This is a genomic window from Paenibacillus sp. FSL H7-0703, assembly GCF_038003485.1.
Taxonomy (GTDB): domain Bacteria; phylum Bacillota; class Bacilli; order Paenibacillales; family Paenibacillaceae; genus Paenibacillus; species Paenibacillus polymyxa_B.
The window spans coordinates 3,832,058-3,947,400 of the sequence record NZ_JBBOPF010000001.1 but is presented as its reverse complement, the minus strand read 5'-3'; the positions used below and the strand labels follow the sequence as shown (position 1 = coordinate 3,947,400).

Sequence of the window (115,343 nt, the reverse complement as noted above, 5' to 3'; positions counted from 1 at the left end):
AACATGCGTGTTGTTGCTTTACCGGTATTCGGTATACCCAGAGCATAAAGGAAAGAAGCCAAATCTCTCTCTTTACTCTTTTCTAGTGCCGCCAAGAGGTTACTGGCCTTTTTCTCACCAAACCGCTCCAGCTTCACAAGATCATCATATTGGAGTGTATACAGATCCGCAGGCTCGCGCACTTCCAGTTCGTCATGCAGCTGTATGGCCGTTTTGTCACTGAATGTCTCAATATCCATAGCATCACGTGAAGCAAAATGGGAAATACGAGCTACAATTTGTGGTTTACAGCCCAGCTTATTGTCGCAAAATAAATGGGCACCTCGCTGCTGCAACGGAAACCCGCAGGCTGGACAATGATCTGGTACGACAATTTCCTCTCCGTCGTGCTCAGATGTTACCTTTCCTAATATCTCCGGAATGACATCGTTTGAGCGACGGATAAACACACGTGCACCCAAAGCAAACTTCAGGTTTTTGCGCTCGATGTCACCAGCATTGTTCAGTGTACAATTTTGTACAGTGACTCCCGCCAGTTCTACCGGCTCTACCCTTGCAAGTGGGGTGATTTTACCCGTTCGTCCTACATTCCACTCAACCGAGTTAAGCACCGTAGTTGTTTCCTCGGCTTCGAACTTATAGGCCACCGCCCAGCGCGGGAATTTATCGGTATACCCGAGAGCCTCACGTGTGCGCATATCTGTAATTTTCAATACTGCCCCATCAATGAGGTAATCCAATCCGGCACGAGATTTTTCAATCTCAATCAGTTGCTCCATTACATCTTCAAAATTATCAAAGTAAGTCAGGTAAGGGTTTACCTTAAAATGATTTTCACGCAGGAAAGTCATCATTTCCTGGTGGCTATTAAACTGGATACGGTCTGCATAACCCACATTGTAGAAAAATGCATTCAATCGCCGTTCTGCTGTCACTTTGGGATTCAAGTTACGCAAAGCGCCAGCTGCGGCGTTGCGTGCGTTTTTAAGAGGGTCAGCGGCAGTCTCATTATATTTGGACAGTACAGAGAGATTCATTATCCCTTCTCCCTGAACTTCAATAGTTCCATTTCGAAAAGGAATTGTAAGTGGCACGGATTTAATCGTTTTTACCTGCGCCAATATCCCCTCACCCACCACACCATTACCGCGGGTAGAAGCCTGTACCAGCTGTCCATCAGTATACGTCAGGTTCAGCGTTAGACCATCAAATTTAAGTTCTATCGCATAACCTGGAGATGGCAAAGGTTGCTCTGGGTTCTTGGTATTGTAATCATTGACCAGCTTCACGACACGCGCGTTCCATGCACGCAGTTGTTCCATATTCTGAGCTTTATCAAGGCTCCATAATGGGGCAAGGTGGCGATGCGGTGTGAACCCTTTGAGTAACTCCCCGCCCACACGCTGTGTCGGCGAATCCGGCAGCACAAGACCGCTCGTCTGTTCAAGCGCTACCAGCTCGTCATAAAGCACATCATATTCTTTGTCGCTGATCTTGGGTTCATCCAGTGTGTAGTAATGATAGTTATATGTGTTCAGTTCAGCAACAAGCTGCTCCATCCTGTGCATTGGGTTCATGCAGGCGTATCCCTCCGGGAACTTCATCAGGGCAGAGATCCTAAGCCAAGCTGCCACTCATGAGGTTCGAGATTTAATGATGTTTGAGATTTATTCTACTTTTGTAATCGGTGCAAAGCCAGCTAACAGTCGTTTAACCCCTACTGGAGCCGGGAAAGCAATTTGAAGCTCCATATCATTGCCCGTCCCTTTTACAGCTACAATAGTTCCAATCCCCCATTTACCATGCTGTACCTTGTCTCCAGCAGCAAAAATGGAGGGACCTCCTGCCGAAGCAGCCGGAGTGGGTTTCGTGGATGAAGATGTCGTTACTGTTACTCGGGGTGACGCGGAAGCGGACGAACCACTACGGCTCATCGTATCAAACGAGCGTTCTCCACCAAAGTTGCTGCCACTACCTTTATTCAGTCCGCGCCCACCATAAGATCCGCCTACATTGCCTGAACGACGGTAGCGGTCACGTTTGATGATCGTATCCTCTTTTAACTCGTCCGGAATCTCTTCGAGAAAGCGGGAAGGCGGGTTAGCTGTGGTGCGGCCAAACAGAGTGCGCATCTGTGCGCATGTAAGGAACAGTTGCTCCTCTGCACGGGTGATCCCGACATACGCCAATCTGCGTTCTTCCTCCAGCTCTTCGTTATCCAGAAAGGCACGACTATGAGGGAATACTCCCTCCTCCATACCGACAATGAATACGATGGGAAACTCCAATCCTTTGGCGCTATGCATGGTCATCAATACAACCGCATCGCTTTGCTCTTCTTCATCGTCATTCATGGAATCAATATCGGCAATCAGCGCAAGGTCGGTCAGGAAGGAGACGAGTGACTTGTCTTCCGCTCCTTTTTCAAATTCCATGGTTACCGACAGGAACTCATCAATATTCTCCAAACGTGAGCGCGACTCGAGTGTATTCTCGTTTTGCAGCTCCAATCGATATTGGGTGGTTTCCAGCATTTTTTCTGTTAACTCGGTAACCGACAGGTAGTCTACCATCCGACTTAAACCTTCGATCATATCGTAAAACTCTACCAACGCATTGCGCGTACGTCCTGCAAAGCCCAAATCGTCTACAACTTGAAGGACACGGAAAATTGAAACTCCACGTTCTGCTGCAGCTGCCTGCAACTTGCCGACGGTTGTGTCTCCGATGCTTCGTTTTGGCACATTAATGATTCGGATCAAGCTAATGTCGTCGTCAGGATTGGAGAGCAGGCGAAGATACGCCAGCAAATCCTTAATTTCCTTCCGATCATAGAACTTGATACCGCCCACGATCTGGTAAGGAATATCCGATTTAATCAAAATTTCCTCGACAACCCGAGACTGAGCATTCGTACGGTACAAAATGGCATGATGGCTATAGGTTTTGCCCGCATTAATATTCTTATGAATTTCGGAGGCGATAAAGTAGCCCTCATCATGCTCAGAGTCAGCACGATAAACTTTAATCTTGGCTCCGCCTTCTTTGTCAGTCCATAGTTTTTTCGGCTTGCGGCCTGTATTTTGACCAATAACTTCGTTGGCAGCATTGAGAATATTTGAGGTGGACCGGTAGTTCTGCTCCAGCAAAATGGTGCGCGCTTCCGGGTAGTCTTCTTCAAAATTCAAAATGTTGCTAATATCCGCACCCCGCCACCGATAGATGGATTGGTCACTGTCACCTACTACGCAAATCCGGTGATGCTTGTCGGCCAGCATTTTGCACAGCATGTACTGCGCACGGTTCGTATCTTGATATTCATCAACATGAATGTATTGAAATTTCTTCTGATAGAAGTCCAGTACCTCAGGTACTTCTTTAAAAAGCTGAATCGTTGCCATGATCAAATCATCAAAATCAAGAGAGTTGTTATTTTTGAGTCGTTGTTGGTACTTGGTATATACCTTCGCCACAATCCCCTCAAAATAGTCGCCAATCTTGCGTTCATACATTTCGGGAGTGACCAGTTCATTTTTAGCCGTACTCATCATAGACTGAACCGCTTTGGGCTCAAACTTTTTGGTGTCTATATTCAGATCCTTCATGCAGCTCCGAATGACAGACAATTGATCCGTAGAATCCAAAATGCTGAAATTCGAGGTGAATCCAATCCGCTCGATATCCCGACGTAAAATACGCACACACATCGAGTGGAAGGTGGATACCCACACATCTCTTCCCTGTGGGCCAATCAGCTTGGATACGCGATCCTGCATCTCACGCGCGGCCTTGTTCGTAAAGGTAATCGCCAAAATGCCCCATGGAGCCGTCTTTCGGGTCGCGATGAGGTAGGCTATTCGGTGCGTGAGCACCCGTGTTTTACCACTGCCTGCGCCAGCCATAATCAGTAGCGGACCATCTACCGCCTCCACAGCCTGACGCTGAGGCGGATTAAGACGAGCTACCGCCTCGTGTATATCTATTGATTGCATGCGTGCATGCTCCTTTCCCTGAGCTTCCATAAATTCACGTTCTATACTTCCAATTTCACGGCTACCGTCTCCAGCGCTTTCGCCAAGTCACGATAAATGATGTTTCCTACTACAATGGTGTCACAAACGGCAGCCGCTTGTAACGCGGTAGATTTATCCACGATACCTCCCCCGTATAAGACACGAGAGCGCTCCGTACTGCGATGTATTTTCTGCACCAGCTCCATATCTCCAAAAGCACCGCTATATTCCACATATACAATCGGTAGATGCATGAGCTTGTCAGCAATCTGTGCATATGAGGCGGCTGATGTAGCACCCAGCGAAGTATCTGCTCCGGTAAGCTTAGCAACTGTGGAACCACCGTTCAAAACAATATATCCTTCCGTCACAAGCAAATCCCAAGGGATCATATAACCAAACTGCTCAATCGCACGTTGGTGCTGCCCTAGAATCCAATTACTGTCAGTGGTATTTAGTACCATGGGAATCATATATAGATCAAACCCCGGCACAACAGCCTCCAGATCGGACACCTCAAGCACACACGGCACCTCATAACGCCGAACTCGTGACAGCAAATCCACCGTATTTTCATAGGTAATACCTGAGGAACCTCCTACCATAATCGCATCCGTACCAGACATACACACGGCGTCAAGCGCACCATCATCCAGTTCCTTGTCAGGATCAAGCTTAAACACATGCCTCCATGATTGAATTGAATCTGCCAACACACATTCCTCCAGCATTCATTGCTTTTGTCATGATCCAGGCGAGCCGAATTCCAATATCCAAAAGCGTTCTATGCTAAGTCTATGATAGTGCTTAAAAGGTGTCAATGTTCGTATCAAATGGGAACACCCCGTTCAGACAACTCATGGTCGTAACGCATACAACCAACTGCGTTCACTAAGTTCTTTTTCCGTTAAAACATCGGTATAGAAACCTCGTACACCCATCTGTTCATACTCAGCCGCATCCTTCAACTCATTAATGGTATTTACGTAGCACACCGCCCCTGCCTGACGCAAACTTTCCACTAAAGCTCCACTCACCCGATTCTCTGGTAAAGTTACTGCCGTTATATCATTTTGTTGTACAAATCGGATGATCTGGTCGTCCTTATCTTCTGTGGCATAGAGCGTATAAATAATGGATGGGTAAGGATAAATACTTCGTAACGTTCGCAACATTTCTTCATTATAAATTTGAGGAACTATACGGGACAAAAGCTCGGGATTTTTCTCCTGTGCCTGACGGGTCAGTTGCGCAAACAACTGTTTGATTTGGACAGGGTCCTGTTCTTTCGTATCGGTCACAATATAAGCATCCGGGTATGTTTCCAATAAATCCAATACATCCTTCCAATCTACTGGGGTATAGGAACCGTGTATGGGGGTGTTCTTGAATTGATGATAGCTCCAAGGTTTTCCGCCCTGTTCCGTAGCAACTGCATGTTCCTGTTGCATTTGCTCTGTAAAAGATTCTGTCCATTCATGGCGCGCCACCAATTGTCCATCCGATGTAAACATCAGGTCGACCTCGAATACGCGGCTGCCTTTTTTATAATTTTCCACAAACGCTTCACGCGCATTAGTATAGGCCAAACCATCAACGGCTCCCATGGCATGCGAAATCACACGGTGCGCGGTAAAGCCAGTATGTTCTTCTGTAGATTTTCCTTTGTATGCCAGTAAAAATGTGCCGATTAACATTAAAAGAATAACCGCAACAATCAATCGTTTCATGGGGTGTCACATCCTTTTCGTACAGGTCAATACCCCACATACGCATGCTCAAAACAACTGCCAGACGCAAAAGCACCCTCCGGCTAAACCGAAGGGTGCTTCTGTATTAATACGCGTTCTTGAAACCGTTGCGAATCGTGCGGAAAATAATTTTAATATCGAATAAGAGCGACCAGTTCTCAATATAGAAGATGTCATGCTTAATCCGTTCCTCAATAGATGTATCTCCACGCAACCCGTTGCTCTGTGCCCAGCCTGTGATTCCAGGACGAACATGATGCTTCACCATGTATTTTGGAATTTCCTCACGGAACTGATCCACATAATAGGGGCGTTCTGGGCGTGGACCAACGACACTCATATCACCCAGCAGAACGTTGAAAAATTGAGGCAGCTCGTCGAGACTCGTTTTACGAATAAAAGTACCAAAACGTGTGCGTCTTGGGTCATTAGCAGTCGTCCAGCCCGTATCTTCAGTTCCAGGAGGCAGCACCTTCATCGAACGAAATTTGTACATTCGGAAGGTGCGACGATTCAAGCCCACCCGCTCCTGCTTAAAAATGATGGGCCCTCTGGATGTGATCATTACACCAATCGCCACTGCCAGCATGATCGGAGACGTCAGAAGAATCGCGAATAAAGAGAATAAAATATCGAATAGACGCTTAAACAATCGATTCCCCGCCACATCCAGTGGAATATCCCGTACATTAATCATCGGCATACCTGCAAAGTTATCAAAGTACGGACGAGCCGGCAAATAATCAAAAAAGTCAGGGATTATAAGCGTGCGTACTCCAGCCTTTTCACACATGTTGATAATCTTGGGGTACTTATCATGGGCATCCAGCGGAAGCGCCAGAATGACCTCGTCAATCATCAGACGCGACAGCGTAGCCTCCAATTGATCTAAGCCTCCAAGAATCGGGCGGAAATGCGCCGCTTCCTCTTCACTCCAATGCCGCTTATCATCCAGAAAACCCACTACCTCGTATCCTAGATCAGGATACTGTCCAAGATTATGATAAAATCGTTGGCCTAGAGTACCCGCCCCGAGAATAAGCATGAACTGCTTGTTGTACCCTTTTTGACGGAGAGCTTTAAGAACTTGCTTCAAAAAGAACCGGTAAAACAAAATAAGCAGCACATTCCCAACCATATAGATCGCTAGATAGGACCGCGAAATGTCGATTTGCTTCACGAAGAACATCACACTCAACAGCACGAACAGGCCAACAATATGAATTTGGGTGACGCGGAATACGTCATCTGCAAATCGTTTTTTGCGTTTGGGCGAATAGAGCGAGAATAACATCCCCAGCACTACGGCAATCAGGCCGTAGATTAAGCTCCAGCCTCCATATACTTGAATAGGAAGCGGTTCTTTATAGGTGATCCATTCACTTTCAAATTTGAAAAACCAAGCGATCAGAAAGGACAACTGAATGACCGCGAAATCCGCCACAATATATAATTGGGTTAAAAAACGCTGATTTCTGCGTATCATGCTTTCACCTCAGTACGAGATTGTTCCCCGCTGTCCGGCTTGACCGGTGCGGACAACTTATTTTTCAGAAAGGCCATTCCAAATTTTACGATAATTCCCGCATATACAGCCATATTGGTGATCCAACTGTATTGCTGTTTATAATGCTTACGATGAAATACCCACATAGCTCTATGAAACTCATAAATAATTTTCAAAGGACGACGGCGAGCGCTGCCCCCTTTGATATGAATAATATATGTGCGCGGGTAGTAGTAAATGCCCCACCCGGCTTGCTTAATCCGGTAACACCAATCAATATCCTCACCATACATAAAAAAGGTTTCGTCCAACCCCCCGACTTGGTCAATTGTCTCCCGGCGCACCAGCATAAAAGCACCTACCAGTACATCTACAGGATACTCATCGTCCGGGCTTAGATGCCCAAGCTGATATTGATTGTACTTCGGGTTATCCGGGTAACGCTTCGACCAGCCGAAAGCGTAGTAAAAAGAAGCTGACGGCGTTGGAAAGCCACGCTTACAAGCCTTATCTAGCGAGCCATCTGGCAAGATGACCTTACAGCCCGATGCTCCCATCTCCGGATGCGTATCCATAAACTGAATCATTGTATCCAGCGTGTCCGGTTGCACCAACGTATCGGAGTTCAATAACAATACATAACGCCCGCTGGCTACTTCCATCCCCTGGTTGTTCGCCTTGGCAAAACCTGTATTATTCTTATTGGCTATCAACGTAATCTCCGGGTATGCAGCACGAATAGCCTCAACAGATCCGTCACTAGAGTGATTATCAATCACAATCACTTCATATCGGTACTGCGACTTTGACGCATACACCGATTGCAAACAATCCAGCGTCAATTGACATGTATTATAGTTGACGACCAGTATGCTTACATCCATATTTAAAACGCTCCTGACAAATTCAGTAATCTATTCTACTATCGCCTATTATAGCATACCGCGCAGACCACGGGGCGCAAAAAAGCACATAACTTGTAGCCTTACATAGTTAGTAGAATTTCAAAAAATTCGATTCCAGTCGCTCCAAAGTGCAAATATAGACAAACGAAACCATTTCGATCTATATATTGTTCATTGGAAGTCGTTTATTAGATTTTTGTAAAATCCTCGGTTGAGGTCTAAAATTCATCGTGGTAAGATATACATGGAAAAAGGGCTGGTGCCAGCCAGCCCCTGCGCAACCAACGCTCCAAGAGCGGACGGTTTTGGAACAATCAGGCCGAAAATAGACCCTTCCTTGCGGGGGCGGTCTATTTTCGTTTGTTAAACTCTAACAGTGTGACGATTAACGCCCCGAACGTCAGCATTAAACTGAGCGCCTCAAACACTGTCACAGGCTTCACCCCCCTCCTCGGGAGAGTTAGCCGACCGCTCTTCTTGGCAGCTCTATCGGTTGCACGTTTCAATTATACTATATTTTTCCATAAAGGAACACGCATTCGATGGTATTTTATCTAGTATTCGTTTGCACCTTTGACTATTTGACGCTTATATATGGAAAAAAGTTTCAATATTTTTTCTTTCCATACCTCTATAACTTCCTCAATACAAAAACCAACTTATAAATCCAGTTGTCCAACCGTGACTGCCTGTAAAATGGAGACTGCCAAATATATTTCATACGAGAAAACACACCCTTTTGGTAGCTGTCCAGGAATTGATCCATATCTTTATACATTTGAGGAGACATGTCTTGTCCATAAAGTTGAATAAATTGCTGGGCTTGTTTGCTTAAAATATAGCGATTTTTTCCTTTTGCAAATCTACTTAGTCTTTTCCTCCACTTGCTAACCCAGCCATCCGTAGAACCTCCCAGCACATTGTTTTGATGCTGCCGATACCAAATGTACGGCTCGGGGTCAAAAACAACCTTACCAAAAGAGGAAGTGCATAAGTAAATCCACCAGTCATGCATAATAAGTTTATCCAAAGAATCTGGGATTCTCTTTTTCACGAGCTGAAGTGTTTCTTTATTGATCACCATGGTACAACCTACACATACATTCTCAATAAGAGCATTATAGAAGGATACAGGTCGGGGGATGTCAGCTGGCCATACTTTGAGTGGTTCCAATGTTTGAGAGACCATTTGAGTAGCAGAACAGTACATCAGCGGTCGGCTCCCATCCTGCTCCCTGAGATGAGCCACAGCCTGAGCAAGTTTATTCGGCATCCACACATCATCCTGATCACAAAAAGCGTAATAGTCGAATGTCTCAGACGATCTTTGAATCAGATCAAAAAAGCTTTTAATAACCCCTACATTGCTCTCAAGGCATAAAAAAATCTGTTGAGGATAACGTTGCTTCAGCGCGCTCAACTTGGCAACCGTATCATCTGTCGAGCCATCATCACGAATTAGAATCTGAATTTCTACGTCTTTTTGATTGATGAGACTTTCTATCTGCTCATCTAAGTAAGCTGCTCCGTTATATGTAGATAATAAAATTTGTACGTTAGGTCTGTTCAGAGTAATGACCTCCTTCTTTTAAAATGTGCAATAGAGGGACAATATGTTGCATCTGCTTATACATTATAATGCTCATCGTCCTTAATCAACATAGGCCTTAATATAATAAAATCTCCCAATCATGAACTGATGGGAGATTGTTGATATTTATAATAAGGTTTTATTTACTCGGATGTACTAAGACACTCCTGCAAAAAATCACGCAATCCCTCACGCCAGTCGCGTAAATCATTCAATCCATTGGTTCGGATCGCTATATGCTCCATAACAGAGTTACGTGGCCGCGCTGCAGGTCTGGGGAATTGCTCTGTGCTGCATGGTTCCAATTTCGCTGTGATCTTGGCATCTAATATTTCCGCCGCATCCTGTAAAATAGCTTGCGTAAATTCATACCAGGTACAGGAGCCGCTATTGGATGCATGGTATACGCCGTACTTCTCCGTTTGAATCAATTCAGCCAAAAAGCGTGCCAGATCCACCGTATAGGTAGGTGAACCCTTCTGATCATTCACTACCTGGAGAAGCGGCTTCTCCTGTCCAAGCTTCAGCATCGTTTTAACAAAATTGTTCCCGTACAATCCATATACCCAAGATGTACGAACAATAAAATACCTAGAGGAAAGTGTTTGGGTCAATACCTCCCCCGCCCGTTTGGACTTTCCGTAGATACTCTGCGGATTGGTATTATCGTACTCATGGTATGGCTGTTTTGCCGTTCCATCGAACACATAATCTGTGCTGATATAAACCAGCTTGGCTCCAACCTTTTCCGCAGCCATTGCCATATTACGTGTACCTGCCGCGTTGACTTGATAAGCCCCGTCTACATCAGTCTCCGCTGCATCCACAGCCGTATACGCTGCACAGTGGATTACGGCATCAGGTTGGTACTGTTCCACGATCTTCACAGCCTGCTCCAAATCCGTGATATCCAGCTGTTCCCGATCGTATCCAAGAACATCATGTCCTTGGCCCTGAAAAACGTTTACTACATCTTTACCAAGTTGACCGGATGCTCCAGTAACCAGCACCTTCATTTTACGCATCCCCCAAGCGGGAACCGTACTGTTTAGCATAGTATTGTTGGTATTCGCCGGATTGAATACGAGTCCACCATTCTTCGTTGTCTAAATACCAGCGAATTGTTTCTTTAATGCCTGTTTCAAAAGAGTGCTTTGGCTTCCAGCCCAGCTCATTCATGGTCTTCGTTGGATCAATGCCATAACGGCGGTCATGTCCTGGACGATCCTGCACATACGAAATCAGAGATTCCGGCTTGCCCAGCTCCTCTAATACTGTTTTGACGATATGCACATTTGTCCGCTCGTTATTCCCCCCGATATTGTATACTTCACCCAGTTTACCCTGATGAATGACTAGATCAATTGCGCTGCAATGATCCTCTACATACAACCAGTCGCGAATGTTCAAGCCATCCCCGTATACAGGTAGCTGTTGGTCGCTCAATGCACGTGAAATCATTAGCGGGATCAATTTTTCAGGAAACTGATATGGACCGTAGTTGTTAGAACAACGCGTGATGTTCACTGGTAAACCGAAGGTTTCATGATATGCACGAACTAGCAGATCGCCGCCTGCCTTGGATGCAGAATAAGGACTATTAGGCTGCAACGGAGTTTCCTCCGTAAACAAGCCTGTTTCTCCCAAAGATCCATACACCTCATCTGTTGATACCTGTACAAACTTGGTCACGTTATATTTCTTGGCCGCGTCCAGTAGCACTTGCGTACCCAATACGTTTGTTTTCACAAACACTTCCGGTTCCAGAATACTCCGATCCACATGTGACTCCGCTGCAAAATTAACCACCACATCAATCCTCTGCTGCATCAGCTGGTCAATCGCTTGTGCGTCGGTAATATCTGCTTTGATGAAGCTATACTTGGGGTTATTTTCAATGGATTTCAAATTTTCCAGGTTACCTGCATAGGTAAGAGCATCTATATTTACAATTTCATAATCTGGATGCTGTTTTAACATATACAATACAAAGTTACTGCCTATAAATCCGGCCCCGCCGGTGACAAGAAGTTTCATACTGACCTCCTAAATCTTATTATTCCTCTAATCAAAATTAATGTCAGCGTCGGCCAGTGCCGGATGCTTCTGATCCTTCTCTGAAAGAATAGCATGAGAAGTTGGCCAATCAATCCCTAGTGCTGGATCATTCCACAGAATTCCACGATCATTTTCAGGTGAATAATACTCGTCTACCTTATACAGCACTTGAGTGTTAGGAACAAGCGTACAGAACCCATGAGCAAAACCCTTAGGCACCAGTAGCTGACGTCTATTATGTTCACTCAAGATTACCCCGACCCATTGACCGAATGTTGGAGAACTTTTACGAATATCCAAAATCACATCGTAGATAGCTCCAGAAAGCACACGAATGAGTTTGGTCTGTGCTTTAGGATTAAGCTGATAATGCAAACCACGAATCACACCAGCTTCTGCAGACAAGGATTGGTTATCTTGAATAAAAGCATGGTCTATTCCGTTTTCTTTCATGATCTGTTCATTGTAACTTTCCATAAAAAAACCACGGTGATCACCATGAACCACGGGTTCAATGATTTTTGCACCTGAAAGTACTTCCTTTATTATCATTCACGAAACCTCCAACATCTTGAGTATATACTTTCATTTATGATTACTATAAAATTAATAAGCACACTATATTGGGAGGGAATATGCTTTTGAATTTATCGAGAGTTAATAAAAATTTTGTTTGGTCCTATTTGGTTTTGACGTGGCTACTTATCCCGATTCTAATACTGTTTAAAGTCGATTCTTACTATATTTCCATATTATTCGGTCTAAATATTGCACAGTCGTTTGTCATAGGTGCTACATACATTTTACACATTAGTGGTATCTTAACATATGCCAAGAAAGAAATAATGGTGCAGTACCTAGCTTTTGGCGGTTATCTAGTTGGAATAATATTCATTTACGCCTTCCTTCAAAGGGAACATTTCATTTATTATTGGGACTTTTCAGCCTATTGGAATACATCCATACAATTTAATAACCTTTTAAGTACAGATTTTATAGCAGCTTCTAAACAAATCTATGCAAGCATTTTAAGAGATGATTATTCCGTTTTCCCAACAATCTTTCTCTCTTTACCATTAAAGTTCTTAGGTACAAGCTACATGAGCTATGTCTTGGCAATCTATACCTGCTTCTTGTATCCTTCTTGTTTAATACTTTTCTTATTATGTATCAAGATTGCTGATCAAATCCAGTTAAACACAAAATTGAACATTTTCATGATCTTTGTACTTACATTTACCTTTCCAATTATGATAGCTCCTATGTTAGGTGGATATCTGGATTCTATAGGACTTATTTTTATTTGCTTGTCGCTTGTTATCTTATTTAATAATGACTTTGAACGCTTAAATTTAAAAGCAGTTTTACTCTTAGCTGCTTGCTTGGTATTACTAACATTCACAAGAAGATGGTATGGGTTTTGGATCGTATCTCTTTTTGGCTCGATCAGTATCGCTTTTTTGCTCAAATGGATTCTAGAAAAAGAGTTTCGCTTCAAGCAGCTCTTGCAGGTTATTTTAAATTTTTTCATTATAGGATCTTCAAGTGCATTATTTCTTATTATATTCTTCAATGAATTTATTCAAAGAGCCCTAACCAATAACTTTAAAAACGCCTACTCAGCTTATTATTTTGGTGACGTCTTAAGTAACTTACAGAATTTATTTTATCATTATGGTGCCTTCATTTTTCTGATAGCTCTTGTTGGTTGCATAGGCTTGTTATTTATTAGTAAAACTAGGTATATATCAATCTTTCTAGTTACAAACTTGTTTATTACGTACTTTCTTTTTACAAGAATTCAAAGCTTAGCTTCTCAGCATTATTATCTTCTTACCGTGAACGTATTAATTTTATTTATTTGTGGCGTTATTCTTATTCTAAACTATTTGTCCAAGATAAAATATGCAAAAAATGTTTTCTTAGTTATTCTAGTTTATTTAGTCGCTTGTAATTTCTTGGTAACGTTCACTAATGTAAATGCACGTCCTGTTACCTATTTTTCTTCTTTATTCAGTGACTTTAAACAAACACCTAGAGTAAGAACAGATATACCTGTTTTAAAACAATTAACGACTTATCTTAAGGAAATCTCATCAGAGCAGCATAAAGTATATGTTCTGTCTAGCTCTGGAATTCTTAATGATGACATACTCAGACAGATTGAAATGCCTGACAATAGCAACGCTCTTCCATTTATGAATCTGACCCATCACGTTGATTTAAGAGATGGTTTTCCAGTGTCGTTTTTTGAGTCCGATTATGTCGTGATCGCATTACCTACACAATACCATTTAGGTGAAAGTGGTCAAAAAGTTGTAGGTATACTCGCAGAAGAGGTTATGAACGGATCTCTTAAAAATAATTATAAACCTTTAAAGAGCTATGCCCTTGATAATAACGTTAAAGCCATAGTCTTGAAAAAGACATCATCCATCACGAAGGAAAAAGTTGAACTAATACGTTCACAATTCAAAAAAATATACCCTGATAATCCAGATCTTTTCTAATTCAATACAGATGTCGATGCATACAAAAAAGCCCTCGATTTTTATTCGAGGGCTAATCGTTAAACAATCTTACTGGCAATTGTTGCTGTTTTATTAGAACTACCAGAACTAAATTTTTTGCCAATCAGGAAAGGTAAGAATCTATTAAATAGTTCAATAAAAAGAATACAACTTAAGAAGACAAGCAAGGTAGAAATAACAACAAATGAAATTCCATCTAAATACATATTTGTTGTAACAGAAAACTTCTCGTAAAAATTCACATTCTCCCAGAAGCTAAGTATTAATCCATGCAGACCAAATATAATTAAAGAGTTTTTACCAAAATAGGACAGTAAACTAGATGACTCAATTTTTTTGGATAAGTATATATAAAATATTAAACTAGCCAATACCGACAGATAAAATAATACAAAATTATGTCCATAGTAATTTCCTGACATGCCTGGTTTATCATTTATTAAAAATAATAAAAGACCCAGAAATCCCGCTGCGTAAGCAAAATATGGTTTGTTAATTCTAATTTTTTCAATAAAATATTGTTCATTCAATTTGAATATATAACCACAAATAATTAAAGAGGCTGCATTAATTGACGTGCCAAATGACCAAGGAAGTGCATGTGTGTCAAGCTTGCTTAAGAATGCACCAAGTATGGTTAGCAATATCCAAAATATATACATATAACTTCTTTTGGACGAAATTTTCAAGACCAAGTACGAAATGATCTGGGCTAAGAAGAGACAAGGTAGAAACCAAAGAGACATGTTTAGAATACCTAAGTGATCTCCATCTGCATATAAAAAAGTTTCAATAACAACCATTGGATCGAGCGTTCCGACAATCCCCATCCAATGCATCCAACCAAAATACAGTAGTGAGCATATATACAGAGTCGTATATGGTAAAAGGATTGTTTTGATTTTAGACCACAAAAAACTACTAAACTTATACTTCTGAAAATTAGAAGTAAACCCAGAAGCAAAAAAGAAAAGAGGCATATGGAAGGAATAAAAATAGCCTATAATAAAGCTCTTATCCATCATTTCATTACCTTTAAAACCATGGGGCACCAAATGTGAGAATACTAAAAAAATAATCGCCAATCCCTTTAGTACATCCACCCACTTTATTCTAGTTGGAAGAGCTTTTACAATTTGCATTTAAATAGACTCGCTTTCTTAATTATTTAGCATAAGGTATCTTTAGTTCTATGATAATACTAAGAAAACAGCTCATAACCCATTTCACTTACTAATTTGTTAGCAAGCATCAAAGAACTATGTGTTCCCGCATCAGTCCACCAGTTCTCTAAAATATCAAATGTAAGTTGATTTCGTTGAATATAAGCGTTATTAACATCTGTTATTTCATATTCTCCTCTTGCTGAAGGAGTCAAGGTCTTGATGATATTGAATACAGAGTGATTGAACATATAAATGCCCGTAACTGCATAATCACTCTTAGGAACCTCTGGCTTTTCTTCAATATTTACAATGTTATCGCCTTGTAGTTCTGGTACTCCATAGCGATTAGCATCAGGCACTTTATGAAGTAATAATTTCGCTCCTGATTCTTGAAGTTTGAATTTTTCAACAAACGATGATATATCATCTTTAAAAACGTTGTCCCCCAAAATAACAACCATCTTGTCATTGCCAACAAAATGCTCAGCTAAAAGCAAAGCCTGTGCAATCCCCCCGGCTTCATCTTGCACTTTGTAAGTCAGAGTAACTCCAAGGTCGACACCACTTCCTAAGAGATTGACCACATCTCCCATATGTTCTTTTCCAGTAACGATTAAAATATCATTTATATTCGCCTTTTTGAGTTTATCAATAGAGTAATATATCATCGGATATTTACCAATCGGCAACAAATGTTTGTTTGTAACTTTAGTAAGGGGGTATAATCTAGATCCAGTCCCTCCAGCTAATATAATCCCTTTCATATCTAAGTTCCTCCTATTGAAGCTCTTTTATAAGCAGCCCCATAATGGTTTTTGCACGAGCTTCCCAATTATTATGGACTACGAAGTTTTCCAGTTGCTCTTGATCATAAAAAGGGCGTTGTAGGGTATCTATATCCATTAGACATTTTCTTATTTCCTCTAAACTATGATATAGATAAATCCCTTCCTGATTTAAGAGCCTTGTTTCTTCGCTATCCACCGCTAATATCACTTTATTAAAACTCAAATACTCATAAACTTTTACTGGATTGATCGTATCAATTCTATCCGAATTCCTCAAAAAGGGGTATAAACAAATATCAAAAGCATCAATAATTGCACCAATTTCTGATTTAGGAACAGTCTCATAATATTTAATCCTATTATACTGTTCAAAATTATAATTCAGGTTATTTCTCCCAACCAAACATACAACAAATTTCTCATCAAAATCAGTAATAGCCTTAACCGCTTCTACATCAAACCAGTGGTCAATCGCTCCCACATAGCCAAAAATATAGTAGCCCTCTTGCTTTAAACGTCTCATTTCATCAGCAACCAAGCTATCTACATTTATGTTTAGTATAGCTGTATCCACAGCATTTTTCACTAAATAAGATTGTCTACACAATGTTTGAGAATGCTTATGCAAATGATTACTTGTAGAAATAACCAGATCCGCCTTGGCAAGTAATTCAAGTTCCCACTTTTCGAGTAATTTCTTCATTAATGCATTGTTAGTTAGAAATACATAGTCGTCCATTCGATCAAACACAATCTTCTTATTATTATTTGATTTAATAAGAGGATAAAAGACTGGACTTCCTAACCAAATGATATCTGCACTGGAAACTAGATCTTTCAACTGTCTTTTTTCAAACCATTGATTCAAATGGAATATGTCTAAGCTTTCAAAGCTTCTAGGGAATCTCAGACTGCCCGAAGGCCTGAATATTTGAAGACTATCATTAATGACTTGATTTCTTCTCTTATAATCTGAGTTCTGCCTTACAATACTATTAAGTATGCTAATGGAGGGTTCTACAAAGGTGATCTGAACCCCCGGCATTTTAGCAAGCTCTTCGGCCAAATGTTGCGGACGTTGTTTTAAATCATTCCAATAGATTGGAGAGAAATATAAAATTTTCATTTAACCGCTCCATACTAATAAAGGCGCCCCTTATTTTTTATAAAAGAGGCGCCTTTAAAGTTTTATTAATTATCTATATGCTCTTGCCAACTGTTTTCGGGAATTTATATCGTTTTCCTTCATTTGTATTAATTCTTCATACGCTTCAACTGTGTATTGTTTATACAGAATATCAATTTCAACGTCTCGATTTTTAGTCGGAATCTTCTGCAAATGATCTAATTCAGCTTTAACAATTTCGAGGTGATTCTTATCTGCCTCAATATCCGATTCCATCGGCGCATACAGATCCTTTTGCAATTGGTAATTAGTCAAAATACTGTTTCGCATTGTCTTTCTAACATGCTCAACAGTATATCGGGAGGTGTCCACATCATGAATGACCTTCATTTTAGGATTAAGACCAACCTTATAGCCGATTTCTCTCATAGCAAAAGATACAACAATTTCTTCTCCTCCAGCGTAATTGTTTCCTTTACGCCCATAGGCGCTTCTAAAGCCCCCAATTCGCATTAGCGCAGCATGTCTAACCGCAAAATTGGCTCCATAAGGGAACTCCCACTGAAAATTAGAATCGATAATTTCTTCGCCTTCCACTATAAGCTGGCTCCAGTATGCTTCAGTACCTGGTTTAACCACTTCAGGCCGTTCCTCATGTAAATTGAGTATGATATTCCCACCCATGACCCCGATATCGGGACGATCTGAGAACCCTCTGATGGTTTCCTCAAGCAAGTTAGAGTTTGCAATAGCATCATCATCAATATAGAGTATGACCTCTCCTTCTGCCCCAAATAAACCAACATTACGTGCAAAGGAAAGACCTTTTAATGGAGCCTCCATATATCGCAGGAAGGATTCGTCAATATTATAGGTTGCTCTGAAATCACGAACCAAATGATGAATCTCATCATTCAAATAATCATTATTTACAACGATAATTTCATAGTCTGCTTTATCCAACGACTGTTCTATGACAGATTTAATCGCATTCGATAGCTTTTCACTCCGCTGGTAAGTACAAATAATAACTGATAATCTCTTATTATAAGCGGGTTCACTTTCAATGACCGCCTCAATACGGTACAAGTGATCGTTCTTAACCTTCGTATTTATAAGAGAGAACAGAACTTCCGTATCCTGTGCAAAAAAGTCATAATTGCTATCTGTTTCATTATTCATTTTATCCTTTATTTTCAGATCCCACGGATAGTCAGCTACAAATGTATCTGTTGTATGCTCTGATTTATCTATAAGCAGTGCATACATAGACGATAAAGCATTAGAATCAATAAATTCAAAATCATGGACTTCGCCTGTTCTTATATATAAATAGCAAATAGGCGTTGCCAAATTAAGACCAATAATCGTATTCACTTCATCTCTTCCAACCACAGTATGTCCTTTAGCAAGAACATACTTCTTAAACTCACCAACTTCAGTAGCATCTCCCTCAATGATCCATACTAATGGGGTCAGATAAAAATCTCTTCTAAAATCATCAAGTACCATGAGTTTATATCTGTTAGAGGTGATGCCCAGTTCTTGATCTAAAGCGGTCAGTGACTTATCATGCCAGCGATAATCATATATAGGCTCATCGAACGTCACATGTTTGAGCTCAAATAGAGAGTTCACTCTCATCCAGTAATCATAATCTTCAAGGGTATGCTTATAACTAGAATAGTCACCCAATAACTGGGTTACCTTGGCCCTATACATAAAAGCTGCACCAATCGTATTGTTAGGATATACGTTTAACTCCAATGCAGACTTAGGCAGCATAACATTGCCACTGAACTGTGGTTCTTCATACCAGCCATGGTTGGAAATCACTTGACCAGCAGAGTCGATTAACCTCATGTTCGCATATACCATACCAATATTTTCATCACTTTTAAGATCAGCTACCATCTTCTCCAGGAAATTTTCAGGGAGGATATTATCTGCACTTGTCCACGTATGATATTCACCCTTGGCTAGTTTAAAACCTCTGGATAATGTTCTTGGTATTTTACGATTTTCCTGATGAACTACTCTGATACGATGATCTGCTTTAGCATACTCATCAATAATTTCTGCCGTTGAGTCTTTTGAACCATCGTTAATAATAATGAGTTCAAAATACTTGTAAGATTGCTGCAGAATACTATCAATAGCTTTTGATACATAATCCTCACCGTTATATACAGGAAGGACGACCGATATAAGATCCTTCTCAAATTTAATCTCGAACTTATCAAGCTCCAGAGAAAATGAGTTATCTTTAGATACTTTATAATTGTAAAATTTATACTCATACCAGGTTAATAACTGATTGTAATTCCCTTCATCTTTGCGTAGATCAATCGGCTGATCCCCCGCGTTCGTTCTTTTAAGCTTATGCGACACTTTAGATTTTATCTTTTTCAGTAAGATAGTGGTGCCATAACTTTTCCATACTCTATATCCCTTAAGAACATATATCATTTTGGACTTGTGTAAGATATGTTTAAGTTTATTCGCCATTTTCCACCTTTTAGAGTTATAAATATTGTGAATCTCTGTAGACAGTCTTCCATTATATTCTTCCAACTCACTGAACTGGGTGTTCAATTCATTATATTGACCAAATAGTTGTCTATATTGATGATTTAATATATCCAAGTTGTTTTTTTCATTATTATAATCCTGTGTAAGTTGAACATATTTCTGTTCTAATTCGTCTTTCTTTTCAGACAGAGATTTAAAATCTGCTGACATGCTACTTATTACATTTTCCTGATGATCTCGCGTTTGAATCAATGTGTTAATCTGATCCATATGCTCAACAATGTGTTGTTTTTGCTGCTCTATTTCTTGGCTTTGAGCATGATTATGAGCTTGTAATTCATTAAATTCATTATTCAGGCGTGTATGCCCTGCTCTATAAGCATGGTCCACGTCATCTTTTAGAAATCTGCTAATTACATCCATACACTTATCTATCGTCTCTCTTCCTTTAACCGGAAACATCTCTAAAGTAAATTTCCTTCTTTGTTGTATTAGTTGTTCATCTAAGATTGCATTAAGTAAGGTTTGTTTAATATTGCCGTTATCGCTCACAAAAGGAACAATGTTTTGCTGAACTATTTGTTCTTCCAAAGGTAAAATCCCCTCGAAAGATTCTGTTTGGGGATGTTGGAATATTACAATTGGAGTGTCCGTAAACAGCGCATCAAATATAGCCCCAGAGCCGTCAGACAATATCACATCAGCTTCCTCTATTAAATGAACAAGAGAAGCCTTGTGATCAAGCACATTAGGAATATGAGACTTAACTAGACTAACCCGATCATGCTCCAAAAAAGAAGTGCCATGATGCAATTTCACCTTCATATTAAAGGTATCTGACATTTCTTCAATATGGTTCATAACAAGCTCAATAGACGACTCATTCCCATACGTAGGCAAATAAAGCAAATTATATTTATCCGTTTCGCGCTTCTTCCTTTGAAATTTGGCGTATTTAATCATTCCTACGATTTCAGTCTGAGTGTACGCTGCCAGAACCGAGGAATCATACAGCCCATTACAAAAGATAAAATCGAAATTTCGACTCCATGTGTCTAAATTCCAGTTTGGCTTAGCCATTCCATACTGATATCTAAACTTATAATCGGACTTAACTTCCAAATAATAAGGAAGATAAGGATAAAAAGCTATTTTATATGCCTTGTCAGGTACAGAGCTTGTTAGAGTCACTTTTATACCATTGTTCTTCAAATAATGATAGGTATCTAAGGACATGTCTCCCCAATCTTCTTCTTCAATGTGAGGGACATAAATATCACAAACGATCTGCTTTCTTTCACACTCCTCAATTAAAGGCTTAATCGTTTCATATAAAACTAGATTGTGAATGACAAAAGCTATAGATCTGTTCATATTCACTGCAAAACCTCTTCCTTTCAGGCAAAAATCTTATACTTATTTTCTTAATTTCAGTAATGTCTCATTCAGTAAAGTCGATGATGTACTCTTCGTATAGGGAAAATAAATAATTTTCACTCCAACTTCCTTAAACTGCAACTCATACTGGTCCCAACGTTCATTTTGAAACCAATCATCACCAACGAACATTACGTCATATTTTAATTTTTGCCAAACCTCAAATTTATCCATGGAGTCCTGAGGAATTACAGTATCAACAAAGCTGATGTTTCTGACAATCTCAATTCTTTCCTCAAAAGGAATTACTGCTTTTTTATACTTATATGAAACTAACTCATCTGTTGTCACGCCAACAATGAGTTTATCACAGAGTGATTTAGCATTTCTCAACAAATTCAAATGCCCAATATGAAATAAATCGAAGACTCCGGAAGTATAGCCGATAATCATAAGATTTCTCCTAACGTAGTTAAATTGAAGTTAAACCATTTGTCGAATGTCGTTTTCCCTTCAATTTTCTCAGAAGATAGGACTCTTTCAAGTTGAACAGGAAAACCCACCTTTTTTCTGTTTACAATCTCTGCAGGGACAATATCTTTAAAAATTCTCTTGAGAGGAGCCTTAACAACCCCATCCTTCATTTTGTACATAGAGTTTACACCTGCAAGCCTTTCAATTAATCTATAGTCCAAGAAAGGGGATCTTGCTTCTACGGAATTTAACATTGAGGCACTATCCAGCCTTTTAAGTAACCCTCTCAAGTGGGCTTGCTGGAAGAATGCAGCTACGATTTTTTGAGGTGACTTTAACTTCATGAAAGGTGCCAAAGCGTCTTCTACAATCTCTATATCATCTTCAGATCCGTAGGTGTAGAGTTCACTAAAGGCTCGGATATCAAAGTCTGTAGCGCTACTAGCCCATCTGAAAATACGGTCATACCCAAAGAAAAGCTCATCAGCGCCTTCTCCGCTTAATATGACTGTATTTTTAGCAGATGCTTGCTGAGTCATATGATACAGTAACACTTCGTTGGGCACAGACAGAGGCTCTTTTTTTACAGTTATAAGCTCTCGAGCTAATGATAAAAAGTGATCAGGTTCAAACAATATCGGATGATGAATGGTATTGTATCTTGTTGCTGCGATTTCAGACCACTGAAACTCATTATAATCTTCAAAACCAACAGTCCAAGTATGCTCTACTTTGGCAAGTGCGGTAATAATCGTGCTGTCCAATCCCCCGCTTAGGTAACTTCCAATTTCAACATCTGCGATCTTACGGTACTCTACTGCAGAGCGAATTAGAAACTCAAGTTCCTCATCGGAAGGAGGTTCTTTTTCAGAGTAATCAATTTCCCAATATTTAATAAATTCGCCATTCTCGTAATAATATCCTGGTGGAAACTCTTTTATTTCATTATAGATAGTACGATCATTAAAAAAGCATCTCATCTTTTTATATTGTCTTACGGCTTCTTGATCTATAGAAATGTTGTGGACTAATGGGAGCAATGGAGCAATTTCAGAACTGAAAATGAACTCTTCCCCATATCTGTTGTAATAAAGCGGTTTTACTCCCATACGATCTCGTGCTACAAAAAATGATTTCTGCTGGACGTCTAAAACAATAAAACTGAACATTCCATTAAGCCAATTCAACATTTGGGGACCATATTGAATATAAAGCTTCAATAAAAGTTCAGTATCTGAGTTTGTTCTCATTCGAATTGAATAATTGGAGGCTAATTCTTTATAATTATAAATCTCTCCGTTAAATATAATCACATATCTTCCGTCATCAGAGAAAAAGGGCTGATCACTTCTCCGATCCAAATCTAAGATACTTAATCTGTTATGCCCCAGCATAAAGTTTTCACTCTGATATACACAAAGTGGGGCCGTAGGCCCCCGGTGTTTCATTATATTTAAAGAATTAAGAAATACTTCTTTATTTATGGCTACATTAGAAAACAAAATCCCACACATTTTATCACCAGCCTTAATTAATGACTTGCAAATCTATTGTGTTATCTACAAATATTAATCCTGGTACGTAATTATTCTCTGGCTTAGGAACCTCAAAAACAGCTGCTATACTTACGCTATCCAAATAAAGAGGCTCAAAAGGCTTAGGCTTCAAACCAATAGAAATGGTGTATTTACCACTTTCAGATAACAGATTACGGAAATTAAAGTTAACCTCCAGAATGCCTCCCGCTTGCATTTTCGGAACTAATTTTGCTTTATTATAGATATTCATGCCAAACACATCGACACCAGTATGGTTTCTAACCATGTAGCCAATGGTTCCCTCAGAATCTATATCTTTATAATATTGTGCCAATAAACGCAAAGTAACCATTTCGCCAAAAGGGACCTGGTTCACAACTTCTCCATTCACTAACAAGTCCGCTCTTATAAAGCGCGCATCTCCCGTTCCAGAACGAAACTCATTAGCACGTTTTGCAAAAGCAGGATCCTCTTCTAATAGCAACAGCGAACTCTTCTTATCTGTTTCGGAATTAACAAATACATCCAAAGATTGAACACGTTTCATATCTGCAATTTCCTGGTTAACAATGTTTTCATAAATTTGTGCTACACGTTTCACTGGACCAATTTCGACCATGTGTCCTTTATCAATCAGCAGCGCTGTATCACAAAAACTTTTAATGGTATCCATGGAATGTGAGACAAATAAAACCGTACTTTTTTTGGAGAGCTCTTTCATTTTGGTAATACATTTTGCCTGAAAATAAATATCTCCAACAGACAAGGCCTCATCTACAATCAAAATATCTGGATCAACATTGATAGCTACTGCAAAGGCTAAACGGGCAAACATACCACTGGAGTACATTTTGACTGGTTGATTAATGAAGTCCCCGATATCGGCAAAGGATACAATAGATTCAAGTTTACCATCCATCTCTATTTTGCTATACCCCATAAGGGTTCCGTTCAAATATATGTTTTCCATTCCTGTTAAATCCGGATTAAAGCCCGCGCCCAATTCCAAAAGAGCAGCAACTTTCCCATTCACTTTAATGCTTCCGTTGGTGGGAGTAATCACGCCTGTGATCATCTTTAAAAGAGTCGATTTTCCAGAACCATTTTTACCAATAATACCAATCGCTTGTCCTTTATTTATGGAAAAGGACAGGTCACTGATGGCCTTAAATTCAGAATGATACTTTTTTTTAAAGGGATGAACGGCCTCTTTTAATCGCTCATTGGGATTATCATATATTTTATATATTTTAGTGACATTATTAACTTCCACAGCAACTGATTCTGTTTGATTCATCATTTTCTCCTCACAATACATCTGCAAAATGAGATTTCATTTTCTTGAAAATTTTGATTCCTATAGTACCTGCGATAATCACAATAGCCCAAAAGTAGATCGTCATTGATGGATGCTCCCAGAACCATTTGTGATCAATAAAAGTATCCCGATATCCTTCGACGATATAAAAAACAGGATTTAGTTTAAAGAAAAACTGATACTTATCTTCAACAATATTTAAATTCCAAAAGATCGGCGTAAGCCAAAAGAATAGCTGAATAAATACCGCAACAACTTGACCAACATCCTTTACAAAAACAACTAATGTCGCTGTTATGTAAGAAATGGACAAGGAAAGAAAAATCGTGGCTAATAAATAATAAAGGATTTGAATGTTATAAATCGTAAATTCAACATTGTAGATTTTAAACATGATGAAAAGAACAATGATAAAAAATACATGTACAAAAAGAGCAGACAAAATTTTCACCATCGGCAGCAAACCAACTCGGAAAACAATCTTCTTTACCAAATAATTGTTTTCTATAATACTATTGGTTGCAGTTGCTAAGCTTTCAGAAAAGAATAACCAAGGCACCATTCCTGTTAATAACCAAAGTATAAAGGGAGTATCTCCAATAGGTACATTTTTAAAACCAACCTGAAATACGACCCAATAAACAAGTATAGATACCATAGGATGTATAAAAGCCCAGAGTACCCCCATAAACGAACCAAGGTATCTAGATTTAATATCTTTTTTAGACAATTCCCAGAGTAACTTTAAATTTTTTGATAAGTTTTCAGTTAAATTCATACGAGTGTGTCACGACCTTAAACATGGTTTGGTAAGTCTCTTACAATCAAACAGTGTAAAAATTTGGTAGGTTCTTTGTTGCGATATGGCTCTAACAGCTACGATATGCTAAAATGTTGACGTATCTACAAGAAAAGGAGATTGTAAACCTTGTCGAATCCAGTATACGGGAAACAGGCCAAAACGTCGACCCGTGACGATAAAAGGCCGGCTATGTTTTGGGTGTTAATTGTTGGCATGATTTTGTTTTTAGCTTGGGCTCCCTTCCAGGCTGCACTTTTTAATGGGCAAATGCTCGATTTTGAAAAGCCTCTCTATTGGGCTGTTATCATCGCCTCGATTCTGTTGATCCTGGCAATCGTATCTTATTATAAAAAATTCAAGCTGGAAGAGCAAAGGGATTGGCTGGCTGTATTAGTACTACTGCTTCCCCTGTCTTATGTGCTTTCACTGACTTCAGCAGCTTCGCATTACTTGGCCATGAATATGGTGGTGGTACAGTGCATATATGCCGCCCTGTTTATCATCTCAATCTATCTACTACAAGATCGCTTAGGCAATAAGATTATTCACAACCTGATTATGACTGTTGCTTATGTCATTGTAGGCTTTGGCTTTATTAACTGGTTCGGACAGTGGGTAATTGCCGGCAAGATGGTAGGCTGGTTTACCCAATATGTATATCAGTATCGTTATACCAATGCAGTTATGACAGATACAAATGGTCTCCGGCTGACATCCGTGTTTCAATATGCGAATACATATGCGGCCTTTCTAATGGCTTTTCTATTCGCTGCCGTTTTCTGTCTGATGAAATCAAAACTATGGTATGGCAAGGCTATTCACGGCTTCATGTTGGTACCTATTCTGGTCTCGCTGTTCCTGACCTTGTCACGGGGCGGTCTGGTTATGTTGCCTGTCGTATTCGTGCTGCTTTTGCTTTTCTTTAAACCAGCACGCCAAATTATATGGATTTTACATTGCGCCATTGCTGGTGTAGCGTCAATATCTATCTTGGCGCCAATTACAAATATGGGTTTACAACTCAACAAGACCTACAACGGCGGAGAGGCTGCGAAGGCTTGGGGGTTACTTATTGGTGTCTCCCTAGCTGTAGCTGTCGTACTGTGGCTTGTTGAACGTTATCTGGCACCGAAGTTAGAAAATGCCCTCAAAGGATGGGCCTCCCGCAAGTTATCCAACCTGTGGCTACCTGTCGGATCAGTTGTGGTGATTGGCTTGCTGGCTTTTCTGTTTATTGGAACTGGCCTGCGCAGCGTACTACCAGAAAACGTCCAGGTCCGGTTTGAAAATATCAATTTCCGGCAGCATAGTGTACTGGAACGACTTGTATTCTATCAGGATGCTGCCAAATTGATTAAAGATCATCCTGTTATTGGCACCGGCGGCGGCGGTTGGGCTACTTTATACGAGAAATACCAAGATTATCCTTACACAAGCCGTCAGGCCCATAACTTCTTCATGCAGTATCTGGTTGAAGTTGGTATTCTCGGTTTTGTAATTTTCATGTCATTTATCTTATATATTTTCTACAAATATATTCGTAACTATATTAGACAAAATGATGAAGAACGGGATTCTCACTTTCTGTATCTCATTTTGGCGCTTTCGATCTTACTTCATAGCTTGCTAGACTTTAATCTGAGTTACGTGTTCATGGGCATACTGGTATTTATGAGTCTCGGTGGTATGGCTGCTGCTATGGACAGCAAACCTCTTAGACGCTTGTCCATGAGTACTTCTGGTTTCCGAATCATGTATAGTGCAGTCATCGGCATTCTAAGCATTGTGGTGCTTTTTGCAGGTCTCCGCTTCGTGCAATCGGCCAATGCTGCCACATATGCCAAACAGATCATGGCGGTCAGCACATCTTTTGAGGAAATCCAAAGTGCCATTAATAAGGATCTTGAACTTCGCCCTACGCACCCAGATTCGGTTATAAGATTGGCTGCACTGTACAAGAATGTGTATGATCAAACGAAAAAAGAGGAATTTTATAATGCTGCAATAGAGGTACTTAATACGGGCCTGAAGGCAGAACCGTATAATAAAATCATGTATAACTCCAAAGTTAACCTTTTAAAAGCAAAAGGTGAGCATGAGCAAGCCTTCAGTATTTTGGAAAATAACATTTCCAACTTCAAATGGGACAATGACTGGTACAACATGTTGATTACTCAAGCTTACTCTATTGGTGATAAGGCACGTGAACAGAAGGACACCGCCAAGGAGCAGAAATATTTCCAAGCAGGCCTTGCTGCTTACCAGCAGGTTCTGGATGGGGTAGCTCATATTAAGACGGTTCCACCTGAAATTCAGTTGACACGTACTTTTGAGATAACTCCAGGTATTGCGCTCAGCACTGGCAAAATTGAATTCATGTCAGGCAAGCCTGCAGAGGCTGCCAGCATCCTGAAAAACGGTCTGAAGGACGATTTGAGTGATGCTACGAATCGTGAGGTCGCCCGCTACTATATCGCCGCTCTGCAACAGCAGGGACAGGATGACAAAGCATTGTACGATAAGCTGATTAAAGCTAATCCGAAGGAGAGGGAGCAAATTGCTCAGTTAAAATCGGAGAAATAGTATAGAAAAAGAGACTATCAGATGATGTTATATCATCCGGTAGTCTCTTTTTTATTTGGAGAAAGAGAGGTTTGGTGAGGTGTTTATTTTTGTTGATCAATATCTTCAATAACCTGTCTCATATAAGCCAGTACTTCATTCTTGATTTCGTTATGCTGTAGAGCATAATGGATCGTTGTTTCAATGAATCCCAATTTCTCGCCAACGTCATGGCGATTCCCGTCAAATTCGTAGGCCAGGATCGGATTCTTTTCTCCCAGTTTGGACAATGCATCCGTCAACTGAATCTCCCCGCCTACTCCCGCAGATTGCTGACCCAGGATATCAAAAATATCAGGCGTCAAGATATAACGTCCCATGATCGCCAAGTTGGAGGTTGCTTCTTCCTTCTTTGGCTTTTCTACCAATCGTTCCGCTTCAGAGATTTTGGAAGTAAGTGCATGACCTTCAACTATGCCGTAACGATGTACCTCGTTCCAATCCACTTGTTTTACACCTACAACAGAACGCTGATACTCATCGAACACGTCTATCATCTGTTTGAGGCACGGATTCTCAGACTCAACGATGTCATCCCCTAAAAGGACGGCAAAAGGTTCGTCACCGATAAACTTACGTGCACACCAGATGGCATGCCCCAACCCTTTAGGTTCCTTTTGACGAATATAGTGGATATCTGCCATCTCCGATGGTTTACGCACTTCATTGAGCAGATCCCATTTTTCCTTCGCAGTCAAATTATGCTCCAGCTCAAAGGAGTAGTCAAAATGATCCTCAATCGCCCTTTTGCCTTTACCAGTAACGATAATGATATCCTCTATACCAGATGCAACAGCCTCTTCAATAATATATTGAATTGTTGGTTTGTCTACAATGGGAAGCATCTCTTTAGGCATGGCTTTCGTAGCAGGAAGGAACCGGGTTCCTAATCCCGCAGCAGGAATAATTGCTTTACGGATTTTCATAGGTTAAAACTCCTTTTCAACAAAACTCACTAAATTATTCAATAATTCGATTAACGTTTGTAAATTGCTAATAGTTTATTATAGCACTTAGTCATTGCAATGTTATATAATTTAAGTAAACCATATTATAAACTAAAAAGAATAGAAATTTGAGTACCAGATATGCCAAAATTTGAGGAGAGAGTTCTTTGGATTCAATAATCAGTAACCCTGTTTTAACGTTAGTTATTCCCTGTTATAACGAAGAAGAGGTACTGCCTGAAACTATAAGCAGACTTACGGTCATTCTTGAGGAGTTGGCAGAGAGCCAGCTCATTTCTAAACATAGTAAAATGTTGTTTGTTGATGATGGTAGCCGTGATAAAACATGGGACATCATAGCATCATATAATCTAAAAAATCCTTTTGTCAGTGGTCTCAAATTGGCGAAAAATGCCGGCCATCAAAACGCCCTATTATCTGGGTTAATGGAAGCTAAAGAGACATCTGATTGTGTGATATCCGTTGACGCTGACCTGCAGGATGATCTCAATGCCATCCGAGAATTTATAATAAAGTTCAAAGAAGGTTATGACATCGTATATGGGGTTCGAAAAAGTAGAACCACCGACACATTCTTCAAGCGTTCAACAGCCCAAGGCTTTTATCGTGTTATGAGTAAAATGGGAGTCAATATTGTATACAATCATGCGGATTACCGTTTAATGAGCAAAAGAGTTCTCCAGGAATTAAGCAACTTTAAAGAGGTAAATCTCTTTTTACGTGGTCTAGTTCCGTTAATAGGTTATAAGTCTACTGAAGTTTATTACGATCGACATGAACGCTTTGCAGGAGAATCCAAATATCCTTTAAAGAAAATGCTCGCTTTTGCTTTCGATGGAATCACTTCATTTAGTATAACCCCAATCCGGCTTATCTCAGCGGTAGGTTTTGCAATGTTTGGCATAAGCTTATTAATAGCTGTGTATACCATTATTAGTAAGCTCCTTGGAACCACTGTCTGGGGCTGGTCTTCTTTAATGTTGTCCATCTGGTTCATAGGTGGTCTGCAACTTGTAGCACTGGGGCTCATTGGCGAATATATCGGTAAAATATATAAAGAGGTAAAACAAAGACCCAAATATATTATTGAGACCCTATTAGATTCCCAGAGCACCCTAGATACTGAAAACACAAAAAAAGTGAAAAATAGTGAGAGGGAAGCTGTGGCTGTCCAATAAACAGATGCGAACAGGTGACTAATTTGACTTTATTTCAGAATAGCTTTTTCCGTTTTCTTGTCGTAGGTGTCCTAAATACAATATGCGGCATGTCCGTCATGTTCCTGCTCTTTAATACTTTAGGGACTAACTACTGGTTATCGACCTTTATTGGTAATTCTGTAGGTGCCACTGTAAGCTATTTCTTAAACAAAAGATTTACTTTCAAAAACAATGCAAGCCATGGACAGACCATTTGGAAGTTTGTCTTTATCATATTGATATGCTATTTACTATCGTATTGTCTCAGCTATCTAATCAGCCACTTCCTGATCTCAAGTCTGAGTATTAAAAACAATGCAATTTTAGGCAATCTGTCCATCCTAATCGGGAATATCTTCTATACTTTAATTAATTATGTCGGGCAAAAATTCATTGTTTTTTCCAAAAAAACGAAAGTCCAGAAAGTATAACAATACGAGATTCATAGTATTTCAAATGGACTTATTGATAAAAATAGGGTATGTGCTCTCAAAGCACATACCCTATTTTTTCTTTTTCTACGTTCGAATATCAAAATAAATAACTGTGATAACCTATAGCATCCTTTTACTTCACCAGCTGCCCACGTGTAACACCCAACTGATTCGTCGCTTTCAGCGTCTTCCATACTTGTGTTCCACTGATTTCTCCGCGCAGGGCACGGTTATAGAGATCAATAACCTCATGCACTTGCTCCGGTGTCTCCTCCAAAAATTCCACGCGGTAACGGGACACGCCCAGCTCCAGGAAGTTGGACAGATATTCCGCGCCGGATTGCTCAATCGCGTTGTACACCGTGTTGCGGCAGCCTTCATCCACACGGACCGGATGAGACATACCAATTCGATCACGCAGGGATGCGCGATGGTCCTCACATGGACGTCCACAGTTAGTGTAGTCGGTGCCTTCACTCATAAAGGTGCAGTATACGCAATGTTCAGTATGGAACATTGGCATATGCTGCTGGATCACGATCTCCAGCTTATCAGTACGTGTACGTCTGAGCATATCGACCATTTGCTGAATGTTCAGATCGTACGAAGGCGTAACCAGGTCGCAGCCGGAATCCAGGAACAGATCAGCCGCTTTATGGTTGGCTATGTTCAGCGAGAAGTCACCAATCAATTGCGGGTGATGTGCGTCCGGGTTCTCCAACCGATGTCGCAAGTAGAAATACAGTGCCCCTGGATTGCGTACCAACACAGCATCCGGCTTCAAGCGCAGGATGTTGTTGTGGTAGCCATTTTCACCCGGCATGTGAATACGCGGGGTCGCCAGCGCAATTCGGCGGCCTGCAGCGTGCACAGCCTCTACGGCTGCCGGGAATTGCTTGATGAACTCGAAGTCGGCGTAGATGAATTCCACGCCGGCCTCGAGCGCAGCCTCCACCTGAGGGAGGCTGCGGCACAACGCGGTCAGCTCTGCCTGACCGCGTGCCACAGACGATGCCGGAGCCGATGCATCGTCATACACCTCGACCGCCCGTTTCGTGTACACGGGCGGTTTGGGACGCTCGCCCGCGAGCAGTTCCACCGCCTGACGGCGGATACCGTTCAGCTCGCGCATCGGCACGATGACGTCCCCATGCAGATGGACGTCCAGTTCTTCCAGCTGGAACACCGTTCCGCCCAGTCGGCCGAACTGCTCTTCGAGCAGTTCATGCGTCATCGGACGCTTCTGGGCAATTTCGAGCTCCAGCTCGGAGTCCACGCGGACCGTTGTGCCTTTCTGCACGTCGGTCCACCATGTCGACAGCGGCTGCCCTGGGGAGCCGCTGACCCGCACATGTACCGGGAAGACCCGGTACGGCTTGTCCGTGTCGTACGACTGGCGCAGACGTTTGTCCAGCGCTGGGTCGTTGGTCTTCCAAATGCGGTCGCCCACGTGCACACGGCGCAGATCCACATCGTTGCGTCCCGCTACGATGTCGATGATCCAGCCTTCTCCGGCTTCGCCTTCAATCTTCACGCCTTTGCGGCGGATATCGTATACGCGTCCGCCTTCTTCTTTTTGCGTGGGATCTCCCGCATCGAATACAATCCCATCGCCACGCTTGAGCGGGGCATCAATACGGCATACTACGCCATCACGAAGGATTTGTTCCACTCGGCCCAGATACACCCCACGGCTTTTCGGAAACGTACCGTCAACCAGCTTCTTATTATTGGTTCCTTCGAGAAAACCGTGCGTAAAGCCGCGTGAAAAGCTCTGCTGCAGCTCGCGGATATCTTCTTTGCTGGTCTTGGACGTATCGCCATCAAAATACTTATCAATGGCCTTGCGGTACTTGCTGACCACATTTGCCACATATTCAGGTGTTTTCAGTCGCCCTTCAATTTTAAAAGAAACAACACCCGCGTCGATCAGTTCAGGCATCAAGTCAATCGCTGCCAGATCCTTAGGTGACAGCAGATACGTCACATCTGCCATTGGTTTCTGCTCTCCATCCACCATCAGATCGTAAGGCAAACGACATGCCTGTGCACACTCACCACGGTTAGCAGAGCGGCCGCCCCACATTTCTGAAGTCAGGCATTGGCCAGAATAAGATACGCATAACGCTCCATGTACGAATACCTCCATTGGAAGTCTCGCCTGATCGCCTATCTTTTGGATCTGTTTCAGGTTGTTTTCGCGTCCAAGCACGACCCGTTCCATATTGTACGGCTTTGTAAACTCTACCGCTTCCGGCGAAGTGATCGTCATTTGGGTAGAACCATGAATCGGAAAATCCGGTGAAATGTCGCGGATCATTTTCACCAGGCCCATATCCTGGACAATTAAGGCATCGACTCCAGCATCAATACAGGCATCGACCAGCTCCTTAGCGTCCTCCAACTCGTTTTCAAATACCAATATATTGAATGTTAAAAAACCTTTAACCCCATAGCTATGCAAAAACGCCATAATTTCAGGCAGTTCCTCCATGCGGAAATTATTCGCCCGTGCTCGTGCGTTGAACTTTTCCACCCCGAAAAAGATCGCATCAGCCCCGTTTGCCACCGCCGCACGCATACAATCCCAGTCACCGGCTGGTGCCAGAAGCTCAACATCTTCTCTTCGTACTGCTGATTTCATTATTGCCCTCCCCATATGCTGAAAACGAATGATCCCCCGAGGAATAATCGTTGTTTTCAGGGCAGCTATGCTGCTTACTTGGTAATCTCATGGATGTTCCATAGACTCATTCCAAAGCTGATCATGGTCAGGGGAATGGAAGCCTACTAAGAATCATATTTTAAATCCTATCCGTCTCTATCATCTTGTCCGATCATCCACACACTGAACCATCGGTTCCTCGCGTGAATTACATCCAACTCAAAAAATCCGCATCACAAACATCTGCGGCAGAATCATTCTTATCTTGTAACTAATCTAGTGTACCAGACTGCGACCTAAGCTTCTACACTTTCCAAGCGATTCCTTTAAAAAATAATACTAAAAACACCTCCAATCCCGTCAAGCGGTGCTTTGGAGGTGAGTCATCCTATCATTAACTAGGCAAACCTATACTTCGCAAGCATTTCTCCCCAGGGTGATATTCCCTTCTCCCTGAAGCCTGATTTACTGTATAGCTTTCTAGCTAGTTCATTGTCTGGTTTATACCCAATCATGATAACATCCGTCCTATCACTGGCTTTCCTTATTTCGTCGATAACCAGCAACATCGCATTGTAGCCATAACCTTGACCTTGAAATCTTTCGTCAATCATAAATCGGTAAACCCAGTAATTTCCGTCATCCGGGTCTAAACCATACATTGTAAAACCAATTAATTCGTCATCATTATAAATTGCTTTAGATAAAAATCCATCTAAAAACTGACATTCCGCAATCGAAAAAAGGTTAGATACCATAAATCTTTTTTGCTCAGGTGTCGGTTCAAGTTCGGCACATGCTTCCCAATTATGTTTGTCGACTGCTTTTAGCGTAATCATTTTGGATTCCTCCTATACGGGGAAATCCGTATAGACTTCCCTAGTGCTTACTTCACTCATTATAAGATTGGCGGTATTTGGCGGGCGCCAGTGAAGCGGGCCATTTGAATCCGAAGAAGCGTCAGCGCTCGTAGGCTCAAATGGCACGCGTAGCGCTTCCCCCACAACCTCGCTAATCTTTTACCTACACCTTCTACTTCACAAAATTAAACGAATTTAACGTCGAATCCAGTGCGTTAGACTGTACAGCCGTGTTGTTCGCATCATTTAATGTTGTTGTCACAGTATACGTTTTTCCGTCACGTTCCAAAACCAATTGGTGGCCCGTGTATCCAATGCCTTCCTCTATACGATGGAATGTAAAGGACACTGCCGGAACACCAGCAAACGTTACGTCCTTAACTTCCTCAACTTTGAGGTTTTTGTAGTTCTTTGCTTGCTTATCATAGAAGTCCTTGAGCTGGGATACCGTTAGTTCAAATGATTGGTCGTTGTCGATTTTGATGGAAAAACGTCCTCCGGTAAACTGGTACTCTACATCACCCAATTCAAATTGATCGCTAATCGCGGTCCAATATCGTGGGATATTCACCGTATATTCATAGGCTTTTGACGTCTTTTTGACCGTTTTCGTTTTGTCCGTCAAATAGTCGTCTTCTTCCAACTGTCCAAAGTTACTTGCTACGGTTTGAAAATCGATTTGAAGCGAGGAAATGAGCGCATTGAACTGATCATTTCCTTTGCTTACTTTTTCAGGCACTGCGTATTCAGCCAAATAGCGGTATCCATTTTGCTGAATCAGCACATTGTACTCTTTGACCCATCCATCGCCAAAATTATAGCGGTACTCCTGTACTAATCCTTGAACGCCTGCAACCTCCAGCGGATACGTCTTCTGTGCCTCATAAGCCGTAGACACAAATGAATCGCTCAGCCATTTTTGCAGTTGCTGGCCCCAGTTCTCCAACTTTCCATCCGCTGGAGCCGAGGTTATTTTCATGCGGAAGCTCGATCCATCATTACTTTCATATTGCATCCGTTGATCGTCCATTTTCCAGCCTGCGGGTATGCTGAGTGACACACCGTAGTCTGGATTTCCGGCCTCGCGTGTGCCTCCTACGACAGTGGACAAGTCTTTAATACTTTTATCCTGCGCATTAAAAGAGGTCTTGAAGGAATTTAACAGTCCCGCATACTGAGCCAGATCTTTATAATTCGTTGCTTTAGCATCGGAAAAATAAACTACATACAATCGCCCGTTATCATAGTACTGACGATTTTCCCACAGTACGCCGTCCCCATCCTTCGTAATGACACGAGCATAAGGTACCTTCGCTTTCGGGAAGGATTTTCGATCGATCACAGTTTCTCCCGTTTCCTTGGCTGCCTGCACTAATTGTTGCAACAGATCGTCCGCATTCAGTGGAACCGGCTGTGACGCTGTGTGCACCTCCATATAGTAGGCACTGTTCTCATCCATAAAAGTGGAGATACTCTCATCTCCACCTCCCTGACCGATGACGAGACCTGTTGGATAGTTCATAGACCAGCCATAGTAACTGTTCCCGATCTGCGTCTTGCCCTCATCATTATCAATGTTCGGTGTCTCTTCAGCTACCGTGCCCGCCTCTTCTTGTGCTTCCATCCGGATAGTGATTCCGGCGCCGTTCTTCTCCAACTTACCGCCAAGCCCTTCTGCTACTTGACGCAGAGGCACCATGAGAATACCTGATGACATTTCCGGTGGAGCTGGAAGTGTCACCTTGTGACCTCTCACCCAAGCAGTACGGCTACCAATGGTCAGCGATACAACATGAGTTCCGCTAGTGATTTTAACCACATTATCTTCAGCCAATCGAATTTTGCTGTTAAATGCCTTTTTAAAAATACCAGCTGGAACCATCAGTGCACCACTTTTTGAATATGGCTTCGTAATATTGGCATTATGGCCGTTCACGATGGCTGTATTGCTGCCGCTTTGCAACCGCAATTCCAGCATGGTTTTATCATGATCTGCTGCAACTGCTGGCAAAGCGGAAAGCAGAAGGGACAATGCGACAGCGCCGACCCCCAGCTTACGCATCATTTTTCTTTGAATATGCTTCACAGTAAATCTCCCTTTAGCTTTATTTTATAGATTCAAGTGCCGTAATTGTTCACTTTCCAGTAGTTGCCCCTTGAGCTGGCTCCGATGTTTCCTTAGGAAGCGCTACGCCGCCATCTTCAGCGGCCTCCGAACCGTTCGAATCTTCACCATCTTCTCCAGACTGAATGGACTCATAGATTTCACCATTATCCTGTGTCAGTACTAGCTTGCGCTTCACAATATCACCGTCCGACTGCATTAGTACACTCACCGTTTGACCTGGTTGATAGTTTTTAAGCAGCTCATTGACATCAATGGCCGAAGCCACACGCTTACCGTTAATGCTATACAGCTCATCGCCTTCCTTGATTTTGGCCTGAATGGCATTGGCTGAGGTAATTTTCGTAACTTTCAGAGGGTCCTCGGTAGGTAAACCAACGATAGCTGACCAGCTCTCTTCCAGACTCAGACCAAGACTGGCGCGCCGAACCTCTCCGTATTTGAAAAATTGGCCGATGACATATTTCACCGTATCCGACGGAATCGAAAAGCCCATATTTTCAATGCCGACCGCCGAGAATTTCATCGTATTGATTCCAATGACCTCACCCTTGAGATTGACCAGCGGACCGCCGCTGTTACCAGGATTGATCGCGGTATCACTTTGGATCAAACGATAAGCAGCGTTGACACCACGGTTCAGCCCGCTAACAACACCTGAGGTTGCCGAATTGCGAAGTGAAAAGGATATAGGCGTACCAATAGCCACTACCTGCTCACCTACCTGTAGACTGTTCGTTGAAGCTGCCAAGGTGGCGGGTTTGAGGCCGCTTGCCTTGATTTTGACTAATGCCAAATCACTGATCGGATCGCTGTAGCTGTCGGTGATTCCGTAAGATTTTCCGTCCGAGGTTACGACCACGGCATCACCTAATCCTTCGATAACATGTGCATTCGTCACAATCCATCCATCGGTACGAATGATAACACCCGTGCCGTGAGCCAGGTTGTATCGATCTCCTCCTGCTACGGTCTCTCCCGTGGCTGAACGGCCAATGATACCGACCACAGAAGGAGATACATTTTTAACCACCTGCGGCACACGATCGGCCGATAACGTATATGTACCATTTGCGCTGTTATATGCGCCGCTGGTTCCTAATGCTTTATTCATATCGCTTACATTAACATAGACCCCACCATTAATGACTTTGGCCTTTAACGCAGTCCCACTGCTGGCTGCACCTGCCGTTCCAGAAATACATAGAGCGCTGCCCAAAGCCAGAACAACTGCCCTTTTCCCCATCTTACGCATATACTCACCATTTCCTCTCTTACATGACCCTGTTCTATCAGTTAGTCCAAATCTACCATAGAGGGGACACGTATACAATCGCTTTAAGCCCTATCTTTTTCTAAAAGGCGCCGTTTGCTACATCCCTGTCCTCTCATGCTATTTATATTATAAATTTTCCAAATCCTTATATCAAAAAAATAAGCAAAAACGATAAATAATCGTTATACCGTTTAGGTCATTCCTTCGTTTACGGGCATAACCAACTGTGATACCATCACATTATATCTTAGTTTTATTGTCGGAAATAAAGAATAAAATCATGAATCCTCTATCCAAAACACTAAAGTATAAATAAGCACCTACAGGAGGTTAAAAGAATGGCCTACGAACCAATCTGGAACGCTCATCCCGATAAGCTTAACAAATTCGAGTTAGTCAAGCTGGAAAAGGACGGTCTCGACGTTATCCGTACCATTATTGAAAACTATGCCAACGAAGGCTATGACTCGATCTCTGCGGACGATATGGACCGTTTCAAATGGGCTGGGGTATATCAGCAAAAGCCCAAGGATGGTCATTTCATGATGCGGGTCCGCATCAACACAGGGATCATGACTTCAGCACAGGCACATGCATTGGCGGACATATCCGCGCTATATGGACGCGGTCTTGTGGATGTCACCACTCGCCAGGCGATTCAATTTCACTGGCTGACGGTCGAAAGCTTGCCCGATATTTTCGAAAGACTGGAAAAAGTCAATTTGTATTCCTTTGAAGCCTGTGGAGACTGCCCGCGTACCATTGTCGGTAATCCGCTGGCTGGCATCGATCCCAATGAATTGGTGGATACCCAGGAGATTGTAGATGAAGTAAACCGCTTTTTCTTATTAAATCGAGACTTCTCCAATCTGCCACGTAAGTACAAAATGTCTATCTCCGGTAATACGTACAACAATGCACAGGCTGAAATTAACGACCTGTCCTTCACTCCGGCCACCAAGATCCTCGACGGAAAAGAAGTGATCGGCTTCCATGTGATGGTTGGTGGAGGTTTGTCCGCCAAGCCACATATGGCACAGTCTCTGGATTTGTTTGTTCGTCCTGAGGAAGTACTGAAGGTTGCTATTGCTGTCACCACCATTTTCCGTGATTATGGCTATCGGGAAAAGCGGCACCATGCCCGCTTGAAATTCCTCGTTGCCGATTGGGGCCCAGACAAATTTCTGACTAAGCTCACCGAGTACATCGGTGAAATGCCCGGACGAGGCGAGGACAAAACGATTGGCTGGCAAGCCGCCTATTTTGACGGTGTGCATCCTCAAACTCAAAAAGGTCTGAACTATGTCGGTCTGAACGTGCCTGTCGGTCGCCTTAGTGCTGATGAGTTACATGAACTGGCCGACCTGGCTGACCGCTATGGCGATGGTCAGATTCGTACCACGATGTCGCAAAATATTTTGCTGAGCGGCGTGCCGGATGAGCAAGTGGATGAACTACTGGAAGCCCCCGTGCTGCAACGCCTGACACCACAGCCCAAGCATTTTATGAGCCGTACAGTATCGTGCACAGGAAATGAGTTTTGCAATCTGGCGATAGTGGAAACCAAAAAACGGGCGGTTGACGTTGCCGAGTATTTGGATCAGCACGTACAATTGGATGAAAAAGTGCGCATTCATTTTATCGGTTGCCCGAATTCCTGCGGTCAAAAGCATATTGCGGACATTGGTCTGCAAGGCTCGCTTATTAAGACACCGGAAGGCTTGGTCGACGCGTTCGATATCGCTGTCGGCGGAGCGCTTGGAGCAGGCGCCCAGTTTAACAAGGCGCTCAAAGGTCGCGTACGCGGGGATCAGGTTGGACCTGTACTGGCAGAGCTCATTCTGTTCTACAAAGAAAATAGGAGCGCTGGCGAAAGCTTTTACGCATATGTACAGCGTGTAGGTATTCCGACTTTCCAGGAAAAGCTGTCTGCCATTTTACAATCCAGCCACGTTGCATCCTAAATATAGAGTCTATTAACAGCCTGCTTGTATCACATATACAAGCAGGCTGTTTCTTATCGTCATACAACCTCGCAATATCCTTTCCCTCAATTTCACAAAAAAAGACACCGGATTACTCCGGTATCAATATTTTCGCAAAATCCAGTACTGTTGGCTTATGAGCTCCTGTTGTAGATGTCACCACCACGTAGCCTGAAGGTATCTTGTATATCAATCCCGTATCGTATCGGATGCCGAAGGAATTATCCTCCTTATAATGAGTCCTCGTTTCCCACACCTTCGTACCGTTTCCTTTCAGGCCTGTAATGGTGATGCCATGCATCTTCGTGGTTTTACCCAGTGGATCATATTGATCACTGAACTGGACATACAACTGCTCCTCAGGCAGATACACCCGGTCAGCCGCATAGTCCTCTGTATTACTAAATAATTGCAGACCATTACTAAGCACCTGTGTACGCTTGCTGTTTCCTTTAAGCCCTGTTACAGCAATATGACCGCTCGGCAACTCACGTACTGCGGCAATTTCTTTACCTGATCCTAAGTCCAGATGGATGTCACGAATATCGCGACCATATACATCTGCTTGTACCCCAACGGGACCATCTGAGCTGTTCAAAAGCGCATAATATCCATTGTGACTGCCGACCAGCCAACCCGAGGTCACTCCGGCCGTCGTTCGATTCCATTGTAGATCGCCAGTTTCAGTGTATTTGAGTACAGTGAAGGACTGCTCCGCAAGGTTTAGATAGGAGACCAGGAAACTGCCATCCTCCAGTGTCTCCAAACCAACCTGAGAATCCTGCCCATGAGAGATCAAGCCATCTGTGGGTAATGTTTTGGACCACAAGGTGTTTCCACCCTCGTCCAATCGTGAAGCCTGCACCTCTCGTATTCCGTTCGGTTTTGTATAATCAATCAGAAACAGCAAGCCACCATCCGACGTCTCCCGCTGGACTCCCCTGCTGCTTGTTCCGGGTTGTACGTTCAGGTCCTGCTGATGTTTCCATATAGCCTCCACAGAACTGTCCAGCTTGCCATATGTGACGTGTACTACACTTGCTTCTGTATCGTCCTCGACGTTCAGCATTAAAAACCCACCATTCGCTGCGGGTTGAATGTAATCATGAGCGTTTTCTAAATCCTTAATACTGCCAATTGCTGCACTTGTTTCGATTTCGGCTTGTTTGGGCGCAAACGCCTCGGACACCTCGGAGGCATAGGACGGTGCAGCACTATAACCCATCAAACATGCCGCCAAAGCAGCTCCTGCTGCCCATGTATACACACGTGTACGTAAAACTCTACTTTGCTTAACCTTCAAGCGTTCCAGCTCCCTTCATGACTTCCTCAGAGATGTTGTATGAACCTTAGATGTGATAAAACTACAGACGGTTTCGCTTCAACTTGTAATGGTTGTCACGCGGGCACGGAACTTCGTATGATGCTATATAATCATGATTTATATATTTACCTCTTCAAGCCCGAGCCTAAACATTCAAAACTCCAAAATTTAGAGCCTACTCAGAGACTTTCTGTCGATGAATATACGTATAGATTTATTATTCCAGCGCTTGGTAAACTATGTGTCACATGCTTTAACGCAGGAATTTGATAAAAGTTTTCTTTTTTTACAAAAAAAATAAAACCCTGCCAAGGCGAAGGCATCAATACAGTAGCTCGTATTCTGCCTTCCTGCCTATGCAGGGCTTTTAAAACTATGTTAAACGGTATCTATAGATCGACTGTCTGAAGCGCTTGGCTACGCTCTGTATCCCGTTCAAGGATCGGCTTTAAGTATCGACCTGTATAGGATTCTTCGACTTTCACAAGTTGCTCCGGTGTGCCGGTAGCCAAGATCGTTCCACCGCCGCTTCCGCCTTCTGGTCCCAAATCAATCAGATAATCGGCTGTTTTAATCACATCCAGATTATGCTCAATGACCAGCACCGTCTCTCCTGAATCAACCAAACGATGCAGCACCGTCAATAATCGGTCAATATCGTGAACATGCAGACCGGTTGTCGGCTCGTCCAAAATATAAATGGTTTTGCCTGTGCTGCGACGATACAATTCGGAGGCCAGCTTCACACGCTGTGCTTCACCGCCAGACAAGGTAGTCGCAGGCTGACCCAGCTTGATATACCCCAAACCTACATCCATCAGTGTCTGGATCTTGCGATGAATCTTCGGAATATTTTCAAAAAACTCCGTTGCATCCTCTACCGTCATCTCCAGCACATCGGCAATACTTTTCCCTTTGTATTTAACCTCTAGGGTCTCCCGGTTATAACGCTTGCCTTTACACACTTCGCATGGAACATACACATCCGGCAGAAAATGCATCTCAATCTTGATGATGCCGTCGCCTCTACAAGCTTCACAACGACCTCCCTTAACGTTAAAGCTAAAGCGGCCTTTCTTGTAGCCTCGTACTTTGGCCTCGTTCGTCTGCGAGAATAAGTCACGGATATCATCAAATACACCAGTATACGTTGCAGGATTGGAACGCGGTGTACGGCCAATTGGCGATTGATCGATCTCAACAACCTTTTCGATATGTTCTAGTCCGCGAATTTCTTTATGCTGCCCTGGACGTACTCTCGCCCGGTTCAGATCACGCGCCAACGTTTTGTACAAAATTTCGTTGACCAGTGTCGATTTTCCAGAGCCGGATACACCAGTAACAGCTGAGAAAACACCCAGCGGAATTTTGACATTCACATTTTTGAGATTGTTCTCCTTGGCTCCGCGAATCTCCAGCCATTTATCAGCAGGCTTGCGCCGCTCGGTATTGACCGGAATGAACTTACGTCCGCTCAAATACTGCCCGGTTAAGGAATTCGGGTCTTCCATAACTTCCTGCGGAGTCCCCTGCGACATGATCATCCCACCATGGATTCCAGCTCCTGGCCCAATATCAATGATATAGTCCGCCGCCATCATCGTATCTTCGTCATGCTCCACCACAATCAACGTATTGCCGAGATTCCGCATATGCTCCAAAGCACTTATCAGACGGTCATTATCTCGCTGATGCAGCCCGATACTAGGCTCGTCCAAAATATAAAGCACACCCATCAGACTGGACCCGATCTGTGTCGCCAGCCGGATACGCTGTGCTTCACCGCCTGACAACGTGCCTGCCGCACGACTTAAAGTCAGGTATTCCAGACCAACGTTAACGAGGAATCCCAGACGGCTGTTAATTTCTTTTAAAATGAGATTGGCAATCGACTTCTCCTTCTCACTCAGCTCCAGTGTATGGAAAAAGTTTGAAGCTTCACCGATAGACAAAGCTGTCACAAAAGCTATATTACGCTCTTGAATGGTTACCGACAGACTTTCTTTTTTCAGTCGGTGTCCCTTACAGGTGTTACATGGCTTTGCACTCATAAAGCCTTCAATAAATTCACGTATACCTTCAGAAGCCGTATCACGATAACGACGCTCCAGATTGGGGATAATCCCCTCAAAGGTCACATAGGCTTCCTTACGTTGACCAAAATCATTCTCATAGCGGAAACGGATCTTCTGCTCACCCGTTCCATGTAAAATGAGGTTCATTTGTTCTGTCGTCAATTGACTAACAGGAATGTCCTGCGGAATACCGTAGTGCTCGCATACTGACTGTAAAAATTGAGGATAATAAGTGGAAGTTCCACCACTCCAAGCCTGAAACGCTCCATCTTCCACACTTTTTTCAGGATCGGGAATGAGCAGATCAGGATCAACTACCATTTTAACTCCTAACCCATCACAATCTGGACAAGCGCCGAACGGACTATTAAAGGAAAACATTCTTGGAGACAGTTCATCTATGCTGAATCCACAAATAGGGCATGCAAAGTTGGAGCTGAAACGCAACTCCTCTTGCCCCATAATGTCTACAAGCAACTGCCCACCTGAAAGATTCAGTGCCGTCTCAATAGAGTCAGACAGACGCGCACGCACATCTTCTTTAACTACGATGCGGTCTACGACCACTTCAATCGAGTGCTTCTTGTTCTTTTCCAGCTCAATCTTCTCAGATAATTCACGTAGTTCTCCATTCACACGTACCCGTACAAAGCCCTGCTTGGCTATATCCGTGAACAGTGTTTTATGTTCACCTTTGCGGCCGGATACCAATGGAGCCAGAATCTGAAGTCTTGTCTTTTCAGGATACTGCAAAATGCGGTCTACCATCTGTTCAACGGTCTGTGAAGTAATTTCAATGCCATGTTCAGGACAATGAGGATGACCCACCCGAGCAAACAGTAACCGCAGGTAGTCATAGATTTCGGTAACCGTTCCGACAGTAGAACGCGGATTCCGACTTGTTGTTTTTTGGTCAATGGAAATGGCAGGAGACAGACCGTCAATCGAATCAACGTCTGGTTTCTCCATTTGCCCGAGGAATTGACGGGCATACGCAGATAAAGATTCCACATACCGCCGTTGCCCTTCCGCATAGATCGTATCGAAAGCCAGTGACGATTTACCTGAGCCGCTAAGCCCTGTCAGGACGACGAACTTGTCCCGTGGAATCGTCACGTCAATATTTTTGAGATTATGCGCGCGTGCGCCTTTGATGATGATGCTTTCATTCGCCAAATGTTTCATCTCCTTAGCCGTAGTTCACGTCATGCTATATCGCATTGGATTATCCCATGGAAGTGATATATCGCAAAGAGAACGACCACATAGGCCGCCCTCACTATTTTTAAAAGCAAAGCAATCAAACATTTTATTTTCATATGTTTTGCTTCTAGCTTATTCTCAATGTTTAATCAGCTCGCAACTCCAGCAAAGCATCACGCAGCTCGGCTGCCCGCTCGAACTGTAGGTTCTTGGCGGCATCTTTCATCTCTGCTTCCAGACGCTGAATGAGTGATTGACGCTCCTTCTTGGAAAGTTTACCCGTCTCATTAGGAAGGTAATCATTCTTAGACTCTGCCACCTTGGTTGCTTCAATAACATCACGAATCTTTTTACGGATGGTTTGCGGGGTAATCCCATGTTCTTCATTATACTGAATTTGGATCGCACGACGACGTTCCGTTTCCTTTATCGCTTTATCCATAGAATCGGTAATCTTATCGCCGTACATAATAACACGACCGTCACTGTTCCGTGCTGCCCGTCCGATCGTCTGAATCAGAGAGCGTTCAGAACGCAGGAAGCCTTCTTTGTCCGCATCCAAAATCGCGACCAGCGATACTTCCGGCAAATCGAGGCCTTCCCGCAACAAGTTGATCCCGATTAGCACGTCGAAGGTCCCTAGACGAAGATCCCGCAAAATAGCCATCCGCTCCAACGTCTTAATCTCGGAGTGCATATACCGAACCTTGATGCCTACTTCTTTTAAATAGTCAGTCAAATCTTCAGACATCTTCTTCGTAAGTGTAGTCACCAGCACCCGTTCTTCACGTTCTATGCGAAGCCGTATTTCACTAATGAGATCATCAATCTGCCCCTTGCTCGGACGCACCTCAATAATCGGATCAAGAAGCCCGGTAGGACGAATAATCTGCTGTACCATTGTTTCGCATTTCTCCATCTCATAAGGTCCTGGAGTAGCCGATACATAGATGATCTGACTTACCTTGTCCTCGAACTCTTCAAACTTCAACGGGCGATTATCCAATGCAGATGGCAAACGAAATCCATGTTCTACCAGTACATTCTTACGTGCTTGGTCACCGTTATACATGGCACGAATCTGCGGCAACGTAACATGGGACTCGTCAATGACGATCAGCATATCATCCGGGAAATAATCCATCAGCGTATATGGTGTCGCTCCTCGCTCGCGGAATGTCAGTGGACCTGAATAATTCTCGACGCCGGAACAAAAACCAACCTCTTTCATCATCTCGATATCATAGCGGGTACGTTGTTCCAAACGTTGTGCCTCTAACAGCTTCCCTTGCTCCTTCAACTCCGCTAATCGCTCTTCAAGCTCACGTTCAATGTTGACCAACGCTACCTTCATCGTATCCTCATGAGTAACGAAGTGAGATGCCGGGAAAATGGCAATATGATCACGTTCACCGATCAATTCACCCGTAAGCACATTAATCTCGGTAATTCGTTCAATTTCATCCCCGAACAGTTCTACACGTATAGCGTGTTCCCCATGGGAAGCCGGGAATATCTCAACAACATCCCCCCGTACACGGAAAGTACCCCGCACGAAGTTGATATCGTTCCGCTGATATTGAATATCGACCAAGCGGGACAAAATCTGATTGCGGGGTTTCTCCATGCCGACTCTAAGCGAAAGCAGCAAGCTTGAATATTCTTTCGGGGAACCCAAACCATAAATGCAGGAGACACTCGCTACAATAATAACGTCACGACGCTCAAACAGAGAGCTTGTCGCTGAGTGGCGAAGTTTATCAATCTCCTCATTGATGCTGGAATCCTTCTCAATATACGTATCGGAAGACGGAATGTATGCTTCCGGTTGATAGTAATCATAGTAGCTGACAAAATAATCGACTGAGTTATTCGGAAAGAACTCTTTAAACTCACTCGCCAGTTGAGCAGCCAAAGTCTTATTATGTGCAATAACCAGCGTAGGCCGATTCAGCTTGGCAATGGTCTGTGCGATGGTAAACGTCTTACCTGTTCCCGTAGCACCCAATAGCGTTTGATGCTTCTTTCCTTCTGCAATTCCCTCTACCAATTCAAAAATGGCCTGAGGCTGATCGCCTTGAGGTTGGAATTCCGACTGAATTTCAAAAGTCTTATCGCTAACAACGATATCACTCATTGCCCTGCATCACCCTTATCGTCTAAAATGGAAACATCATGATTTTACACCAGTCGAGCTTTAACGTCTTTATCTGTAACTCTATGTCGATATTTCCCGAGCAATGATACTTGGGAAATATGGTTGGATAAGAATGTTTGTTCCCGTATTATACCTCTTTCTTACCGCGGATGCAAACGATAAGTCTTGAATAGGAGTGAATTAAATTTTGGATATCACCATCGTATTGGGCATCATCGCCGGAATCATAGCATTAATCGGTGGCTTCTTATGGGAAGGCGGCGAATTTACAGGGCTGCTTCAAGGTACATCGGCTCTAATTGTATTTGGGGGAACTTTCGCCGCAGTTGTGATCAGCTACCCAGCTTCCAAGCTGAAGACGATCCCCACCGCTCTACGGATGGCATTTAGCCGTGAGGAGAATCCTACGGAGCAATATATAGAAGATTTGGTTTCCATGGCTGCCACCTCACGCCGATCCGGTGTGCTTGCGCTAGAGCGTACTTCATCAGAGCATCCGAATGCATTTTTGCGTGAAGGTCTTCAGTTGGTCATCGACGGCACCGAGCAGGAGCAGATCAAACAGATTTTAGAGCTTGAGTTAGATGCCATTGAACACAAACATGAAGGGTACGCCAAAATATTCGAATCCGCAGGCGGTTATGCCCCTACGATGGGGATTATCGGTACTGTCATGGGCCTGATCCATGTACTGGGCAGCCTGACCGAGCCTACTGCGCTTGGTCCGTCCATTGCTGTTGCTTTTATCGCAACACTATACGGCGTTGCTAGCGCCAATCTGATCTTCCTGCCCATCGCGTCCAAAATAAGAGCAGCCAGTGAGAGTGAAATTATCACAATGGATTTGCTGCTGCAAGGAATTCTGGCTATCCAAAACGGAGAGAATCCAAAGCTTGTACGCAAAAAGTTGGAGTTCTTTATCCGCTCAGAGCAAAATATAGATCGCAAACCGCCTCGTCGCTCACGCACAGAGGACGCTTCTCCAAAGGAGGACTTCCATGAGAGCGCGCGGTAAGCGCCGTGGGGGTCAAGGAGGCGGCGGAGACCATCGTGACCGCTGGATGATTACCTATGCCGATCTGATCACCCTGCTGCTCATATTTTTCGTTGTGATGTATGCCATGAGTAGTCTGGATGCTAAAAAATACGATGTCGTTGTTCAATCCCTCCAGGATACCTTCCACAAGGGAGATTCTATTTTGGAGCAAGGCTCGGGCATTACAGGTACTGCCGATCGTTACACCAGCAAAAATCCACCCACGACCAAGCAACCAGCAGCCGATAAAAAGGAAGCTGGATCGACAAAGCTCACCGAACGTGAACAAGCATTCCGCACGCAGGAAAAAGAGCTGCAAAATCTAATGGGTGTCATTCAAGAATATATTACAGACAACAAACTGGAAAACCAGATTTTTGTGTCAGATCAGCCGCGTGGTATTGTCATTACGCTGAATGACCGCTTTTTATTCGATCAAGGTAGAGCTGCACTCAAGCAAGGCTCTGCCAACACGCTATCCAAGTTGGCCAGTCTATTTCGAGATTTGAAAACACCGATTAGCATTGAGGGCCATACAGACAACATTCCGTTCACGCGCTCCTCGAACTCATCGACGTATAAGGACAACTGGGAGCTTTCCGGTGCACGGGCACTGTCCGTACTCCGATTCTTTCTCGACAGAGAGCAACTTTCACCCTCAGGATTTCAGTATGCGGGTTACGCAGATACCCGGCCGGTTGGTGACAATAGCACCGAAGCTGGACGACAAAAAAACCGCCGTGTCGAAATCACTGTGCTGCGCCAGCTTCAACAGTAAAACCCAAAAACCTCCTGAGTCACGCAATAACGTGAATCGGGAGGTTTTTTTGATACATATCTTCATGTTACATGGCTTCCCCTCTGATGTAGACGCAGAACAATAAACTGTACGAACAACGTGGATAAGAGCGGCGTACTAGATGCAATAGAGATTATTTTGTTTATTCTATATCCCACTATGTATTAGAAGCCCTGGTGAAGTTAGGTTTATCTTGTCATGATACTTGGAGATTAATAAGATAGGACAAGCTCGTGTTGCTTCTCTTGTATTTGTGAACTTTGGGGAATGCTCTGTTGTCTGCGATAGCTATATTTCCAGTCACTGTATTTATTAAGGAGTCGATCCAACTCCATGGACTTGATTAACACCCGTCGATCCTTCAATCCCACCTCATTCGCCAAATCATTTAGTTCCTTCCGCTTTTCTTCGATGCATTCCTCCAATTGTTTCCATTTCACATCAATAAACCTCCTGTTCGGTGTGGTATTTACATTAGTTTACAAGCTGATACCTTCCCTACAGGTTAAAAATATAATAAAACCCAATTCATCCCTTTAACGGGGAGAATCAATAAACCAGCCTTACTAAGGCTGGTTTATTGATTCATATCTATTTACTTGGAAACTCCCTTGGAACTCATCTGGAAGTGAACAGCACTATTGGATTTCACCCACCTCTACCATGACTAGAAACTGAAATATGAGAATTATTACTAAATATAATATCATGGAAAGAAGACAGAACCCCGATATTACTAACTACTATTAGAGAAAGCAAAAGTGAAAGTAAAACCTTCCTCATCTTTGCACACCTCCTTAATAATAGATTTATAAATCTCAATTTGTCCTTCGTCACATAAAGCTCTATTATTTTCGAATAAAACCATACTTTGGGCGAAACTCTCTACATTTTTAAGAAAGAATGATATCTGTATACATTGTAAATTGGCATTTATTGCATCCTTGTATCTCTTATTTCGTCTATAATAAATGGCTAATTGAAAATTAAAATTATAATAATCATCCATAATTATTACATCCTGAGTATTTCTAAAAATATCAATATATTGGATAAATCGATCCAATATACTGTCAACTGAGAAGAAATTTCTATTAGCCGATTCTAAAATATTCACAAGACCTGGTAATATCTCATCATTATTGTTCTCTAATAAGTTTACATATTGAGGGAGCACAGACGTATCTCCTAATAGTAAATCAAGTGTATAAGAGTTCCCCATAGACCATACCTTAAACTTTTCCACTTCTCTTTTCCCAACGGTGTTTAAACCCTCAAACCAACTTAGATCGGCATACTCAGCAACGATTTTTTTTGCATTCTCATAGTCACCAATTTTTTGTAAGGCATAAGCTTTCATAAGTAATCCTTGCCCATAATATACTACTAAATGTCGTTCGGTCTTTATCGGTACATAATTCCTGTTTTTCCGAGCCCTTCTCTTTTTTTCTTCTTCATATATAATTTTAGATTGTTCCCAAAGCTCATCGCTGTGTGTAATTGTTTCTTGCCATTTATGTAGTGAAGAATATATATTTGTTAGTTGCAACAATCCGTCTAATTGATGGCACTCTGGCAACCGAAAACGAAAAGGTTCAAATCGTATAGCCGCCTTTAAATTTAATTCAGTATTCTCTCCAATTTTTGCACGAAACAATTTATAATGGCTTATCGCCAATCTTTCAGAATGTTGATACTTTTCATTTTCAATGACACACTCATAGAAAGGAATTGCCTCTTGCAGCTTCCCCCCTTCGTAAAGCTCCTCTGCCAAAGTAAAGATTGTTGGAATGTGGTTAAGATCTTCCATTAAGCGTGAAAGCACTTTCTCAACACATCGCAAGTTTCCCACTTCAACACAACGAATCAGGAACGGCTTGACCCTTTTCCAATGCGGTCTTCCATCATAAAAACATTCATCCACATACAGGTCATACAACCAGCCCTCTGGATAATTAAACGCTTTGGTAATCAAGTCCATTTGTCTTACAGATATAGGTTTAGGTGGATTTCCGTTAAGCATCGCACTAAATATACCCCGGTTAAGCCCCGTAGCTTGTCCAAAACTATTAAACGTGTAGCCACCAAGTTTTAATTCTTTCTCAATTTCCGAACGAATCGTGGTTGCATTTTCCAATAAAAACACCCCCGGCATATTCAGATGATTTTAAAAAATCACCCTCCTCGACAATCAATTACAATATACTAGAAATTATATGAATAAATTGGATGATGGTCAACCCCTTTTCTACACTGTTTTATTATATTATGGAATTTGATGTTATTAAAATAGTTCTCATAAGAACTAAATTCCGAATAATTAAGGCAATTTAATTACCTCCACGCTTAATCTAGCTTTGTCTACACTCATACTATAGGAGTGTGGATGTCTATGGAAACAACGAAACTATTAGGAACAAAAATCCGTCAATTTCGAAAATTGCGGAGAATTACACAAGAACAGTTAGCAGAAGCATCCGATTCAACAGGTTCCTATATCGGCAAGTTAGAGCGCGGTGAGGTCAATGTGCAGATCAAGACACTGGAGAAAATAGCAGAGGCGCTGGACACAAACGTATTTGCATTTTTTGACTATAATCCATATGAAGAACTCAAAAGCCAGCCTTGGATTTGGGAATGCGTTCATATCCTTTCCCAGCAGAATGAAGCGGGGCAAAATAAAGCTTATCGCATATTGAAGGAACTGTTCACCTCTTCAGAGGATGAGCTTTTAGTGAGTAAATCAGGTGATTCGGATGCTAATGATAAATTAAATTCTTAGAATTAGCGGTGCGCCATACTCTCTAAATGTAAAAAAGGCTATGTCTCTCTACCTATAGTAGAAAAGTACATAGCCTTTTTGAGTTTTAAGGCGTCATTTGCTTAATGTTATATTCGACAGCTTTAAGTACTTTTTCATATTCTGCCCGTTGTTCATGTGTCGAATGTTCTTTGTATTTCTCAAACAATAACGTGATAGACCTGATATAGAAAGCCTTATCATTCAACTGTGAGGTTGCTTTGAGACTGTTCAACATACTATCGATCGCCTCAGAATAGTTTCCCTTATTAAAATAATAGCGACTAAGCTCGAGAAAAAAGCGAGAATAGGTCACCAGGTCATAGTTCGTCATATAATAAGAAATATTTGTGCGTAAGTTCCTAGATTCATTAATATTCTCAGCAAAATTGATCAAAATATCGTCCACTGTGTAATTGTAGGTATTGGCCGACTCTATTATGGTTAGTAACCCAAGTAATATTTCCTGAGGATTATTCCTAATAAGTTCTACATAGGCAGGTAAATTAGTCATATCTCCCATCAGAATTTCTAAATTCAAACGGTTTGCCTCTGCCCACATTTCAAATTTCTGTGCCTCTAAAACTCCCACTTCATCTAGCCCTTTAAAAGAAGTCAATTTTTCATAGTAAGGTATAAGTTTCATTGCTTCTTCATACAGCCCTTGCTTTTCAAGGGCAACTCCCTGTAATAAATAGGCTTGACCATAATAGACGATTAGATGTCTTTCTGTATTTAGAGGCTTGATTTCATGTTTTTTCAGCCTAGTTAGAATCTGCTGTTCAAAAATATTTTTGGTGATCTCCTCAAGTTCTTTAGCATATTGTATAGTTGTCTCACAATCATCAACTTGGTAGTACACATTTGCCAGCTTTAATAAAGCGTCCAAATGATGAGATTCAGGCAAATTTTTGCGATAAGGAGCAAATTTTATAGCTTGTTGACGATTATTCTCCAGATCTTTGTTTAAAGAACAAAAAAATAGCCTGTATTGGCTTATAGCTAACCGCTCCGAATAACGATATCTCTCATTTTCAATTACACACTCATAAAAGGGGATAGACTTCTTTTTCTTTCCTGCTTCGTGTAGTTCTTCTGCAAGCTCAAATATCGTCGGTACATAGGACAAGTCCTCGGTCAGTCTCCACAATACCTTTTGAATACAGTCTTTTCTCCCTAACTCTACACAACGCAATAAAAAAGGCTTAATCCGTTTCCAGTGCCTTTCCCTTCGTAAAAGCATTCATCTATGTATAACTCATACAGCCAGCCTTCGGGATATCCCAATGCCTTGGTAATCAAGTCCATCTGCCGAACGGAGATCGGCTTGGGCGGGTTGCTGTTCAGCATGGTGCTGAATGTACCACGGTTAATGCCAGATATTTTACTGAAACTGCTAAATGTATATCCCCTTTGCTTTAGTTCTGTCTCTATCTTCGAGCGGATCGTAGGTGTATGTTCCATGCTAATCCCTCTCTTTAGCTTGAAAAATTATATTTTTCATCTCTTCTAACGTTATAAGGTAATTTTGGTTCGTGATTCCTTAAACCTGAATATAATAATCAAACATATCTCTTGGAGTATTTTTGTACAAAAAAAATGAGCAGGTAGGATACTAAATCCCCCTGCTCATTTCAGCGATGGTATTTATATCATTTTAATTAGCTGTCGGTTCGGTTCCCCAGACAAGTATGCCGTTATGGTACAACGTAGCCTTCGTATGATCGGCGAATGAAGTCTGCGTGCCTTTATACGAGTAATCGTCACTTTCGTTATAGTTCGACCAGTCTGTTTTATGAATACGGGTTTGAATTCCGCTCGTGCTTCCTCCAGGTGCTAACACGCCTGCATCCGAGTTAAAGCTGACTTCCAAATAATAATCAGCGCCTCCTACAGCTTTATCCATTTTAACCAACTTACCATTCAGCTTCGAGCAGCTCAGCGTCGCATAGTCGCAGTTGAATGTCTGCGCGCGGTCGCCGTCGATCGTGTAGTAGTAGCGAATTTTCAACTCGTTGATCGGTACGGAGGTTGTACCTTTGTTTACAATTTGGAAATGCGGGTTCAAGTGATTGTCGTTCACATTTGTATCCGCTGTGCGATACTGGAGCACCAGTCCCGTTGTCGGCTGCTGAGTATCCGCTTTCGGCGCTGCGCTAGCCGTGTTGGAAACCGTTTGTCCTGCATCATTCTTCGCTACGACTTGGTAATAGTACGTCGTGTCTGCTGTTACGGCTGTGTCGGTGTAGCTGCTTCCGTATACATCGCTCGCTACTGTGGCGAACGCGCCGTTTTCAGCCGTCGAACGCTTCACTTCATAGCTTGCCGCATTCGCCGATGCCGTCCAGCTCAGCTTTACTTTCGCCGTTTCGCCCGCTGCATTCAGCGTGAAGCTGCCCGGTACTGATGGCTGCTCGGTAATGCCATACGTTTTTAAGTTAGTCGGGAGTTTTTCAAGCGTAATGACGTTCGGATGATTATACACTTTTTTCAGATGCTCAAGACTGTTTTGTTTGCCGTCTCTCAAGAAATCCCCATACCATGTAGCGAACCAGCTCCAATGGGCTTGATACGCCTTCATAAGGTCAGGGTCCGGGATAGGTCCGTTTTCGCTCATGGCAACTAGCTTTTTGTCCTTGCCTAATGTAACAAGGTCTTCATATTTTGCAATTTGCGGGCTGTAGTCGCCTGCTTGTGGATAAGAGTCGAAGCTCAAAATATCCACATACTCATCTCCCGGATACCAGTCGGGAGCAACAGAGTTCCAGACCCAGATCAGATTGTTCAATTTGTGCACTTTAGTCAAACGGTCGTACATCAAAATATACAATTTTTTAACAGGCTCAGGACCTTTAGCGCCCCACCAGAACCATTTGCCTTCCGCTTCGTGCAAAGGACGGAACAGGACAGGAACTTTCGCATCCTGCAACTTCTTCAATTGCCCTGCAATCACATCGATGTCGCGAATAAGCAATTTATAATCTTCAGACTCTAGATGATTCATCGCATATTCTATATCGAATGTAGTCGAATCGGCATAGAAGCCTCTCCACCATTCTTTTCCCTGCGTATCGATCAGACCTTTCGGCGCGTTCCAGTGCCATGCAAAGGTAACAATTCCTCCTTGCTTATCCCATTCAATCGCCTTTTCCGTCTCTGTGGAACTAAGACCGTGTTCCGCTCTACTTGGCGAATAGTCGATCAGGTCAAGCGCTGCAATTGCCGGCTTTTTACCTACATTTGCTTGAAGCCAATCAATTTCGGTTATTTCCTCTTGACCGGAAAGCATATTCTTCCCATATTGATCAACCAGATAGTTCATCAATGCTCTTGCTTCTACTGTCGCATTCGGATTGGTGAGCGTTTTGGTTACCGCATGCGGTGGGCGGTCAGCAGCTGGCTCCAGCTTGACATAGTCGATATCATACCAGCCCCAGCCTGTTTCAAAACCGATCGTATTCGCCCCTGCATTCAACAGAACCTTACCTCCGGAAGTTTCTTTAAAATCAGCCGTTTTCCAAAGTACTAGCTCGCCAGATGCTTTGCCGTTTAAAGAAAAGTTGGTGCGTTTGTCATCATGAGGCGAACGGTAGCCGATTGTAAGATTGTACAAGCCTGCCGCCTCTGCCTGGATCGTCATCGTCAGGGAATCCCCTGCATTGTGAAAATTAGTTACATAACCAGTACCGGAGAAGCCGGTTCCGCTGGATTCCACAATGGTTCCCTTCAGCATGCCATCTTCGGCTTCATAGCGATCCTGTCCGTCTACAGGCGTTCGCGGAACCGCTTTCAAAACATTGGATTCGCTCGTTCCCGCCTTTGTTTTTGCGGTTATTTTATAATAATAAGAAGTGCCGTTCGTTACGTTCGTATCCGTATAAGACGTTTCGACCAAGTTGGATGCTACAGCAGCAAAAGGACCGTTTTCATATGTTGCCCGCTGTACACTGTAACTTACAACTTCGCTGGAAGCGTCCCAGGATAAATCGACTTTCCCATCGCCAGCCTCAGCCCTCAGCGCAAAGCTTTCAGGACCTTCCACAGGTGGCACAGACGTATCATTGCCAGCAGTCAACACGATGTGATAAGCCGTCAAAGGCGGTACTGTATAGGTAAAGCGGTTGCCTGAAATTTGCGTGATTGGCGCTGCTCCCTTAATTTGCGAGCTATTTTTGTCGAAGCCCCATACTTTACCGGAACCGTAAGTCGTCTCGCCGGAAAGATCAAATTGGGCGTCGAATGCACTGTCCATGCTTTTATTCATGACAACGAGGTGCAGTTCTTTGTAGGATGCATCCGTTACGGAAGCATGCACCGAGCTATTAACAATATCCGACGTTTGCGCATGAACGCTGATATCACCGAAAGTAGAGCTTTTTCCGTCATAATTGCGGTAAAGCTTGTAAGCGGCACTAACGTAGTTGTTGGCACCATCCTTTAACTTCCAGTAGTTTGCCATATAAACGTCGTTTTTGCCCAAGATGCCCAGCACATCGGCCATAGCGATACCGCCGGAAATATCATTTTCGCCACCATAGCTATACTCAGTCAAAGCCAGCTTGGTTCCCGGGTAATACTTATCCACCGACTGCTTTAATCGAGGCAGTAAAGGCAAGAATTCACTGTTCCATTGAGCGATCCAGCTATCTTCCTTGTAGGTCGGATCCCACAAAGTACGAGGCGCTTGCATTCTGGCTTTCTTCGTTTCGTCATTGCCTACCTCATTTGTAATTCGTATGCCTCCACCCATCGCTTCAGGATACCAGTGCACATCGAAAACATCCAGCAATCTCTTGCCTTCAGCTTGCGAGCTGAGGCGCATTTGATCGAGGTAATAGTCCACGAACCAGCTATAGTTGCCTTTTACAGAGTTCCAATCAGGTGCAGTTTGAAGATCTTTATAGGCGCCAAAACCGTAAAGGACGGGCCCAAAAATTTCCGCACCCGCGTCAACCGCCTTAACGGCTTTGGATAAACTTACCGACCGGTCTACCAACTCTTTCGCTCCGACCTTTTCACCATGAATGCGCGGATGCGTATGCGACCAGAGAGCGGGTTCATTGTCGAGCGAGTATCCTTTCACGCCCGTTTTTGTTGAAGCAACGCCGTACTTTTTCACTAAAAAGTTGACGAATTCATCCGCATAAACCTGATTGTCTTTCAGATCAGGCTGCAATTGAAACGGCGCATTTTTAGCGTTTACGACCTCATTCCACCGAGCGGAAGGAGCCTTTTCGCTTTCCTGCACACTTCCGTTTCCATCCTTGGCCACATAACCGGCCATCGGCAGTGTGACTAAAGAATATGTGTCTTGCTTCAGCGATTGATCGTGAAACGAGGTTGCCACCGCACCTGGCTTTTCACATTCGGCTTTTGTCAATCCGGCGTTGTCGCATAAATAGCTATCGCTGGACTGCATCCAGTCGCTTCCTGCATTGGACATATTGTTTTCCCAGTTATATCCGGTCATTCGATTGCCACCAAGTCGTCTGGCAGTCAGATTCTCATCGCCTGACAACTCCTGATTCGTACCGTAAATATAAGGGCTAATAGGCTTACGATCCTTGGATGTATCGACTTTAATGGTAACAGTCTTTGCCGTTTGACCGTGAACTACAGTTGGAGCCGGTAGAGCACCCCCTACTATAATCGTGCATGCCATGACGACAGGCAGCCATTTGGAACGTTTGGACCAAATACTACTACTATTTTTCGCCTTCATGCCGTTTTCCTCCCTTCAATTTAAAAAGAGCGGCACCCATAAGAATGCCCCTCCTTGAGGCTTTAAGGCCCCTTCCCTGTCCCCAAACGAGCTTATCGTTCCGTTGCAGCGTCATATCCGTGCTTGAAATGTTCCAGCCGAAAACAACACCCTCTTTCTTTGAAACTGGATTTATAATATTACCTTAACACAAAGGCATATTGACATTTTTAACTATTGTTTTAATTAGCTAGTATTAATTTCTTAAATAACCATATAGCTTGAGGTATCCCAATAGCTCTTGCTCATCCACACTCGTCTTCCCTAGCGCACTTTATCCTTTTGAATAAGCTTATAATAGATGCGTGCAGGCTCTGATTCTCCAGTGGATAAAATGTATTCTGCCAAAGGTGCGCACAGCTTTTGGAGATAAAAGGAGTATAATAGCTCGGCCGTGTCAAAATGAATTTTCAGCACTTGCTTCATCAAGCCTTCGAATTTGGAGTAATCCAGTTCTTCCGGGGTAATATCAAACGGGTATTCAGGGAAGGTTTTTTTCTGAATTTCAACAAACTGCTCCCTAAGCTTCGGTTGATTGCCTGAACGGGCAGCCGAGAAATTCATCATAAAAAAAGATACAAAATCCGTCTCACGGTCACTTAACTCATAGTACTCACACCAACGCATGAATATCAGCGGTTTTACCATATATAAATCTCCTTTAACAAAAGTTCAGATTTATCATGAATCTTACAAAAATCTAGCGGGTTCCATCTTATGTAATATATAGGTTAAGCCCCATTTTAAAATATGATTCCTTAAATGAATTTTGCTTTTTAACATATCCCCTTCTTATATATCCATAAAAGTGCACAACAAAAAAAGACCGTTTCAGCATCTCAATGACGCTGACCAAGTCTTATCATAATCATCCGTATATTCACATTCGTATTTATTCTAATCCTCTACATAGCTGCAAAGTTACAGGCTGCAAGTGAACACATAAGCGGGCGGAACATTGCAGTTTACCTTTTTAATCTGAATGTCAGCAAAAAAGGTGCGGAAAAAATTGTGTTTGACCTTGCTGTACTGGAACGTAATAAATTTGCCTTCCTGGCCCAAAACCTCAGCCGTTTGTCCCAAAATGAGGCTGGATAATGCAGCGGGCAAGCTGGTGAAAGGGAGCCCTGACACGACATAATCCACTTTTGGGACCTCATACTGTCGTATATACTGAGCTACATGCTCAGCCGATCCATGAATAATGTGTACCCTCTCCAAGTGTCCGTACTTGCTTTGTAGCGTTTTGTAAAACGATTCATTAGCTTCAATCACTAAAAGTAGCGTTTCTGGACGCTTGTTCAAAATAAGCTCTTGCGTAAACACACCGGTTCCTGCACCATATTCAATAATGCACGATGCTTTGTCAAAGTAAATCGGTGTGGCAATTTGTTTGGCCAACTGTCTTGAGCTGGGTATAACAGCGCCTACGCTGCGTGGATGCCTGATGTACTCTCGAATAAAGTGGATCGCGTTCATCTTTTCCTCTCCCTGCTTGTCACACATGATAGGCATTCGGTTCATCAACGCTTCTTATTACATATTCATTGTATACCGATCAGAATATTGATTTCAAGCAGGCTACTGTCGGCATATAAAAAGAGCGTAGCCTTATTCGACTCTAATCAAATAATGACTACCCTCTTGTTGTAACATCTATTTGTCCATGGTATCCAAATGTGCCTTCTCTGCCTGCGATGCCTGTCCAGCTTTACGTTGGCGTGCGCCTATGTGCATGGCAACAATCCGGTAGATGGAGGCTGGCTGTATGGATACGGCCCAGCTCGCGTCTGCATCCGGTGCAAGCACAACCCCTAGCTGGTGATGATCGCCGTCGTACATGCCTCGCTGCACAAACTTGCTCTCGCCCTGCAGATTGCGTACCTCCAGCTTACAAAAAGCAGAGTTGATTCGCAAGGCCTGGTGTAACTCGGCACGGGTATTCACAACAACCCCATTCACGCGGTAAATGGCCTCGCCCGGCAGTATGCCCATGGCTGTCGCTGGACTGTCTGGCAGCACAGCGAGAACACGCATCCCTTGCTCCGGATGGACAAACATCGGGCTAAGACGACTTTCCTCTATATTACCATACCAGATCAGCGCCTCATGAGCCAGAAAGGAGAATAACGCTGCTAACAATATCAGCGGACTCCACCATGCAGCCAGCAAGCTCAGCAGAAGTAAAGCCACACTATACAGGAGCAAACGGTTCGAAGTAAGTACCGCCTTCTGTCGTGGTAGCTGGCCTAGCGTCACGCTGCTGAAGCCCATCAGGACTGGCAAGGCTGCCAGCATATACCCGGTTCCGGCATCGCCGCCGAACAAAGGTGTCCAGGGAAGCATGAAGCCTCCCTGAGTCGGTACCAACAACAACAACGGAATGGGCCAGAGGTCTTCCATACGATAACCGCCAACCAATCTTCCCCGTTTGCCCTCGACAAACAGTGGAGTGGCAGCTTTCCCCCCTTGCCAGCGAACCAACAGCGCCTCAGCCACATGCAGCACGGCGACCAGCACCAACAGTGCTGGAATATCCAATCCGCGGATAGATGCTACTGATGTTCCGAGCGCTCCCCCAGGTTGCCAGCCACTGGCCACGTTTACGAAAAATTGAGCCACACCTAGCAGACCTACCGAATAAGCGAGACACAGGTAACGGACGCGTACCAGCATGAGCAGTAATGTCGCTACCCACAGGCATACGATGGAAGCCGAGTTCAGATGCACGCTGACGAACATCCCCAGAGCAGATAGCGCCATTCCAGCAAGCAAACCACTCCATACGACACGCCAGGTCTCTGCAGCCCAGCTATGCATTTTGGTATGAAATAGCTTGCGCTCCAGCAGCATTTGCCGACGATAACCAAGTGCGACAATGAGTATCGAGATATAATAAAACGGCTGCAAAAGCAGGTGCAGGCAAGCATTTAAGACGCTCCATCCCCATTGTAATGCCCATTCCAAGTCCATTCACACTCCTTAATGCCCCTGGCCCGCTGTATAGCGGATCACGTACATTTCATATCCATTTATTCTATATGAAATTGCCAACGTAGGGAAGACAAACCGACAGACTGCAAATAAATCCCAATATAAAAGGAGGCTGTTTCCAGCCCCCTTGTTGTAGCCTCACTATTATTTCGCTACACTTGTCTTCATTTCCTTCCGAATCTCTTCAATCCCCTGCTTGAGTTGATTATCATTTTTCGGATCACGAATTTTCTCAATCAGCTTGGCTTCCATCGCTGCTGCTGTCTTCGCATCAATGATGCCGCTAGCCGTCAGCTTCACTTGTTTTTGAAAAGCAATAACAGAGCTTTCCGTTACTTTGTCAAAATAGCCATCCTCGCGACCTGGTTTGTAACCCAAGCCTTGTAGAATGATTTGTGCATTTTTCACATCACTGCTATTCATATTGTATTTCAAGGACTTTTCCTTGTTCAGCGGTGCTGCTGTGAAGTATTCAGGCTGTTCCACCGCGATATTCGGCTTAATCCCTTTTTTATGAATCCACGTTCCATTTGGCGTTAACCATTTGGCAATCGTGATTTTGAGCAGGCTACCGTCACCCATTTGCTTGTCATAGCTGGTTTGTACAGTACCTTTACCAAAGGAGTTTTCCCCAATCAACACGGCACCCGCTGATTGCTGAAGAGCACCTGCCAGAATTTCGGACGCACTTGCGCTACCTTTATTCATTAGCAAAGTCACAGGGTAATTTTTGCGTGAACCTTTGGATTTCTCTTCTTCACGCTTCTGATTCTTGTCTTCCACCTGTACAATCGTTTTGCCGGAAGGTACAAATTGCTGTGCAATATCAATGACGACGGAAAGCACGCCACCCGGGTTATTACGCACGTCAATGACGAGCCCTTTAAGCCCTTGCTTTTCGAGCTTCGCTAACTCTTCCTTGAAACGTTCTGCTGTATTCAAGGAGAACTGGGTGATCGTGATGACGCCTACACCGTCGCTTTCCATATGAGCCGTTACAGTTTCCATATCAATGTTGTCACGGGTAATCGTGTATTCGAGTGCATCTGGAGAGCCGCTGCGCTGAATTTTGACTTTCGCCTGACTGCCTTTAGGTCCACGGATTTTGGAAACGGCCTTGTTTAGATCCAATCCGTCCAGTGTTTCACCATTAACAGACAAAATAATATCCTTAGAGCGTAACCCTGCCTTTTCAGCCGGGGAGCCTTTAATTGGCGTGACTACAACGACTTTCCCATTTTCGGCAGCTACTTCGGCTCCGATCCCGGTAAAAGAGCCTTCAATGGATTGCTCGAATTGTTGGGCAGTTTCTTTACCCATATAAGAGGAATACGGGTCACCGAGCGACTCCATCATACCATTGATGGCGCCATCCACCAGCTTGGTACGATCCACATCCTGATAATATTGTCCCTGAATCAGGTCCATCGCCGTCTCGATTTTGCGGATATCACTTCTGGAGGTAGAACTGCTACCTGTCACACTCGCCAGCAGTCCTTCGCCCAGAGCGCTGTTCCCTACTGTAGTCGTTCCAGTATAGGCAAAAGTGAGCAGACTGCCGCCAAGCAGCCCGATCACCATCAAGAGTATCGCTGTACTTTTTTTCAACATCTAATCGTCCACCGCCTTCTCATTATCTTGTATCCTATTACCTTACAACGCATGTCCATCCACGAAGTATACGTCTAGCTTGTACGGAATATGTTAATTGTATCCTACTCCGTGTCTCAATGCACATGTTCTTCATCGGATATTAACCATTACAGCAAAGCCCTATCTACAACCGTAATGGCTATAAATAGGGCTTACCTTATCTACTATAAATAGTTCATCGGATTTACAGGTTTGTTATTTTCGCGCACCTCAAAATGACAGTGAGGTCCTGTGGAATTGCCTGTCGAACCAACTTCTGCAATTTTTTGACCCCGTTTCACAGTCTGCCCGGTATGAACCACCGTACCGCCATTGCGAATGTGTCCGTATAGGGTCCATAGCCCGTCTCCATGGTCAATCACAACTGTGTTTCCATAGCCACTCCACCATTCGGCAACAATGACAACACCATCTTCGGCTGCATGAATATCGGTTCCCTGCGGAGCCGCCATATCAACACCTGTGTGGCCTTTAAGCTTGCCAGTAATCGGATGTACCCGCATGCCAAAAGTAGATGAAAGTCGGTAATGGGATACAGGCGAAGCCAATGTGCCCGTTCCGCCTGTATACGTACTGGCTGCCGCATGGCTGGAATTCGAGGCGGCACCTGAGGATGAAGATGCATATCGTTTGGCTTCAGCCGCACGCGCAGCCGCTCTAGCGCGTGCGGCTTTGGCAGCCTGCTCCGCTCTAAGCTTGTTCTTCTCCTGCACCAGACCCACACGTTTGTTAGCGAGTGCTACCAGCATGTCATTTTGCTCTTCGCTGATTTCATCTGACTCAGCAATATCATGATCGTAATTGGAAATCAGTCTTTGCTTCTCTTTCTCCTTCGAATTCAGTTCTGCTTTGGCGTCCTGCTTGAGCGCATACAGCTTCTTGGCATTTTTATATTCCGTGTCCAGCTGTTTCTTCTTGCTTACGACCAATGCCTTGTCCTTTTTATGCTCGTCCAACAGGATTTGATCCTGCTCCACGATCGTTTTCAGGGAATCTACCCGGCTGAGAAAGTCACTAAAACTGGACGAAGACATAAGCACGTCCATATATGAGACGGTTCCATCCGTATACATCAAGCGCACACGGGTTTCCAGCATTTTTTCCCGTGACTGGATACGATCAATGGCCTCGGCTAAATCTTTTTTGGTCGCACGCAGATTATCTTCCGTTTGATCAATCTGAACCGCAACACGAGTCAGCTGATCACTGACGCTGTTAATCTGAGCAAGCACAATTTTCAGGTTTTGCACGGTTTTATTTTTGTAATGTTGAGCATACTGTTTATCTTGAGCAGCCTTTTCCTGTTGTTGCTTGGCAGATTGGGCCTGCTTTTCCAATTGGTTCAGCTGCGAATTGATTTCACTCATGCTTTTGGCATATCCGTCAGAAGGCTGGATTAGCAATGCGGCTACCAAGGTAGCGGCCAACACAGATCCTGTTTTTTTCAACTTGCACTCCCCATCCTTTATCGCAAAATAACACCGGGCTTCCCCGTTCTAACTGATATCGACCACGACGTCCAACCCGCGCTTCTTATACTTTTAAGAACTTGCGCATGGACAGGGTACTGCCAACAATCCCGACCAGCATCCCCAAAATAATCAGCAATGCACTCAACTGAATCCAAATGCCTTCAAGTGGCATAAGCTTCAACATATTCAGGGCTATATCACCCTGGACGGCGGTCAGCAAACGCTGATAGCCAGTAAATAAAATACCTACAGTAATAAGGGAACCAATAAGACCAATAAGCGCGCCTTCGATAAAAAACGGCCAGCGTATAAAAAAGTTGGTTGCACCGACCAGCTTCATAATGCCAATCTCTCTGCGTCGTGCCAATATGGTCACGCGAATCGTATTCGAGATAAGGAACATGGACATGATCGCCAGTCCGGCGACGAATATAAAGCCTACATTACGAATAAGCTTCGTAATTGTAAAGAGTGTCTCTACGGTGCCTTTTCCATAACGAACTTTTAAAATCGGCTTCTCTGGATGCAACGTATTCAGCTTCTCAATCTTTTCGGCCACAAATGGAACCGTTGTTGGTTCAATAACCTCTACCACAATTTTGTCCGGGAGTGGATTGCTGTCCTTGTCAAAACCCTCCAGCAGCTCCTTGCCGCTGTCTCCCAAATCTTTGCGCAGCTCCTCCAAACCCTGAGCTTTAGTCACAAAGGTCGTTTTGCTGATTTCCGGCATCGCCGCAATTTCCTTTTGCAGCGTTTCACGCATGTTCTGCTCTACATTTAACTCCAGAAATACGTTAACCTCCACCTGACTATCTGCCTGATCAGCCAGGGAATTGACATTGAGCACCAGCATGATAAATACGCCCAATATAAGTAATGACACAATAATCGAGGTGACGGATGCCACGGACATCCAGCCATTGCGGAATATGTTTTTGAAACCTTCCCGCACATGACGTAAGAAGGTATTAAAAGTCATATCCGTACTCCCCTCTTACCTGATCCCTTACGATGTTGCCATTTTCAATGGCAATTACACGTTTACGCATGGAGTTCACGATGTCCTTATTGTGGGTCGCCATTACAATGGTCGTGCCCCGAAAATTAATTTCGTCCAGCAACTGCATAATCTCCCACGATGTTTCGGGGTCCAGATTACCCGTAGGTTCATCGGCAATGATCACGGAAGGATTGTTCACGATCGCCCGTGCAATTGCTACACGCTGTTGCTCCCCACCGGAAAGTTGGGCAGGCTCACGATTCATTTTTGTTTTCAAGCCAACCAGTTCAAGCACTTCTGGTACCCGTTTGCGAATCAGCTTCTTAGGAGCTTCAATAACTTCCATAGCAAAAGCCACATTCTCATAAGCCGTCAAACGCGGCAAAAGCCGGAAATCCTGAAAAATGACTCCGATGTTACGACGAACGTAGGGAATTTTACGCTGCTTGAGCTTCCCGATATTAAAACCATTGACTGAAATTTGCCCCTTGGTAGGTACTTCTTCTCTATAAATAAGCTTCATAAAAGTCGATTTCCCCGCTCCAGACGGGCCGACTACGTATACAAATTCATTACGGTCAATTCTGACCGATACTCCTTGAAGTGCGTGGGTTCCGTTAGTATAGGTCTTCCACACATCCTGCATTTCAATCACTCGATCACTTCCCGCTGCTTAATCATATTACGCATAACCTAATATCCATTCGACATATTCCATGCATTTCCTTTAAAAACTTCTCTATTTCATCATACCGTTTATCATTGTAACAAATTTGTTACCTAAATAGTACCGAAAGTTTTCTGCTTTTGGCACATATATATGAATATTATGGCACACGAATCGCTATCAAGCTTATCAGACAGGAGACATCTGCATTATGAAAAAAATTCATTTATCTGTCATTTGGATATGGTCTGGTGTTCTGGCGCTGGCCATGTTGTGGGGAGGACTTCATCTGTACGCCGACAGACAAACGCTGCCGGAGGGAGTTAGGGTCGGAGGAATTTACGTAGGAAGCATGGATCACACAGCCGCTCTTCGGCTGGTGGATAAAAAATTGGATGCATTGAAGCAACGTCGACTGCTTCTGACGGACAGTGACAGCAGTGCACAGGATATAAAACTCACACTCGGGGAAGCAGGAATTCATTATAAAGCGGAGGCATTTCGGAATGCCGTGAAGGCACTCAGCTCGGAGCATCTATGGACTCGTGTGCAGACACGTTTTAGCTTCGAAAAGGAATGGTCTATCACATCTTTCCGACAGGAGGAGATATTAAGGGCCCGATTCGGAGTCGATTGGGAGGAGCAACGATACGGCATGCCTATCAATGCTGTGCGTCAGATTGACGGGAATGATCATGTTCGTTATATTCCAGGGCGCTCTGCCCGACGCCTGGATTGGCCCAGATTGGACGCCGCACTAGATAAGGCGCTGCCCAAGGATTTTACCGATTCGGAAGAGCCAGTACGAGTGGAATTACCTTTCCGTCAGCTGGAACCGAAAATTTCGGTGGACAGTCTACGGAACGAAGGGATTGAGCGAAAAATCGTCCAATTCTCCACCAGTCTCGGCAGTAGCTCGGAAGGACGTGTGTATAACGTTAATTCAGCGGCAAGCACCGTTGATGGTCTAATTCTTAAGCCAGGCGACATATTCGACTACGGTCAATTGATTGCCAAGGCTGAGCGCACTCATGGCTTTCGTGAAGCTCCAGTGATCGTCAACGGTCAGTTGGAGTCCGGCATAGGCGGCGGGATTTGTCAGGTATCCAGCACGGTATATAATGCAGCGCTGCGAGTCGGTTTGGACATTGTTGAGCGCCGCAACCATTCTTTGCCAGTCAGCTACCTGCCCAAAGGTCAGGATGCGACTTTTGCTACAGGGTCCATTAATTTTCGTTTTAGAAACAATACAGGCAAGCATTTACTGCTTCGTGCCGCTGTCCAAAACCGAACGCTTACTGTTAAATTTTTTGGTACATTTCCATCCAATGTTTCGTATGAACTGGAATCCCATACGGTTCGCGTACTTCCCATACCGGAGAAGAGACTCCGTAATGACTCACTTTCCCCCGGCTTCTATCAAGTACTTCGGCAAGGCAAAGAAGGGTATGTGGTAGAAACATTCCGGGTAAAAAAGGTAGACGGAAAAACTGTAGATCGCACCCGAATCAGCCGCGATACGTATCGAGCGCAGCAACGCATTATAGCTAGTTATGGCGGTGGCACATCGTCTGAGCCACAAACACGTGAACCCGAGAGATCTATTGTCGAGGACGGTATAAGCGAATAAACGAAAAATCCCCCTTCTACTGTCGGCTGGACTTGTTCCAGACAGAGTGAAGGGGGATTTTAGCTATAAATTACTCGCTGCGTTTACCCAAAACAGAAATTTCTACAGGCTCACTTTCGTTACCGTCTGCATCTTCAGCTTTGATTACCAGCCTAACCGTTGCTTTTTGAGTAAGCACACTGATACTAAATGTGCCATCATCTTTGGCTACTGCACTACCGATAGGCAGTTCGTTGGAATAGGCGGTTACTGTGGAACCTGCTTTAGCTGTCCCCGTAATAGTACCTTCACCGTCATACACATCGTTGACTTTCAGCGCATTCGTAGTTGCAACCGCGTCAGTGGCTGTAGTCGTATCCGTAGTGGTGTCTGTATCAGTGCTAGTATCCGTTGTTGTAGAGTTGTCCGTAGTCGTGCTATCTGTGCTGGTACTTGTGCTGCTATCTCCTGTTTCGCTGCCAGAAGTAGTTGACGTGTTACCATAAGTGGAATCTGTCACGTTGCTGTATGTGGAGTCCGTCACCGTTCCACCAGGAGTCGTCGTCAGATTATCGACAGAGCTCAGGTTGTAACCGGAAGCAGCGTCCAGAATAGCAATCGCCTCTGCACGAGTCAGCGACTTCAGTGGCTGGAATTTACCATCCGGATAACCGTTGATGATTTTTTGCTCCGCAGCTGCCGCTACACTTTTCTTCGCCCAAGATCCAATTTTGTCGGAGTCAATGAATTTAGTAACATCTGCTGCGTTACCCGCAGTCAGTCCAATAGCTTTGCCTACGATAGCCGCAGCCTCTTGACGTGTTACCTTACCATTTGGTTTGAGCTTGTTATCTGCATAGCCGCTTATGTAGCCTGCATTCACGGCACTTGTCAGCTCGTTGTATGCCCAGTGCGAAGCTGGAACATCTGTGAACGTTCTGCTTCCATTACCGTTTACTTTCACACCACCCGCATATGTTACGTCTGTCACTGCTGGAGTTTCCTGTGTGAACGTTCCCAAGCTGCGATTCAGAAGAACAATAAATTCAGCACGTGTGATTGCTGCATCCGGTTTCACCGCCCCGTCCAATTGCCCTGTGGCTGACCAGCGTTGCACCTGGTCTCCCGCCCAATGTCCACTTGTAGTTTGGGGAGCAGCTGCCGCTGCGCTGAATGCGCTAAGAATAAGACCTGTACTCAATACACCTGTAACTGTGTTTCTTAACTTTTTTCCCATGCTATAAATTCCTCCTCTGATTGGATTCATCATTCTTTTTTAAACACTTTACCAGAAATCAAACCCAAATAACCCCCAAATTAAAAAAATCGTCCCATATAACCATACCCCCACCTAATGTAGGATAAATAAGAAACGGGACTTAATACCTAGTTATTCACTTGGATATGTATATTTAGACAGGCTAAGGTATACTGAATGAATACTCAGTCATATGCTGGAACACCGCAATGAGATCACAAAACCCTAAGAAAAGAGGTCTTCTTATGGCTCTTATTCAATGTCAGTTTTATTCGGAAGTTCTAGGTCTGAGCACATCCATGAATGTTATTCTTCCTCAGGCAACCCGTTCGCAAATCGGACTGGAGGGCAAGCAAGGAACCGGGCCACATCCGACGCTATATTTGCTGCATGGCCTGTCGGACGATGATTCAACCTGGTTGCGTCGAACCTCCATTGAACGCTATGTCGCCTCATTGGGCCTAGCTGTCGTCATGCCCCAGGTACATCGGAGTTTCTATACGAATATGGAGCAAGGAGCGGCTTATTGGACCTTTATCAGTGAAGAATTGCCGTCTTTGGCACGTTCATTCTTTCCTCTGTCCGACAAGCGTGAAGACAATTTTGTAGCCGGGCTTTCTATGGGGGGATATGGTGCTTTCAAACTGGCACTCCAGCATCCAGAGCGTTTTGCAGCCGCTGCCAGCCTTTCGGGAGTCATGGATTTACACGCATCACGCACCGATCCTATGCAAAATGCGATGAGTCCAGCGGAATGGCTTAACATTTTTGGTCCAGGTGAAATACGTGGAACGGATCACGACTTGCTGGAACTGTTACAACGTCATGCGACCTTGGGGACCTCTCTTCCCCGGCTTTACCAATGCTGCGGCACGGAGGATTTCCTATATAAGGGAAATCAGGTTTTCCGTGAAAGATGTAATACTACCGGAGTTCCGCTGACCTACGAAGAAGGTCCTGGGGCTCATGAATGGGGATACTGGGACGCGAAAATTCAGGATGTACTGGCGTGGCTACCACTCAAAGAGCACTAAACAGGTTAAAAAAATCCCCGCAGCTTCCCTCATCGCACCATGGCTAAGGGATAGGCTCGGGGATTTTTTTGCACATTACGGATTTGTCGTGGTCTCCGTCGATGGAGATTCTTTAGTTAGTGACTTGGGTAGCACCTTGTACAAGCGCCACTCACCGTTAAACTCACGTTCAAGCTGGACCCATGGAGCGCCTTTTTCATATAAATTCGGATATACCATATTGATTTTACTCAGTGGCATGCCTGACATGATCTTAGGTACAAGGATATAATCCACATGGTGATCCTGCGGATAACTTAATGCTTTATTGAACGAATAATCGCTAGTGATCAGGAAGCGTTTGGGATGTTGGCTGTAGACAATCATGGTGTAGGCTGAAGCCGAATCGGTCATAATGGTAGACTTCGGCAGATGCTCATCCAACCAGACGGCAATCTTACGATCTGACTCCTGTCTCACGTAGTTCACATTACCTGTCCGTGTGAGAAAGCTGTTCTCATCCGGTGCAATATCCGGGCGAGTCAACGCATAGGAAAGTAATCCAGCGGTAAGCAGCAGACTGACGGACACCAGGCCAAAGGCTGCCCTCCGCCATCGTCCCTGAAGCTGGCTCAGCTCATAGGGCAACCAGGCTACAGTAATTGGGAACACGTACATAAAATAACGAAACCATCCGTACGAAGATTGCTTCATCATGAGTAAAAACTGCAACCCCGGCACTGACAGGAACAACAGCAAAATAATCAGTGTTCCCCATCGGAACAAGCGTCCACTCAACAGACGAATGAACAGAATAGCAAACAACGGTACCGAATACCAGAGTGTTTTGGAAGCAATAAATTTCAAGGCCACCAGCGGATTGGAGAAAATCTCTACAAACTTATCATCATTCAGCAGCTCTGCCGATTGGGCTGTGTTCGAATACTCAGAATTCAGGAAGTAAAAAGCATTCCCCATAATGAGATAGTTGAAGAAAATCCACAACAGTCCGGAAAAGACCACGGGGAGCAGAAGCAGTAACCAAGTTGCCTCGACCTTGTGCAGTTTTTCTCGCAAGGCCAACTCGCGTCTGCCCATGTTTCGATGTAGAAACAGGATCGCCAATACCACTCCACCCGCCATTGCCACGCCCAGAGGAACCGCTTCATAGCGAGTCCAGAACGCCATGGCAAGCGCTAATCCAGAAACAATCAGACTTGCCGTCATGCGATCCTTGAGCCACAATGCAAACTCAATCACCGTCATCATAATGAAATATATGTATAGCGAATCACTCAGCCCATTGGCACCAAACAGTAGAATAAACGGATTCAGTGCATACAACAGTGCCAGCATGATACTCATCCCTGAGCTAAGCCCTGTTCTGACCCCCGCCCGATACAGCAACATAGCGGTCAAAGCGGCAAAGGTAGCACTAAGAATGACCGCAGCCAATCCATAGGTGGCTAATGCCGGAAAGATTGGATACAGCAGTAGAATCACCATCTCCAGAAGACTGGGTAATGGATTCCAGATAAATCCGATTGCGCCCAGATGCGGGTCACGGCTGTACAACACATAAAATGCATTAGCTACGCGACTGAGCGCGTCTGTGTGCATATATCCCAGAACATAGCTGAAATAGATGCCCGCAGACAACTCCAATGCAAGTATAAATACAAACAGACCTATAGACATCCATCTGCTTGCAGACCATTTGCGAAAGGACATTCCTCTCGTTCCCCCTCAAACTTCTTGCGGTGATACAGCTGTAGCCCACTCACACCCTACAGCTGTATTCTTCCCTCCGCTACGATGCACTAAAATATAATAATTATTTCGATTCTTCATGCTCTATTTTGTACAATCGCCACTGCCCGTCAAAGTCATGTACCAGTGAGGCCCACGACGCTCCCTTTTCGAATAAATCAGGATAGCTCCGGTTTACCTGATCCAGCGGTACCCCATCCACCAAGCGCGTGACCAACACATAATCCACCTTGGAAGCAGGCAGATCCATCAAAGATTCTCCAAAATCAAAATCACTCGTAATCATAAACTTCTTCGGAATTTTGCTGCTCAAAATGATCGGATAGGCGGCATAAGAATCTGTCAAAATGAGAGATGTACCATAATGCTCATCCAGCCACGGCGCTATTTTCCGCTCAATAATTTGACGTTCGTAGCTTTCATTACCACTATGCGTCAAATAGCTGTGTTCATCTGCTGCAATCGCGGGGTTCGTCAGTGCGTAGGATAACAAGCCTGCTGTTACCAACATTCCTGCTGTGACCAGAGAGATTCCGATCCCCCTCATTTTTCCCTTCAATAAACTCAGCTCATACGGCAACCAGGCAACCGTAATCGGGAATACATACATAAAATATCGGAACCATCCAAAAGAAGACTGCTTGAGCATCAGCAAAAGCTGAAGTCCTGGCACCGATAAAAAAATGGCCAGTAGCGTTAACGTGCTCCAGCTCAACAGACGTTTGTCCAACAATCGTATGAGCAAAATGGCAATCAACGGAGCAGCATACCATAAGGTTCGTTGCCCGACAAACTTTAGCATCAGCACAGGGTGGGCAAACATGGCCACAAAGCGTTGATTCTCTAACAAAGCCGCTGATTGTGTGGAATTGGAATATTGCGAGCGTAAAAAGTAAAGCGGATCGCCCATGATAATCCAGTTAAAAAAGAGCCACAGCAGACCGGAAAAGACAAGTGGCAACAACAATAGAAGCCATGTCGCTTCCACCTTGTACAGTCGCTCTTTTAAAGACAATTCTGTTCTAACCATCTCTCTGTTTGTACGCCACCTATGCAGAAAAAAGATCGTCAGCAATACACCCAAAGCCATCGCAACGCCAAGCGGGACCGCTTCATAGCGTACCCAAAAAGCCAGTGCAAGCGCAAAACCGGATACGATCAAATTCGCCGCCTTGCGATCCTTCAACCACATACAAAATCGACTCACTGTCAACAGGATGAAAAAGATATATGGCGAGTCACTTAAGCCGTTGAAGCCAAACAGAAACATAAATGGATTCAGTGAAAATAATAGCGCAATCAGCAAGCTAGTTGCACCGTGAAGCCCCAACTGTTTGCCCGTCGCATACAATAATGCCGCGCTCGCCCCTGCAAACAGGCTGCTCACAATCACTGCCGCCAGCCCGTGGGAAGCGAGTACTGGAAATAAAGGATAAAACAACAGCACAATCAGTTCCATCAAACTGGGCAGGGGATTCCATACAAACCCGATAGCACCCAAGTGTGGGTCACGACTGTATAGCACATAAAATGCGTTAGCCACTCGACTGAGAGCATCGGTATGCATATAACCAAGATACCATGCAAAATACACGCCCACGGCCAGTTCAAGAGCAGTAATACAAACAAACAATGATAGAAATTTTCCGTGTTTTCTTAAAATCATGAAACCTCTTTCTGACGCTGTTGCGGAACGGAGAAGATCCAGTAGCGGTTCCAAAAATAATTATGAACAGGCACGATGATGGTAGTTAGTACTTCACCGATCAGATACGACCAACCGATCCAGTGAATGGTCACGTACATCAGAGCGGCATTTAAGAGCAAGCCACAGGTACAGACCAATAAATATTTAAGAAACTGGGTGCGGCTTCCCTCGCCGGTAGGCTCGAACGTCCAGTTTCGGTTCAGCACATACGAAACGAGCAATGTAACCACGAATCCGATTGTAGTAGCCGTTACTGCTGGTACCGTAAACAACTCCACCAGCAGCACAAGCACACCAACATGGATACCTGTACCCAGCAACCCCACAATACCGTATTTAATGATTGGATACTTTAGATATGAACGTCTGATCATGTTGATTAAACTCCCTGTCCACCCACAATCGGTCAGCATTCGCCCGTTTATCTGCTATCAGATAGCGAGGCCTAGCTTTGACTTCGTGATATATGGCGGCAATATATTCTCCTACCACTCCAATCGACAGCATGAGTACACTGCCAATAATCAAGAGCAGCAAAATGACAGTGGTAAAACCGGTCACAGCGTCACCCGTTAATTTGCGCATTAAGGTCTGAATCCCCAATACGACTGAAATCAGCATAAAAATGAGGCCCATCAGACTTACTACCCGCAACGGTACTGTCGAGAATGAAACGATCGCTTCTGCTGCCAGTCGAATCAGCCCTAACGGACTCCAGCGGCTTGGCCCCTCTTCGCGTGGAGCCACCCGGAATGAAATCTGGGTTTTGCGGAAACCTAGCCAGGCTGTCATCCCGCGGAAAAACGGCATCCGCTCTGGCATCGCCATCCAGGCATCCACCACTCGTCGATCCAGTAGCTTATAATCGGAGGCATCCTTGAGATTAAAGCCTGTCAATCGGTTCAGGGTCGCGTAGAACAAAGAAGCTCCGAGCTTTTTGCCCACCGACTCTTCTCCCCGAAATTCTTTCACACATTCGACCAAATCATAACCTTCATTTTGCCATAAGCGTACCATTTCTCCAATCATTTCAGGAGGATGCTGCAAATCACCGTCCATGACAATAATCGCATCGCCAGAGGCATTTTCCAGACCTGCGCACAACGCCAGCTCCTTACCGAAATTCCGACTCAGCCGGAGCGCGAGCAAAGAGGGCATACGACGGGACAATTCGGACAGCTTAAGCCACGTATCGTCTTTGGAACCATCATCTACAATGATGAGCTCATAGCGTGAGGTGACAACAGACAATACCCCATCAATTACCTTAAGCGACCGCTCGAGATGCGAGCTTTCATTGTACATGGGAATGACGACGGATAAAAAGGGTGTTTTTGTCTCCATTCTTGCTCCTTCTTTCTTCATATTCAGGAGGACTGTGCCGGGGTATCATCCAAGTCGTGCATATCGGTCAGACCATGCGTGGTCTTCTCCCAATAGAACGGCTTGGTAATGAGCTGCCAAGCTGCTTTCACCGCAGCTATACTCATAAGTACCCAATATAACGGCGAGAGTAGCCCGTATTTGACCATCGCGTATGAAAATGTTCGTTCACCGCGCTCTTCCAGTTCCCCGATGACCCAATACATTCCGGCCACATTACTGAATACGAACAGAAAGTTACCAATATAAAACTCCGCGCTGGCCAGGTAATACACATAACCCGGGAATAGCTTGGGAATAAAGGACAACTCCCAGCCAAACCATAAAATAAGCAACCCCCAAAAAATCGGATTCAGCAACGGCAACATCGGAGTTGCCAGAATCATCACCTGAAAGCCGAAAAAGCCTTTCCAGCCCACTTCGCGCACCAGCTTAACCGGATTGCGCATATGAACCAGCCATGTCTGCATATACCCCTTGATCCAGCGTGACCGCTGACGAATCCAGTTGCCCACGCGGCTGTTAGCTTCCTCCCATGTGCGGGAATCGACAATAGCAGTTTTGTAGCCGCCTTTATACAGACGTATGCCCAGATCGGCATCCTCGGTTACGTTGTAGGGGTCCCACGCATTAATATCTTTTAATACAGATACCCGAAAATGATTGGATGTGCCGCCTAACGGAATTGGGGTATCTAACTGCATAATACCCGGTAGCAGTAACTCGAACCACATACTGTATTCTTGAGTGAACCAGCGGGTCAGCAAATTTTGCGTACTATTAAAGTAGTTAAGCTTCGCTTGAATACACGCATAATGCTCAGGGAGTGAATCAAACGCCGCAATGACCTTTTTAAGCTGATCAGCGTCGGGACGATCTTCAGCATCGTAAATCACGACAAACTCGCCCCGTGCCCGAATAAGTCCATAATTACATGCCTTCGGCTTGGTTTTTGGCAAACCGTCTGGAACGACCAGTGTCGTGTAATAGGCCGGCAGCTTCATTTCCCGAAGTAGCTCGATCGTCTCAATGTCATCCTCTTCAATCAGCAGCCGCACATCCAGCTTGGACTTTGGATAATCCAGCTGCTCCAAATTCCGCAACAACATCGGAAGCACGCCCGCTTCCTTATACATAGGTACAAGAATGGTATAGATCGGCAGTTTCTTTTCATCCATGGCGTCAACCTCTTCCTTCGTGAAACGAAGCTGCGCTCCACGCCGGGAACCGAGATAAATAATGCCAAACTTAAATAGCGTCATCGCAAAATAAAACAGCTGAATCATCATATTGATGATCAACACCGTTTTCCAACTGTTCCATAAGAGACCGAGCAGTGTAATCATACCCATGGCCGCGAACACCCACAGCTGTCCCTTTGTAAAAGTCGTCCGCGCCGAATTGTGCGGTTCTTTTTCCAATAGCCCGGTCGTGCTCTCCTGCATCATTTCTTCACCGTAGATTTTACCCCAGAGCTGCTCCATCTCTTCCTTCGTAGCAAGCACCTGCTCTACCGGCATACCCAAAATTTCCTCCAGCTTCAAGCGTCGCTCTTCTGGCAGTGGATCGCTGACCGCCACAATATAACGGTTCATATATTGATGGATGACGACCACGCCATATGCCATCGCCACTTGCTCGGGTAGTTTATACGCCGCATCCAGCGCGAGTTCCTCACCAATACGCCCGATTCGGTTCTGTGTAGCAATCGCGCGGTACAGATCCGCAGGTTCCAGCATTTGCAATGACAGCAAGATGTCTCCCAGTAGTCCGCCGCTCTTCGCCTGGAACTCCAGTGCGCGCTCCAGTTGTTCCGGTAATATATAGCCGGAACGAACCAGCATATCGCCTAGGCGCTCCTTGGACTCGTCGCCGCCAACCTGTTCCTGTAGCTGCTCGGCTGTAATGAAGCCCATTTCTACAAGAATATCGCCCAGCCTGCCACCGTAGCGTTTCTGGTTGCGGATGGCATCTGTCAGCTGATCGCGGGTGATCATCCCGTTCTCCACCAGTTGATCCCCCAGACGGGCCTTGCCGTTTCGTCCGCTCTGCGTTCCTCTTGCGGCCTCTTCGACTTCCGTACCAGAGATACTGGAAGCAGCGCCCATAGCGGTTCCTGCCGCTACCTGTTCCTGCCCAGATGCATATTGGACTTGAGCCTCCTGCACCTGTCCCTCCTGTAACCCTTCATCCAGCAATTGTTCCACAGCTGCTGCTGTATCATTGGCGTTCTGTATCGCCTGGATACGAAGTTCTGTATCCTGAAGTCGCCGTTCCAACTCTTCGATATGAAAATCAAGCTTGTACAGCACCGGGGCCTGCTCTGACCGCTGGGCCTCTAGCTGTTGTTGCAGTTGTTCGATTCGCTGACGCTCTTCTTTTATTCTTCTCTTGGTTTGGCGAATTGAAACTCCTCCAACCTGCCACCTAAGCTTGTCACCCATGAATTCCCGCCCTTTCAATCCAGCGCCGCTCTTCCGCAAGCGCATCCGCAAGCAGCTGCTTTAACTCCGCATCCCGCTGCTTTTTCCGTTCCAGCGCCGCGTGGAAAAGTTCCCGCTCCTCACGCAGTAACTCCTCCGCTTGCACCCGTTCCTCATGCAATGAAGATATCAATTGATCGGCTTCAGAAGCGCGATAACCGATCCAAGCGCTCTTTAACTGACGCGCCGTCCTTTTAGTTCTCATAATGCCTCCCTGGATCATCCCGACTCTGCCTTCAGCTACGTCGCTACTTTAGAGCTTTTACTTACCCTTCTCCCAAAACCAGGACATACCTATGTTCTCATTCAAGCCCTTCATTTACACATTTATGAAATTCGCCTGAGCAAAAGAGCCCCTAGTAACTTGACATTTATTTATTGAATATAGTTCTTGTCCTATTGAATTGGTAATTCAATGAAAAACTTAGTGCTATTCTACCATAATCATCATAGGTGTAGTATACAAAAATGTAAATTCTAGAAACTTTCACACTAGTGTATTAATAGGTATTTAGAACTATGAATTAATGCCCCAAAAAACACAAAAGACACCGCGAACGGTGCCTTTGAAACTTAGATTGCTAATTCCTTAAAATTTGATTTTACACAGCATCCCGCTGCTATGCAAGAGAATAATATCTTTCTTTACTGATTATTTTTTTGGCTTGTGCCCTTCAAACCATGTTGATGTATTCGCCAGGAGCTGTTCACTGCGCCCAATAGCTGCCTGTACCTGCCCGGTAGCGGTTCCGCCATATACATTCCGTGCATTAACCACCGCTTCTGGTTGAAGTACCTCATAGATACGCTCGTCAAACAGATCCGAAAACTGCTGGAATTCGTCCAGTGTCAGATCAAGCAAGTATTTTCCATGCTGGATGCAATACAGTACGGTTTTGCCAATGACCTCATGCGCCTGACGGAACGGAAGCCCTTTGCCGACCAGGAAGTCCGCAATATCCGTTGCGTTGGAAAAATCCTGGTTGACCGCTTGACGCATACGATCCTTGTTCACCTTCATCGTGGCGATCATCGGTGCGAACAGTTGCAAGGCTCCTTCCAGCGTGGCAACGGTATCGAACATCCCTTCCTTGTCCTCCTGCATATCCTTGTTGTATGCCAGCGGCAAGGATTTCAATACAGTCAACAAGCCCACGAGGTTTCCATAGACACGTCCGGTTTTACCACGTACCAGCTCCGGTACGTCCGGGTTTTTCTTCTGCGGCATAATGCTGCTGCCTGTGCAAAAAGCATCATCCAGCTCGACAAAACCAAACTCCGTGCTGCTCCATAGCACCAATTCTTCGCTCAGACGAGACAAATGCGTCATAATCAGCGAGGCGCCAGCCAGGAACTCTACGATAAAATCCCGGTCGCTGACAGCATCGAGGCTATTTTCATATACACCATCAAATCCCAGCTGCTCGGCTACAAAGTGACGGTCGATCGGAAAAGTGGTCCCGGCCAAAGCGCCAGCACCGAGCGGCAACACGTTAATCCGCTTATAGCTGTCTTTGAGTCGGTCAATATCACGCTCCAGCATAGACACATACGCCAGCAGATGATGTGCAAATAAAATAGGCTGCGCACGCTGCAAGTGTGTATATCCAGGTACAATCGTGTTCAGATTATCCTTTGCCTGGCCGATTAATGCAGCTTGTACGTCATGCAGCATACCCACCAGCGATACCACACGTCCGCGCAAATACAAGTGCATATCCGTTGCTACCTGATCGTTACGGCTGCGCCCCGTGTGCAGCTTACCTCCGACCGGACCAATGGCCTCGATTAAATTTTTTTCGATATTCATGTGAATATCCTCATCCGAAACGGAAAATTCAATTTCCCCACGGCGGATACGCTCCAGGACCGTGTGCAGTCCTTCCTTGATCGTGTCTGCATCCTCCTGCGGAATAATTCCGCATTTCCCCAGCATGGCCACATGAGCCAAACTGCCTTGAATATCTTCTTCCGCCAACGCCTGATCAAACCCGATAGAAGCCGTATATTCCTCTACCAACTTGTTCGTTTGCTTCGTAAACCGTCCGCCCCATAGCTTACTCATTGCATGATCCCCTCTCTGCAATACAAGCCGCCCTCGTCGTTTGGACAAGAGCGGCCCGCATCCCGTACATTTTTTTAGGTTACATCATTATTTATGATTTTGTGTTACGCCCGCGTTGACCTTCAAACGCAGAGCATTCAAGCGGATAAAGCCTGTTGCATCGCCTTGATCGTAGGCTTGTGTCGGGTCGGCTTCCATGGTTGCAATGTCCGGGTTGTACAAGCTAACCGGGCTTTTAACGCCTGCACCGATAACATTGCCTTTGTACAGCTTCACACGCACGGTACCACTGACATTTTTCTGACTCTCATGAACCAGAGCCTGCAAAGCGACACGTTCCGGTGCGAACCAGAAACCGTTATAAACCAAGGTAGCATAACGGGTAATCAGACTATCACGCAGATTCATAACCTCGCGATCCATCGTGATGGATTCCATTTTGCGGTGAGCTGTGAACAGGATCGTACCGCCCGGCGTCTCATAGACTCCCCGACTTTTCATGCCGACAAAACGGTTCTCTACCATATCCACACGTCCGATACCATGCTTGCCGCCGAGCTCATTCAGTTTTTCCATCACTTGCAATGGACTTAGCTGTTCTCCGTTCAAAGCGACGCAGTTACCTGCTTCAAATTCCAACTCCAAATATTCTGCTTCATCAGGAGCGTCCTCAGGCGCGTTGCTGAGCAAGAACATTCCTTTATTTTCAGGAGCACTTGGATCAAACCAAGGGTCCTCCAGCACGCCGCTTTCATAGCTGATATGCAGCAGATTACGGTCCATGGAGTATGGTTTGGCTGCAGAAGCAGTTACCGGAATGTCGTGTTTTTCCGCATAGGCAATCATTTCTGCACGGCCCGGGAACTGATTGCGGAACTCTTCCAGCCGCCAAGGTGCGATCACCTTGATATCCGGCGTCAACGCCGCCGCGTTCAGCTCGAAGCGTACCTGATCGTTACCTTTGCCTGTTGCCCCGTGAGCAATGGCTGTTGCTCCCTCGGCAATCGCAATATCGACCATCCGCTTAGCGATCAATGGACGTGCAATACTCGTTCCGAGCAAATATTGTCCTTCATATAAAGCACCCGCCTGAAACATCGGATAGATAAAATCCTTGGCGAATTCATCACGCAGATCATCAATGTACACTTTGGAAGCCCCTGTAGCGAGTGCTTTTTCCTCCAAACCGTCCAGTTCTTCCTTTTGACCGATATCTGCGGTGAATGCGATGATTTCAGCATCATAGGTTTCTTTGAGCCATTTCAGAATGACCGACGTATCCAGACCGCCGGAATATGCGAGTACGATTTTTTCTTTTGCCATTGTTGAAGTCCTCCCCGAATGCTTCTAGCCTTTATCTTCTTTACCTATCAATACCTATCAACCTTATGCCATTAAAGCAACTAACAGCGCTTTTTGCGCATGCAAACGATTCTCTGCTTCATCAAAGATGACCGAATTCGGACCATCGATTACGCCTGCGCTTACTTCTTCCCCACGATGCGCAGGGAGACAATGCAGGAATAAATAATCCGGCTTCGCCAGCTTGACCAGCTCCTCATTCACCTGGAAGTCGGCAAAAGCAAGCTCCCGCTCCTTCTGCTCTTCTTCAAACCCCATGCTCGCCCACACATCTGTGTAGATCGCATCCGCATCTTGTACTGCTTCCTGCGGACTGTGGGTTATAACGATCTCACTCCCTGTCTGTTTGGCAATTTCACGGGAAGCTGCGACCACACTCGGGTCCGGCTCGTATCCAACTGGACTTGCAATGGACACATGCACTCCAAGCTTCGCTCCCCCAATCAAGAGGGAATGAGCCATATTGTTACCGTCTCCGATGTAAGCCAATTTGAGCCCTTTTAGCTTACCCTTTTGCTCATACAAGGTTTGATAATCGGCTAGTACTTGGCATGGATGCGCCAAATCACTCAATCCATTGATCACAGGAACGGACGCATAACGTGCCAACTCTACCACATTATTGTGCCCAAAGGTACGAATCATAATGCCATCCAGATAACGTGACATGACTTGAGCCATGTCGCTAATCGGTTCGCCGCGTCCCAGTTGAATGTCATTTTTGCTGAGGAAAAGGGCATGCCCGCCCAATTGATACATACCGACTTCGAAGGATACCCGTGTACGTGTAGAGGATTTTTCGAAAATCAGTCCGAGCGTTTTCCCTTTTAGCGGCTGATAAGTTTCCCCGTTTTTGTGCTTACGCTTAATTTCAATGGCGAGATCAATTAAATACTGGATTTCCTCTGGAGAGTAATCGTCCAGCTCCAGGAAGTCCCGTCCCTTCAAATTTATCTGCTGCAGTGCGCCGCTCTGGCTCATGCTCTCGTCTCCTTTTACACTCTAGTCTATGATAATTTGGCCTTTACACTAAGCCAAATGCTCCCGAAACAATTCAGCAATCAAGCTTACAGCCTGATCTATTTCGTCTTTCGTTACATACAAGTTAGGCAACAGACGAATCACGTTTGGTCCTGCTGTAATGAACAGAATGCCCTTCTTCTGTCCTGCCAAAACAAGCTCCGCTACCGGTTCCGCACACTCAATACCAACCATCAGACCTTTTCCACGGATATCCTTTACAAAAGGGCTATCTCCAAGCTGCTTTTGCAGACTATGGAAAAGGTAATCTCCCATCTCAGCTGCACGTTCTGGTAGCTTGTCATCAATAATCGTTTCAATAGTAGCTTGAACCGCTGCCATAGCAAGTGGCGTACCTCCAAAGGTAGAACCATGACTGCCCGCTGTGAACGCTTCACGCAAATATCCTTTGCCTAGCATCGCACCCACAGAGAAACCACTGCCCAGTCCTTTCGCCAATGTAAAGATATCCGGCTCTATACCATAATGCTCAAAGGAAAACAGTTTGCCCGTCCGTCCCATACCTGTTTGTACCTCGTCAATGATCAGCAGCAAACCATGCTCGCGGCACAGCTTTGTAATCACATCTACGAAAGCAGGGTCTACCGGATACATGCCACCTTCGGCCTGCACCATTTCCAGCATAATTGCCGCCGTGTGCTCACTAATGGCTGCTTCAAGCGCCGTCTGATCATGAAGCGGAACACTTTTGAACCCGGCAGGAAGCGGTAAAAAACCCTCTTTTACTTTGTCCTGACCCGTAGCGGTCAAGGTTGCCAGCGTCCGTCCGTGAAAGGATTGCGTGAACGTAATGATTTCGTAGCGACCGGTCTGTTTTACCTTCTGGTGGTAACGACGCGCCAGCTTAATTGCAGCTTCGTTAGCTTCGGCCCCGCTGTTGCAGAAAAACACGGCATCTGCGCTGCTATTTGCTGTCAGCAAGGCAGCAGCCCGTTCTTGCCCCGGAATATGAAACAGATTGGATACATGCCACAATTCATCGATCTGTTTTTTCAATCGTTCAGCTACTGCTTGAGGCGCATGACCGAGATTGGTAACGGCAATGCCTGACATGAAATCCAGATAACGCTTGCCCTGATCGTCCCACAACCAGCTTCCTTGTCCTTTCACGAGTGTAAGCGGGTATCTTGCGTAGGTTGGAAAAAGGGAGCTTTCTGTCTGCGCTTTTGCCGACACCTTTTCCGTTTGCACTCCGCTTCCATCCGTACTTGGCATTTCCTCGCTCACCAGCGTATTCGGTTCCTTACTCATTATGTTCACGCTCCTTTATCGTTTGGTTATATAGGTCGAGCTATATGTTGCAATTACTGCATACGCACGATGCGTGTTCCAATCGATTCTCCGCCCAGCACACGGCTTAGTACCTGCGGTTCGCTACCGTTCACAATGACGACTTCCTTCACTTTGCCATGGATACAGGCAATAGCCGCTCTCACTTTCGGGATCATACCACCATATATTTCACCTGTGCTGATCATATCCTCAATCTCCTGTACGGTGATAGAATCCAGCACTTTCTTTTCTCCGCCATACTTCTTCAATATGCCTGGTACATCTGTAACGACGATCATCCGACTGACCCCCAGATGAGAGGCTACCGCACCCGCCGCTGTATCCGCATTAATGTTGTAACGCTGACCAGATCGATCAATCCCGATGGGTGCAATAACAGGCATATAGTCCATATCCAGTACACCTGTAATAATCGAGGCTTGAACGGACGTTACCTCTCCGACCCAACCGACCTCAGCGGCGTTCGACACAGGCTTGGCTTCGATTAAATAGCCATCACTGCCTGACAACCCCAACGCTCGGCCCCCATGCATCCCTATTCTACGTACAATCTGCTTGTTAATGCTGCCTGCCAGTACCATTTCCACGACATCCAGCACGGGTTCGGTCGTTTTGCGTAATCCATGAATAAACTCTGTTTCGATCCCCAGCTTCGCCAAGTTGTCGGAAATCGCAGGGCCACCGCCATGTACAATGACAGGTTGAAGACCTTCCGACTGCAAACGCGCCAAATCTTCAAAAAAGGAATCAGGTAACGCAGCCAGCGTACTTCCTCCGCATTTCATCACAAAATTACGACGTGCCACTCCCGCATGATTCGCTTGATCCGCGTGTTCCACTGCCGATTGCATATCATCTCTCCTTTTCTTCTCTGCATATCCGTGCAATTTCCAAATGATACTGGACTTCCATCCGCTCGTTGCTTCTATTATCTACTATCCTTATTCAATCCGTATTTTATTCTGGTCTCTATGTCCGATAAGCAGCGTTAATCCGCACATAATCATAGGTTAGGTCACAGCCCCATGCTGTAGCGGTTCCGTTCCCGTGATGCAAATCAACAATAATTTGCACCGTATCTCCCCTCAAATAGGCTAGCGCCTCTTCTTCGTCAAAAGCGACCGGACTCGTTTGGCTTAGCACAACAATATCACCCAAGCGAATATCTACCGTATCTGGATTAACGGGCTCTCCAGCACGCCCTACGGCCGCAATAATCCGTCCCCAATTCGCATCTGCTCCGAAGACGGCTGACTTGACCAGACTGGACCCAACCACCGTCTTAGCTATCGCTTGAGCGGACGCATCGCTTACCGCTCCGCTTACAGACACCTCTACTAGCTTCGTAGCACCCTCTCCATCGCGAGCAATTGCCTTCGCCAGCTCTCGGCAGATATAGGTGAACGCCTGGGCAAAAGCGTCCCAATCGGGATGCCCTACGTGCAGTTCACGGTTGCCAGCCAGCCCGCTCGCCATGGCGATTAGCATATCGTTCGTGCTCGTATCCCCATCCACCGTAATCATATTAAAGCTGGTATCCGTTGCCTGCTTTAATAGTTGATGAAGCGCCGTCTGTCCGATCGCTGCATCACAGGTCATAAAAGCGAGCATTGTTGCCATATTCGGATGTATCATGCCAGATCCCTTGGCCGCCCCGGCGATGTGTACGGTCACACCGTCCACTTCAACCGCCACACACGCTTCCTTTTTAACTAAATCCGTTGTCAGAATGGCTTGCGTAAATTGCTCTGCTCCATCGTTTGCCCCGTTCATACGGTCAGGTAAGGAGGATATACCGTCAAGCACACAATCCATTTTCAAATGCTCGCCGATCACGCCCGTCGAGGCGACGGCTACATTGCTCTCAGCAACACCCAGTTCATGAGCCGCAGCCGAACGCATAGCGTAGGCATCCTGCTCTCCTTGTTGTCCCGTGCAGGCATTGGCGTTCCCGCTGTTCACCACTACTGCCTGCAATCGACCATCTGCCAAGCTCTCGCGCGTCACCTTCAGCGGTGCAGCCTGAAACACATTGGTGGTGTACACCGCAGCAGCTGTCGCTTCTACCTCGCAACGAATCGCGCCCATATCGTTGCGGTTCGAATTTTTCAGTCCGCAGTGTAATCCCCCGGCTGTAAAGCCACGCGGAGTTACGATGTTGCCTCCGTTTACTACTGTAAACTCTAATTTGCCCATAATTATGTGCCCTCGTTCGCAACATATTCGATGAATGACAGCTGCCTGTATTCGAAATTCCGCTCGCTGACGTTTCCGTATCCATGTTGCGGTTACTTGCTACTTACGGATATACCGGTATGAAGCCCAGCCCGAGGTTCTCCTCCCATCCCATCATCAAATTTAAATTCTGAATCGCCTGTCCAGCGGCACCCTTCACAACATTATCAATGACGGAAATAATCGTAAGACGCCCGGTTCGGGCATCTGCTGCAAAACCGATGTCACAGTAATTCGAACCCATTACTTCCTTCGTTGCTGGCCATATACCTTCGCCACGTACACGGACAAAAGGATGCTCTTTATAATAATCCCGGTATAACCCGATAAGATCCTGATCTGTATGGTCGCCCTTCAGCGTGACATAAATCGTACTCATAATTCCTCGGGTCATGGGAACAAGTTGTGTCGTAAACGTAATCGTAACGTCCTCGCCCGCAATATCACCCAGTACCTGTTCGATCTCAGGGATGTGCTGGTGCTTATTCACCTTATAAGCCTTAAAATTCTCGTTCATTTCCGCATAATGCGAAACGAGGCTTGTTCCCCTACCCGAGCCGGATACCCCGGATTTGGCATCTACAATCAGCGACCGATGGTCAATCCAATCCGCTTTCAGCGCAGGAATAATGCCCAGCAATGTTGCGGTCGGATAACAGCCTGGATTAGAAATAAAAGAAACGCCCGCCAGCTTTTCTGCATACACCTCACTGAGTCCGTATACCGCTTGCTTGAGATACTCGGGTGAAGCCGCAGGCTTTTTATACCATGCTTCATACGTTTCCACGCTTCGAAGCCTGAAGTCCCCGGAAAGGTCAATGACCTTCAGTCCGGCATCAAGAAGCTGCGGCACTAACTTGGTACTAACGCCCGATGGCGTAGCAGTGAAAACCAGATCGGCCTTGGCAGCAATTTCGTGGATATCGACACCGTCCAAATCCTGCACCACAATGTCCGTCAGATGTGGAAACCCGTCACTGATTGGGACACCCGCGCTGGATGAAGAAATAACAGATACAATCTCTACTTGCGGATGATGAACCAAAAAACGAATCAGCTCCACCCCGCCATACCCGGTGGAACCGACAATTGCCACTTTTAACTTGCTGCTCACAGACCTTCCTCCATTCCGTTCCTATGAAATATGTATTATTATACGACTCTATTCATATAAATACAACACCTCATGTCATGTTATTCCTCTAAATTTAAAATATGCGCTCTTACCTATTCTTTTGACGGGCAGGCTGTACGGGCTATAATAAAGGAAATAAAAAATAGACAGAGAGCCTCTTGAATACAGTCTGCCGTTTTGCATAAAGAAAAGGGGGATATTCCCTTTGAATTATTTCACATATTGGTATTCATCTCGATTGGTCATTTGCTGCACTTTATGAACTTGTTGAACATGAAGGGAGTACACGTAGCACTACACACAAGCAAATCACATGGGCTGCATCTAGTGAATCTGCGCAGAGGAGCCGCTAAAGCGGATAATTGGGGTCGAAAATAAACCAAAACGTTAGGAGTGCTACACATCGAAACATATACAGCGAATATCGTTATAGATGCAAAGGCAAAGTTAGGCGAGGGTCCCAGCTGGGATCAGCGGTTTCAACGGTTATTTTGGGTCGATATTGAAGGTTTTCAACTGCATATCTACGATCCTTCTACGTCCACAGATCGTACAATAGAGGTTGGTGAACATATTGGTGCAGTTGTACCTTATCTCAAAAATAAAGTGATCGTAGCGCTGATTAGCGGTCTATATTGTTTGGATATTGAGACAGGGGCCAAAGTATTAATTCATGATCCTGAGGAAGGTAGACTAGGTAATCGTTTTAATGATGGAAAATGCGATCCTGCAGGGCGTTTTTTAGCAGGAACAATGAGCTTAAATGACGAACACGCGCAAGGAGCATTGTATAGTCTGAGCACTAAAGGCCACGTCTCCTTACTGGTTGATAAAGCTTCCATATCTAATGGATTAGCCTGGAGCGCAGATCATCGTACAATGTATTACATTGATACTCCAACATTGGAGGTCGTCTCCTTCGATTACGATGTGGCACAAGGCACTATTAGGAATAAGCAACTGGTGGCTAGATTGGATGAAAGTGAAGGGTATCCAGATGGCATGACAATCGATGCAGAGGGCATGTTGTGGGTCGCGCGATGGGGCGGTAAACGTGTCTCCCGTATCCATCCTGCTCATGGAGAAGTGATTGCTGAGGTGTCGCTCCCCGTCAATTGTGTGACTTCGTGTGCTTTTGGCGGTGAACATCTGGATGAGTTATATATTACGACTGCTCAAGATGATGATAGTGCCGATCAACCCTTAGCAGGCGGTCTATTCATGGTGAAAACAGGCGTAAAAGGGATGCCAACCTCATATTTTAATCAAGGACAAACGGCAAATTGGCTTGAACGATTAGTAAAAAGAATCTAGTAAAGCCATACTGAAGAGAGAGGAGCCGACTACATTAGTGGGCTCTCCTGCATGGATTCAGTTAAGAGCATGCCTCCGAAGGCCCTCTTGGTTTCAGCTTTCCTTCTTAAACCCTTCACCCAATACCTCACGAGTATTACTAATAATCACAAAGGCTTCTGGGTCTACCAAGCGGACGAGCGTTTTAAGGCGAGTTACCTCGTTTTGCCCGACTACAACCATAAGCACAGGACGTTCTTCGTTCGTGTAACCGCCCCGTCCCGCCAGCTCTGTCAATCCCCGGTCCAAATCTTGCAAAATAGCCTGCGTGATCGTTTCTTTCTGATTGGATATGATGTAAGCCACTTTGGAGTAGCTTAATCCCATTTCCACGGCATCAATGACCTTGCCCGTTACAAACAAGCCGATCAACGCATACAGCGCCCGTTCCGGCGAGAGGGTGAAACCAGCCAGTGTAATCACCGTGCCATCCATCAACATAACGCAGAGAGAAAGGCTAAAACCCGTATACTTTTGAATAATCTGCGCCAAAATAGCCAGTCCACCCGTCGAGCCCCTGCCCCGAAACACGGTACCCAAACCCAACCCTACTCCGATTCCACCATATAGCGAAGCCAGCAACGGATTTGTTGTCGGAACTGCCCAGTCCTTCGTCACATAAACGAATAGTGGCAGCATAATACTTCCCAGCAGAGAACGCAAACCGTATTTTTTCCCTAACAGCAGGACCCCTGCTATAAATAACGGAATATTCATTCCCCACTGCGTATAGGCTGGTTCCAGGCCAAACAGCTCCTCGCCCAAGATAGACAAGCCCGATACCCCCCCGGATGCAATCCGGTTCGGGAGCAAGAACATGTTAAAGGTCAGCGCTGTAATGAAAGATCCGAGTATAATCAGTAAAATATCGGTCACGTTGCGTGCGGGTCCGCTGGCGGCAATCAGAGGCTTGCGTCGTCTTCGGCGAGCAGCGGGAGGATTTAATTGAGACATCATTCGTGTTCTCCTTTAGTTAAAAAATACCGTTACACAAAAATTCCTACAGTCCGCAGGCACATGGTCTGCGGACTGTAGGAAAACGTACAGGCTATTATTCTGCGTCCAGCTTAATTTGGCTGCGCAGGTAACCATCGATGAACGGATCGAGATCGCCATCCATGACAGCTCCTACGTTACCAGTCTCCACGCTAGTACGGTGATCCTTAACCATGCTGTATGGATGGAACACGTAGGAGCGAATTTGGCTGCCCCATGCAATATCGGACTGTTCTCCGCGGATTTCGTCCAAATGCTGACGCTGCTCTTCGATCTTACGCTCGTAGAGCTTGGAACGGAGCATCGTCATGGCACGCTCTCGGTTCTTGATCTGGGAACGTTCATTCTGACAGGTCACGACAATACCGGAAGGTAAATGCGTAATCCGAACGGCTGAATCGGTCGTATTAATATGCTGACCGCCCGCACCACTGGCCCGGTACGTATCAATTTTGAGATCTTCCGTGCGGATTTCAACGTCCACATCATCCGCAATTTCAGGCACCACATCACAGGATACGAACGATGTATGCCGACGGCCGGAGGAATCAAATGGAGAGATACGAACCAGCCGATGAACGCCTTTCTCCGCTTTCAAATAGCCGTAGGCATTATAACCTTTAATCAATAGTGTTACGCTCTTAATCCCTGCTTCATCACCCGCTAGATAATCCAGGGTCTCTACCTTAAAGCCCCGTTTTTCTGCCCAGCGTGTATACATCCGTAGCAACATTTGTCCCCAGTCTTGGGACTCAGTTCCACCTGCTCCCGGATGCAACTCCAGAATGGCATTAAGTTTGTCATACGGCTGATTCAAAAGCAATTGCAATTCAAACTCCTGAAGCTTACTCAGCAGAGAAGTGACACTGTTCTCGATCTCTCCAGCCAGTGTTTCATCGCCCTCCTCATCAGCCAGCTCAGCCATCATACCAGCGTCTTCATATTCCTGACGAAGCTGTTCATAGCTGTCTACTGATGACTTAACAGCGTTCATTTCTGCAATTACACCTTGAGCCTTATCATTATCATCCCAAAAGTCAGGTGCAGCCATCTTTACTTCAAAGTTTGCGATCATTTCCTGTTTGAGATCTAAGTCAAAGAGACCCCCTAAGGTTTGTTAGTTTCTTGCCTATTTCTCGCAAATCATGCTTTACACTTGGATCAATCATGATGTCATTCTCCTTTTAATATATGGTTAGGGGGAGTGGAGCGTTGTGAGTTACGGCTGGGTGAGGAGACGCTGCGCGAATGATTTGATCTTACGAACGCTGACGCTTCTCCAGATTCAAATCCTCCGCTTCGCTACCGACCGCCGTAAACGCCGTAAAGTCAAACTGCTTTTTAAATAACTGGCTCTGGTTATGTGAGCCAGATTAACTGCTGAGTTAACTGACAAACAAGCAGATATCTGCTTGCTTGTCATAATTGTTTTAAAAGAATTGAGAGCAATCTAGCCATTCATCAATATTCAAACTGACCCTCAAACAGAAGAGCTATAAATTGAACACATCAGTCTCACCCCTGTATGGCACAAAATGGCCGACGGTCAGTGGTTGAACTGCCGCCTGCCATTATATGCACTGCAGGGAATAGTGTATCTCAAGATTTCTCCCTTAATTTCAATCCGTTATTTTCTACGCGGACGCGAAGGAGCGGATTTCTTTTTAGGAGCCGCCGGTTCACCACTCGTCGAGATTTTGTCTTCGTCGATGACAGCCTGACGCTCTTGATTGGATTCAATTTGCGCCTTCATGATGTATGTCGCTACTTCCTCTTGGATGCTAGCAATCATAGCATGGAACATTTCGAAGCCTTCAAATTGATATTCGCGCAGCGGATCGGTACCGCCGTAAGCACGCAAGTGAATACCTTGACGCAATTGATCCATAGCATCAATATGGTCCATCCATTTGCTATCGACTGCACGCAGTACGATAACTTTCTCGAACTCGCGTACCATATCTTCGCCAATCATTTCTTCACGGCTGTGGTATCTGTTGGTAACTTTTTCGAAGATCATATCCACGATCTCCTCTTTTTCCTTGCCCCACAGGTCGTCACGCGTAAGTGTATTTTCCTCAAGCAGGTTGTTATTCACATACTCTGCTACTTCTTCAAGCTCCCAGTTTTCAGGAATGTCATCACCGCAATGAGCTTCCACCACACGCTCAATGACAGGCTTGATCATGTCAAACACAATTTCCTTGATGTTCTCTGATTCCAGCACCTCACGGCGTTGCTTGTAAATAATAGCACGCTGCTGGTTCATTACATCATCATACTGGAGAACAACTTTACGCTGATCAAAGTTGTTGCCTTCGACGCGTTTTTGAGCTGATTCGATAGCACGTGTAATCATGCGACTTTCGATGGGTTGGTCTTCCTCGAAGCCCAAGCGCTCCATCATATTCAGTACGTTGTCCGCACCAAAACGCTTCATTAACTCATCGCCCAGCGATAAGTAAAACTGCGTGGAGCCTGGATCACCCTGACGTCCTGCACGTCCGCGAAGCTGATTATCAATACGACGGGATTCATGACGTTCTGTACCGATAATGTGCAAACCACCAAGTTCTGATACGCCTTCGCCCAATACGATGTCAGTACCGCGTCCAGCCATGTTGGTAGCGATGGTTACTGCGCCAGCTTCACCTGCACGGGAAATAATCTCAGCTTCCTCAGCATGATACTTAGCGTTAAGCACTTTATGACGAACGCCTTTGCGTTTCAGCATTTCAGAAAGAAGCTCCGAGTTTTCAATAGAAACCGTACCTACTAATATCGGCTGGTTCTTTTTGTTACGCTCCAGGATTTCATCTACCACTGCATGGAATTTACCTTTCACGCTCTTGTACACTACGTCAGGCATATCCACACGCTGGTTGGGGCGATTCGTCGGAATTTGGAGCACTTCCAGACCATATATTTTTTTGAATTCTTCTTCTTCTGTTTTAGCTGTACCCGTCATACCCGCCAATTTGCGGTACATACGGAAATAGTTTTGGAATGTAATTGTCGCCAGTGTCATGCTTTCATTTTGTACAATGATGTTTTCCTTCGCTTCAATAGCTTGGTGCAAACCATCACTGTAACGACGTCCAGCCATCAAACGGCCTGTAAACTCATCGACAATCAGGACTTCACCATCAGCTACGACATAGTCCACATCCAAACGCATAATAGCGTTAGCTTTCAAGGCTTGTACGATGTGGTGATTGATTGTAACACTTTCCTGATCGTACAAGTTTTCAAGACCAAAGAAATTCTCAGCCTTGGATACGCCATTTTCAGTCAATGCAACTGACTTCACCTTAATATCCAGCGTGTAATCTTCTTCAACATTCAGGCTCTTCACAAAACGGTCAGCCGCAAAATACAGCTCGGTCGATTTCTGAGCTTGTCCTGAAATGATCAATGGTGTACGAGCTTCATCTACGAGAATGGAATCCACTTCATCAATGATACAGAAGTACAACGGACGTTGTACCATCTGCTCTTTATAAAGCACCATATTATCGCGCAGATAATCGAACCCAAACTCATTGTTTGTACCGTACGTGATGTCACAAGCATACGCTTCCTGCTTGGCGGCATGATCCATGTTGGCCAAATTCAGCCCTACGGACATTCCCAGGAAGTTATAAATCTGTCCCATTTCTCCGCTGTCACGTTGCGCCAAATAGTCATTGACCGTAACCACGTGCACGCCTTTACCCAACAGAGCATTCAAATAAACCGGCAGTGTTCCTACCAGTGTTTTACCTTCACCGGTTTTCATCTCGGCAATTTTACCTTCATGCAGCGCAATACCGCCGAGCATCTGTACGTCATAATGACGTTTGCCCAGCACCCGCTTGGACGCTTCACGAACAGTTGCAAAAGCTTCCGGCAAGATTTCTTCAGCCGTAGTCCCTTGTTCGACCCGAGCTTTAAATTCCGCCGTCTTCGCTTGCAACTCCTCATCCGAGAGCTTTTCAAAATCCGGCTCTATCTTATTGATCAGTTCAACCGTCTTCATTAAACGCTTGACGTCACGTTCATTGGTATCTCCGAAGATTTTCTTAACAATTCCTAGCATGGTTTACCCCTTTCGCGCAAAACAATTAATAGAATCAATTTCACAATTAGAAAGGGTCCATGATGAAATTGATTCCCGATATGTTTGACAGGCCCGGCTGTACCAGCCCATCGTGCGATGTTCTTTGCATAAATTGTAACAGTTTGTAGGACATGCCGCAACACAAGCAGCCTCCAGATTTGCATCCGGTTAAAGATACCAAAACAATTGACGCACGAAATACACAACTTGGTTACACTTATCCAAGTTTAAATTTCCTTACATTTACAAAAAAACATATAAAAGAGCCCTATCCCGCCAGGTTCGCAAGGATAAGGCTCGTGTTGTTTTCATTTTCCTAATATCCATGAAGCATGCTTCAATCGAAATCGTTCTATTCATTTTAAAATGTAAAAAGTTCCTACTTACAGGCTATTCCCGTTCGATCAGACCGTATTTACCATCATTGCGCTTGTAAACTACGTTAACTTCTTCGTTGTCTATATTGGAAAATACAAAGAAATTATGTCCAACCATGTTCATTTGAAGAATGGCTTCTTCCACATCCATAGGTTTCAATAAGAAACGCTTGGTGCGGACGACTTCCAGCTCATCCAGTTCTACATCCTCATCTTCAGCAACAGCCACGCCACCTGCCGGATCTTCCACAAAAAGGGTTTTCAAACTACCTTCCTGACGGAATTTTCGGTTTAGCTTGGTTTTGTGCTTGCGAATTTGCCGTTCAAGCTTGTCTACTACGGCATCAATGGATGCATACATGTCATCGCTCTCGTCTTCGGCACGGAGTACAAGCCCCGGCAAAGGAATGGTTACTTCTACAGTGTGCAAATCTCTGGTTGTGCTTAACGTTACACTTCCATCAGACGTCGGGGGTGCATCGAAATACTTTTCAAGTCTGCTGAATTTCTTATCAACGTAGTCCTTCAAAGCGTCGGTAACCTCGATCTGTTGACCTCGTACTGTTAAGTTCATAGGGCACGCCTCCTTTGCTCCTCCAGTATAGCACATATGTTAACGCCAAGTAAAAAAAGAGACCAACATTTCGAAGCTATTTTACAAAATTCTTCTTTTTTCGCTAAAACGCTTCCGATAACGTCATTCTTTGAAAACAGGTATGTTTAAAATTGATTTGCATACATATGTGAATAATGAGTGCATATATAAATATTCCCCGCTGACGTCATGACAAACAACTATTTTTGGCTTCATGCTAAGCGATTTTTATCGAAAAAGGGGGTGTCCCTTTCCCGCTGGACAGGTACATGGACTTGTGCGGTATGCAAGGCCTGGTTACAACCCAGACAATTTATACGAAAGGATTATTACACCCAGCCTAGCTGGCTCTTCCCTATACGGAGATCCCAAGATAACGGATTTGGAAGAGATGGAAAGTAGGAAGCTAATCCATGGCTTTTATTCAGCGTTACGTAACGAACCAGACGGGGGCTGTCACCTTTATAGGGAATACACTTGGGCTGGCACGCTCTAATTCGGTAGGAGTGCCGGGAACAACGACCAGCATTGGCGCGTTCATCACAACCAATACAGCCTCTCGCTTCGGCACGTATCCATTTGGCACGACTTCTGCCTTTACCAGTAACTCATCGACAGCATTCCTTGTGCTCCCTACGGGCAGTACGGTGCTGTATGCTGAGCTTATTTGGGGAGGAAGTTATGCCAACGGCAGTACTAATGTATTGTCTAGCGCCAGCAACCCGGTCACATTTCAGACACCTGCTTTATCTACTACGGTCAGCCCTGAATCTGCAACATCAGTCAACGTCACTAGTCTCAGTACCTATGTGAGAACAGCGAATGTCACAAATCTGGTCAGTCAAGGCGGTGCAGGGGCATACACAGTCGGAAATGTGACGGGCACCATCACGGTTCCCGATTCCACCAGCACCAACCATGCCGGCTGGACGCTGGCTGTGGTGTACAATAACCCATCTCTGCCCTTCCGTAACCTGTCGCTACGTGTTGGTGGTGAAGGGGTCAGTACTGCTACAGGCTCGGTCAATGTGGTGGTGAGTGGCTTTGCCACGCCCGTACAGGGGACTTTGCGTGGTAGGGCGCTGATTAGCGCCCAAGAGGGTGACGTGGACATCACTGGTGACCGTGCGTTGTTTGGACCTACCACATCCAGTTTGACTGCGCTGTCTGGGCCTAATAATTTTTCAACTAATTTTTTTGCTTCCCAAATTAACGGAGACGACGGTACATTGGTCACGACCGGGACCTTCGGTACAACTAATGCCGTAAATGGGGCACCTGGAACGCAGGTGACGGGCGGAAGGCAAGGTTGGGACATTACCAATGTCGATATATCCTCCACGCTGCTCAACAGCCAAACCACAGGTGTCCTCCAGCTGACAACAAATGGCGACATTTACACTGTAAATGCCAATGCCATTCAAATTGATATCAATGCTCCGCTGGTGACCCTGACCAAAACAGCCAGCTCTACAGGCTTGGTTATCGGCGATACAGTGACCTATACGATTAACATTTCGAATACGGGGCTCGTCAGTGCTTCCAACACAGTGCTTACCGATACCATACCAGCCGGGGCTACCTTCGTACCCGGCAGTGTTGTTGTCGCGGGCACAGCCCAGCCAACGGCCAATCCCGCTACAGGTATCACAGTGGGCAGTGTAGCTCCTGCTTCCACGGCGACCATTACATTCCGTGCAACCGTCACTTCATTGCCAGCAAACACCCAGCTGGGCAATCAAGCATCGGCATCCTTTTCCTTCCAAACCGTGCCGGGAGGGCCTGTCATTTCTGGCAACGTTCCGTCCAACACTGCCAGTACACCAATCTACCAACCTGTTATTGGGATTGTTAAAAGTGCCAATACAACGGCTGCTACAGTTGGAGATACGATTACGTACACATTCCAGATATCCAACACGGGCAGCATTGCTGCAAATCTCAGCTTTTCGGAGAGCATTCCCACCGGATCATCCTTCATACCGGGCAGTGTGACCATTGGTGGTTCTTCCGTGCCTGCTGCCAATCCCGCTACTGGTTTTTCAGTAGGAACGATTAATACAGGTGCTACTATACCCGTGACCTTCCAAACCCTCGTCAACGCGGTTCCCGCCTCTGGGTTTTTGACCGATCAGGCAGCTTACACGTATACCTTTACACCGCCTGACGGACGTGTATTGAACGGAAGCGGGACGTCCAACACGCTCACCATTCCCATATCCTCACCAAATGTGACCGTGACAAAAGCCTCTTCCCTGGCGGCAGCCGCAGTCGGAGAGACTGTTCAATTTACCATAACCGCCACAAACAACGGAATCGCCAATGTGACCAATGTAGTCGTTACCGATCCGCTACCAAGCGGAGTTGCCTTTGTACCTGGTAGCGTCACCGTGAACGGAACTGCTTCTGCGACTGCTACACCTGTGAACGGCATTCCGATCGGCACTTTAGCTCCAGGCGCATCGGTTACGGTTGTATTTCGGGCAGCCATTAATTCTCTGCCTTCTCCTGCACAGATCAACAATCGTGCAACTGTCAGCTTCACTTCTGGGGCCTTTACCGGATCATCTTTGTCCAATCTTGTAACCATACCTGTCGTTATTGCAGCGCCGACGATTACCAAAAGCGCCAGCTCCAACCGTGCCAGCGTTGGCGGGACGATTACTTATTCATTCCTCATCGCTAATACCGGAACAGCGGTATTAAACACGACTTTGACGGAAACTGTACCGACAGGCTCCACCTTTATTCCCGGAAGCGTCATTGTCGGCGGGTCCTCAGTGCCAGGCGCCAATCCTAATACGGGAATTTCAGTGGGCACCGTAAGCCCTGGTGCACAAATTACAGTCTCATTCCGGACGACAGTGGATTCCCTACCACCCGGGGGTGGATTAAACGATCAGGGCCTGCTCCAATATTCATATCAGTTGCAAGACGGAAGAACCCTGTCGGGCTCACTTCTCTCCAATATTGTTTCCGTATCGATTTCGCTTCCCAACGTAGCAGTAACCAAGTCTGCGGGGTTCACATCCGTTAGTGTTGGCGAAACGCTGACCTACAGCGTGAACGCCGTAAATAACGGAATTGACCCCATCACAAACACCGTGATTACCGATCCACTCCCCGGCAGCGTGTCATTTGTGCCCGGAAGCGTAACCGTCGGTGGTTCACCTGTGAGCACAGCCGACCCAAGAAGTGGCATTCCAGTCGGCACCATTGGCGCAGGCGCATCCGTACAGGTGTCCTATGCTGTGCTGGTCAATGCCGTTCCGTCCGTACAGCCGCTGCAAAACACAGCCAGTGTCAGCTTCACCAGCGGTGCTTTTACCGGAACATCCCAGACAAATACCGTCTCTGTGCCGGTTTATCAGCCTCGCATCAGTGTGGCCAAATCTGCAAATACAACAGCAGCTACGATAGGCGACACGATTCTGTACACATTGTTGGTCACGAACAGCGGCAACTATAACGCTTCTGTAACGCTGACAGATGCTATTCCTGCCGGGTCCACATTTATGGAGAACAGCGTGGTAATCAATGGTGTTAGTCAGCCCGGAGCCAGTCCAGCAGCAGGTATTTTCATCGGAACCGTGTCGCCGCAAAGCCCTATCACATTGACATTCCAAACTGTAGTGGCTTCTCTTCCAACACCATCCCAACTGACAGACCAGGCCACCGCCGCCATTTCCTTTACCTTGCCCGATGGGCGAGTGCGAACAGATAGCACATCGTCCAACGTGTTATCCATTCCTGTGTCAGCGCCGAATGTGTCCATTTCGAAGACTGCAGACCGTTCCACCGCCATTCCGGGTGATTCGGTGTTATACACCCTGACCGTACTCAACAACGGAATCCAGACCGTGAGCAATGTGGTCGTTTCCGATCCTATCCCGGCCGGCTCTCAATTCACTGCGGGTAGCGTAACGCTGAATGGCTCCACAATAACCAGTGGAGATCCGTCTTTAGGTATCGTAATTGGGAGCATTGCCGCTGGAGGGGGAGCTACGATCACTTTCAGGGCAACGGTATCCTCTCCATTGCCAAGTCCGCCGCAGCTCACCAATCAATCGCGTGTCAGCTACACCAGCGGTGTTTTTTCAGGCGTATCCGTATCTAACCCGGTGACAGTGGCTTTGAACGCTCCGGTGTTAAGCGTAAGCAAAACCGCTGAGCCTATATCAGCCACAGTCGGAAACATCGTAACGTACTCTGTGGCAGTAACCAACAGCGGTAATATTGCAGCTGCTGCCACATTGATAGACAATATCCCCGCAGGCTCAGCACTGGTACCGAACAGTGTGGTTGTCAACGGTGTTCCTATTCCCGGTGCCAGTCCCGAAACAGGTCTGTCTATTGGCTCCATTGCACCTGGAGCCGTGACTCAAACAACTTTTCAGGTGGTGATTACTTCCGTGCCTTTACCTCCCCAACTCACCGACCAGGCGAATATCAGCTTTTCCTTTCAACCGCCGGATGGCCGGATTGTTAACGGCAATGTTTCGTCCAATATTGTCACAATTCCTGTATCATCACCCAATGTGCAGGTAAGCAAAAGTGCTTCGGTAGCTGACGCAGTTCCCGGTGATACAATAACTTATACCATTACAGCTACCAATAGCGGAGTCCAAACCGTGACGGATGTTCGGGTAAACGATACGATCTCGTCGGGCTCCACTTTTGTTCCTGGCTCGGTTATTGTAAATGGAACGACATTGCCGTCAGCCAGCCCCTTAACGGGGATTCCAATCGGCTCCATCGCTGCTGGAGCGTCAACAACCGTCACCTTTTCCGTGTCTGTCAACAGCCTGCCTGAGCCACCTCAGCTGAGTGATCAGGCTACAGTTTCTTTTACCAGCGGTACACTGAACTTCACATCACTCTCCAACACAGTTGTCGTCCCTGTTTACCAGCCTATTATCAGTCTTGTTAAAATCGCAAATACGAGTCAAGCAACGGTAGGCGACACCGTAGTCTATACACTCACCGCCCAAAATACAGGTAATCTAGCAGCGACTGCCACCTTCACCGATGCCATTCCATCAGGCTCCTCCTTTATACCGAATAGCGTCACCGTGAACGGTCTGCCTGTTGCTGGAGCCAATCCTCAATCAGGGGTAGTGGTCGGAAACATTGCAGCAGGGGCTTCTGTCGCCCTTACCTTTCAAGTGGTCATTAACGCTGTCCCTGCTGGCCTAGGCCTATTAAATCAAGGTTCGGCCACATTCACCTTCCAGCCACCTGACGGCCGCACATTAAATGGGAGCGCACAATCGAATCCGGTGTTCATTCCCGTATCCAATCCGAATGTCACCGTGACCAAAACGGTCAATCAGACTTCTGTTGCCTTCGGCGATACCATTACGTATACCATTAATGCAGTAAATAGCGGCATTACACCCGTGACGGGAACTGTCTTTATCGACCCGATTGCTGATGGCACTACTTTTATACCTAACTCCGTACAAGTCAATGGTGTCACTATACCGGGAGCCAACATCGCCACAGGCATATCCGTAGGTACTATCCCTGCTGCCAGCTCAGTAACGGTCACCTTCCAGGCAACGGTAACATCCTTGCCAGCGTCAGGTTTGTCAACGGATCAGGCAACGGTCTCCTTTAATTCCGGGGCTTTCGCAGGTCAATCCGCCTCGAATCAGGTCAGCCTGCCTGTATTTCAGCCAATTTTGAATGTGACCAATACCCTCAGTGCAGATCGTGCAACCGTAGGGAATACACTTGGCTTTTTCATCACTGTAACCAATACCGGCAACGCGCCTGCAGAAACGGTCGTGCTCGATCTGTTGTCCAGCTCGCTTAGTCTGAATCAAAATAGCGTACTGGTCAACGGTTCCCCCATTCCCGGAGCAGACCCGATTACAGGCATTAATATCGGTTCAGTTGCCCCAGGCGCGACGGTAACCGTCTCGTTCAGCGCCGTGGTCATATCGGTACCACCTGGGTCCATACTGACCAACCAGGCCACTGTGAGCTACACGTTCCAATTGCCCGATGGACGAACGCTGAGCGGAAGCGGAGCGGCCCTGCCTGTATCCATTCCAATCTCGTCACCGAATGTAACAGTCACGAAGGCAGCTGATGTGGCTGTCGCTGTCGTGGGTGATTCTGTCCCCTATGTCATAACTGCGTTTAATAACGGACTCGATCCGGTTACTAACGTAATCGTCACGGATACTATTCCTTTTGGAACTGCCTTTGTCCCGGGCAGCGTTACAATCAATGGTACTCCTGTTGTTACAGCCAACCCGCAAAACGGCATTCCTGTCGGAACGCTTGGAACTGGGGGCGGAGCCACCATTCGCTTTTTGCTTAACGTACAATCACTGCCTTCGCCAGCGTCCATTACCAATGAAGCGACCGTCAGCTTTACTTCAGGTGCATTTAACGGATTTTCGGTATCCAATCCCGTTACCATCCCTGTGTATCAACCGATCGTCACTGTAACTAAAAGCGCGGGAACGGGAAGAGCTACGGTTGGAGATACGGTAACCTATACATTCTCCGTTACGAACTCTGGAAACATCGGCGCAGATACCGTCCTTAGTGATCCCATCCCGGCAGGGGCTGCCTTTATCCCTAATAGTGTAGTGATCAATGGCACCGCCGCACCTGGCTCAGATCCAAGTGTTGGGATTCCATTAGGTATCATAGGTGCAGCTACGACCATCACTCTGACCTTTCAGGCAGTCATTACCTCACTGCCCGCATCAGGTACATTGGTCAATCAGGCGACCGCAGCTTACAGCTATCAACCTCCAGATGGTCGTGTCCTGACTGGAAGTGCAGTATCTCCGTCCGTGACCGTCTCGGTCTCTTCGCCAGATGTGGACGTTATCAAATCAGCCTCCGCTACAGATGCCGTAGTCGGAGATACCATTACGTATACTGTGATTGCTACGAATAACGGAATCAGTCAAGTCGTCAATGCCGTTGTATCTGATCAACTGCCACCCGGTACCAGCTTTGTTCCGGGTAGCGTAACCGTGAATGGAACTTCGGTGCCTGCTGCGTCGCCAAGCTCCGGTATCCCTGTAGGCACCATTGCTGTAGGTGGTTCGGCAGCAGTTACATTCCAGGTCTCCGTCGTTAGTCTGCCGCAACCGCCGCAAATAACCAATCAAGCGACCGTCAGCTTTACTTCAGGCGCGTTGACCTCGTCTTCGCAATCCGATCCGGTTACCTTGCCCGTTTATCAGCCGATCATCGGCCTGACCAAAACCGTCAATACCGTCAACACACAGATCGGATCAACATTGGTCTATACCCTGACGCTAACTAATACCGGAAATATTGCCGTTATACCTGTGCTGTCGGATAACATTCCTGCAGGTTCTGAACTACTGTCTAACAGCGTAGTCGTTAACGGCATCCTTGTACCGGGGGCTTCGCCAGTTACAGGCATAACACTCGGATCACTGGCCCCTTCAGGCAGTATTACAGTGAGCTTCCAAACTATCGTCTCGACTCTGCCAACTCCGCCTGTATTGACCGACCAAGGGCAAGCAAACTTTACGTACTCCCCGCCAGATGGTAGGGTGCTGAGTGATTCCGTCACATCCAATACAGTCAATGTTGCTGTGTCTGCACCTAATATTCAGGTGATTAAAACATCCAGTCTAGCAGCCGCTGTAGTCGGAGATACGATCAGATATACACTGAGCATCACGAATAGCGGTGTGGATTCAGTCACAGATACTGTTGTAACCGATACAATTCCTGCAGGTACCTCCTTCGTTCCGGGCAGTGTCCTAATCGACGGAGTAGCCTTCCCTAATGCCTCTCCGGTTGCTGGAATTGCCATCGGAAACGTCGCACCTGGAAATACATTCGTCGTCAGTTTCCAGACAACTGTCCAGTCTTTGCCGCAGCCACCACTGCTCACAGATATTGCAGCCGTCACGTTTACTAGCGGAACGTTCACTGGCACTGCCTTTTCCGATCCACTCATCGTACCTGTGTTCCAACCGTTAATTGCAATTACTAAAGCATCCAGCACTCTTAACGCCTCCGTCGGCGATACACTGACCTACACGATTACAGCCATGAATAGCGGCAATATTGCAGCAGCGCTTACCATCAGCGATAACATCCCGGCCGGATCGACTTTCCTTGCCAACAGTGTCAGCATTGCTGGCAGTCCGCAACCTGGGTTGTCCATCGAAACTGGCGTTCCAGTTGGATCCGTGCTGCCAGGCGGAACGGTATCCGTAACGTTCCAAACCGTTATCAATACTCTGCCTAATCCACAGGTACTGGTCGATCAGGCATCAGGCTCATTCACTTTCCAACCACCAGATGGCAGAACTGTATCCGGATCAGCTGTATCCAATTCAGTTAGTATCTCTGTATCCTCACCAGACGTTAGCATTGTCAAAGGAACGGCGGCTACCGACGCCATTATTGGCGATATCATCACCTACACACTGGCTGTCTCCAACAATGGGATCAGTACAGCCAATAATATAGTGGTTTCAGATATAATTGCGGCGGGAAGCTCCTTTGTAAATGGCAGTGTTACCATAAACGGCACTTCCTTCCCTGATGGAAACCCTGGATTTGGTATTGCCATCGGTACGCTCGCTCCAGGAGCTGTTACTACCGTTACGTTCCAGGTTCGAGTCGACTTCTTGCCAACACCGGCACAATTAACTAATCAGGCATCCGTTAGCTTTACCAGCGGAGTATTTACCGGTAGCTCAACATCTAATGTAATAACCATTCCGGTCTTCCAGCCGATCCTGACAGCAGTCAAAACAAGCAATACCAATAATGCCACCGTCGGAGACATCATCACTTACACGATTGTCGTATCCAACACGGGTAACATTGCAGCCTCAACTACTGTAAGTGACAATATTCCGGACGGCTCTGTATTCCTTCCGAACACCGTCTCGATTAACGGCATTGCAGCTCCCGGCACAAGCCCAGTTTCTGGAATCCCGACTCCAGTCATACCACCAGGACAATCGGCAACCGTCACTTTCCAAGTGCTGGTATCTTCCATCCCTGCAACCGTACTGCTGGTAGATCAGGCTGAGGTAGACTATCGCTTTAATGCACCAGATGGACGAGAGGCAGGCGGTTTCCATTTATCCAACATCGTTGAGGTTGCCGTTTCATCCCTAGACATCACATTAAGCAAAAGCGTAAGCTCACCTTTCGCCACTACTGGCGATACCTTGACGTATGAACTCGTGATCCTCAACGAGGATACGAATACCGTGCAAGATGCCCGTTTGCTGGATACTTTGCCAGAGGACATCGAGTTTATTACAGGTTCAGTTCAGATTAATGGATCTACGGTGGCAGAAAGCGATCCCGGAACCGGCATACCTTTGCCACCGTTAGAAGCGAATACCAAGACTGTCATATCCTTTGATGTCCGTATCACAGCGACAGAACAGCCAGGGCCACGTACGAATCAGGCGCGCTTGTTACTCTCAAATGGTGAAGAAGCGAGTGCTGTTTTGTCCAATGCTGTCACCATTGCCTTACTTCAGCCTGTGGTGAAACTGATGAAAATAGCCAGCACGGAGAGCGTACAGCCAGGTCAAAGCATCACCTATTCCATCATCACAGAAAATACGGGAAATATCGGTGCGTTTGGCTTGTTAACGGACTCATTGCCATCGGATCTTTCTTTTGTTCCCGGCTCTGTTTCGGTTAATGGAACCCCTCAATATGGGGTCAGTCCAGGGCAAGGCATTGCCCTAGGCACCATCGCACCAGGAGAAAAAACGACTACCGTCTTCTCCGCGCTTGTCGTTCGTGCCTCCGAGTCTGGCACACTGGTGAATCAAGCTTCGCTGGCTTACTCCTACCAGCTGCCGGACGGACGAAGCACGAATCTGGTAACTGCTTCACCTTCTGTCTCGGTTAAAGTAGCCCCTACTGCTAAAGGAGTCTTGTCAGCCGTGCTACGCACAACAGTATCTACTGTCGCATTAAGCGATGCTGTGCCTTATCAGTTGACTCTTGTTAACGATGGAGGCTCGGTCATTACCGATGTAGTGTTAGCCGATTACGTACCGAATGGAACCATCATAAACCCGGATAGCTTGAGAATTAACGGTTCTCCACCTGCTGCTAGCAAGCCGGGTGAACCATTATTTATCGGCAGCTTACAGGCGGGACAGACAATGGATGTATCCTACAGCGTGAACGTTCAGTCTCTGCCTCTCGGAGGACGTCTAAACAATAGCGTACGTCTTCAATATGCTGGCAGTGACGGTGCGAGCGAGGTTACCAGCAATACCGTGACTATAACTGTTTTTGATCCACAGCTTGCCGCAAGTATCTCCACGGAAAATACAGAGGCTATCGCAGGAGAACGCCTCACTTATACGTTACTGCTCAACAACTTTGGCAACGTAACATCCGAAGTTACACTGCAAAATTTCATTCCTGCCGGGACTCTATTGATTCCTGACAGCATACAGTTGAACGGTCAATCACTGTCAGGAACCGATCCTACTGTCGGTGTTAGCCTTGGGTCTGTGGAACCTGGGCAGTCATTGACACTGACTTATCAAGTGACCGTATCGGAGACGCCTCCATCCGGTTACATCGTAAATCAAGCTGCCCTTGCCTACTCGTTTACGTTACCTGGAGGAAGAACCGTGTTGGGAACATTGACTACCAATACCGTTACAATCCCAGTGGTATTCCCGCTGCTCGAATTAGTTAAAAAGGTGAATACGACGGATGCCTCTGTTGGCGACACACTCACCTTCACCATCCAAATTACTAACAAAGGAGGAATCCCAGCGCAGTATCCGCTGTTCACAGACCCATTGCCGCATGGACTCATTTATGTACCCAACAGCCTAACTATCCAAGAAAAAGCACAGCCAGGCGCTAATCCCGCCGCAGGTATCACGCTCCCGGATATTGCACCAGGGGAGACGCTCACCCTTACGCTCCAGGCACAAATTCGTGAAGCACCAGCAGAGGGAACATTCAGCAACCAAGCCACCATCGAATATACCTCACGTCGTAGTGGTGGAGAGACCATCCAGGAAACAACCCAAACCAACACCGTCGGCGTGACCGTTATTGCCGCCATCCCTAAACTTACGCTTAGCTCCAGCGCTTTGCGTGTCGGGCAAGAAGATACCCTGTCCTTCACCGTCCATGTGGAAAACATCGGCAATACTCCGCTGGAAGAGCTCTTGCTCACTGCACCATTTGCAGCCGAAGATTTCCTTGTACTGAGAACCGTCACCGTGAATTCTGTGCCGCTTCCGCATCCTAACCTGCTCCAAGGGATTCCGTTAGGTCGGCTTGACCCAGACCACAAAGCCGTCATCGTCTTTTCTTTCGACATCGAATCTGCGCTCCGCGCGTATCTGATCGCCCAGGTCATCCTGCGCTATCAATTCCTCTATCCAGACGGAAGCGTAGAGAAACAATCTGCCTCCTCCAATACCATTTTTGTGGAGATGGCTGACTTTGACGGTTCTCTAGAGTAAATGTTCTATTGTGTTGAGCTCCTTACCACCGGGTAAGGGGCTTTTTTATGTAATTAGAAAACATAAAAAAGCCCTGGAATATATTCCAGGGCAGTTGCTAGCGCGTTATCCATTGCTAACCATCTTACCAATTATGTAGGTCGGCTATGCCGGGGATGATTATAATTTGGTTACGTTAGCGGCTTGTGGTCCACGTGCGCCTTCGACAATGTCGAACTCCACGTCTTGTCCTTCTTCAAGTGTTTTGAAGCCTTCTGTTTGAATTGCGGAAAAATGTACAAATACGTCGCCGCCGTCAGACGTTTCAATGAAACCATAACCTTTTTCTGCGTTAAACCATTTTACTTTACCTTGCATGCACTAACATTCCCTTCGTCATCAAATGAAGTGAAGCTCTCGCCCACATTTCCGACTATACCACCCAAAGTTATCCATTGTCAATTGGAATTGATAATGTTTTCATTCATAGTTATTCCAATTTTACAAAGCAATCTATTTCTATAGATTGAAATGGTATATTAGGCAAAAGAGTTTACTATACAAGTATAGTAAACTCTTTGTGGATGTTTGAAACTTCTAGGGGGAAAAACATTGAAAATTTTTGTTATTTCTTATTTACTTAATTATAGTATACTACCGTTGGCTGGGGCTCAATTCCTTTTGCATAGTAGTAATTCAAGTTACTTACAAAATCAATTACTTTCTTTGTATCGAGATCATACACAAGAATGTCTGGATCTCCAGCCATATCAATAAAATCCAGGCGTCTCGGCGTAGTTCTGCCACTGGTGTCAACAAAAGAGGAACTGTGATACGGTGGATTGCCAGAACTATATGCAGATTCAAAATAGGTAAAAAGCGTATCTGCATTTAGAACAATCAGAACAGCATTATCAGAGCTTGCATAATTTGAGGTATACTTCACAGGCGTAGTGATACTTTTAACCCGAACATCTGATACATTATGACTCCTTGAAGAATAACTGCCACCACTGGAAAAGTTGAATTCTCTTGACCATTCCAAATTCGGGTTTGCCACTGTTGTATTGGCAATTTGGGTCCCATTCACCTTAATATCTCCATTTGGATACTCAATGACCGTATATAACAAATTGTTAGAGTAGGATGTTAGCTTGGCCGTCTTACCATTAATCGGTGTATCCGCTGGCGAGGCCGCATTCATGTGGATACTATAGCTTTCACCTACCGTTCCTGTGGAGGTAACACGAAGTCCCCAGTCCCCTGCTTTTAAGTCTGTAGCAAACTTCAATTCAGAGGCCTTTCCTCCAAAACCCGTCAAACTTGCTGTTCCCGTGCTCCAATCAATCGAGTACAAGTCAAATCTATAATTGGGATTACTGGATTTGATCTGTGCCAGAATGCTTCTATCCGTAGGCACGTTAAAGAACCAAAAATCTGTTGGATCAACTGTCGTTAAAGAATCAGTGAAACTCATGAGGTCACCGTTCACATTGAAATTAGACATTAATGTAACCCGGTGATTGTTCACTTTAAGAGTATCGCCATATACAGCCTCAGTCGTGCTGGTAGGTTCCAGCGTTTGAGTCGTACTGACCGAAAATGGCGTAGGGCTCCCCTTCTCCGTCGTACTTGATGAACTGCCCTCAACTGAGGCTGGAGCTATTGACATACTGCTTAAAACTAAAATAGCTAATAAAATTCCAGAAAGATATTTTCCCCACTTCATAAACATCATCCCTTCTCAGAATACTTAAAATTATTCATAGATTGAAAATAATCCCTATGGATGATGTACTAATTCTATAACATACTTAATTATCCTTTAAACAAACAGAAAATAGACGCGCCAAAAAAACATATAGAAAAAATATATTTTAAACCGTTTGTAAAGACTCTCTGCGAACCAAATTACTAACAGAAAAGACGACCCCTTATTCTATTTAGGGGTCGTCTTCTTATACTTATTTTTACTTTCTCTCACAAAAGTTAATTTCAAGGAGATTCTTTAGTAAGTCGATGCCTAGACGAGCTGAAAGTAGATAAGATTTAATCTTCTTTCATAGCAACGATCTGCATTTGACCTAAATATTCCGATCCTCCAGAAATTTTTAGAATTTTAAATTTATGCATTCTCATAAGTATTCTTAAGGAGATATGATCATATAAAATAACATGTAATGGCGGATCCAGATGTCGCCAGTTGCTTCCAGAATGATAGCTCGCTGTCGAACTAACATTAGGTGTATTGGCAATAAATAGTCCTCCCGTTTTTAGTATACGATTTATATTCTCCATAAAATGATGCGGATTAGGGATATGTTCCAATACATCAAAAGCTGTTACAACATCGAACGAATCATTATCAAATAAATGCTCGTCCAATGAACCCGTTATAACGTTCAATCCATGTTTTTGTCTCCCTATTTGGGCTGCTTTTTCTGATATCTCCACTCCTTTTACATCCCAATAACGAAGTTGAGCCTCTAATACAAAATTACCTGTTGAACATCCCAAATCAAGTAACTTACCTCTAGGATACTTAGTCTGATCTACATATGTCTCTACCAAATCCATTCTAGCTTCTAATACAGCTAATAGGCCTGGAGTAATTTGTTCCAAATCTGTAGACCAACCCATTTTAGTTCGATGCTCGTTAGAATAGTAGACATTGTTATAAAACCAGTCTAAATAGCCCTCTGTCGGTTGAGGATTCATAAACACTGTGCAGCATTCAGCACAGCGGTGCAGATTTGTCTCAAACCCATCATGACCTTGAATAGAATATAACTGAGAGAAATTAGACCCACTACAAACAGGACATTGTTTCATTAGTTCCTTACTTTTATCTGCTTTGTAAGAATTGAGTTCTTTTTCTCTCGCATAATTTAATTTTGAAGCAGTTACGATCTCGATTACTTCCATAGCCCTTTGCTTATAGGTATGTTTTGTAATAACATGCTCATAAAGTTCTTCCACAAGCTCTATCCTTTCCTTGGGATGAGTTAAGAAGTAATCACCTTTAATAACAAGCTCTTCAAGACTACCAAACGAGATTTCGTTCCATACATTAGGGAATATGAGCTTCATATCATCTTTATAGTCACTCAGAACAAAGGATTTAGATGCAAAAACGTCAAAAATTCTGTTATTGACTGAAGTCTCAAGCTGTATAGAAGAGATATTAAGATTTACCGCATAACTTTGATATAAAGAACTAAGCTCACTATAAGGTACTGACGGATGAAGAATAAGATGGTCACTTGCTATTTCTTTTGATCCATACACATGAATGTCAATTCCACTAATACTATTCAAAACATGCTGACGTAAAACAGCACTTCCACGGGTATGAATCGGCATATAAATATTTCTCCAAAATGCATATGGATGTTTTTCATATAGATATCGAATCGGTTCAAATTCTTTTAATAAAAATGCTTCCCTGCATAGATCATAAGTAGGGATATTTATATGTTTTACTTTTTCATTAATTATAAAATTAACGAACCTTTGTTCCAGATTTTCTTCTAAAACATTTTGGTCAACTTTGGCTATGTTACCAACGAACGCGATTTCGCCTTCTTTAGCCTTAATTTGAGGATTAGGGTAAAACTTTAGCGGGTTAGTAGCAAGTATTATTGGATGTACATTCTTAATATTTCGTTCAGTGAGCAACTGTAAGCAATACTTATCCCATACAAAATGGTAATAATACGAAGCATGTTCTTGAAATTCTACTTCTAACCCTTCATCTATTGAGAAAAAAGGATTATCATAATGCAAAGAAACAAGGGGAATCCCCATTTGGCGCAAAAGAAATTGTTTTCCATCTTGAAAGATTCCAACACTGCCATATGCAACAGCTATATCAGGCTTAAAATCCTTTATATTTTGAATTTCTGAAAGCCCGAATCCCTCTTCTAATCTAACATACAGTATTTCATGCCCCAATTGTTCAAATGCAACAGCATAATCGTCGGTAACATGAGGAGCAATAACACCGTTTCTCCTGAAAAGTACAATTTTCATGTCTTCTGTCTCCCATCTGTATTGCCTGGATAACGTTATCAAAAAAATATCTTTAAGCCCTACTACTGATTATTTTTAATATCTGTTCAATGACAAACTTTTGATTTTCGACAGTCATATTCGTATCCGACGGTAAGCAAATTCCATTCAAAAACAATTCTTTACTCACATCTTTTTCTACATCATGTTTAAAGTAATCTGCCTCTGTAAACAAAGGCTGTATATGCAGCGGTTTCCATACCGGACGCGATTCAATGTTAAACTTTTCTAGTTCATCAATAATCTCAGTAACGGTTGTCTTAATTTTTTTGGAATCGATCAACAGTGTAGTTAACCATCGAGTTGATTCTCCAAATGTTGCCTCTGGCATAAACTCTATACCATCTACAACAGATAAAGCATCATAGTAGTTTTTAAATATTTCTCTCTTTTGAGAAATCCTTTTATCCAAAACCTGTAGCTGCCCACGCCCAATTCCTGCTAAAACGTTACTCAAACGATAGTTATATCCGATCTGACTATGCTGATAATGCTTGGCACGGTCTCTAGCTTGCGTGGCATAAAACCTTGCTTTCTCTAACAGAATTAGATCTTCTGAAACCAGCATACCTCCACCAGACGTTGTAAGGATCTTATTACCGTTAAAAGAGAATATCCCAAACTTACCTATTACCCCACTCATTTGCTTACCATATGTAGCTCCTAGCGACTCTGCAGCATCCTCTATGATAGGCACTTCATATTCATCACATAACCTCTTCAAGCGATCATAATCAGCGCTTTGCCCATATAGATTAACCACAACGACAGCTTTAGGCTTCTTTCCTTTATCCGCATATTTCTTAAGTGCGCACTCTAATGCCTCTGGAGACATATTCCAACTGTCGGGTTCAGAATCAATGAAAACGGGAATAGCCCCTTGATATAGAATAGGATTGGCACTTGCAACAAAGGTGAGTGAGGAGCAAAAAACGATATCATCTTTTTGAACATTCAGCAAAATCAATGCTAAGTGAATAGCTGCTGTACCGGAGCTTAGTGCAACGGCTCCTTTGCTGCCTACGTAACTTGCCACTTCCGATTCGAAGAGATCAACATTTTTACCCAAAGGTGCAATCCAATTCGTTTCAAAGGCATCTGCGATATATTGTTGTTCAAGCCCGCCCATATGCGGTGAAGATAAATAAATTCTATCTCGATTGGACATTTTGTTTCATCCCTTATCCTTATAGGTTTTTTATTACTTTGGCCGGACAACCCACAACTGTAACTTTTTCTGGCAAATCGCGGATGACACAGGAAGCAGCACCAACGATGGTATCACACCCTACACGAACACCAGGTATAAGACTTGCACCTATTCCGATATGAGCACAGCGTCCGATCTGAACTCCGCCTGCCATATGTACACCTGGGGAAATGTGTGCGAAGTCTTCTATTCGACAATCGTGATCTATAGTAGCTGCTGTATTAACAATGACGTGCTCGCCAACATACGCATCAGCGTTAATTACAGCATTAGGCATGACAACCGTCCCTGCCCCAATGAATGCGCTGGGTGCGACTACAGCACTTGGGTGAACAGCAGTACCAAATTGGACTGAAGCAGCTTTTAATTGACTTACAATCTTCCTTCTGGTTGTATTATCTCCGATTGCCACAACGAACAGCGCCTCTGGATACAGAGATAATAGTTGAGCAATCTGATTACGGCCCCCCAAGATCGGCAATCCGTTCCATGCTTCTTCTTTACAATGGTCATCCAGAATACCAATGATTTCTTCACCACAGGACCGTAAAATATCCACAATAACCTTGGCATGTCCTCCTGCTCCAAAAACAATATAGCTCAAGGCCGATCCTCCTTAATAGGTAATTGTCTTTTGAATAAGCTGCTCTGACTTGGATATTCGGTTCAATATATCTACGATGCGAGAGCTTGTGTTATCTCTACTGTAAATATTGTCGGCTGCTTTAACAATTTGTTGGAAAGGCTCAGACATTGCGTACTCCATTGCAGAAGTCAATTCGAGCTCGTCAGCTGCAATATCTATTGTGTTCACAGAACGTTCTCTGCCTGTCTGGCGAGTTCCGATATTAATGACTGGAACATGAAAGGAGGCAGCCTCAATAATCCCCGATGAAGAATTTCCAATTAATATTTTTGCGTTTTTCAACATCGTCAGATAATCAAGTTGCTCAAAACTAGTTACAAGGTGCATCCCTTTTCTTGCAGCAAAACGATTATACACATCAACGATCGCATCAGCTCCAGCATCCGAATTGGGCATCACACAAATTACCTCATTCTCCCCAGCCAAGAGAACTTCCATCATCTTACCAAGGATGTGCATATCCGCTTCTTCCGTGGTGACAGGATGATAAGCAAACAGCACATAATCGTTATCTATATTTAGATCGTATTTACGTTTCGTCCTCTCTAGCTCGGGCAGGGAAGTGTTCATCATCGTTTCAATTCTCGGAGCACCGACTACATGAATTCTCCAAGGTTCTTCGCCAAGCCTAATTAGGCGCTCTCTGCTTCCATTTGTAGCCACAAAGTGGACGTGGGCCAACTTACTAATCGCATGCCGAACAGACTCATCAATCGTGCCGGATACTTCTCCACCATGCAAATGAACAAGCGGAATGTTCATGTGAGAAGATACAATCGCAGCTGCAAGCATTTCTCCCCGATCTCCTAATACAACAACGAAATCTGGTTCCAAAGCTTCTACGGCTTGTGTCATGCCCATGATTGCTATTCCAATAGAGCGAGACATATTAGCATGAGTAGATCCTTGCAGCAGACAGTCTACCTTAGCAGATACACGAAATCCGTCCTTTTGGATAGCGTCCAATGTATACCCATGCTGTGGAGATAAATGCATGCCTGTAACCAACAGGTGGAGCTCCAGAGCATGTTCTTCCTCAAGAGCCCGCAAAACCGGGTAATATATCCCATAATCAGCTCGTGTTCCGGTAATCACCAATACTTTTTTCATTGCACATCATCCCATGATAACAAATAGTCTTCATGTACATCCTTTAAAAGCTGCTTACCAACCAAGTCATCAAAATATTTAGGCTCTATTCCAGTGCCCGGACGCTTGATAACTAGATCTTCTCGAGTTAATTGCTGGCCTGTTTTTTTAGGTGTAGCCATCACAACACTTTTTCTTGCAACGGCTCTGGTGCTTTCCTCGGAAGGCATACATCTTTTAACACCATCCCCTAAAGCCTGCTCCACATTTCGAATCGCAAGAACCATCTTTGAAAAGTCAGCAGGCTCCAGTGAAGCCTTATGGTCAGGACCTGGAAGATTTCGATCCAATGTAAAATGCTTTTCAATAATTCTCGCTCCCAGTGCTGAAGCCGCTATAGCGATCTCAATTCCAGCCGTATGATCTGAGTAACCTGTGACCTTATTAAAGGCTGTAGATATTGTCTTCATAGCTAGCAGATTCACATCTTCTAAAGGCGCCGGATAGTCAGAAGTACAGTGTAGTAATAGTACTTCACTTTTTTTAAATGCTTGTAACGATTCTCCAATTTCGTCTAAATTAGACATCCCGGTCGATAGAATAATCGGACGCCCATAGCTATCAAGCTTCTGAAGAAAGGGGATATTGTTCATATCTCCTGATCCAACCTTGAATGCGTCAATATAAATTGAATTCAGAAACTCAGCACTTTCTTCATCAAAGGGCGTGGAAAGGAAATCTATCCCTTTATCCTCACAGTACCTTTTCAATAGAACAAAATCCTCAAAGCTCAATTCCAGCTGTTTTAGCATATCTAGTTGGCTTTCAGCTGAATTGGTATTTTCCGTCTGGTAATTAGCCTTCTGGGCATACTTGGTTACCAGCTTTTCGCTTTTAAAGGTTTGGAATTTCACCGCATCGGCACCGCATAAAATCGCTTGATCAATACATTCGAATGCAAGCTCCAATGATCCATTATGATTGACTCCTACCTCCGCGATAATATAGATAGGGTGGTTTTCATTATTTGATAAAAGGTTTTGCATGTTATATTCCTCCCTCCTACTGCAAGGACTCCTTGTGATTAGATTGTCTCCAAAAAAGCTCTGCCATTTTTAAATCAAACTCGTCATCTATGTCAATAGATCGTTCTTTAGGCATAATGTAGCCACAATTATTAGGCCCAACCAGAGTGTCACCATTCATCAACAGATCTCTTTTCACGATATAGATGGCTCCATTTAAAGCATGTAGTTCTTTGAGATCTTGTCTCCTCAAATGCTCCCTTTCACCTTTCAGGTAGGGCGTAAGCCGTCCGTTATCCATTTCCCTTAGTAAATAGGGTCGCACTCCAGACAAAGTGACACTTTGAAGTGAATCAGCCTGATGATCTAAAAATATTTTATATGCCTCTTTGATGTCCATAGCATTTCGCAGTGGAGATGTGGGCTGTAGCAGCATAATAACATCAAAAAATTGATTTTGCGTCTGCTCATAAAATTCAACTGCATGCTTCAATACATCAATGCTTTTGGCCTCATCGGTAGCCAGTTCATCGGGCCTTATAAACGGAACAGCCGCTCCGGCTTGGCCCGACACACGAGCAATCTCTTTACAATCCGTTGAAACTACAACTTCGTCCACACAACCACTATTTAGTGCAGCTTCAATGCTATATTGAATGAGCGGTTTATCATGTAACAATCTTATGTTTTTACCGGGTAAACCTTTTGATCCACCCCGCGCAGGAATAATCGCCAAACATTGGTGATAGCTCATCATACAATACCTTTTGTGAAGCCTAATCCGTTCTGTTCAATAAGCTCCCGAATGGCTTTCGGGAAAATCTGTGGTGCAGTCATCGAAGAATATTCTTGACGAATTGCCCTTTGAAAACCTTCATATTCTTGCTCTGCGGTATGAAATAACGAAGGAATGATATACATCTGTCCATTCTCCAACGCTCTTTCAGATTCCTCAAGCGTCATGAGTTCCTCATATAGCTTCTCACCCGGCCGGATTCCAGTCTCAATAATTTCTCCACGATAGGGTTTACCAACCGCCTCTTCATATGAATCAACCAAGCATTGGGCCAAATCCGTAATTTTGAGAATCGGCATTTTCAGTACAAATACTTCTCCACCTTGCGAATAATGCGCCGCATCTATGACCAATTGAGCGGCTTGAGGAATAGACATCATAAACCGAGTCATCTCTGCATGTGTGACCGTCACTGGTTTCCCTTTAGCAATCTGATCACGGAATAATGGAATAACAGAGCCCCTGGATCCCATAACATTTCCAAAGCGGACACAAGAGAAAATGGTACGTTTGCTCCCTTTATACAAGTTGGCGGCAGAAATTAAACGTTCTGATAGCAGCTTCGTGGCCCCCATCGTATTCGTTGGGTTTACCACTTTATCTGTGCTGATGGCTACTACTTTTTCTACATTATGCTCAATAGCCGTCTCTATCAGATTTTGTACGCCAATAACATTCGTTTTCACTGCTTCCATAGGGTTATACTCGCATGCTGGCACATGTTTGAGAGCAGCAGCATGAAAGATATAATCCACATCCTCCATAGCATAACTCAGTCTTTGCTTGTCCCTGATATCACCGATCAGATAACGGATATTCGTATATTCTTTTAATTCCTGCTGTAGATCAAACTGCTTGCTCTCATCCCTACTAAAAATCCGTAAGGCTTTAGGGTTATACGATAAAATATTACGTACAATCTCGCTTCCAATTGAACCTGTGCCGCCTGTAACCAGTACGATCTTGTTGGTAAACATAATGACCTCCGGAGTGTAAAACGAATAATTTATATATCTTTACGGATCACTGCATCGCTATCTGTTTTTTTATCTAAACGGTGAATCGATTCCGAAAACATTTCTTGGAGTATTGGGATTTGTGCTGTGATATCCTGTAGCAGCTTACCTAGATGCTCATAGATTAGATCAGACTTACGAGTCAACTGATGTTCTGTCACAATCACAGGGAGCACCTGATCAAAGCGCGCAATTTCGATAGGCATAATGGACTCGAAAATTGGCGAGAACCATTCCCTGTTGGCAATCAATCCCCACATTTGCTCTATGGATTCCACCATATTTTGAGCCTTTGCTGGTTTAGTCCTGCTAAACTCGCGTAGCTTATTCATAAGCTTCTGAATGGCTGCAATCTCAGAACGTACATTGGAAAGATCTCCGAGTGTCGCTATCAGCTTATCTCTGACATCCAGCACCTTATTCATATCAACAGCAATATTTATTTTGTTTATCAAATCGGCAATTGCATCATGATCAACAGATTCTTGTGCTAACAATTTATACATCTCTTCCATGGGCTTGAAAGGAGCCCCCTCAATCACTGCACCATTGCGGCTTGAATTGACGAATTCGATTCTTGGAAGTGCCATAATGAGATTTTCGAGTCCATTCTTCATCAAAGAGAAACTCTCGTCTGTAGTGTTGTATGTTCCCTTTACATTCAGTACTTTCTTAGGCGCTTCTTGCACTGTCTTATCAGTAGCTTCGGCTGCAAAATGTTCAATTCCATCTGCGTAAAATTTGTTATCAGGGAACGACAAATCCTGACCTGCAAGTATGATCCGTTTAGCCCCTAAACATGCTGCTGCTTGAATAGCCGTTCCTGCAACCGTTTCTGTGGGGGATATAAATAGTTCCTCTTTACTGAGCCCAAAGAAATACTGAGATACAGCATCACTTTTCATAATACTATGAATTTTCTCTGCGCAGTTCTGATCAGAGATTTCATAATAAGATGAGGAGGTAAACAATAAAGGCTGCTCCCTTGTTACAGAAGAAGCGAAGATTTTCTTATTGACAGGATGCCCATCCATAATGACAGCAAGGTGAGGCTGTATTCCATGCTTTACTAAAGCCTGAATGCTGGAGCCTGCTGAAATAATCAGTACATGAGGACGTAATTTTTTCAGCCATTCGATATCTTCTTGTAAAGATGGACCTGATGATACAACAACTACTGTTGCACCCTCAAAAGCATAAAAAAGTCGCTCAATGGAAGGAGTGTATAACACATCAGAAAGGTGATATAGATAATTCCGAGTCCATTCTTCTCGAAAACGATTCTCTGTATGTTTATCTACCAGGAAGCTCTGACGATATTCCTGAAATTGTTCCTTTACTTCACGCAATAAATTCATATCATCTGATAGATACTTGCGCAGTGCGATAAACCCCAAATCTTCCAGCATATAACTACTTAACATGTGAAACATCATATTGAGCTGAGACTCACCAACAGATAGCCAGTACAAATTAGGATGCCCCAGTAAAAGCCTAAGGTCATAGTCCGTTACTGCCTTCCGAAAGAGCTGCTCATCCGGCTCGTATACAAACAACCAGTGATTTGGGTACAATTCGAGGAGATCAACAATGCTAAGACCTCTTTCAAAACCATATACAAAAATAACTTTCCCGTTTCCAATAGCCCCTTCAACAGCATTTAGCCAAGCGATATCCCTTTCAAAGGACTCAGT

The 115,343-nt window shown here is 44.7% G+C and carries 77 protein-coding genes and 2 pseudogenes (2 of these 79 running past the window's edge); 12 read left to right on the top strand and 67 right to left on the bottom strand.

Annotated features, from left to right (window positions below; genetic code table 11):
* The 12 genes and pseudogenes from ligA to rfbC form a co-directional block, all read right to left on the bottom strand.
* Positions 1 to 1,577: the 5' portion of an NAD-dependent DNA ligase LigA gene (gene ligA, locus MHB46_RS17355; RefSeq protein WP_165177555.1), read on the bottom strand. Its footprint begins 439 nt before the window's first position; only the first 1,577 of its 2,016 coding nucleotides appear in the window; it begins with the start codon at positions 1,575 to 1,577; its stop codon lies off the left edge, out of view.
* 90 nt (positions 1,578 to 1,667) lie between these two features.
* Complete coding sequence (gene pcrA, locus MHB46_RS17350) at positions 1,668 to 3,992, bottom strand: DNA helicase PcrA (RefSeq protein WP_069290489.1); 2,325 nt, start codon at positions 3,990 to 3,992, stop codon at positions 1,668 to 1,670.
* Positions 3,993 to 4,033: 41 nt separating this feature from the next.
* Entirely contained in the window at positions 4,034 to 4,744 is a 711-nt protein-coding gene (locus MHB46_RS17345) for a heptaprenylglyceryl phosphate synthase (protein WP_165177558.1), read from the bottom strand.
* A 126-nt stretch (positions 4,745 to 4,870) separates the two neighbouring features.
* On the bottom strand, positions 4,871 to 5,743 hold the full coding sequence (locus tag MHB46_RS17340) for a phosphatidylinositol-specific phospholipase C/glycerophosphodiester phosphodiesterase family protein (protein WP_341162969.1): 873 nt from the start codon (positions 5,741 to 5,743) through the stop codon (positions 4,871 to 4,873).
* Between the two features lie 106 nt (positions 5,744 to 5,849).
* On the bottom strand, positions 5,850 to 7,250 hold the full coding sequence (locus MHB46_RS17335) for an undecaprenyl-phosphate glucose phosphotransferase (protein WP_061831729.1): 1,401 nt from the start codon (positions 7,248 to 7,250) through the stop codon (positions 5,850 to 5,852).
* Complete coding sequence (locus MHB46_RS17330; protein ID WP_341162968.1) at positions 7,247 to 8,155, bottom strand: glycosyltransferase family 2 protein; 909 nt, start codon at positions 8,153 to 8,155, stop codon at positions 7,247 to 7,249. Before MHB46_RS17330 ends, MHB46_RS17335 begins: the two co-directional genes overlap by 4 nt.
* 371 nt (positions 8,156 to 8,526) lie before the next feature.
* A complete protein-coding gene (locus tag MHB46_RS26245) occupies positions 8,527 to 8,604 on the bottom strand; it encodes a putative holin-like toxin (RefSeq protein ID WP_354005523.1) in 78 nt (25 codons plus the stop codon).
* A 203-nt stretch (positions 8,605 to 8,807) separates the two neighbouring features.
* On the bottom strand, positions 8,808 to 9,449 hold the full coding sequence (locus MHB46_RS17325; RefSeq protein ID WP_341162967.1) for a hypothetical protein: 642 nt from the start codon (positions 9,447 to 9,449) through the stop codon (positions 8,808 to 8,810).
* A 15-nt stretch (positions 9,450 to 9,464) separates the two neighbouring features.
* Positions 9,465 to 9,680 (bottom strand): annotated as a pseudogene (locus MHB46_RS17320) (glycosyltransferase); the annotation flags it as partial.
* Positions 9,681 to 9,910: 230 nt separating this feature from the next.
* Positions 9,911 to 10,783 (bottom strand): dTDP-4-dehydrorhamnose reductase, encoded by an 873-nt coding sequence (rfbD, locus tag MHB46_RS17315; RefSeq protein ID WP_341162966.1) that lies wholly within the window; start codon positions 10,781 to 10,783, stop codon positions 9,911 to 9,913.
* Position 10,784: 1 nt separating this feature from the next.
* Positions 10,785 to 11,804 carry a dTDP-glucose 4,6-dehydratase gene (gene rfbB / locus MHB46_RS17310; protein WP_341162965.1) on the bottom strand — a complete coding sequence of 340 codons (1,020 nt, stop codon included), beginning with the start codon at positions 11,802 to 11,804 and terminating at the stop codon, positions 10,785 to 10,787.
* A 27-nt stretch (positions 11,805 to 11,831) separates the two neighbouring features.
* On the bottom strand, positions 11,832 to 12,377 hold the full coding sequence (gene rfbC / locus MHB46_RS17305) for a dTDP-4-dehydrorhamnose 3,5-epimerase (RefSeq protein ID WP_069290496.1): 546 nt from the start codon (positions 12,375 to 12,377) through the stop codon (positions 11,832 to 11,834).
* 83 nt (positions 12,378 to 12,460) lie between these two features.
* Between rfbC and MHB46_RS17300 the strand changes: the two genes are divergently transcribed.
* On the top strand, positions 12,461 to 14,335 hold the full coding sequence (locus MHB46_RS17300; protein WP_341162964.1) for a hypothetical protein: 1,875 nt from the start codon (positions 12,461 to 12,463) through the stop codon (positions 14,333 to 14,335).
* A 59-nt stretch (positions 14,336 to 14,394) separates the two neighbouring features.
* On the opposite strand, the gene MHB46_RS17295 is transcribed toward MHB46_RS17300, so the two are convergent.
* The 8 genes from MHB46_RS17295 to MHB46_RS17260 form a co-directional block, all read right to left on the bottom strand.
* Positions 14,395 to 15,498, bottom strand: coding sequence for an acyltransferase family protein (locus MHB46_RS17295; protein ID WP_341162963.1), 1,104 nt, complete (start codon positions 15,496 to 15,498; stop codon positions 14,395 to 14,397).
* Between the two features lie 59 nt (positions 15,499 to 15,557).
* Entirely contained in the window at positions 15,558 to 16,286 is a 729-nt protein-coding gene (locus MHB46_RS17290) for a sugar phosphate nucleotidyltransferase (RefSeq protein ID WP_061831721.1), read from the bottom strand.
* 13 nt (positions 16,287 to 16,299) lie between these two features.
* Positions 16,300 to 17,436 carry a hypothetical protein gene (locus MHB46_RS17285; protein ID WP_341162962.1) on the bottom strand — a complete coding sequence of 379 codons (1,137 nt, stop codon included), beginning with the start codon at positions 17,434 to 17,436 and terminating at the stop codon, positions 16,300 to 16,302.
* 69 nt (positions 17,437 to 17,505) lie between these two features.
* Complete coding sequence (locus tag MHB46_RS17280; protein ID WP_341163763.1) at positions 17,506 to 21,342, bottom strand: glycosyltransferase; 3,837 nt, start codon at positions 21,340 to 21,342, stop codon at positions 17,506 to 17,508.
* A 42-nt stretch (positions 21,343 to 21,384) separates the two neighbouring features.
* Positions 21,385 to 21,798: an adenylyltransferase/cytidyltransferase family protein gene (locus MHB46_RS17275; RefSeq protein ID WP_013312205.1), complete on the bottom strand. Its 414-nt coding sequence runs from the start codon at positions 21,796 to 21,798 to the stop codon at positions 21,385 to 21,387.
* The gene (asnB, locus tag MHB46_RS17270) at positions 21,795 to 23,333 is read right to left on the bottom strand and encodes an asparagine synthase (glutamine-hydrolyzing) (RefSeq protein WP_341162961.1); all 1,539 of its coding nucleotides are present in this window, start codon (positions 23,331 to 23,333) and stop codon (positions 21,795 to 21,797) included. Before asnB ends, MHB46_RS17275 begins: the two co-directional genes overlap by 4 nt.
* 13 nt (positions 23,334 to 23,346) lie before the next feature.
* Complete coding sequence (locus tag MHB46_RS17265; RefSeq protein ID WP_028542103.1) at positions 23,347 to 24,654, bottom strand: ABC transporter ATP-binding protein; 1,308 nt, start codon at positions 24,652 to 24,654, stop codon at positions 23,347 to 23,349.
* Positions 24,655 to 24,664: 10 nt separating this feature from the next.
* The gene (locus tag MHB46_RS17260) at positions 24,665 to 25,453 is read right to left on the bottom strand and encodes an ABC transporter permease (protein ID WP_235306448.1); all 789 of its coding nucleotides are present in this window, start codon (positions 25,451 to 25,453) and stop codon (positions 24,665 to 24,667) included.
* A gap of 150 nt (positions 25,454 to 25,603) precedes the next feature.
* On the opposite strand from MHB46_RS17260, the gene MHB46_RS17255 reads away from it, so the two are divergent.
* Positions 25,604 to 28,060 (top strand): O-antigen ligase family protein, encoded by a 2,457-nt coding sequence (locus MHB46_RS17255; RefSeq protein ID WP_341162960.1) that lies wholly within the window; start codon positions 25,604 to 25,606, stop codon positions 28,058 to 28,060.
* 83 nt (positions 28,061 to 28,143) lie between these two features.
* On the opposite strand, the gene galU is transcribed toward MHB46_RS17255, so the two are convergent.
* Positions 28,144 to 29,025 (bottom strand): UTP--glucose-1-phosphate uridylyltransferase GalU, encoded by an 882-nt coding sequence (gene galU, locus MHB46_RS17250; RefSeq protein ID WP_341162959.1) that lies wholly within the window; start codon positions 29,023 to 29,025, stop codon positions 28,144 to 28,146.
* A gap of 188 nt (positions 29,026 to 29,213) precedes the next feature.
* On the opposite strand from galU, the gene MHB46_RS17245 reads away from it, so the two are divergent.
* Positions 29,214 to 30,245 (top strand): glycosyltransferase family 2 protein, encoded by a 1,032-nt coding sequence (locus tag MHB46_RS17245; protein ID WP_076294076.1) that lies wholly within the window; start codon positions 29,214 to 29,216, stop codon positions 30,243 to 30,245.
* Between the two features lie 14 nt (positions 30,246 to 30,259).
* Entirely contained in the window at positions 30,260 to 30,697 is a 438-nt protein-coding gene (locus MHB46_RS17240) for a GtrA family protein (protein WP_257785374.1), read from the top strand.
* Between the two features lie 136 nt (positions 30,698 to 30,833).
* Here the strand turns inward: MHB46_RS17240 and MHB46_RS17235 are convergent, their stop codons facing one another.
* The 4 genes from MHB46_RS17235 to MHB46_RS17220 all read right to left on the bottom strand — a co-directional run bounded on the left by MHB46_RS17235 (position 30,834) and on the right by MHB46_RS17220 (position 37,605).
* Positions 30,834 to 33,344 (bottom strand): U32 family peptidase, encoded by a 2,511-nt coding sequence (locus MHB46_RS17235; protein WP_340933343.1) that lies wholly within the window; start codon positions 33,342 to 33,344, stop codon positions 30,834 to 30,836.
* A 419-nt stretch (positions 33,345 to 33,763) separates the two neighbouring features.
* Positions 33,764 to 34,204 (bottom strand): GNAT family N-acetyltransferase, encoded by a 441-nt coding sequence (locus tag MHB46_RS17230; protein ID WP_165177605.1) that lies wholly within the window; start codon positions 34,202 to 34,204, stop codon positions 33,764 to 33,766.
* A gap of 193 nt (positions 34,205 to 34,397) precedes the next feature.
* Positions 34,398 to 36,311, bottom strand: coding sequence for a stalk domain-containing protein (locus tag MHB46_RS17225; protein ID WP_069080807.1), 1,914 nt, complete (start codon positions 36,309 to 36,311; stop codon positions 34,398 to 34,400).
* A 49-nt stretch (positions 36,312 to 36,360) separates the two neighbouring features.
* On the bottom strand, positions 36,361 to 37,605 hold the full coding sequence (locus MHB46_RS17220; RefSeq protein WP_053326213.1) for a S1C family serine protease: 1,245 nt from the start codon (positions 37,603 to 37,605) through the stop codon (positions 36,361 to 36,363).
* A 359-nt stretch (positions 37,606 to 37,964) separates the two neighbouring features.
* On the opposite strand from MHB46_RS17220, the gene MHB46_RS17215 reads away from it, so the two are divergent.
* A complete protein-coding gene (locus tag MHB46_RS17215) occupies positions 37,965 to 39,590 on the top strand; it encodes a nitrite/sulfite reductase (protein ID WP_341162958.1) in 1,626 nt (541 codons plus the stop codon).
* A 112-nt stretch (positions 39,591 to 39,702) separates the two neighbouring features.
* Here MHB46_RS17215 and MHB46_RS17210 read toward each other — a convergent pair whose 3' ends face one another.
* From MHB46_RS17210 to uvrB, 3 genes are all read right to left on the bottom strand, one after another.
* Complete coding sequence (locus tag MHB46_RS17210; RefSeq protein WP_165177611.1) at positions 39,703 to 40,914, bottom strand: hypothetical protein; 1,212 nt, start codon at positions 40,912 to 40,914, stop codon at positions 39,703 to 39,705.
* A gap of 410 nt (positions 40,915 to 41,324) precedes the next feature.
* A complete protein-coding gene (uvrA, locus tag MHB46_RS17205; RefSeq protein ID WP_165177613.1) occupies positions 41,325 to 44,186 on the bottom strand; it encodes an excinuclease ABC subunit UvrA in 2,862 nt (953 codons plus the stop codon).
* 172 nt (positions 44,187 to 44,358) lie between these two features.
* A complete protein-coding gene (gene uvrB / locus MHB46_RS17200) occupies positions 44,359 to 46,350 on the bottom strand; it encodes an excinuclease ABC subunit UvrB (RefSeq protein WP_061829965.1) in 1,992 nt (663 codons plus the stop codon).
* A 208-nt stretch (positions 46,351 to 46,558) separates the two neighbouring features.
* Here uvrB and MHB46_RS17195 point away from each other — a divergent pair, with 208 nt between their 5' ends.
* Together MHB46_RS17195 and MHB46_RS17190 are read left to right on the top strand one after the other, a co-directional pair.
* On the top strand, positions 46,559 to 47,386 hold the full coding sequence (locus MHB46_RS17195) for a flagellar motor protein (RefSeq protein ID WP_341162957.1): 828 nt from the start codon (positions 46,559 to 46,561) through the stop codon (positions 47,384 to 47,386).
* Entirely contained in the window at positions 47,370 to 48,185 is an 816-nt protein-coding gene (locus tag MHB46_RS17190; protein ID WP_013312222.1) for a flagellar motor protein MotB, read from the top strand. Before MHB46_RS17195 ends, MHB46_RS17190 begins: the two co-directional genes overlap by 17 nt.
* A gap of 233 nt (positions 48,186 to 48,418) precedes the next feature.
* Here the strand turns inward: MHB46_RS17190 and MHB46_RS17185 are convergent, their stop codons facing one another.
* Entirely contained in the window at positions 48,419 to 48,646 is a 228-nt protein-coding gene (locus tag MHB46_RS17185; RefSeq protein ID WP_023990607.1) for an aspartyl-phosphate phosphatase Spo0E family protein, read from the bottom strand.
* A 296-nt stretch (positions 48,647 to 48,942) separates the two neighbouring features.
* The gene (locus tag MHB46_RS17180) at positions 48,943 to 50,343 is read right to left on the bottom strand and encodes a DNA-binding protein (RefSeq protein WP_069080819.1); all 1,401 of its coding nucleotides are present in this window, start codon (positions 50,341 to 50,343) and stop codon (positions 48,943 to 48,945) included.
* Positions 50,344 to 50,598: 255 nt separating this feature from the next.
* Between MHB46_RS17180 and MHB46_RS17175 the strand changes: the two genes are divergently transcribed.
* Entirely contained in the window at positions 50,599 to 50,988 is a 390-nt protein-coding gene (locus MHB46_RS17175; RefSeq protein ID WP_341162956.1) for a helix-turn-helix domain-containing protein, read from the top strand.
* Between the two features lie 85 nt (positions 50,989 to 51,073).
* Here the strand turns inward: MHB46_RS17175 and MHB46_RS17170 are convergent.
* The 9 genes and pseudogenes from MHB46_RS17170 to ftsE form a co-directional block, all read right to left on the bottom strand.
* Positions 51,074 to 52,470, bottom strand: a pseudogene (locus MHB46_RS17170) (helix-turn-helix domain-containing protein).
* Between the two features lie 193 nt (positions 52,471 to 52,663).
* Entirely contained in the window at positions 52,664 to 56,728 is a 4,065-nt protein-coding gene (locus MHB46_RS17165; RefSeq protein WP_341162955.1) for a glycosyl hydrolase, read from the bottom strand.
* Between the two features lie 303 nt (positions 56,729 to 57,031).
* Positions 57,032 to 57,415 (bottom strand): hypothetical protein, encoded by a 384-nt coding sequence (locus tag MHB46_RS17160; RefSeq protein ID WP_023990615.1) that lies wholly within the window; start codon positions 57,413 to 57,415, stop codon positions 57,032 to 57,034.
* Between the two features lie 273 nt (positions 57,416 to 57,688).
* Positions 57,689 to 58,246: a class I SAM-dependent methyltransferase gene (locus MHB46_RS17155; protein ID WP_023990616.1), complete on the bottom strand. Its 558-nt coding sequence runs from the start codon at positions 58,244 to 58,246 to the stop codon at positions 57,689 to 57,691.
* Positions 58,247 to 58,423: 177 nt separating this feature from the next.
* Positions 58,424 to 59,740, bottom strand: coding sequence for a PDZ domain-containing protein (locus MHB46_RS17150; RefSeq protein ID WP_341162954.1), 1,317 nt, complete (start codon positions 59,738 to 59,740; stop codon positions 58,424 to 58,426).
* A gap of 165 nt (positions 59,741 to 59,905) precedes the next feature.
* Positions 59,906 to 61,372, bottom strand: a complete 1,467-nt coding sequence (locus MHB46_RS17145; RefSeq protein WP_165177631.1) for a S41 family peptidase — start codon at positions 61,370 to 61,372, stop codon at positions 59,906 to 59,908.
* A gap of 206 nt (positions 61,373 to 61,578) precedes the next feature.
* Complete coding sequence (locus MHB46_RS17140; RefSeq protein ID WP_023990619.1) at positions 61,579 to 62,862, bottom strand: M23 family metallopeptidase; 1,284 nt, start codon at positions 62,860 to 62,862, stop codon at positions 61,579 to 61,581.
* An 85-nt stretch (positions 62,863 to 62,947) separates the two neighbouring features.
* The gene (gene ftsX / locus MHB46_RS17135; RefSeq protein ID WP_013312238.1) at positions 62,948 to 63,865 is read right to left on the bottom strand and encodes a permease-like cell division protein FtsX; all 918 of its coding nucleotides are present in this window, start codon (positions 63,863 to 63,865) and stop codon (positions 62,948 to 62,950) included.
* A complete protein-coding gene (gene ftsE, locus MHB46_RS17130) occupies positions 63,855 to 64,541 on the bottom strand; it encodes a cell division ATP-binding protein FtsE (protein ID WP_023990620.1) in 687 nt (228 codons plus the stop codon). The genes ftsX and ftsE overlap by 11 nt, the downstream gene beginning before the upstream one ends.
* Before the next feature lie 223 nt (positions 64,542 to 64,764).
* Between ftsE and MHB46_RS17125 the strand changes: the two genes are divergently transcribed.
* A complete protein-coding gene (locus tag MHB46_RS17125; RefSeq protein ID WP_341162953.1) occupies positions 64,765 to 66,183 on the top strand; it encodes a VanW family protein in 1,419 nt (472 codons plus the stop codon).
* 70 nt (positions 66,184 to 66,253) lie between these two features.
* Here MHB46_RS17125 and MHB46_RS17120 read toward each other — a convergent pair whose 3' ends face one another.
* Entirely contained in the window at positions 66,254 to 67,399 is a 1,146-nt protein-coding gene (locus tag MHB46_RS17120; RefSeq protein ID WP_341162952.1) for an S-layer homology domain-containing protein, read from the bottom strand.
* A 266-nt stretch (positions 67,400 to 67,665) separates the two neighbouring features.
* Between MHB46_RS17120 and MHB46_RS17115 the strand changes: the two genes are divergently transcribed.
* On the top strand, positions 67,666 to 68,454 hold the full coding sequence (locus tag MHB46_RS17115; RefSeq protein ID WP_165177635.1) for an alpha/beta hydrolase: 789 nt from the start codon (positions 67,666 to 67,668) through the stop codon (positions 68,452 to 68,454).
* Positions 68,455 to 68,529: 75 nt separating this feature from the next.
* On the opposite strand, the gene MHB46_RS17110 is transcribed toward MHB46_RS17115, so the two are convergent.
* The 13 genes from MHB46_RS17110 to argC all read right to left on the bottom strand — a co-directional run bounded on the left by MHB46_RS17110 (position 68,530) and on the right by argC (position 84,887).
* Positions 68,530 to 70,164: a glycosyltransferase family 39 protein gene (locus tag MHB46_RS17110; RefSeq protein WP_341162951.1), complete on the bottom strand. Its 1,635-nt coding sequence runs from the start codon at positions 70,162 to 70,164 to the stop codon at positions 68,530 to 68,532.
* 103 nt (positions 70,165 to 70,267) lie between these two features.
* Entirely contained in the window at positions 70,268 to 71,869 is a 1,602-nt protein-coding gene (locus MHB46_RS17105; protein WP_341162950.1) for an ArnT family glycosyltransferase, read from the bottom strand.
* Positions 71,866 to 72,285: a GtrA family protein gene (locus tag MHB46_RS17100; RefSeq protein WP_025721701.1), complete on the bottom strand. Its 420-nt coding sequence runs from the start codon at positions 72,283 to 72,285 to the stop codon at positions 71,866 to 71,868. Before MHB46_RS17100 ends, MHB46_RS17105 begins: the two co-directional genes overlap by 4 nt.
* Positions 72,248 to 73,255: a glycosyltransferase family 2 protein gene (locus tag MHB46_RS17095; RefSeq protein WP_025721702.1), complete on the bottom strand. Its 1,008-nt coding sequence runs from the start codon at positions 73,253 to 73,255 to the stop codon at positions 72,248 to 72,250. Before MHB46_RS17095 ends, MHB46_RS17100 begins: the two co-directional genes overlap by 38 nt.
* 23 nt (positions 73,256 to 73,278) lie before the next feature.
* The gene (locus MHB46_RS17090) at positions 73,279 to 75,738 is read right to left on the bottom strand and encodes a glycosyltransferase family 2 protein (protein WP_341162949.1); all 2,460 of its coding nucleotides are present in this window, start codon (positions 75,736 to 75,738) and stop codon (positions 73,279 to 73,281) included.
* Positions 75,731 to 75,982, bottom strand: a complete 252-nt coding sequence (locus MHB46_RS17085; RefSeq protein ID WP_069292030.1) for a hypothetical protein — start codon at positions 75,980 to 75,982, stop codon at positions 75,731 to 75,733. The genes MHB46_RS17090 and MHB46_RS17085 overlap by 8 nt, the downstream gene beginning before the upstream one ends.
* 447 nt (positions 75,983 to 76,429) lie before the next feature.
* Entirely contained in the window at positions 76,430 to 77,842 is a 1,413-nt protein-coding gene (gene argH / locus MHB46_RS17080; protein ID WP_341162948.1) for an argininosuccinate lyase, read from the bottom strand.
* An 87-nt stretch (positions 77,843 to 77,929) separates the two neighbouring features.
* Positions 77,930 to 79,165 carry an argininosuccinate synthase gene (locus MHB46_RS17075; RefSeq protein ID WP_061829944.1) on the bottom strand — a complete coding sequence of 412 codons (1,236 nt, stop codon included), beginning with the start codon at positions 79,163 to 79,165 and terminating at the stop codon, positions 77,930 to 77,932.
* Positions 79,166 to 79,228: 63 nt separating this feature from the next.
* Entirely contained in the window at positions 79,229 to 80,185 is a 957-nt protein-coding gene (gene argF / locus MHB46_RS17070) for an ornithine carbamoyltransferase (protein ID WP_341162947.1), read from the bottom strand.
* A 48-nt stretch (positions 80,186 to 80,233) separates the two neighbouring features.
* Positions 80,234 to 81,496 (bottom strand): acetylornithine transaminase, encoded by a 1,263-nt coding sequence (locus tag MHB46_RS17065; RefSeq protein ID WP_341162946.1) that lies wholly within the window; start codon positions 81,494 to 81,496, stop codon positions 80,234 to 80,236.
* 53 nt (positions 81,497 to 81,549) lie between these two features.
* Complete coding sequence (argB, locus tag MHB46_RS17060) at positions 81,550 to 82,389, bottom strand: acetylglutamate kinase (RefSeq protein WP_061829941.1); 840 nt, start codon at positions 82,387 to 82,389, stop codon at positions 81,550 to 81,552.
* A 118-nt stretch (positions 82,390 to 82,507) separates the two neighbouring features.
* Positions 82,508 to 83,734, bottom strand: coding sequence for a bifunctional glutamate N-acetyltransferase/amino-acid acetyltransferase ArgJ (gene argJ, locus MHB46_RS17055; protein ID WP_341162945.1), 1,227 nt, complete (start codon positions 83,732 to 83,734; stop codon positions 82,508 to 82,510).
* 103 nt (positions 83,735 to 83,837) lie between these two features.
* A complete protein-coding gene (gene argC, locus MHB46_RS17050) occupies positions 83,838 to 84,887 on the bottom strand; it encodes an N-acetyl-gamma-glutamyl-phosphate reductase (RefSeq protein WP_341162944.1) in 1,050 nt (349 codons plus the stop codon).
* A gap of 414 nt (positions 84,888 to 85,301) precedes the next feature.
* Between argC and MHB46_RS17045 the strand changes: the two genes are divergently transcribed.
* Positions 85,302 to 86,222 carry an SMP-30/gluconolactonase/LRE family protein gene (locus MHB46_RS17045; protein ID WP_341162943.1) on the top strand — a complete coding sequence of 307 codons (921 nt, stop codon included), beginning with the start codon at positions 85,302 to 85,304 and terminating at the stop codon, positions 86,220 to 86,222.
* Between the two features lie 93 nt (positions 86,223 to 86,315).
* On the opposite strand, the gene MHB46_RS17040 is transcribed toward MHB46_RS17045, so the two are convergent.
* The 4 genes from MHB46_RS17040 to hpf form a co-directional block, all read right to left on the bottom strand.
* Positions 86,316 to 87,215 carry a YitT family protein gene (locus tag MHB46_RS17040; protein ID WP_341163762.1) on the bottom strand — a complete coding sequence of 300 codons (900 nt, stop codon included), beginning with the start codon at positions 87,213 to 87,215 and terminating at the stop codon, positions 86,316 to 86,318.
* A gap of 97 nt (positions 87,216 to 87,312) precedes the next feature.
* A protein-coding gene (gene prfB, locus MHB46_RS17035; RefSeq protein WP_103047450.1) for a peptide chain release factor 2 occupies positions 87,313 to 88,426 on the bottom strand; the annotation gives its coding sequence in 2 pieces (ribosomal slippage) (positions 87,313 to 88,353 and positions 88,355 to 88,426; 1,113 coding nt in all).
* Between the two features lie 458 nt (positions 88,427 to 88,884).
* On the bottom strand, positions 88,885 to 91,335 hold the full coding sequence (secA, locus tag MHB46_RS17030; protein WP_134903256.1) for a preprotein translocase subunit SecA: 2,451 nt from the start codon (positions 91,333 to 91,335) through the stop codon (positions 88,885 to 88,887).
* A gap of 411 nt (positions 91,336 to 91,746) precedes the next feature.
* Entirely contained in the window at positions 91,747 to 92,307 is a 561-nt protein-coding gene (hpf, locus tag MHB46_RS17025) for a ribosome hibernation-promoting factor, HPF/YfiA family (RefSeq protein ID WP_013312261.1), read from the bottom strand.
* Between the two features lie 434 nt (positions 92,308 to 92,741).
* Here hpf and MHB46_RS17020 point away from each other — a divergent pair, with 434 nt between their 5' ends.
* Entirely contained in the window at positions 92,742 to 103,817 is an 11,076-nt protein-coding gene (locus MHB46_RS17020; RefSeq protein ID WP_341162942.1) for a DUF7507 domain-containing protein, read from the top strand.
* 159 nt (positions 103,818 to 103,976) lie between these two features.
* Here the strand turns inward: MHB46_RS17020 and MHB46_RS17015 are convergent, their stop codons facing one another.
* From MHB46_RS17015 to MHB46_RS16970, 10 genes are all read right to left on the bottom strand, one after another.
* Positions 103,977 to 104,174 (bottom strand): cold shock domain-containing protein, encoded by a 198-nt coding sequence (locus tag MHB46_RS17015; protein ID WP_013312263.1) that lies wholly within the window; start codon positions 104,172 to 104,174, stop codon positions 103,977 to 103,979.
* Positions 104,175 to 104,436: 262 nt separating this feature from the next.
* Entirely contained in the window at positions 104,437 to 105,525 is a 1,089-nt protein-coding gene (locus MHB46_RS17010; protein WP_341162941.1) for a hypothetical protein, read from the bottom strand.
* Between the two features lie 320 nt (positions 105,526 to 105,845).
* Complete coding sequence (locus MHB46_RS17005; protein WP_341162940.1) at positions 105,846 to 107,828, bottom strand: methyltransferase domain-containing protein; 1,983 nt, start codon at positions 107,826 to 107,828, stop codon at positions 105,846 to 105,848.
* A gap of 52 nt (positions 107,829 to 107,880) precedes the next feature.
* Complete coding sequence (locus MHB46_RS17000) at positions 107,881 to 109,035, bottom strand: aminotransferase class I/II-fold pyridoxal phosphate-dependent enzyme (protein WP_341162939.1); 1,155 nt, start codon at positions 109,033 to 109,035, stop codon at positions 107,881 to 107,883.
* A 19-nt stretch (positions 109,036 to 109,054) separates the two neighbouring features.
* Positions 109,055 to 109,681: an acetyltransferase gene (locus MHB46_RS16995; RefSeq protein WP_341162938.1), complete on the bottom strand. Its 627-nt coding sequence runs from the start codon at positions 109,679 to 109,681 to the stop codon at positions 109,055 to 109,057.
* Positions 109,682 to 109,693: 12 nt separating this feature from the next.
* Positions 109,694 to 110,833, bottom strand: coding sequence for a UDP-N-acetylglucosamine 2-epimerase (gene neuC / locus MHB46_RS16990; protein WP_341162937.1), 1,140 nt, complete (start codon positions 110,831 to 110,833; stop codon positions 109,694 to 109,696).
* Positions 110,830 to 111,858, bottom strand: a complete 1,029-nt coding sequence (neuB, locus tag MHB46_RS16985) for an N-acetylneuraminate synthase (protein ID WP_341162936.1) — start codon at positions 111,856 to 111,858, stop codon at positions 110,830 to 110,832. The genes neuC and neuB overlap by 4 nt, the downstream gene beginning before the upstream one ends.
* 16 nt (positions 111,859 to 111,874) lie before the next feature.
* Positions 111,875 to 112,594 (bottom strand): acylneuraminate cytidylyltransferase family protein, encoded by a 720-nt coding sequence (locus MHB46_RS16980; RefSeq protein ID WP_341162935.1) that lies wholly within the window; start codon positions 112,592 to 112,594, stop codon positions 111,875 to 111,877.
* Positions 112,591 to 113,610, bottom strand: coding sequence for a UDP-N-acetylglucosamine 4,6-dehydratase family protein (locus MHB46_RS16975; RefSeq protein WP_209940545.1), 1,020 nt, complete (start codon positions 113,608 to 113,610; stop codon positions 112,591 to 112,593). Before MHB46_RS16975 ends, MHB46_RS16980 begins: the two co-directional genes overlap by 4 nt.
* Positions 113,611 to 113,639: 29 nt before the next feature.
* Positions 113,640 to 115,343, bottom strand: the 3' portion of a protein-coding gene (locus MHB46_RS16970; RefSeq protein WP_341162934.1) for a motility associated factor glycosyltransferase family protein. The gene runs 105 nt beyond the window's last position; 1,704 of the gene's 1,809 nt are visible here — the last part of the coding sequence; its start codon lies beyond the right edge, outside the window; it ends in the stop codon at positions 113,640 to 113,642.

Excerpts from the sequence above, each read along its gene's own strand:
- pcrA (WP_069290489.1), bottom strand. The coding sequence starts at position 3,992 with ATGCAATCAATAGATATACACGAGGCGGTAGCTCGTCTTAATCCGCCT.
- MHB46_RS17345 (WP_165177558.1), bottom strand. The coding sequence starts at position 4,744 with ATGCTGGAGGAATGTGTGTTGGCAGATTCAATTCAATCATGGAGGCAT.
- MHB46_RS17340 (WP_341162969.1), bottom strand. The coding sequence starts at position 5,743 with ATGAAACGATTGATTGTTGCGGTTATTCTTTTAATGTTAATCGGCACA.
- MHB46_RS17335 (WP_061831729.1), bottom strand. The coding sequence starts at position 7,250 with ATGATACGCAGAAATCAGCGTTTTTTAACCCAATTATATATTGTGGCG.
- MHB46_RS17330 (WP_341162968.1), bottom strand. The coding sequence starts at position 8,155 with ATGGATGTAAGCATACTGGTCGTCAACTATAATACATGTCAATTGACG.
- MHB46_RS17325 (WP_341162967.1), bottom strand. The coding sequence starts at position 9,449 with ATGCCGAATAAACTTGCTCAGGCTGTGGCTCATCTCAGGGAGCAGGAT.
- rfbD (WP_341162966.1), bottom strand. The coding sequence starts at position 10,783 with ATGAAGGTGCTGGTTACTGGAGCATCCGGTCAACTTGGTAAAGATGTA.
- rfbB (WP_341162965.1), bottom strand. The coding sequence starts at position 11,804 with ATGAAACTTCTTGTCACCGGCGGGGCCGGATTTATAGGCAGTAACTTT.
- rfbC (WP_069290496.1), bottom strand. The coding sequence starts at position 12,377 with ATGATAATAAAGGAAGTACTTTCAGGTGCAAAAATCATTGAACCCGTG.
- MHB46_RS17300 (WP_341162964.1), top strand. The coding sequence starts at position 12,461 with ATGCTTTTGAATTTATCGAGAGTTAATAAAAATTTTGTTTGGTCCTAT.
- MHB46_RS17295 (WP_341162963.1), bottom strand. The coding sequence starts at position 15,498 with ATGCAAATTGTAAAAGCTCTTCCAACTAGAATAAAGTGGGTGGATGTA.
- MHB46_RS17290 (WP_061831721.1), bottom strand. The coding sequence starts at position 16,286 with ATGAAAGGGATTATATTAGCTGGAGGGACTGGATCTAGATTATACCCC.
- MHB46_RS17285 (WP_341162962.1), bottom strand. The coding sequence starts at position 17,436 with ATGAAAATTTTATATTTCTCTCCAATCTATTGGAATGATTTAAAACAA.
- MHB46_RS17280 (WP_341163763.1), bottom strand. The coding sequence starts at position 21,342 with ATGAACAGATCTATAGCTTTTGTCATTCACAATCTAGTTTTATATGAA.
- MHB46_RS17275 (WP_013312205.1), bottom strand. The coding sequence starts at position 21,798 with ATGATTATCGGCTATACTTCCGGAGTCTTCGATTTATTTCATATTGGG.
- asnB (WP_341162961.1), bottom strand. The coding sequence starts at position 23,333 with ATGTGTGGGATTTTGTTTTCTAATGTAGCCATAAATAAAGAAGTATTT.
- MHB46_RS17265 (WP_028542103.1), bottom strand. The coding sequence starts at position 24,654 with ATGAATCAAACAGAATCAGTTGCTGTGGAAGTTAATAATGTCACTAAA.
- MHB46_RS17260 (WP_235306448.1), bottom strand. The coding sequence starts at position 25,453 with ATGAATTTAACTGAAAACTTATCAAAAAATTTAAAGTTACTCTGGGAA.
- galU (WP_341162959.1), bottom strand. The coding sequence starts at position 29,025 with ATGAAAATCCGTAAAGCAATTATTCCTGCTGCGGGATTAGGAACCCGG.
- MHB46_RS17235 (WP_340933343.1), bottom strand. The coding sequence starts at position 33,344 with ATGAAATCAGCAGTACGAAGAGAAGATGTTGAGCTTCTGGCACCAGCC.
- MHB46_RS17230 (WP_165177605.1), bottom strand. The coding sequence starts at position 34,204 with ATGATTACGCTAAAAGCAGTCGACAAACATAATTGGGAAGCATGTGCC.
- MHB46_RS17220 (WP_053326213.1), bottom strand. The coding sequence starts at position 37,605 with ATGCGTAAGATGGGGAAAAGGGCAGTTGTTCTGGCTTTGGGCAGCGCT.
- MHB46_RS17215 (WP_341162958.1), top strand. The coding sequence starts at position 37,965 with ATGGCCTACGAACCAATCTGGAACGCTCATCCCGATAAGCTTAACAAA.
- uvrB (WP_061829965.1), bottom strand. The coding sequence starts at position 46,350 with ATGAGTGATATCGTTGTTAGCGATAAGACTTTTGAAATTCAGTCGGAA.
- MHB46_RS17190 (WP_013312222.1), top strand. The coding sequence starts at position 47,370 with ATGAGAGCGCGCGGTAAGCGCCGTGGGGGTCAAGGAGGCGGCGGAGAC.
- MHB46_RS17175 (WP_341162956.1), top strand. The coding sequence starts at position 50,599 with ATGGAAACAACGAAACTATTAGGAACAAAAATCCGTCAATTTCGAAAA.
- MHB46_RS17165 (WP_341162955.1), bottom strand. The coding sequence starts at position 56,728 with ATGAAGGCGAAAAATAGTAGTAGTATTTGGTCCAAACGTTCCAAATGG.
- MHB46_RS17160 (WP_023990615.1), bottom strand. The coding sequence starts at position 57,415 with ATGGTAAAACCGCTGATATTCATGCGTTGGTGTGAGTACTATGAGTTA.
- MHB46_RS17155 (WP_023990616.1), bottom strand. The coding sequence starts at position 58,246 with ATGAACGCGATCCACTTTATTCGAGAGTACATCAGGCATCCACGCAGC.
- MHB46_RS17150 (WP_341162954.1), bottom strand. The coding sequence starts at position 59,740 with ATGGACTTGGAATGGGCATTACAATGGGGATGGAGCGTCTTAAATGCT.
- MHB46_RS17145 (WP_165177631.1), bottom strand. The coding sequence starts at position 61,372 with ATGTTGAAAAAAAGTACAGCGATACTCTTGATGGTGATCGGGCTGCTT.
- ftsX (WP_013312238.1), bottom strand. The coding sequence starts at position 63,865 with ATGACTTTTAATACCTTCTTACGTCATGTGCGGGAAGGTTTCAAAAAC.
- MHB46_RS17125 (WP_341162953.1), top strand. The coding sequence starts at position 64,765 with ATGAAAAAAATTCATTTATCTGTCATTTGGATATGGTCTGGTGTTCTG.
- MHB46_RS17120 (WP_341162952.1), bottom strand. The coding sequence starts at position 67,399 with ATGGGAAAAAAGTTAAGAAACACAGTTACAGGTGTATTGAGTACAGGT.
- MHB46_RS17115 (WP_165177635.1), top strand. The coding sequence starts at position 67,666 with ATGGCTCTTATTCAATGTCAGTTTTATTCGGAAGTTCTAGGTCTGAGC.
- MHB46_RS17110 (WP_341162951.1), bottom strand. The coding sequence starts at position 70,164 with ATGTCCTTTCGCAAATGGTCTGCAAGCAGATGGATGTCTATAGGTCTG.
- MHB46_RS17105 (WP_341162950.1), bottom strand. The coding sequence starts at position 71,869 with ATGATTTTAAGAAAACACGGAAAATTTCTATCATTGTTTGTTTGTATT.
- MHB46_RS17100 (WP_025721701.1), bottom strand. The coding sequence starts at position 72,285 with ATGATCAGACGTTCATATCTAAAGTATCCAATCATTAAATACGGTATT.
- MHB46_RS17095 (WP_025721702.1), bottom strand. The coding sequence starts at position 73,255 with ATGGAGACAAAAACACCCTTTTTATCCGTCGTCATTCCCATGTACAAT.
- MHB46_RS17090 (WP_341162949.1), bottom strand. The coding sequence starts at position 75,738 with ATGGGTGACAAGCTTAGGTGGCAGGTTGGAGGAGTTTCAATTCGCCAA.
- MHB46_RS17085 (WP_069292030.1), bottom strand. The coding sequence starts at position 75,982 with ATGAGAACTAAAAGGACGGCGCGTCAGTTAAAGAGCGCTTGGATCGGT.
- argH (WP_341162948.1), bottom strand. The coding sequence starts at position 77,842 with ATGAGTAAGCTATGGGGCGGACGGTTTACGAAGCAAACGAACAAGTTG.
- MHB46_RS17075 (WP_061829944.1), bottom strand. The coding sequence starts at position 79,165 with ATGGCAAAAGAAAAAATCGTACTCGCATATTCCGGCGGTCTGGATACG.
- argF (WP_341162947.1), bottom strand. The coding sequence starts at position 80,185 with ATGAGCCAGAGCGGCGCACTGCAGCAGATAAATTTGAAGGGACGGGAC.
- MHB46_RS17065 (WP_341162946.1), bottom strand. The coding sequence starts at position 81,496 with ATGAGTAAGGAACCGAATACGCTGGTGAGCGAGGAAATGCCAAGTACG.
- argB (WP_061829941.1), bottom strand. The coding sequence starts at position 82,389 with ATGCAATCGGCAGTGGAACACGCGGATCAAGCGAATCATGCGGGAGTG.
- argJ (WP_341162945.1), bottom strand. The coding sequence starts at position 83,734 with ATGGGCAAATTAGAGTTTACAGTAGTAAACGGAGGCAACATCGTAACT.
- MHB46_RS17040 (WP_341163762.1), bottom strand. The coding sequence starts at position 87,215 with ATGTCTCAATTAAATCCTCCCGCTGCTCGCCGAAGACGACGCAAGCCT.
- secA (WP_134903256.1), bottom strand. The coding sequence starts at position 91,335 with ATGCTAGGAATTGTTAAGAAAATCTTCGGAGATACCAATGAACGTGAC.
- hpf (WP_013312261.1), bottom strand. The coding sequence starts at position 92,307 with ATGAACTTAACAGTACGAGGTCAACAGATCGAGGTTACCGACGCTTTG.
- MHB46_RS17020 (WP_341162942.1), top strand. The coding sequence starts at position 92,742 with ATGGCTTTTATTCAGCGTTACGTAACGAACCAGACGGGGGCTGTCACC.
- MHB46_RS17015 (WP_013312263.1), bottom strand. The coding sequence starts at position 104,174 with ATGCAAGGTAAAGTAAAATGGTTTAACGCAGAAAAAGGTTATGGTTTC.
- MHB46_RS17010 (WP_341162941.1), bottom strand. The coding sequence starts at position 105,525 with ATGAAGTGGGGAAAATATCTTTCTGGAATTTTATTAGCTATTTTAGTT.
- MHB46_RS17005 (WP_341162940.1), bottom strand. The coding sequence starts at position 107,828 with ATGAAAATTGTACTTTTCAGGAGAAACGGTGTTATTGCTCCTCATGTT.
- MHB46_RS17000 (WP_341162939.1), bottom strand. The coding sequence starts at position 109,035 with ATGTCCAATCGAGATAGAATTTATTTATCTTCACCGCATATGGGCGGG.
- neuC (WP_341162937.1), bottom strand. The coding sequence starts at position 110,833 with ATGAAAAAAGTATTGGTGATTACCGGAACACGAGCTGATTATGGGATA.
- neuB (WP_341162936.1), bottom strand. The coding sequence starts at position 111,858 with ATGCAAAACCTTTTATCAAATAATGAAAACCACCCTATCTATATTATC.
- MHB46_RS16980 (WP_341162935.1), bottom strand. The coding sequence starts at position 112,594 with ATGATGAGCTATCACCAATGTTTGGCGATTATTCCTGCGCGGGGTGGA.
- MHB46_RS16975 (WP_209940545.1), bottom strand. The coding sequence starts at position 113,610 with ATGTTTACCAACAAGATCGTACTGGTTACAGGCGGCACAGGTTCAATT.